At 45.9% G+C, this 114997-nt stretch carries 119 protein-coding genes and 1 tRNA gene (2 of these 120 only partly in view); 40 read left to right on the plus strand and 80 right to left on the minus strand.

Annotation, left to right across the window (positions count from 1 at the left end):
- The 4 genes in view from guaA to FD975_RS06630 are tightly spaced (at most 36 nt apart) and all read right to left on the minus strand, a layout consistent with a single transcriptional unit that may run on beyond the window.
- Window positions 1-568, minus strand: partial view of a glutamine-hydrolyzing GMP synthase gene (gene guaA / locus FD975_RS06615; protein WP_215301248.1) — the 5' end (the start) only. It extends 1040 nt beyond the left edge of the window; 568 of the gene's 1608 nt are visible here — the first part of the coding sequence; its start codon is at window positions 566-568; the stop codon falls past the left edge of the window.
- A 36-nt stretch (window positions 569-604) separates the two neighbouring features.
- Window positions 605-2071: an IMP dehydrogenase gene (gene guaB / locus FD975_RS06620; protein ID WP_215301250.1), complete on the minus strand. Its 1467-nt coding sequence runs from the start codon at window positions 2069-2071 to the stop codon at window positions 605-607.
- Window positions 2072-2097: 26 nt separating this feature from the next.
- The gene (locus tag FD975_RS06625; protein ID WP_215301252.1) at window positions 2098-2448 is read right to left on the minus strand and encodes an RnfH family protein; all 351 of its coding nucleotides are present in this window, start codon (window positions 2446-2448) and stop codon (window positions 2098-2100) included.
- Window positions 2441-2872, minus strand: coding sequence for a type II toxin-antitoxin system RatA family toxin (locus FD975_RS06630; protein WP_215301254.1), 432 nt, complete (start codon window positions 2870-2872; stop codon window positions 2441-2443). The genes FD975_RS06625 and FD975_RS06630 overlap by 8 nt, the downstream gene beginning before the upstream one ends.
- Before the next feature lie 26 nt (window positions 2873-2898).
- Between FD975_RS06630 and smpB the strand changes: the two genes are divergently transcribed.
- From smpB to FD975_RS06655, 5 genes are all read left to right on the plus strand, one after another.
- On the plus strand, window positions 2899-3351 hold the full coding sequence (gene smpB / locus FD975_RS06635; RefSeq protein ID WP_015421400.1) for an SsrA-binding protein SmpB: 453 nt from the start codon (window positions 2899-2901) through the stop codon (window positions 3349-3351).
- A 107-nt stretch (window positions 3352-3458) separates the two neighbouring features.
- On the plus strand, window positions 3459-4871 hold the full coding sequence (locus tag FD975_RS06640; protein WP_215301256.1) for a circularly permuted type 2 ATP-grasp protein: 1413 nt from the start codon (window positions 3459-3461) through the stop codon (window positions 4869-4871).
- Between the two features lie 15 nt (window positions 4872-4886).
- A complete protein-coding gene (locus FD975_RS06645) occupies window positions 4887-5894 on the plus strand; it encodes an alpha-E domain-containing protein (protein ID WP_215301258.1) in 1008 nt (335 codons plus the stop codon).
- A gap of 8 nt (window positions 5895-5902) precedes the next feature.
- Window positions 5903-6700, plus strand: coding sequence for a transglutaminase family protein (locus FD975_RS06650; protein ID WP_215301259.1), 798 nt, complete (start codon window positions 5903-5905; stop codon window positions 6698-6700).
- A gap of 36 nt (window positions 6701-6736) precedes the next feature.
- The gene (locus tag FD975_RS06655) at window positions 6737-7618 is read left to right on the plus strand and encodes a proteasome-type protease (RefSeq protein ID WP_215301261.1); all 882 of its coding nucleotides are present in this window, start codon (window positions 6737-6739) and stop codon (window positions 7616-7618) included.
- 80 nt (window positions 7619-7698) lie between these two features.
- Here FD975_RS06655 and ppsA read toward each other — a convergent pair whose 3' ends face one another.
- Complete coding sequence (gene ppsA / locus FD975_RS06660; protein ID WP_215301263.1) at window positions 7699-10101, minus strand: phosphoenolpyruvate synthase; 2403 nt, start codon at window positions 10099-10101, stop codon at window positions 7699-7701.
- Window positions 10102-10207: 106 nt separating this feature from the next.
- On the opposite strand from ppsA, the gene FD975_RS06665 reads away from it, so the two are divergent.
- Window positions 10208-11035, plus strand: a complete 828-nt coding sequence (locus FD975_RS06665; protein ID WP_215301265.1) for a pyruvate, water dikinase regulatory protein — start codon at window positions 10208-10210, stop codon at window positions 11033-11035.
- Window positions 11036-11065: 30 nt separating this feature from the next.
- Here the strand turns inward: FD975_RS06665 and FD975_RS06670 are convergent, their stop codons facing one another.
- From FD975_RS06670 to rpsB, 16 genes are all read right to left on the minus strand, one after another.
- Window positions 11066-11890 (minus strand): RNA methyltransferase, encoded by an 825-nt coding sequence (locus tag FD975_RS06670; RefSeq protein ID WP_215301267.1) that lies wholly within the window; start codon window positions 11888-11890, stop codon window positions 11066-11068.
- Window positions 11891-11901: 11 nt separating this feature from the next.
- Entirely contained in the window at window positions 11902-12492 is a 591-nt protein-coding gene (gene rnhB / locus FD975_RS06675) for a ribonuclease HII (protein WP_215301269.1), read from the minus strand.
- Window positions 12489-13691: a lipid-A-disaccharide synthase gene (gene lpxB, locus FD975_RS06680; protein WP_251371165.1), complete on the minus strand. Its 1203-nt coding sequence runs from the start codon at window positions 13689-13691 to the stop codon at window positions 12489-12491. The genes rnhB and lpxB overlap by 4 nt, the downstream gene beginning before the upstream one ends.
- Before the next feature lie 10 nt (window positions 13692-13701).
- Complete coding sequence (lpxA, locus tag FD975_RS06685; protein WP_215301274.1) at window positions 13702-14499, minus strand: acyl-ACP--UDP-N-acetylglucosamine O-acyltransferase; 798 nt, start codon at window positions 14497-14499, stop codon at window positions 13702-13704.
- Entirely contained in the window at window positions 14499-14948 is a 450-nt protein-coding gene (gene fabZ / locus FD975_RS06690) for a 3-hydroxyacyl-ACP dehydratase FabZ (protein WP_015421422.1), read from the minus strand. Before fabZ ends, lpxA begins: the two co-directional genes overlap by 1 nt.
- 49 nt (window positions 14949-14997) lie before the next feature.
- A complete protein-coding gene (gene lpxD, locus FD975_RS06695; RefSeq protein ID WP_215301276.1) occupies window positions 14998-16053 on the minus strand; it encodes a UDP-3-O-(3-hydroxymyristoyl)glucosamine N-acyltransferase in 1056 nt (351 codons plus the stop codon).
- 5 nt (window positions 16054-16058) lie between these two features.
- On the minus strand, window positions 16059-16586 hold the full coding sequence (locus tag FD975_RS06700; protein WP_215301278.1) for an OmpH family outer membrane protein: 528 nt from the start codon (window positions 16584-16586) through the stop codon (window positions 16059-16061).
- An 18-nt stretch (window positions 16587-16604) separates the two neighbouring features.
- Window positions 16605-18953: an outer membrane protein assembly factor BamA gene (gene bamA, locus FD975_RS06705; protein ID WP_215301279.1), complete on the minus strand. Its 2349-nt coding sequence runs from the start codon at window positions 18951-18953 to the stop codon at window positions 16605-16607.
- Entirely contained in the window at window positions 18950-20083 is a 1134-nt protein-coding gene (locus tag FD975_RS06710; RefSeq protein WP_215301281.1) for an RIP metalloprotease, read from the minus strand. Before FD975_RS06710 ends, bamA begins: the two co-directional genes overlap by 4 nt.
- An 11-nt stretch (window positions 20084-20094) precedes the next feature.
- Complete coding sequence (gene ispC, locus FD975_RS06715) at window positions 20095-21285, minus strand: 1-deoxy-D-xylulose-5-phosphate reductoisomerase (RefSeq protein ID WP_215301283.1); 1191 nt, start codon at window positions 21283-21285, stop codon at window positions 20095-20097.
- Complete coding sequence (locus FD975_RS06720; protein ID WP_215301284.1) at window positions 21285-22112, minus strand: phosphatidate cytidylyltransferase; 828 nt, start codon at window positions 22110-22112, stop codon at window positions 21285-21287. Before FD975_RS06720 ends, ispC begins: the two co-directional genes overlap by 1 nt.
- 16 nt (window positions 22113-22128) lie before the next feature.
- Entirely contained in the window at window positions 22129-22902 is a 774-nt protein-coding gene (gene uppS / locus FD975_RS06725) for a polyprenyl diphosphate synthase (protein WP_215301286.1), read from the minus strand.
- Between the two features lie 30 nt (window positions 22903-22932).
- Window positions 22933-23493, minus strand: coding sequence for a ribosome recycling factor (gene frr, locus FD975_RS06730; protein ID WP_215301289.1), 561 nt, complete (start codon window positions 23491-23493; stop codon window positions 22933-22935).
- An 11-nt stretch (window positions 23494-23504) separates the two neighbouring features.
- Complete coding sequence (pyrH, locus tag FD975_RS06735; RefSeq protein ID WP_215301291.1) at window positions 23505-24215, minus strand: UMP kinase; 711 nt, start codon at window positions 24213-24215, stop codon at window positions 23505-23507.
- Between the two features lie 189 nt (window positions 24216-24404).
- Window positions 24405-25283 (minus strand): translation elongation factor Ts, encoded by an 879-nt coding sequence (gene tsf / locus FD975_RS06740; protein WP_215301293.1) that lies wholly within the window; start codon window positions 25281-25283, stop codon window positions 24405-24407.
- Complete coding sequence (gene rpsB, locus FD975_RS06745; protein ID WP_015421433.1) at window positions 25283-26032, minus strand: 30S ribosomal protein S2; 750 nt, start codon at window positions 26030-26032, stop codon at window positions 25283-25285. Before rpsB ends, tsf begins: the two co-directional genes overlap by 1 nt.
- 256 nt (window positions 26033-26288) lie before the next feature.
- Here rpsB and map point away from each other — a divergent pair, with 256 nt between their 5' ends.
- Together map and FD975_RS06755 are read left to right on the plus strand one after the other, a co-directional pair.
- On the plus strand, window positions 26289-27125 hold the full coding sequence (map, locus tag FD975_RS06750) for a type I methionyl aminopeptidase (RefSeq protein WP_215301295.1): 837 nt from the start codon (window positions 26289-26291) through the stop codon (window positions 27123-27125).
- A 7-nt stretch (window positions 27126-27132) separates the two neighbouring features.
- On the plus strand, window positions 27133-29751 hold the full coding sequence (locus FD975_RS06755) for a [protein-PII] uridylyltransferase (RefSeq protein WP_371743404.1): 2619 nt from the start codon (window positions 27133-27135) through the stop codon (window positions 29749-29751).
- A 98-nt stretch (window positions 29752-29849) separates the two neighbouring features.
- Here FD975_RS06755 and FD975_RS06760 read toward each other — a convergent pair whose 3' ends face one another.
- The 4 genes from FD975_RS06760 to smc all read right to left on the minus strand — a co-directional run bounded on the left by FD975_RS06760 (window position 29850) and on the right by smc (window position 37324).
- A complete protein-coding gene (locus FD975_RS06760; protein WP_215301298.1) occupies window positions 29850-30443 on the minus strand; it encodes an SHOCT domain-containing protein in 594 nt (197 codons plus the stop codon).
- 257 nt (window positions 30444-30700) lie between these two features.
- A complete protein-coding gene (gene ligA / locus FD975_RS06765) occupies window positions 30701-32716 on the minus strand; it encodes an NAD-dependent DNA ligase LigA (RefSeq protein ID WP_215301300.1) in 2016 nt (671 codons plus the stop codon).
- Between the two features lie 9 nt (window positions 32717-32725).
- Window positions 32726-33802, minus strand: coding sequence for a cell division protein ZipA C-terminal FtsZ-binding domain-containing protein (locus FD975_RS06770; RefSeq protein WP_251371167.1), 1077 nt, complete (start codon window positions 33800-33802; stop codon window positions 32726-32728).
- Window positions 33803-37324 (minus strand): chromosome segregation protein SMC, encoded by a 3522-nt coding sequence (smc, locus tag FD975_RS06775; protein WP_215301302.1) that lies wholly within the window; start codon window positions 37322-37324, stop codon window positions 33803-33805. It lies immediately after the preceding gene.
- A gap of 174 nt (window positions 37325-37498) precedes the next feature.
- Here smc and dapD point away from each other — a divergent pair, with 174 nt between their 5' ends.
- Genes dapD through prmB form a run of 3 tightly spaced genes read left to right on the plus strand, consistent with a single transcriptional unit; the run spans window position 37499 to window position 40420 of the window.
- Window positions 37499-38326 (plus strand): 2,3,4,5-tetrahydropyridine-2,6-dicarboxylate N-succinyltransferase, encoded by an 828-nt coding sequence (dapD, locus tag FD975_RS06780; protein WP_215301303.1) that lies wholly within the window; start codon window positions 37499-37501, stop codon window positions 38324-38326.
- A 9-nt stretch (window positions 38327-38335) separates the two neighbouring features.
- Window positions 38336-39487, plus strand: coding sequence for a succinyl-diaminopimelate desuccinylase (gene dapE, locus FD975_RS06785; protein WP_215301305.1), 1152 nt, complete (start codon window positions 38336-38338; stop codon window positions 39485-39487).
- 36 nt (window positions 39488-39523) lie between these two features.
- On the plus strand, window positions 39524-40420 hold the full coding sequence (gene prmB / locus FD975_RS06790) for a 50S ribosomal protein L3 N(5)-glutamine methyltransferase (RefSeq protein WP_215301306.1): 897 nt from the start codon (window positions 39524-39526) through the stop codon (window positions 40418-40420).
- A gap of 14 nt (window positions 40421-40434) precedes the next feature.
- Here prmB and radA read toward each other — a convergent pair whose 3' ends face one another.
- Genes radA through FD975_RS06805 form a run of 3 tightly spaced genes read right to left on the minus strand, consistent with a single transcriptional unit; the run spans window position 40435 to window position 44291 of the window.
- A complete protein-coding gene (gene radA / locus FD975_RS06795; RefSeq protein WP_215301308.1) occupies window positions 40435-41799 on the minus strand; it encodes a DNA repair protein RadA in 1365 nt (454 codons plus the stop codon).
- A gap of 45 nt (window positions 41800-41844) precedes the next feature.
- The gene (locus tag FD975_RS06800; protein ID WP_251371168.1) at window positions 41845-42354 is read right to left on the minus strand and encodes a hypothetical protein; all 510 of its coding nucleotides are present in this window, start codon (window positions 42352-42354) and stop codon (window positions 41845-41847) included.
- Window positions 42351-44291: a potassium transporter Kup gene (locus FD975_RS06805; protein WP_215301310.1), complete on the minus strand. Its 1941-nt coding sequence runs from the start codon at window positions 44289-44291 to the stop codon at window positions 42351-42353. Before FD975_RS06805 ends, FD975_RS06800 begins: the two co-directional genes overlap by 4 nt.
- A gap of 154 nt (window positions 44292-44445) precedes the next feature.
- Between FD975_RS06805 and FD975_RS06810 the strand changes: the two genes are divergently transcribed.
- Window positions 44446-44522: transfer RNA gene (locus FD975_RS06810), tRNA-Met, on the plus strand.
- Between the two features lie 173 nt (window positions 44523-44695).
- Window positions 44696-45664, plus strand: a complete 969-nt coding sequence (locus FD975_RS06815) for a tripartite tricarboxylate transporter substrate binding protein BugE (protein WP_215301311.1) — start codon at window positions 44696-44698, stop codon at window positions 45662-45664.
- 142 nt (window positions 45665-45806) lie between these two features.
- Here the strand turns inward: FD975_RS06815 and FD975_RS06820 are convergent, their stop codons facing one another.
- The 3 genes from FD975_RS06820 to FD975_RS06830 all read right to left on the minus strand — a co-directional run bounded on the left by FD975_RS06820 (window position 45807) and on the right by FD975_RS06830 (window position 47163).
- A complete protein-coding gene (locus tag FD975_RS06820; RefSeq protein WP_215301313.1) occupies window positions 45807-46088 on the minus strand; it encodes a hypothetical protein in 282 nt (93 codons plus the stop codon).
- A gap of 10 nt (window positions 46089-46098) precedes the next feature.
- Window positions 46099-46632, minus strand: coding sequence for a hypothetical protein (locus FD975_RS06825; RefSeq protein WP_215301315.1), 534 nt, complete (start codon window positions 46630-46632; stop codon window positions 46099-46101).
- 180 nt (window positions 46633-46812) lie between these two features.
- Window positions 46813-47163 (minus strand): hypothetical protein, encoded by a 351-nt coding sequence (locus FD975_RS06830; protein WP_215301316.1) that lies wholly within the window; start codon window positions 47161-47163, stop codon window positions 46813-46815.
- A 194-nt stretch (window positions 47164-47357) separates the two neighbouring features.
- Between FD975_RS06830 and FD975_RS06835 the strand changes: the two genes are divergently transcribed.
- On the plus strand, window positions 47358-48884 hold the full coding sequence (locus FD975_RS06835) for a glycosyltransferase (RefSeq protein WP_215301318.1): 1527 nt from the start codon (window positions 47358-47360) through the stop codon (window positions 48882-48884).
- A gap of 55 nt (window positions 48885-48939) precedes the next feature.
- Here FD975_RS06835 and FD975_RS06840 read toward each other — a convergent pair whose 3' ends face one another.
- From FD975_RS06840 to FD975_RS06865, 6 genes are read right to left on the minus strand one after another with little or no spacing between them, the layout of a single operon-like run.
- A complete protein-coding gene (locus FD975_RS06840) occupies window positions 48940-49332 on the minus strand; it encodes a type II toxin-antitoxin system HicB family antitoxin (protein ID WP_215301320.1) in 393 nt (130 codons plus the stop codon).
- Window positions 49329-49523 (minus strand): type II toxin-antitoxin system HicA family toxin, encoded by a 195-nt coding sequence (locus FD975_RS06845; protein WP_215301323.1) that lies wholly within the window; start codon window positions 49521-49523, stop codon window positions 49329-49331. Before FD975_RS06845 ends, FD975_RS06840 begins: the two co-directional genes overlap by 4 nt.
- Before the next feature lie 53 nt (window positions 49524-49576).
- Window positions 49577-52066 carry a DNA internalization-related competence protein ComEC/Rec2 gene (locus FD975_RS06850; RefSeq protein ID WP_251371169.1) on the minus strand — a complete coding sequence of 830 codons (2490 nt, stop codon included), beginning with the start codon at window positions 52064-52066 and terminating at the stop codon, window positions 49577-49579.
- Between the two features lie 4 nt (window positions 52067-52070).
- Complete coding sequence (locus FD975_RS06855; protein ID WP_215301325.1) at window positions 52071-52931, minus strand: TatD family hydrolase; 861 nt, start codon at window positions 52929-52931, stop codon at window positions 52071-52073.
- Window positions 52928-53638 (minus strand): ABC transporter ATP-binding protein, encoded by a 711-nt coding sequence (locus FD975_RS06860; protein WP_215301327.1) that lies wholly within the window; start codon window positions 53636-53638, stop codon window positions 52928-52930. Before FD975_RS06860 ends, FD975_RS06855 begins: the two co-directional genes overlap by 4 nt.
- The gene (locus tag FD975_RS06865) at window positions 53631-54893 is read right to left on the minus strand and encodes a lipoprotein-releasing ABC transporter permease subunit (protein ID WP_215301329.1); all 1263 of its coding nucleotides are present in this window, start codon (window positions 54891-54893) and stop codon (window positions 53631-53633) included. Before FD975_RS06865 ends, FD975_RS06860 begins: the two co-directional genes overlap by 8 nt.
- Before the next feature lie 67 nt (window positions 54894-54960).
- Between FD975_RS06865 and FD975_RS06870 the strand changes: the two genes are divergently transcribed.
- From FD975_RS06870 to lysS, 4 genes are all read left to right on the plus strand, one after another.
- Window positions 54961-55920: a hypothetical protein gene (locus tag FD975_RS06870; RefSeq protein ID WP_251371170.1), complete on the plus strand. Its 960-nt coding sequence runs from the start codon at window positions 54961-54963 to the stop codon at window positions 55918-55920.
- Window positions 55917-57662 carry a single-stranded-DNA-specific exonuclease RecJ gene (gene recJ / locus FD975_RS06875; RefSeq protein ID WP_215301333.1) on the plus strand — a complete coding sequence of 582 codons (1746 nt, stop codon included), beginning with the start codon at window positions 55917-55919 and terminating at the stop codon, window positions 57660-57662. The genes FD975_RS06870 and recJ overlap by 4 nt, the downstream gene beginning before the upstream one ends.
- A 28-nt stretch (window positions 57663-57690) precedes the next feature.
- Window positions 57691-58795, plus strand: a protein-coding gene (prfB, locus tag FD975_RS06880) for a peptide chain release factor 2 (RefSeq protein ID WP_215301335.1) whose coding sequence is annotated in 2 segments (ribosomal slippage) — window positions 57691-57771 and window positions 57773-58795 — 1104 coding nt in all. Because the reading frame shifts where the segments join, the coding sequence is not laid out codon by codon here.
- Between the two features lie 34 nt (window positions 58796-58829).
- Entirely contained in the window at window positions 58830-60386 is a 1557-nt protein-coding gene (lysS, locus tag FD975_RS06885) for a lysine--tRNA ligase (RefSeq protein WP_215301337.1), read from the plus strand.
- A gap of 88 nt (window positions 60387-60474) precedes the next feature.
- Here the strand turns inward: lysS and FD975_RS06890 are convergent, their stop codons facing one another.
- From FD975_RS06890 to FD975_RS06905, 4 genes are all read right to left on the minus strand, one after another.
- Entirely contained in the window at window positions 60475-60603 is a 129-nt protein-coding gene (locus tag FD975_RS06890; RefSeq protein WP_215301339.1) for a DUF3149 domain-containing protein, read from the minus strand.
- An 80-nt stretch (window positions 60604-60683) separates the two neighbouring features.
- On the minus strand, window positions 60684-61136 hold the full coding sequence (locus FD975_RS06895) for an OsmC family protein (RefSeq protein WP_215301340.1): 453 nt from the start codon (window positions 61134-61136) through the stop codon (window positions 60684-60686).
- Between the two features lie 38 nt (window positions 61137-61174).
- Window positions 61175-61555: a rhodanese-like domain-containing protein gene (locus FD975_RS06900; protein ID WP_215301342.1), complete on the minus strand. Its 381-nt coding sequence runs from the start codon at window positions 61553-61555 to the stop codon at window positions 61175-61177.
- Between the two features lie 47 nt (window positions 61556-61602).
- The gene (locus FD975_RS06905; RefSeq protein ID WP_215301344.1) at window positions 61603-62088 is read right to left on the minus strand and encodes an isoprenylcysteine carboxylmethyltransferase family protein; all 486 of its coding nucleotides are present in this window, start codon (window positions 62086-62088) and stop codon (window positions 61603-61605) included.
- 173 nt (window positions 62089-62261) lie between these two features.
- Between FD975_RS06905 and FD975_RS06910 the strand changes: the two genes are divergently transcribed.
- Window positions 62262-62624 carry a sirohydrochlorin chelatase gene (locus FD975_RS06910; protein WP_215301346.1) on the plus strand — a complete coding sequence of 121 codons (363 nt, stop codon included), beginning with the start codon at window positions 62262-62264 and terminating at the stop codon, window positions 62622-62624.
- Here the strand turns inward: FD975_RS06910 and cobA are convergent.
- The 4 genes from cobA to FD975_RS06930 form a co-directional block, all read right to left on the minus strand.
- The gene (gene cobA, locus FD975_RS06915; protein WP_215301348.1) at window positions 62547-63407 is read right to left on the minus strand and encodes a uroporphyrinogen-III C-methyltransferase; all 861 of its coding nucleotides are present in this window, start codon (window positions 63405-63407) and stop codon (window positions 62547-62549) included. The two genes, FD975_RS06910 and cobA, sit on opposite strands and share 78 nt — an antisense overlap.
- 20 nt (window positions 63408-63427) lie before the next feature.
- Window positions 63428-63970, minus strand: coding sequence for a DUF934 domain-containing protein (locus FD975_RS06920; RefSeq protein WP_215301350.1), 543 nt, complete (start codon window positions 63968-63970; stop codon window positions 63428-63430).
- Between the two features lie 13 nt (window positions 63971-63983).
- Entirely contained in the window at window positions 63984-65711 is a 1728-nt protein-coding gene (locus tag FD975_RS06925; RefSeq protein ID WP_215301352.1) for a nitrite/sulfite reductase, read from the minus strand.
- Between the two features lie 192 nt (window positions 65712-65903).
- Window positions 65904-66176 (minus strand): hypothetical protein, encoded by a 273-nt coding sequence (locus tag FD975_RS06930; RefSeq protein WP_215301354.1) that lies wholly within the window; start codon window positions 66174-66176, stop codon window positions 65904-65906.
- A gap of 150 nt (window positions 66177-66326) precedes the next feature.
- On the opposite strand from FD975_RS06930, the gene FD975_RS06935 reads away from it, so the two are divergent.
- Both FD975_RS06935 and FD975_RS06940 read left to right on the plus strand, forming a co-directional pair.
- Window positions 66327-67103 (plus strand): ferredoxin--NADP reductase, encoded by a 777-nt coding sequence (locus FD975_RS06935; RefSeq protein ID WP_215301356.1) that lies wholly within the window; start codon window positions 66327-66329, stop codon window positions 67101-67103.
- Between the two features lie 108 nt (window positions 67104-67211).
- Window positions 67212-67376 (plus strand): hypothetical protein, encoded by a 165-nt coding sequence (locus FD975_RS06940; protein ID WP_215304013.1) that lies wholly within the window; start codon window positions 67212-67214, stop codon window positions 67374-67376.
- A gap of 4 nt (window positions 67377-67380) precedes the next feature.
- Here the strand turns inward: FD975_RS06940 and FD975_RS06945 are convergent, their stop codons facing one another.
- Genes FD975_RS06945 through FD975_RS06965 form a run of 5 tightly spaced genes read right to left on the minus strand, consistent with a single transcriptional unit; the run spans window position 67381 to window position 71646 of the window.
- On the minus strand, window positions 67381-68373 hold the full coding sequence (locus FD975_RS06945; RefSeq protein WP_215301358.1) for a YeiH family protein: 993 nt from the start codon (window positions 68371-68373) through the stop codon (window positions 67381-67383).
- Between the two features lie 4 nt (window positions 68374-68377).
- Window positions 68378-69097: a GntR family transcriptional regulator gene (locus tag FD975_RS06950; RefSeq protein WP_215301359.1), complete on the minus strand. Its 720-nt coding sequence runs from the start codon at window positions 69095-69097 to the stop codon at window positions 68378-68380.
- A gap of 9 nt (window positions 69098-69106) precedes the next feature.
- Complete coding sequence (locus FD975_RS06955; protein WP_215301361.1) at window positions 69107-70279, minus strand: UxaA family hydrolase; 1173 nt, start codon at window positions 70277-70279, stop codon at window positions 69107-69109.
- A 41-nt stretch (window positions 70280-70320) separates the two neighbouring features.
- On the minus strand, window positions 70321-70602 hold the full coding sequence (locus FD975_RS06960) for an SAF domain-containing protein (RefSeq protein ID WP_015421504.1): 282 nt from the start codon (window positions 70600-70602) through the stop codon (window positions 70321-70323).
- 33 nt (window positions 70603-70635) lie between these two features.
- Complete coding sequence (locus FD975_RS06965) at window positions 70636-71646, minus strand: Ldh family oxidoreductase (protein ID WP_215301362.1); 1011 nt, start codon at window positions 71644-71646, stop codon at window positions 70636-70638.
- Between the two features lie 302 nt (window positions 71647-71948).
- On the opposite strand from FD975_RS06965, the gene FD975_RS06970 reads away from it, so the two are divergent.
- The 4 genes from FD975_RS06970 (at window position 71949) to FD975_RS06985 (ending at window position 77070) form a co-directional block, all read left to right on the plus strand.
- The gene (locus tag FD975_RS06970; protein ID WP_215301364.1) at window positions 71949-72935 is read left to right on the plus strand and encodes a tripartite tricarboxylate transporter substrate binding protein; all 987 of its coding nucleotides are present in this window, start codon (window positions 71949-71951) and stop codon (window positions 72933-72935) included.
- Between the two features lie 77 nt (window positions 72936-73012).
- Entirely contained in the window at window positions 73013-74005 is a 993-nt protein-coding gene (locus tag FD975_RS06975) for a tripartite tricarboxylate transporter substrate binding protein (protein WP_215301365.1), read from the plus strand.
- 13 nt (window positions 74006-74018) lie between these two features.
- Window positions 74019-75653 (plus strand): thiamine pyrophosphate-binding protein, encoded by a 1635-nt coding sequence (locus FD975_RS06980; RefSeq protein WP_215301367.1) that lies wholly within the window; start codon window positions 74019-74021, stop codon window positions 75651-75653.
- Window positions 75654-75663: 10 nt separating this feature from the next.
- On the plus strand, window positions 75664-77070 hold the full coding sequence (locus FD975_RS06985) for an FAD-binding oxidoreductase (RefSeq protein WP_215301369.1): 1407 nt from the start codon (window positions 75664-75666) through the stop codon (window positions 77068-77070).
- Here the strand turns inward: FD975_RS06985 and FD975_RS06990 are convergent.
- From FD975_RS06990 to FD975_RS07020, 7 genes are read right to left on the minus strand one after another with little or no spacing between them, the layout of a single operon-like run.
- Window positions 77067-77822 (minus strand): sulfite exporter TauE/SafE family protein, encoded by a 756-nt coding sequence (locus FD975_RS06990; protein WP_371743405.1) that lies wholly within the window; start codon window positions 77820-77822, stop codon window positions 77067-77069. The two genes, FD975_RS06985 and FD975_RS06990, sit on opposite strands and share 4 nt — an antisense overlap.
- Window positions 77822-79540, minus strand: coding sequence for an L-aspartate oxidase (locus FD975_RS06995; protein WP_215301373.1), 1719 nt, complete (start codon window positions 79538-79540; stop codon window positions 77822-77824). The genes FD975_RS06990 and FD975_RS06995 overlap by 1 nt, the downstream gene beginning before the upstream one ends.
- Window positions 79537-80148: a fumarate hydratase C-terminal domain-containing protein gene (locus FD975_RS07000; protein ID WP_215301375.1), complete on the minus strand. Its 612-nt coding sequence runs from the start codon at window positions 80146-80148 to the stop codon at window positions 79537-79539. Before FD975_RS07000 ends, FD975_RS06995 begins: the two co-directional genes overlap by 4 nt.
- Before the next feature lie 8 nt (window positions 80149-80156).
- The gene (locus tag FD975_RS07005) at window positions 80157-81032 is read right to left on the minus strand and encodes a fumarate hydratase (RefSeq protein ID WP_215303910.1); all 876 of its coding nucleotides are present in this window, start codon (window positions 81030-81032) and stop codon (window positions 80157-80159) included.
- A 12-nt stretch (window positions 81033-81044) separates the two neighbouring features.
- Window positions 81045-81404 (minus strand): succinate dehydrogenase, cytochrome b556 subunit, encoded by a 360-nt coding sequence (gene sdhC / locus FD975_RS07010; protein ID WP_215301377.1) that lies wholly within the window; start codon window positions 81402-81404, stop codon window positions 81045-81047.
- Window positions 81401-81751, minus strand: coding sequence for a succinate dehydrogenase (locus FD975_RS07015; RefSeq protein ID WP_215301379.1), 351 nt, complete (start codon window positions 81749-81751; stop codon window positions 81401-81403). The genes sdhC and FD975_RS07015 overlap by 4 nt, the downstream gene beginning before the upstream one ends.
- Entirely contained in the window at window positions 81748-82479 is a 732-nt protein-coding gene (locus FD975_RS07020; RefSeq protein ID WP_215301380.1) for a succinate dehydrogenase/fumarate reductase iron-sulfur subunit, read from the minus strand. Before FD975_RS07020 ends, FD975_RS07015 begins: the two co-directional genes overlap by 4 nt.
- Before the next feature lie 84 nt (window positions 82480-82563).
- Here FD975_RS07020 and FD975_RS07025 point away from each other — a divergent pair, with 84 nt between their 5' ends.
- From FD975_RS07025 to FD975_RS07035, 3 genes are all read left to right on the plus strand, one after another.
- Window positions 82564-83472 (plus strand): LysR substrate-binding domain-containing protein, encoded by a 909-nt coding sequence (locus FD975_RS07025; RefSeq protein ID WP_215301382.1) that lies wholly within the window; start codon window positions 82564-82566, stop codon window positions 83470-83472.
- A gap of 175 nt (window positions 83473-83647) precedes the next feature.
- Window positions 83648-84820 (plus strand): DUF3300 domain-containing protein, encoded by a 1173-nt coding sequence (locus FD975_RS07030; protein ID WP_215301383.1) that lies wholly within the window; start codon window positions 83648-83650, stop codon window positions 84818-84820.
- A gap of 53 nt (window positions 84821-84873) precedes the next feature.
- Window positions 84874-85218: a Rap1a/Tai family immunity protein gene (locus tag FD975_RS07035; protein WP_215301385.1), complete on the plus strand. Its 345-nt coding sequence runs from the start codon at window positions 84874-84876 to the stop codon at window positions 85216-85218.
- 98 nt (window positions 85219-85316) lie between these two features.
- Here the strand turns inward: FD975_RS07035 and fdx are convergent, their stop codons facing one another.
- The 8 genes from fdx to uvrB form a co-directional block, all read right to left on the minus strand.
- The gene (gene fdx, locus FD975_RS07040; RefSeq protein WP_215301387.1) at window positions 85317-85655 is read right to left on the minus strand and encodes an ISC system 2Fe-2S type ferredoxin; all 339 of its coding nucleotides are present in this window, start codon (window positions 85653-85655) and stop codon (window positions 85317-85319) included.
- Between the two features lie 18 nt (window positions 85656-85673).
- Window positions 85674-87539 carry a Fe-S protein assembly chaperone HscA gene (gene hscA / locus FD975_RS07045; RefSeq protein ID WP_215301389.1) on the minus strand — a complete coding sequence of 622 codons (1866 nt, stop codon included), beginning with the start codon at window positions 87537-87539 and terminating at the stop codon, window positions 85674-85676.
- Window positions 87540-87557: 18 nt separating this feature from the next.
- Complete coding sequence (gene hscB, locus FD975_RS07050; RefSeq protein WP_215301391.1) at window positions 87558-88097, minus strand: Fe-S protein assembly co-chaperone HscB; 540 nt, start codon at window positions 88095-88097, stop codon at window positions 87558-87560.
- A complete protein-coding gene (gene iscA, locus FD975_RS07055; protein WP_215301393.1) occupies window positions 88063-88386 on the minus strand; it encodes an iron-sulfur cluster assembly protein IscA in 324 nt (107 codons plus the stop codon). The genes hscB and iscA overlap by 35 nt, the downstream gene beginning before the upstream one ends.
- 19 nt (window positions 88387-88405) lie before the next feature.
- Entirely contained in the window at window positions 88406-88792 is a 387-nt protein-coding gene (gene iscU, locus FD975_RS07060; protein ID WP_215301395.1) for a Fe-S cluster assembly scaffold IscU, read from the minus strand.
- A 57-nt stretch (window positions 88793-88849) separates the two neighbouring features.
- The gene (locus FD975_RS07065; RefSeq protein ID WP_371743371.1) at window positions 88850-90109 is read right to left on the minus strand and encodes an IscS subfamily cysteine desulfurase; all 1260 of its coding nucleotides are present in this window, start codon (window positions 90107-90109) and stop codon (window positions 88850-88852) included.
- A 38-nt stretch (window positions 90110-90147) separates the two neighbouring features.
- Window positions 90148-90717, minus strand: a complete 570-nt coding sequence (locus tag FD975_RS07070) for a Fe-S cluster assembly transcription factor (protein ID WP_215301396.1) — start codon at window positions 90715-90717, stop codon at window positions 90148-90150.
- Window positions 90718-90820: 103 nt separating this feature from the next.
- Window positions 90821-92974 carry an excinuclease ABC subunit UvrB gene (gene uvrB / locus FD975_RS07075; RefSeq protein WP_251371455.1) on the minus strand — a complete coding sequence of 718 codons (2154 nt, stop codon included), beginning with the start codon at window positions 92972-92974 and terminating at the stop codon, window positions 90821-90823.
- A 183-nt stretch (window positions 92975-93157) separates the two neighbouring features.
- Between uvrB and FD975_RS07080 the strand changes: the two genes are divergently transcribed.
- From FD975_RS07080 to FD975_RS07100, 5 genes are read left to right on the plus strand one after another with little or no spacing between them, the layout of a single operon-like run.
- On the plus strand, window positions 93158-94357 hold the full coding sequence (locus FD975_RS07080) for an amino acid aminotransferase (protein ID WP_215301398.1): 1200 nt from the start codon (window positions 93158-93160) through the stop codon (window positions 94355-94357).
- Between the two features lie 42 nt (window positions 94358-94399).
- Window positions 94400-95698, plus strand: coding sequence for a polyhydroxyalkanoate depolymerase (locus FD975_RS07085; protein WP_215301400.1), 1299 nt, complete (start codon window positions 94400-94402; stop codon window positions 95696-95698).
- 54 nt (window positions 95699-95752) lie between these two features.
- Window positions 95753-96445, plus strand: coding sequence for an electron transport complex subunit RsxB (rsxB, locus tag FD975_RS07090; RefSeq protein WP_215301402.1), 693 nt, complete (start codon window positions 95753-95755; stop codon window positions 96443-96445).
- A complete protein-coding gene (gene nth / locus FD975_RS07095) occupies window positions 96445-97101 on the plus strand; it encodes an endonuclease III (RefSeq protein ID WP_215303916.1) in 657 nt (218 codons plus the stop codon). The genes rsxB and nth overlap by 1 nt, the downstream gene beginning before the upstream one ends.
- Window positions 97094-97519 carry a DUF1841 family protein gene (locus FD975_RS07100; protein ID WP_215303918.1) on the plus strand — a complete coding sequence of 142 codons (426 nt, stop codon included), beginning with the start codon at window positions 97094-97096 and terminating at the stop codon, window positions 97517-97519. The genes nth and FD975_RS07100 overlap by 8 nt, the downstream gene beginning before the upstream one ends.
- A 13-nt stretch (window positions 97520-97532) precedes the next feature.
- On the opposite strand, the gene FD975_RS07105 is transcribed toward FD975_RS07100, so the two are convergent.
- From FD975_RS07105 to clpB, 5 genes are all read right to left on the minus strand, one after another.
- Window positions 97533-98405, minus strand: a complete 873-nt coding sequence (locus tag FD975_RS07105) for a DMT family transporter (protein WP_215301404.1) — start codon at window positions 98403-98405, stop codon at window positions 97533-97535.
- 35 nt (window positions 98406-98440) lie between these two features.
- A complete protein-coding gene (locus FD975_RS07110; RefSeq protein WP_215301405.1) occupies window positions 98441-98881 on the minus strand; it encodes an HIT family protein in 441 nt (146 codons plus the stop codon).
- 107 nt (window positions 98882-98988) lie between these two features.
- Window positions 98989-100287: an isocitrate lyase gene (aceA, locus tag FD975_RS07115; protein ID WP_215301409.1), complete on the minus strand. Its 1299-nt coding sequence runs from the start codon at window positions 100285-100287 to the stop codon at window positions 98989-98991.
- A 268-nt stretch (window positions 100288-100555) separates the two neighbouring features.
- Entirely contained in the window at window positions 100556-101794 is a 1239-nt protein-coding gene (locus FD975_RS07120; RefSeq protein ID WP_215301411.1) for an MFS transporter, read from the minus strand.
- Between the two features lie 48 nt (window positions 101795-101842).
- Window positions 101843-104437 (minus strand): ATP-dependent chaperone ClpB, encoded by a 2595-nt coding sequence (clpB, locus tag FD975_RS07125; protein ID WP_215301413.1) that lies wholly within the window; start codon window positions 104435-104437, stop codon window positions 101843-101845.
- A gap of 114 nt (window positions 104438-104551) precedes the next feature.
- Between clpB and FD975_RS07130 the strand changes: the two genes are divergently transcribed.
- The gene (locus tag FD975_RS07130) at window positions 104552-104794 is read left to right on the plus strand and encodes a GIY-YIG nuclease family protein (protein ID WP_215301415.1); all 243 of its coding nucleotides are present in this window, start codon (window positions 104552-104554) and stop codon (window positions 104792-104794) included.
- Window positions 104795-104808: 14 nt separating this feature from the next.
- Here FD975_RS07130 and FD975_RS07135 read toward each other — a convergent pair whose 3' ends face one another.
- The 5 genes from FD975_RS07135 to FD975_RS07155 form a co-directional block, all read right to left on the minus strand.
- Window positions 104809-106275, minus strand: a complete 1467-nt coding sequence (locus FD975_RS07135; protein ID WP_251371172.1) for an exonuclease domain-containing protein — start codon at window positions 106273-106275, stop codon at window positions 104809-104811.
- Entirely contained in the window at window positions 106232-106705 is a 474-nt protein-coding gene (locus FD975_RS07140; RefSeq protein WP_251371173.1) for a tetratricopeptide repeat protein, read from the minus strand. Before FD975_RS07140 ends, FD975_RS07135 begins: the two co-directional genes overlap by 44 nt.
- A 14-nt stretch (window positions 106706-106719) precedes the next feature.
- Window positions 106720-107286 carry an Rrf2 family transcriptional regulator gene (locus tag FD975_RS07145; RefSeq protein ID WP_215301416.1) on the minus strand — a complete coding sequence of 189 codons (567 nt, stop codon included), beginning with the start codon at window positions 107284-107286 and terminating at the stop codon, window positions 106720-106722.
- Window positions 107287-107384: 98 nt separating this feature from the next.
- Complete coding sequence (locus FD975_RS07150; RefSeq protein ID WP_215301418.1) at window positions 107385-107813, minus strand: DUF2244 domain-containing protein; 429 nt, start codon at window positions 107811-107813, stop codon at window positions 107385-107387.
- Window positions 107814-107831: 18 nt separating this feature from the next.
- Window positions 107832-107984, minus strand: a complete 153-nt coding sequence (locus FD975_RS07155; protein WP_215301420.1) for a hypothetical protein — start codon at window positions 107982-107984, stop codon at window positions 107832-107834.
- 111 nt (window positions 107985-108095) lie between these two features.
- Here FD975_RS07155 and FD975_RS07160 point away from each other — a divergent pair, with 111 nt between their 5' ends.
- Genes FD975_RS07160 through FD975_RS07175 form a run of 4 tightly spaced genes read left to right on the plus strand, consistent with a single transcriptional unit; the run spans window position 108096 to window position 110334 of the window.
- Window positions 108096-108743, plus strand: coding sequence for an LON peptidase substrate-binding domain-containing protein (locus tag FD975_RS07160; protein WP_215301422.1), 648 nt, complete (start codon window positions 108096-108098; stop codon window positions 108741-108743).
- Between the two features lie 4 nt (window positions 108744-108747).
- Complete coding sequence (locus tag FD975_RS07165) at window positions 108748-109617, plus strand: oxygenase MpaB family protein (RefSeq protein WP_215301424.1); 870 nt, start codon at window positions 108748-108750, stop codon at window positions 109615-109617.
- Window positions 109618-109654: 37 nt separating this feature from the next.
- On the plus strand, window positions 109655-110002 hold the full coding sequence (locus FD975_RS07170) for a DUF4149 domain-containing protein (protein WP_256443846.1): 348 nt from the start codon (window positions 109655-109657) through the stop codon (window positions 110000-110002).
- 8 nt (window positions 110003-110010) lie between these two features.
- Complete coding sequence (locus tag FD975_RS07175) at window positions 110011-110334, plus strand: hypothetical protein (RefSeq protein ID WP_215301428.1); 324 nt, start codon at window positions 110011-110013, stop codon at window positions 110332-110334.
- Here FD975_RS07175 and FD975_RS07180 read toward each other — a convergent pair.
- Window positions 110306-110497, minus strand: coding sequence for a hypothetical protein (locus FD975_RS07180; RefSeq protein WP_215301429.1), 192 nt, complete (start codon window positions 110495-110497; stop codon window positions 110306-110308). The genes FD975_RS07175 and FD975_RS07180 overlap by 29 nt on opposite strands.
- A 92-nt stretch (window positions 110498-110589) precedes the next feature.
- Here FD975_RS07180 and FD975_RS07185 point away from each other — a divergent pair, with 92 nt between their 5' ends.
- Together FD975_RS07185 and FD975_RS07190 are read left to right on the plus strand one after the other, a co-directional pair.
- Window positions 110590-111213: an alpha-ketoglutarate-dependent dioxygenase AlkB gene (locus FD975_RS07185; RefSeq protein WP_215301431.1), complete on the plus strand. Its 624-nt coding sequence runs from the start codon at window positions 110590-110592 to the stop codon at window positions 111211-111213.
- Entirely contained in the window at window positions 111210-112205 is a 996-nt protein-coding gene (locus FD975_RS07190) for an NAD(P)/FAD-dependent oxidoreductase (protein WP_215301433.1), read from the plus strand. Before FD975_RS07185 ends, FD975_RS07190 begins: the two co-directional genes overlap by 4 nt.
- 1 nt (window position 112206) lies before the next feature.
- Here FD975_RS07190 and moaE read toward each other — a convergent pair whose 3' ends face one another.
- The 4 genes in view from moaE to thrC are tightly spaced (at most 49 nt apart) and all read right to left on the minus strand, a layout consistent with a single transcriptional unit that may run on beyond the window.
- The gene (moaE, locus tag FD975_RS07195; RefSeq protein WP_215301435.1) at window positions 112207-112665 is read right to left on the minus strand and encodes a molybdopterin synthase catalytic subunit MoaE; all 459 of its coding nucleotides are present in this window, start codon (window positions 112663-112665) and stop codon (window positions 112207-112209) included.
- Window position 112666: 1 nt separating this feature from the next.
- Entirely contained in the window at window positions 112667-112924 is a 258-nt protein-coding gene (gene moaD / locus FD975_RS07200) for a molybdopterin converting factor subunit 1 (RefSeq protein ID WP_215301436.1), read from the minus strand.
- A 49-nt stretch (window positions 112925-112973) separates the two neighbouring features.
- A complete protein-coding gene (gene glp / locus FD975_RS07205) occupies window positions 112974-114215 on the minus strand; it encodes a gephyrin-like molybdotransferase Glp (RefSeq protein ID WP_251371174.1) in 1242 nt (413 codons plus the stop codon).
- 17 nt (window positions 114216-114232) lie between these two features.
- A protein-coding gene (thrC, locus tag FD975_RS07210; RefSeq protein ID WP_215301438.1) for a threonine synthase crosses the window boundary here: on the minus strand, window positions 114233-114997 show its 3' portion. The gene runs 678 nt beyond the window's last position; only the last 765 of its 1443 coding nucleotides appear in the window; its start codon lies beyond the right edge, outside the window; its stop codon occupies window positions 114233-114235.

Below are 114997 nucleotides of genomic sequence, written 5' to 3' on the forward strand. Positions count from 1 at the left end.
TATGCGTTACTTCTGGATGGAACTGGAACGCGTAGAAACGGCGTTCTTCATCAGCCATACCCGCAATCGGACAAGACTCTGTAGAAGCCATTAACTTAAATGCTGGCGGCATTGTAGTGACTGAGTCACCATGACTCATCCACACTTTCAAAATACCGTGACCTTCGCTGGTAGAAAAGTCTTGTATGCCTTTCAGCAAATTGGTGTGACCATGGGCACGCACTTCTGAGTAACCAAACTCACGAGCTTTACCCAAAGACTCAGCAGAAGCAACAGCACCACCGAGTTGGGTTGCCATAGTTTGCATGCCGTAGCAAATACCTAAAACGGGAACGCCCAATTCAAAAACGATTTGTGGCGCACGAGGACTTCCCTCTTCAGTAACAGAGCTTGGTCCACCTGAAAGAATGATTCCTTTGCCACCCTGCTCTTGAATAAATTTGCGAATGAACTCTGGATCGCAATCGTAAGGATGAATTTCTGAGTAGACGCGGGCATCACGCACGCGTCTAGCAATCAATTGGGTGACTTGTGAACCAAAGTCGAGAATCAGTATTTTGTCGTGCACGAAAGGATTACCTTAAATTCAAGCTGCTTTTACTTCTTAGTCAATGTGGTAATTCGGGGCTTCCTTGGTGATCTTCACATCATGAACGTGTGACTCGCGTACACCCGCTGAAGTGATTTCCACAAAATTCGCTTTTTCATGAAGTTCATCAATCGTTTTGCAACCTAAGTAACCCATTGAAGAACGGATACCACCAGTCAGTTGATGCAAGATAGCGAGAACACTACCTTTGTAAGGCACTTGACCTTCAATACCTTCTGGCACCAGCTTCTCTGCATTCGCTGCACTGATATCGCTTTGGAAGTAACGATCTGCAGAACCATCGGCCATCGCGCCCAAAGAACCCATGCCGCGATAGCTCTTGTATGAACGACCTTGATAGAGGAACACTTCACCAGGAGCCTCTTCAGTACCAGCAAACATACCGCCCATCATCACAGAACTTGCACCAGCAGCTAATGCTTTGGCAACGTCACCGGAATAACGAACACCACCGTCTGCAATTAATGGAATGCCTGTGCCCTTGAGTGCAGCAGCCACATTCACAATCGCACTAATTTGAGGAACACCAACGCCCGCAACAATTCGGGTAGTGCAGATAGAGCCGGGGCCAATACCGACCTTAACACCATCAGCACCATGATCAGCCAATGCTTTAGCAGCATCACCAGTGGCAATGTTTCCACCAATCACTTGCACGTGAGGGTAATTTTTCTTAACCCACTTAACGCGATCTAAAACCCCTTGGCTATGGCCGTGAGCGGTATCCACCACAATCACATCAACGCCTGCGCGAACTAAGAGCTCAATACGCTCATCGTTATCTGGGCCAACACCGACCGCAGCACCAACACGCAATTTACCTTCGCTATCTTTACAAGCATTGGGATGCTCAGTAGCTTTTAAAATATCCTTAACAGTGATGAGGCCGCGCAATTCAAACTTATCGTTCACTACCAGCACACGCTCCAAGCGATGCTGACTCATCAAGCGCTTTGCTTCTTCTAGAGTGCAACCTTCTTTGACTGTGATCAAGCGCTCACGTGGAGTCATCTTGGTTTTCACTGGCGCATCTAAGTCTTCTTCAAAGCGCAAATCGCGGTTGGTAATAATTCCCACAACTTCTTTACCAGTAAGCACAGGAAATCCTGAGAAACCATGCTCGCGAGAAAGTTGAATCACTTGACGAAGCGTGACATCCGGACTGACCGTAATCGGATCACGCAAAATGCCAGATTCGTAGCGTTTGACCTTAGCCACTTCCCTAGCCTGTTCAGCAGGCTTGAGATTTTTATGAACAATACCGATACCACCTTCGCTGGCCATAGCAATTGCTAATCGACCTTCAGTGACGGTATCCATCGCCGCGGAAACCAACGGTGTATTGAGTGAAATATCTCGAGTTAACTTACTTGCCAAGCTGGCATCTCGAGGAAGTACCGAAGAATAAGCCGGTACAAGGAGCACATCGTCAAAAGTGAGTGCTTTTTGAATGAGTCGCATGCAAAACCCCTAGTCGCAAAAACCGATTATAGCCTCCTAGCCTTTCTTTTAGCTGCGGCAGCTTGGAATTTGGCATCTTGATTCTGATTGGCCTTCTTGCGGCGGACAGCCTTGGGGTCTACCAGGAGAGGTGAATACAACTCCAGACGATCACCCTCATAAATTGGGCTATCCCAGTCCTTGCGCTTGCCAAAGACGCCAAAACAGCCTTTTCTGGCAAGGCTGGGATCTTCCGGGCTTTGGGCTATTCCAGCCTTAATGAGAGCTAGACCCACTGTGGGAGCCTCGGATGGCAAAAAATGGACTGTGAAGGGGCTCAGTTTGGGCTCACCTAAGCGAGCATCGCAAATCCAAATTTCCATGGGCTGATTAGCCATAGAGATCTTCGGCTCGCTTCACGAAGCAATCTACAAAGGTACCTGCAATATGACCAAATACCGGGCCAATGATCTTATCTAGGATGACGCTCTTAAATTCCCAGTGGAGCTTAAATTCCACCTTACAGGCATCTTCTTTAAGCGGGATGAAGTTCCACTGCCCAGAAAAATGCTTGAATGGCCCATCTACAAAGACCATATCGATGGTTTCAGGGCGGTGATTGATGTTTCGAGTATGAAAGTACTGGTCAATACCCTTAAAGTGGATGTTGATTTTGGCATCCAAAACGGTCTCGGTTTGCTCAAAAATTTCCACGCCGCCGCACCAGGGCAAGAACTCTGGGTAACGTGCAACGTCAGTAACTAAGCCATACATACGGTCGGCTGATTGGCCAATTAAAACGGTCTTGTAGACGTCTGCCATAATCGATCTTGAGAAGCTAAATAAATATGAGTATCGTCGATAACAAAAAAGCCTTCTTCGATTATTTTATCGAGGAACGGTTCGAGGCAGGACTGGTTCTAGAAGGCTGGGAAGTAAAAGCCATCCGCGCCGGTCGAGTCCACATTAAAGAAGCGTATGTTGTCATCCGTCGGGCGGAGCTATTCCTGATCGGCTGTCACATTACCCCACTACTATCGGCTTCAACCCATATCGTTCCAGACAGCACCCGCACCCGTAAGCTTCTGCTCAATGCCATTGAGATTAAAAAGCTGATTGGTAAGGTTGAGCAAAAGGGCTACACCCTTGTCCCACTGAACCTGCATTTCTCGAAAGGCAATGTGAAGTGCGAGATTGGGCTTGCTAGAGGTAAGAAGCAGCATGACAAACGTGCCGCAACCAAAGAACGTGAATGGGAAGTTCAAAAAGGTCGTATTGCTCGAGGCGACCTGAACGCCTAAGTCTCGGAGTAGGTTTCTTAGTCATTAATGCACCAATAAAGTGCATAGAGCACCAAGCTGCTCCATCCCTCAGTTTTTGAAACACCCAAAGGCGTTAGTTTGTAACTATGAAATTGCCTTTTGATGAAATGCTCGACGCCAGCGGAAAAGCGCGTCCCCATTACCAAGTTTTCCATAACTGGCTTAAGCAGCAAAGCGACACCCTTATGGGCCTCAAGCGCGCTGAAGCTGATCTCATCTTCCGACGAGTTGGCATTACCTTTGCTGTTTACGGAGACGATCTGGGGTCTGAGAGAACCATTCCCTTTGATCAAGTGCCCCGCATCTTTACCGCCAAAGAATGGGAGCAGCTCGAGGCTGGTCTTCGTCAACGGGTTAAAGCGCTCAATCGCTTTATCTACGACGTGTATCACGAAGAAGAAATTATCAAAGCCGGAATTATTCCTGCTGAGCAGATTTATAACAATGCACAATATCGACCAGAGATGCGGAACGTCAACGTGCCGCGAGACATTTATGCGCAGATCGCTGGAATTGATATCGTGCGCGCTGGTGAAGGTGAGTTCTATGTCCTAGAAGATAACCTGCGCGTTCCATCTGGCGTGTCTTATATGGTTGAAGACCGCAAGATGATGATGCGCCTCTTCCCTGATCTGTTTCAGAAATATCGAGTTGCGCCGGTAGAGCACTATCCAGATTTTTTATTGGAGTGCTTAAAGTCAGTCAAACCAGATGATGTCAAGAAACCCAATGTCGTCGTGCTCACACCAGGCATGTACAACTCGGCTTATTTTGAACACAGTTACCTCGCTCAACAAATGGGTGTTGAATTGGTGGAAGGCAAAGATTTGTTTGTTAAGAACGAGCAAGTGTTTATGCGTACTACTCAAGGCCCTGAGCGTGTGGATGTGATCTATCGCCGCGTTGATGATGATTTCTTGGATCCGCTCGCATTCCGCTCTGATTCCACATTGGGAGTTGCTGGATTACTCTCTGCACATCGAGCAGGCAATGTGACCTTAGCTAATGCCATTGGTACCGGCATTGCTGATGACAAGTCCATCTACCCTTACGTGCCTGACATGATTGAGTTCTATTTAGGTGAAAAACCGATTCTGAATAATGTGCCGACTTTCCAATGCCGTAAGCCAGATGATCTCGCATATACCCTGGCCAATTTAGATAAGTTGGTGGTGAAGCTAACCCATGGTGCTGGTGGCTATGGCATGTTGGTTGGACCAGCATCCACCAAGGCAGAGATCGAAGAATTCCGTGGTCATCTGATTGCCAATCCAGATAAATACATTGCACAGCCAACACTCGCACTCTCTACCTGTCCAACCTTTGTTGAGTCTGGTGTTGCGCCACGCCATATTGATTTAAGGCCATTTGTTTTGTCAGGAAAAACAATCAAGATGGTTCCAGGCGGCCTTACTCGCGTTGCCCTCAAAGAAGGTTCTTTAGTCGTGAACTCCTCACAGGGTGGCGGCACTAAAGACACCTGGGTTCTAGAAGAATAAAAGGGATAAATCAATATGTTGAGTCGTACCGCTGATTGCCTTTACTGGATGGCCCGTTATACAGAGCGCGCAGAAAATACTGCCCGTATGTTGGACGTCAATCACCAAACCTCCCTACTCCCGCAGCCTGCAGAGTTTTTAGAGCAGAGCTGGAAAAAGCTACTCACGATCTCCAAGTTAGAAGACTCATTCTTGATGAAATACGATGTTGTCACGCGTGAGAATGTATTGGATTTCATGATCTATGAAACCAGCAATCCTTCCAGCATCGTGTCTTGTCTATTTGCCGCTCGTGAAAATGCTCGCGTTATTCGAGGCAAGATTACCTCTGAAGCATGGGAAACCCAGAACACCACTTGGTTAGAGTTGCAACGCATTTTGGAGGCTCGAAATCAAGCCGACCCAAGCAGACTACTGGAATGGGTAAAGCATCGCTGCCATCTCTTTAGAGGCGTGATGCATGGCACCATGCTCAAGAACGAAGCCTTCTACTTTATGAATGTCGGCACCCTGCTAGAAAGGGCTGATAACACTGCTCGTATTTTAGAAACTAAATATGAAGGTCAAGCAGCGCTAAAGGGATTGCGTTCCAATAAAAAAGATAAGTCAGTTGACGGCGATGTCTCTGAAGTGATTGATGGGGCTGATGGCAACTTCTTTGATTTTTATCACTGGGCTGCCCTGCTTCGCTCTGTCTCTGCTTTTGAGATCTATCGTCAAATCTACTCTGATCAAGTAACCCCCAAGCAAGTAGCTCAACTCTTGATTTTCAATAAGCAAATGCCACGCTCATTAGTGTGCTGTGTCAATGAGCTTATTCCCCTGATTGCAGAGATGAAGAATCAGCAATCCAAAGAAATTGAACGCCTCCTAGGTAAGCTCAAGGCAAGCCTAGACTACTCCGATATTGATGAGGTTTTCTCGCAAGGCTTAGAGGAGTTCATCGAAGAGTTCTTAGAGCGCATCAATCATATTGCTGATGAATTCAGTAACGCCTACCTTATTCCATTAGCTGTAGCTTAAAGATCACCATGCACCTGAAGATTCGCCACCGCACAGAATACCGCTATGAAACACCGGTACGCTACTCTATTCAAGAGTTGCGACTAACACCACCAGATGTAGCCGGTCAAATAATCGATAAGTGGAAAGTCAGCACCCCCATTAAGGCAAGCACTTCACATGATGCTTTTGGTAATCTCTATAGCGTTTTTGTGCAAGAGAGTTCATACACATCAATGATGATTGAGGCAGAGGGTGAGGTTCATACTCAAGATGCTTTTGAGTTTATTGATGAGCCCAAGGCAGTCTCCCCTTACCACCTACTTCAACAAACAAATCTGACTGAGCCAACTGCAGAGATGCTGGAGTATTTTGCAGCCTCTCTTCCCAAGAAAAATTCAGTGGATCAGGTCTTAGCTTTAGCTGCCGCAGTACAAGAGACTATTCTGTACTCACCAGGGCAAACCAATTTTGCAACCACCGCTGCCCAATCCTTTGCCATGAAATCCGGTGTTTGCCAAGACCATGCGCACATCATGCTTGGGCTGTGTCGTGCCTCAGGTATTCCGGCACGTTATGTCAGTGGCTATTTCTTTGCTGAAGATGCGCCTAACCTCGCAAGCCATGCCTGGATTGATTTCTGCACTGATATTGATAATGGTCTATGGACCAGTATTGATATCACCAATGCCTGCTTTACCGATGCACGTCATGTTCGCCTAGCGATTGGCAGGGACTACTACTCGGCAGCACCTGTCAAAGGGGTTCGCTCTGGCGGAGGTGGTGAAGAGTTAAGCGCCAGCATCTCGATTACCCAAGCCAAGTGAGAGATAATCCAGAGAAATAATTAAAGGGGTTGCAGGATGACGTATTGCGTTGGGCTTTGCCTAAAGGATGGCTTGGTGTTTTTATCTGACACTCGCACTAATGCGGGTGTTGATCAGATCGGCACCTTTAGAAAGATGTCTTTATTTCAGAAGGATAAAGATCGCTTTTTTACCCTGATGAGCGCTGGCAATCTTGCCATTACTCAAGCCGTGAAAGAAATCCTACTACAAGGGCAACTTCTGAATGGAAAGAATCTGTGGAATGTAGACAGCACTCACGATGCAGCCGTTGTCATTGGCGATGCCATTAAGCAAGTTTATGACCGGGATCACAAGGCACTGGAAAAGGCTGGTATTGATTTCAATTGCAATCTCATTTTTGGTGGACAGATTAAGGGCGAGCGCCCAAGACTCTTTAACATCTATTCAGCTGGCAACTTTATTGAGGCCACGCCAGAGACTTGTTACTTCCAGATTGGTGAGTCTAAATATGGCAAGCCAATCTTAGACAGGGTCATTAGCTTTGATACTCCACTCAATCTAGCCACCAAGTGCGCCCTCATCTCGATGGATTCAACACTCAACAGTAATATCTCTGTTGGCCTGCCACTAGACCTCATGGTTTATGAAAAGAACTCATTACAGGCTAGCAAACTCGTCACCATGGATGAGTCCAACCCCTACTTCCAAATGATTCATCAATTGTGGGGCGAGAAATTACGTGCTGCATTTAATTCCATTGCGGAACCTAGCTGGTCAGGCGCAACGCCATCACGCTCGATTGCATCCCCTGCCAAGAAGATGGGTGCAGTGCCCATTCATCGCAATAGCAAGGTCGCAAAAGAGGGGGTTGCACCAGTTAAGGCGGCGGTTAAAGCTAGCCCAAAGAAGAGAGTGGCTGCAAAAACTAAGCGTTAATTTAACTGCTGCTCAAAAGATAAAAGGCCTAGATTTCTCTAGGCCTTTTTTAAGTCTTGCTAACAACTGGGAATTGAGGCTTACGCTTCTTTCTTACCCAACATTTCCCAAGTAGCCACTACGCTATCTGGGTTGAGGGAGATTGAAGTAATGCCCTTAGCAACCAACCAACGTGCAAAGTCTGGATGGTCTGAAGGACCTTGACCGCAAATACCAACATATTTATTTTGCTTGCGGCAAGCATCAATAGAACGAGCAATCATGAACTCAACCGCAGGATCGCGCTCGTCAAAGTCAATTGCCAGCAGTTCCATACCGGAGTCACGATCTAGACCCAGTGTTAACTGAGTCATATCGTTTGAACCGATTGAGAATCCATCAAAATGCTCGAGGAATTGATCTGCCAAGATGGCGTTAGAAGGAATCTCGCACATCATGATCAGGCGCAAGCCATTGACACCGCGCTTGAGACCAAACTTGGCCATCATATCGATCACGCGCTCAGCTTGTTTGATAGTGCGAACAAACGGCACCATGATCTCCACATTATCCAAGCCCATATCTTCACGAACACGCTTCATTGCAGCGCACTCTAAGGCAAAGGCTTCGCCAAAATCTGCTGATACGTAACGGGATGCACCACGGAAACCCAGCATTGGATTCTCTTCGTCCGGCTCATAACGTGAACCGCCAATCAGTTTTTTGTACTCGTTTGACTTAAAGTCGGACAAGCGAACGATTACTGGTTTTGGATAGAAAGCAGCAGCAATTGTTGCTACACCCTCAACCAATTTATCTTCATAGAACTGACGTGGGCTTGCATAGCCACGAGCAACGCTTTCAACAGCACGCTTGAGATCGGGATCAATGTTTGGGTACTCCAATACAGCACGTGGGTGCACACCAATGTAGTTATTGATAATGAACTCGAGACGAGCCAAGCCAACACCCGAATTGGGGATTTGGCAGAAATCGAACGCTAACTGAGGATTACCAATATTCATGGTGATCTTAACTGGGATCTCTGGCAATACTCCACGAGAAACTTCAGTCACTTCAGTCTCAATCAAACCATCATAAATATGACCTTCGTCGCCTTCAGCACAAGAAACTGTCACCATCATGCCGTCTTGCAAATGTTCGGTCGCATCGCCGCAACCCACCACTGCCGGAACGCCTAACTCACGAGCAATAATCGCTGCGTGACAAGTACGACCACCGCGATTGGTCACAATCGCGGAAGCACGCTTCATGACCGGCTCCCAGTTAGGGTCAGTCATGTCAGCAACCAAGACGTCGCCTGGCTGCACACGGTCCATCTCGCTAGGATCACGAATTACGCGAACTGGACCCGCACCAATCTTTTGACCAATCGCACGGCCTTTGGCTAGAACCTTAGAAGTGCCCTTGAGTTTGTAACGCATTTCTACCTGGCCAGCTGCCTGACTCTTCACTGTCTCTGGACGTGCTTGCAGGATGTAAATGCGGCCATCTTGACCATCTTTACCCCACTCGATGTCCATTGGACGACCGTAGTGCTTCTCGATGATGACGGCATACTTAGCTAACTCAGTAATATCGGCATCTTCCAATGAAAAACGATTGCGTTTTTCTGGGGCGACATCCATAGTCATTACCTTCTCAGCAGAACCAGCTGGGGCAAATTGCATCTGAATCAACTTGGAACCCAAGGAGCGGCGAATAATTGCCTTCTTGTCTTGTGCCAAAGTTGTTTTGAATACGTAGAACTCATCTGGGTTCACTGCACCCTGTACCACTGTCTCACCCAAGCCATAGCTAGAAGTGATGAATACGACATCTTCAAAACCAGATTCAGTATCCAGGGTAAACATCACGCCAGCAGCGCCCAAGTCAGAGCGAACCATGCGTTGGATACCAGCAGATAAGGCTACTTCAGCATGGGCAAAGCCCTTGTGAACGCGGTAAGAAATCGCACGATCGTTATACAAGGATGCGAATACTTCACGAATCTTCTTCAGAACATCGTCAATACCTTCAACGTTCAAGAAAGTTTCTTGCTGTCCAGCAAATGAAGCATCAGGCAAATCTTCTGCAGTGGCGGAGGATCGCACTGCAAAAGAACCTTTGCCAGAATCATCTAATTTCTTAAATGCTGTACGAATTTCTTCATCCAGACGTGGTTGAAACGGGGCTGTTTCAATCCAGCCGCGGATCTCTTTACCAGCTTCAGCTAGAGCGCGCACATCATCAATATTGAGATTCTCCAAACGCTTCTGAATACGTTCAGTCAAATTATTGTGCTCTAAGAAATCACGAAATGCTAATGAGGTAGTTGCAAATCCAGTCGGTACACGAACTCCAGTGGAGGACAACTGAGAAATCATCTCACCGAGTGAGGCATTTTTACCGCCGACTGACTCAACATCAGTCATTCGGAGTTGCTCAAAAGGCAAAACATAGGCATTTGCTACATCGTTACTTTGTTGCTGTTGGTTGGACATAAAATACTCTCTAAAGATAAGGAAACTGGTCGAGCGGCCGAATACAATACGGCATACTTCATTAACTACATATTGTAGTGCTGACCACGACTGATAGGCCAATCTCATGTCTACCCAAACCCGCATTGTTTTTATTGTTTCAGACGGTACCGGCATTACCGCCGAGAACTTCAGCCAATCGATTTTGGCCCAATTTGAGGCCACTTTTAAGCACATTCGGGTGCCTTTTGTGGATAGCCCTGAAAAAGCCCATGATGCGGTTTCTAGCATTAATCAGGCTGCCGTCAAATACGGAGTTCAGCCCATCGTTTTCACCACTTTGGTGAATCCAGACCTTAATCAGATTGTCGGTAAGGCTAATGGCTTGATTCTGGATATGTTCCAGACTTTTGTGGCGCCTTTGGAGCAAGCTCTAGGGGTCAAATCGACCCATGCCATGAACCGCCTTCACCATAATGCTGATACCGAAGCCTACAAAAACCGCATTGAGGCTATTAACTACTCCCTAGCCCATGATGATGGTCAGTCAAACAAGAACCTTGCTGAGGCTGATGTTATTTTAGTGGGCATCTCCCGAGTGGGCAAAACGCCAACCAGTCTTTACCTGGCAATGCAATACGGCATGAAAGCAGCTAACTACCCTCTCATTCCTGAAGATTTTGAACGTGGGCAATTACCAAAGGATTTAATCCCCTATCGCAATAAGATTTTTGGCTTAATGATTGATGCTGAACGTTTATCGGAGATTCGCAATGAGCGACGCCCAGGCAGTAACTATGCCAAGCTAGAAAACTGTCGCTATGAAATTAATGAAGCTACCGCCATGATGAAAAAAGAATCTATTCCTTGGGTAGCTACAACCAGTAAATCGATTGAAGAGATCGCTACTACCGTATTGCAATCCATTAAGTCTGATAAAACAATTCTAGGCTAGTCTTATATTGACTTTGCTTAGCCTCATTCTTTAACTACGGCGCACTCGAACCGTTTCAAATAAACAGATCGCTGCTGCCGTAGAAACATTCAGGGATTCAACTCTTGGATCAATCGGAATGGATACGCCCTTGGCTTGAGCCATGAGGTCTTCAGAAACGCCCTGCCCTTCGCTTCCCATTACCCAGGCGACAGGATGTATTAATACCTTGGGCATATTGAAGAGATCCAACTCACCATCAGCAGTAGCGGCCAGTAAAGGCGCTGTTACCGCGCTCAGCACTTGCGGGGTTGACCACCCCTCATACAGATCTAGCAGACGATGTGCGCCCATCCCAGCACGCAATACTTTGCTTGACCAAAGATGGGCACAACCCGTTAATGCAATGACTTGAGTAAAGCCAGCCGCTGCAGCAGTGCGCAAGATCGAGCCCACATTCCCCGCATCCTGAATACGATCCAAAATAATCACATCCCCAGTAATCGTCGCAACTGATTTTTGGGGATTTAATGCAGACTCCGGGAGATCTAGTAAGCCTGCAATCTGTGGAGGATTGACCAAATCACTGAGCAAGTCCCACAAGCCTTTATCCAGCTGATAAACCCGAGTATCAGGACAAATTTCTACATGGTCATAAACGGCTTGCGCAATTTCTGGGTTTTGCAAACCCAACTCTGAGGTAATTAAGGTCTTGAGTCCTGGATTACCTACCCAGGTTTGCACTAAATGAATGCCTTCTAGCAAAGCCTGACCGTAAGCAAATCTGGCCTTTTGACCTTTGGGGCCGGTGGCTTGTAATTGACGAATTTCCTTAAACAGGGAATTGTCTTTTGAGCTAATAAATTCCATTTTCATAGTTGGGATTATCAGCTATGCAGAGCTAAGACATTTCGAACAGGGGAAAAGCTGCGACGATGTTGATCGCAGGCGCCAAACTCTTTAAGAGCGGCAAAGTGCGCTTCTGTCGGATAGCCCATATGTTGAGCAAAGCCATACTGGGGATGTAATTCATGTAAGGCCATCATTTGACGATCTCGTGTCACCTTGGCTAAGATCGACGCCGCTGAAATCGCCGGCTCTTTGGTATCGCCCTTCACAATCGCTTCTGCTGAGATTGGAAGCTCGGGACAGCGATTGCCATCGATTAAAGCTTTATCTGGCCAGCCGCCCAAACGTATGGTGAGATCTTCAATTGCACGGCGCATTGCGAGCATCGTCGCTTGCAAAATATTAATCTCATCAATCTCGGCTGGACTCGCTTCGCCGATACCCCAGGCTTTTGCCTTGAGTTGAATTTGCTCAAATAGAAACTCGCGTCTGGCAGCCGATAACTTCTTAGAATCTTTTAAACCGGTAATAGGATTTTCGGGATCAAGAACGACAGCGCCAGCGACCACCGCCCCCGCTAATGGGCCACGCCCTGCCTCATCAATACCGCATACCCAAATCATGCTCACACAGTGGTCCGATTTTTACTGGCAGTAATTGTTTGTGCCACAGCCTGAGCAACCAATAAGCCCGTTGGCCTACGCAAGGTCTCGTGCATTTCTGCAAAACGGGTTTTTAGTTGAGTAACTTTGCTAGGATTATTTAACCAAGCCAATAAGGCATCAGCCAATTTGCTTGGAGTCGCATCATCTTGCAGAAGCTCAGGGACAACGAACTCGGCACAGAGAATATTCGGCAAGCCTACATAGGGCAAGTAACCTTGTCGCTTCATAATCTGTGCGGTTAACCAAGGTACCTTATAGGAGATCACCATTGGCTTTTTCCAGAGTGCAGCCTGCAAGGTAGCAGTACCGCTAGCAATGAGGACGACATCGGCAGCCTCAAGCACTGCATCAGCCTCACCATCAATCAGATAAATTTTGAGATCAGGATTTTTATCTAGGGTATTTTTTAATTGCGCCTCAAGCGGCTCTCGTAAGCGCGGTGTAGCAACTGGAATCACAAAATGAATTGCTTGCCCCGGCATGCGCTTCGTAAGCTCGGCCATCGTCTCAAAAAATACTGGCGCAATGAGCTCAATCTCTGATCCCCGGCTACCCGGCAGAACAGAAACCACGATTCCATCTAATGCATTGACTGGCAGGCTTAGGATTTTTTCTATCCTTTGCTTAGCTATTACTGGATTTGGCTCTAGCGGAATCTCGCTTGCTAGCGGATGCCCAACATAAGTTGCGCTAATGCCGGCACGTTCATAAATCTCAGTTTCGAAGGGAAAGATGCAGAGCATGCGCTCTACTGCTTGCTTAATCTTCGTAATACGCCCCGCTCTCCAAGCCCAAATAGATGGCGAAACAAAATGTAAGGTTGGAATACCTGCCTTGCGCAAAGCCAACTCAACACCCAAATTGAAATCCGGCGCATCAATACCCAAATACACATCAGGGCGACCTTCACCAGTGAGATTGCTGATGAGTTCCTTACGCAGTTTTAGAATGGCAGGCAGTTGTTTGATAGCCTCAACGTAACCGCGAACACTCAGGGTCTCCATCGGCCAATCTGATCGCAGGCCCTCTGCCTGCATACGAGGGCCGCCAATACCATAGACCTCTAAACCGGAAGTGTCAGGGATCTGCTTGAGCGCACTTAATACTGGCGCTGCCAGCAAGTCACCCGAAGGCTCTCCGGCAACACAAGCAAGTTTAGGCACTAGATTGACTCTATCGAATAATGCCGCGTGTAGAGGCGGCAATAAAGTCATGGAACTCAGTCAGCTTTTCTGCTGTAGCGGCATCAGATGCACTAGCTTGCGCCATCTTCTGAATCTCTACCTTAGCCTCTTCGAAACTGAGGCCGTCCTTGTAAAGAACTTTATATGCCTGACGTAGCGCAGAAATCGTTTCACTGGAGAAACCACGGCGCTTCAGCCCTTCCACATTAATGCCATGTGGAGAAGCCTTATCACCTGCAGCAATCACAAATGGTGGAATGTCTTGTACTAACGCAGAAGCACCACCGAGCATAGCGTGTTGACCTATGCGGACAAACTGATGCACACCAGACATGCCACCCATAATTGCCCAGTCACTCACCTTCACATGACCAGCAATTTGTGCGTTGCTTGAGAAAATGGTGTGGTTACCGATTTGGCAATCATGTGCAATGTGCACATAAGCCATGATCCAGTTGTCATCACCAATTCTGGTGATGCCCTCATCCTGAGATGTGCCAGTATGGATAGTCGTGAACTCACGAATCGTATTGCGGTCACCAATGATGAGTTGTGTTGGCTCGCCACGGTATTTCATATCTTGAGGGGCGCCACCAATAGCCGCAAAGTGTGCAAAATTATTCTCTTTACCGATCGTGGTGTAACCCTCGATCACAGTATGCGAACCAATCTTACTGCCAGCGCCAATTTTGACGTTTGGCCCAATGACCGAATATGGACCGATCTCTACGTCACTAGCAATCTCAGCCTTGCTATCAACTACAGCGGATGCATGAATCCGAGTCATTACGCGCCTTTCGTACGAACAGCACAAGTAATATTTGCTTCAGCAGCAAGTTCACCGTCAACAGTGGCTTGGACTTGAAACTTGTAGATACCAGCACGTTCACGCTCTAGCTTAGCCGTCATGATTAACTGGTCGCCAGGCAATACTGGTTTCTTAAAGCGGGCACCATCAATACCAGCAAAGTAGTAAATGGCATTTTCTTCGCGCACTTCCGAAAAGGTCAGAAGTGCAGCAGTTTGAGCAAGGGCTTCAATGATTAAAACGCCCGGCATTACCGGAAAATCTGGAAAGTGCCCCTGAAAGAATGGCTCGTTCATGGTGACATTCTTAAGCGCAGTAATACTTTGGCGAGGCTCAATCTCTAACACGCGATCAACCAATAAAAATGGATAGCGATGAGGTAACAACTTCAAAATTTGATTGATATCGATAGCGATGGGTTTGCTCATGTGTTTACCTACTGGATAAAGTTTCTAATTTTTGAATGTGGTGACGAATTTATTTAGATTTATCTAATAATCGTAAGCGTTGACGTATTTTATCGAGGCCGCGCAAAATGGCAGCATTTTTCTCCCAGGCGCCATGTAGCATTGAAGGGTAAACGCCTGTGTAATGCTGGCCTGGCTCGGTAATAGAACGAATAATCGAGGTATTTCCAGAAACCGTAGTTTTATCAGCAATGGTGAGATGACCTGCAAAGTTGGCGGCACCGCCAATAATGCAGAAGTTTCCAATCTTGGTGCTACCTGAGATGGCAGCACAACCCGCGATCACGCAACAGTTACCCACCACCACGTTATGGGCGATCTGAACTTGGTTATCAATCTTAGTTCCACTGCCTATGATGGTGTCACTCATGGCGCCACGATCAATCGTCGTAGATGCACCAATCTCAACATCATTGCCAATCACTACAGCACCGGTTTGCGGGATCTTGACCCACTCGGCGCCAGTTGCAGAAAAATCAGGAGCAAAACCAAAGCCGTCTGCACCAATCACAGCACCACTGTGAATAATGCAACGCTCACCAATAGTAGTCTCCGAATAAATCGAGACATTGGGGTAAATTAAAGTGTCGCTTGCAATGGCGGAATTTCTAGCAACTGAAGTATTGCCTAATAAGCTAACACGCTCACCCAATTTCACGCCAGGGCCAATTTGTACAAATGGTCCGATATGACATGAATCCGGAATATTTACAGATGGGTCTACTGCGGCACTTGAGTGCACACCAGGAGCATAAATTGGCGCAGATGCTTTAGCAAAATGCTGCGCCATTCTGGCAAAAGTAGCGTAGGGTTTTTTGGAAACAAAATAGACGCGCCCTACCGAATTACTTCCAGGATTTGCCTGGAGAAAATCTGCATCAGCTTGATTAACAATCAATCCACCAGCAGCACTATCACTAGCCTGTTGACGGTATAGCGGATTTGAGAGAAAGGAAATCTGGCTGACTTGGGCTCGCTCGAGAGGAGCGAGACCCTGAAGCACGAGGGAGCCATCCCCCACCAAGCTTACTTGAAACTGTTTGGCCAGCTCGATGGCGGTGGGCATAAAACTTACTTGAGACTATTCAAAGCCTTGATGACATCATCAGTTACGTCAACCTTAGGATTTGCATAGGCTGGATCTTGAATAATGACATCAATTTTTCTTTGCTCAGCGATTTGCTTGAGGGCTTGATTTGCTTTTTCAGCAATCTTGGCACGCTCTTCAAAGTTACGCTGATTGAGATCTTCTGTGTACTCGCGTTGTTTGCGCTGCAATTCGCGATCCTGGTCAGCCAACTCGCGCTGACGGCGAACACGATCTGCCTCAGACATGACCGCTGAATCGCGATCTAATTTTTCTGCCGCAGCCTTAATCTTTTCAGCGCTAGTACGAATTTCATTCTGACGCTTCGTAAATTCATTTTGCAGCTTAGTCTGACTTGCCTTAGCCATATTTGATTCGTTGAATACTTTTTCAACGTTTACAGCTGCAACTCGGGTGCCAGCATCCTGTGCCAATGCCTGAGGCAAAGCGATCAGTGAAGAAACAGCAACTAAGCTGTATTGAATCCATTTTGAAGATTGACAAAGCTTCATAAAACTTTCCTTAAACAATTAAAACGCTGTACCGACTTGGAACTGCAAACGCTGCACATTATCCGTTGGCAACGATTTGATCGGAATACCATAGCTGAACTTTAATGGGCCCAGTGGTGATATCCATGATAAACCTAAGCCGTAAGAATATCGTAAGACGAGATTGATGTTTTCGTTATAAACGTTACCGCCGTCTACGAAACCAAATACACGCAAGGTTTTATCAACGCCAGATCCAGGAACGGGGACGGTGTACTCAACGTTATTTACAATCTTTGATTGTCCACCAGTTGGCTGGTAACGCCCAATATACGAGTTGTAATAAGTTGGTCCAAGGGAACCAGGCGCATAGCCTCGAACAGATCCGATGCCGCCCACATAGTAGTTTTTAGTAATCGGAAATGGATTATCTCCATAAGCCTCGCCATAACCCAACTCACCGTTGTAGGACAATATGTTGCCTTTCGAGAAGGAGTGATACTTCTGATATTGCCCAAAAATGCGATAGAAGGTCATATTTCCAACTGGAGTTCCAACCTCAGCATTGAGTTGCTGTAAAGATCCGGTGGATGGAATTAATGCGCTATCCCTACCATCTCTTGACCAGCCTACAGTTAAAGGCACGTTGTAGGTAGTTAATGTTGCAGGATATCCAGGTGCCGCTATCCCATAACTCTGAGCATAATTTAAGTATGGCGTAGGAGTATTGCTGGTAGTCTGAATCTGGAATGCTTCAATACCGGTACCAAAAAATACTCGATCTACTTCAGTATACGGAACACCAAATTTGATATTGGAGCCAACGGATTTAATTTGATAGTCAGGATCTCCTACATAGTACAAAGGCTTGGATGAACGATAGAACAAGTCAGTATATCGACTGATACCATCCTCGGTAAAGTAAGGGTCATAGTTTGACAAAGCTAAGCTTTGATTAATCTTACCCAGGGAGAAATTTAAGCCTACTGCAGTACCTGTACCAAAGGCATTTTCTTGGTTAATACCGGCAGTCAGAATTAACTTCTCAGTTGAGGAGAAGCCGGCACCAATCGTAACAGCGCCAGTAGGTTTTTCAGTGACCTTCACATCAACATCAACTTGATCGGCGGATCCTGGAACATCTTGCGTAGAGACATCAGTCTCCGTGAAATAACCTAAGCGGCTTAAACGTTTTTTAGATAAATCAATCTTTTCACTGTCGAACCAGGCACTTTCAAACTGGCGCATCTCTCGACGAATTACCAGATCACGAGTCTTGGCATTGCCAGAAATATTCACTTGCCGAACATAAACGCGACGACCTGGATCAACCACTAGAGTCAAGTCCACTTCACTTAATTCACGACGAATGTCTGGTTGCGGATTAATGGTTGCAAACGCATAACCATACGAACCCAGAATTTCAGCAATTGCTTTAGTGCTCTCAGTCAACTTAGCAGATGAGAAGGTGTCGCCCGGCTTAAGACTTACCAACTGAATTAACTCAGCCTCTTTGCCCAATAAGTCACCAGCTAAACGCACATTCTTAACGGTGAATTTATTACCCTCACGAATACTGATCGTCAAGTAGATACCTTTTTTATCAGGGGTAATAGAAACCTGGGTGGACTCAATAACAAACTCAAGGTAACCGCGATTGAGATAGTAGGATCGAATATTCTCCAAGTCGGCCGTGAGTTTTTGCTTAGAATACAAATTGTCTTTGCTATACCAAGAAAGCCAGCCACCAGTTTTCAACTGCATCTGGCTCTTAAGAGTGCTCTCACTGAACACGTTATTACCAATAAAGTTGATCTCTTGGATCTTAGCTACAGGACCTTCATCGATATTGAAATAAATCGCCACTTGATTGCGCTCTACTGGAGTAACGGTTGCAACTACTTCAGCTGCATACATACCTTTACCAACATACTGGCGCTTCAGTTCTTGTTCAGCTTTATCAATCAAAGCTTTGTCATAGAAACGAGCTTCAGCAACCCCAACGGCTTTGAGCGACTTCCGAACGACCTCTACGTCAAACTCCTTCATGCCTGTAAATTCAATCCGGGAAATGGTAGGGCGCTCTTCAACGATCACAATCAAGACATTGCCCTGAGCCTGAATTTGCACATCTCGGAAAAAGCCAGTGCTGTAGAGCGCCTTAATGGCCTCAGCACTCTTCTCTTCGGTAAAGGTATCGCCTACCTGAACTGGAAGGTAGCTAAATACAGTACCCGGCTCGACTCGTTGCAAGCCTTCGATTCGAATGTCTTTAATGACAAAGGTATCGGCTGCTTGTGCGTTTATACAAAAACCTGCCGCAACAATCAGAACGACTTGAGCAATAAATCGAGTTAGGGAGCGAAAAGAAGGTATCAAAAAATTCAAGATAAAAGGTAGCGTTGCAAATCGTTAAACAAGGCCAGCAAGGAAAGGGCTATCAGCAGCAAAAAACCCACTTTTTGGAGCTTTTCCTGCAGAGATAATGTAATTCGCTTACCAGCAACCAACTCCCATGCATCATACAGGAGCTGACCCCCATCTAGCATTGGTAAAGGCACTAAATTCAAGAGTCCAATACTGATGCTCATGAGAGCTAAAAAGGCTACAAATGGCTGCCAGCCCACCTGGGCAGACTTACCAGCCATATCCGCAATACTGAGGGGTCCACCCAGCTGCTTTAAGGTCGTTTTGCCGGTCAATAAACCAAGCATCAGCCTCATAGAGACCTTGGTGATCACATAGACCCGTTGACTGGCAAAGCTCAGGGCATCAATCGGGCCCAATTTCAGCTGATTCCACTCTGAAGGCGGGGTAATCTGGGGAAATAAGCCTAATGCTTTTAGTGGGTCCGATTCTGGTGTTACCTGGGGTAAATCACCCTGCCTAAAGGATTTAATATGGCGCCCACCAGAGGCATCCCGCATTTCTAGGGCAAATCCCTGCTCTCCAGTTACGGCATCCAATAGCTGCCAACGCAGAGCATTCCAACTTGGGACGAGATCAAACTCTCCAAGAATTGGGGCGCCACTATAGTCAGATGGCAGCGATTGCCAACCAATCACTTGATCACCCGCTGCTACCCCTAGTTTGGCAGCAATCGATTGCTCAGGGGGAGCCTGCAGTTTTGCTGGCAACTGAGGCACGCCTGTGAAGTAAATGATCGAAAATAAAATGACTGCCAAGAGGAAATTGGCAAATGGTCCAGCAGCCACAATGACAGATCGTTGCCAGAGCGGCTTTACATCAAAGGATTGAGATCGATCCTGCGCTGAAATACTTTGTTGACCATCGCGGCCATCCAATAATTTGACATAGCCGCCTAAGGGGATAGACGCTAGAACCCACTCAGTACCGTTACTGGCGCGAAAAGTAAATAATGGCTTGCCAAAACCCAAGGCAAAACGAAGTACTTTGACGCCGCATAAACGGGCTGCTAAAAAATGACCGTACTCATGAAAGCTGACCAGCACACCTAAGGTGACTAAGAATGAAGCAAGAGTGATTAAAGCCTGCACAAATCGCCGATCTATCTTTTGATATTACGAATGAACTGATTCGCAGTGCGGCGCGCCAGAGCATCGGCCTCGAGAATCATTTCTAGGGAGCTCGCAGCAACTGAAGGCAAGGTATTTAAGCAGTGCTCTACTACATTAGGAATGCTTAAGTAGGGCAAGCCATCATCCAAGAAAGCGGCCACAGCAACTTCGTTCGCAGCATTCAACACCGCAGGAGTGGTACCTCCAGTTTTTGCCGCAGCAAAGGCCAAACTAAGACAGGGGAATTGAGCAAAATTTGGTTCGGTGAAACTGAGACCACTCAACTGAGTCAGATTTAAAGGAGCAACACCAGCCTCGATGCGCTCAGGCCAGGCAAGACCATAGGCAATTGGGGTGCGCATGTCAGGCTGACCCATTTGCGCCAGCACTGAGCCATCACGATAACGCACCATCGAGTGCACGACGCTCTGCGGATGAATCAACACCTTAATCTTTTCTAGCGGCAAACCAAACAACCAAAAAGCTTCGATAACTTCCAAGCCTTTATTCATCATCGTTGCTGAATCAACTGAAATTTTTCTACCCATCACCCAGTTTGGGTGTGCGCAAGCTTGCTCAGGAGTAATGTCCGATAAATCTGCAAGCGGCTTATCTCTGAATGGTCCGCCAGAGGCAGTTAACCAAAGCTCTTCAACCCCTAAATGCGCAGATGGATTTTTTGTAAAGCAATCTGGCAAACATTGAAAGATCGCATTATGTTCACTGTCGATGGGAAGTAATTCACCGCCGCCAGCTTGCATAGCCTGCATAAATAAATTACCTGACATCACCAGCGCTTCTTTATTGGCCAACAATACCCGCTTACCTGCTTTTGCTGCAGCTAGGGCAGGAACAAGGCCAGCTGCACCCACAATCGCCGCCATAACGGTATCGCACCCTGATTCGGTGATGGCACTCACTAATGCCTCAGGCCCATAAAGAACTTGAGTCGTGATCTTTTTTGCTTGCAGGAGTTGAGTCAGTTTGGAGGCGCCCTCAGCGTCAGCCACTACTGCAATAGTTGGCTTGAACTCAATACATTGCTCAGCTAGACGCTCAATCTGTTTTGCAGCAGTCAAAGCGACCACCTTGAAGCGATCTGGATGCGCACGAATCACATCCAAAGTATTAACACCAATCGATCCCGTAGATCCGAGGATGGCAACTTGCTTCAGAGACATCAAATCAATCCAGCTAGTAATGCAGCAATCGGCATTGTCGGGATGAGAGCATCAACCCGATCTAATACGCCACCATGGCCAGGCAACAAATGACTGCTGTCCTTGACGCCAGCTAAGCGCTTCAACTGAGACTCAAACAAATCACCAAAGATGCTGAACGCAGCCAATACGGTAACCATCAAGAACATCGGCACCCAACCAAATCGAATGGCCCAAGCACCAAACAAGGTATCAGCTAGAGGTAAATAGACTACGCATAAAAATGCATAAAGATAGCAAAGAACTAGGCCACCCAGGGCTCCCTCAATCGACTTCCCTGGACTGATATTTACGGCTAACTTATGTTTACCAAAAGCCTTGCCAACAAAGTAAGCGCCGATATCGGCAACCCAAACTAAAGCCATGCTACTCAACAAAAAGACTAAGCCCAGCTCACGTAAGAAGACTAAAGCAAACCAAGTGGCCGGAAGAATGATCAAACCTAGAATGCTGTAGAAAGGTTTGAATTTTTGAAGGGAGAGGTTCATCCCTTTTGCCAAAATAAATGGTGCTAAAAAGAACCAAAACAACACTGCCATCATGAGCAGAGAGAACTGCCATGAGATCGCCTGGGTGCCGAGCAAAAACAAAATGATGGCCAAACAAAAAGTGGCATAGAGCCATGCAGCCTTTTTTGCCTCAGGAGCGATCATGCGACTCCATTCCCAAGCAGCTACAACTAATGCGACGAGGAAAAATCCGCCCAAATAGATTGGTGGTAATAAAAATAAGATGGGCAATAGCACTGCCATCAAGATGGTGGCAGTAATGATTCGGGTTTTTAACATAAGGGAATAAGAATACCTAGACTGCGTCGCTCAAAGGCTCGGAAGCTAGCTGAGCACTCGTACGTCCAAAACGACGCTCGCGCTGACTAAACCAGTCAAACGCTTTATGTAATTCAGCCTCATCAAAATCAGGCCAAAGGATGTCCGTGAAATACAACTCGGTATACGCAAGTTGCCACAATAAGAAGTTACTTACCCTTTGCTCGCCACCAGTACGAATGAACAAATCTGGTTCTGGAGCATAAGCCATGGATAAATGGGCTTGCAATAACTCCTCTGACACTTCCTCAGGCTTCAAACCAGGATTAGCAGCCAAACATTGGCGCATCGCCTGCAAAATATCCCAACGACCACCGTAGTTAGCGGCAATCGTAAAAGTGAGACTTTTGCAGCCAGCAGTTTTTTCTTCAGAGAATTGCACCATCTCCTGGATCGCAGAATCAAATCGGCTGAGATCACCAATAAGGCGTAAAGAGATATCGTTTTCAGCGAGACGAGAGACTTCGCTTTTTAATGACTTGAGAAACAACTTCATTAGAAAGCCCACCTCTTCCGGTGGGCGACGCCAATTTTCAGAGCTAAATGCAAATACAGTGAGGTATTCAACACCAAGACGGCGGCACTCTTGAACAATCTTCCGTACTGCGCCCAATCCCTCAGAGTGCCCCGCTACTCGCGGCATGAAACGCTTGCTGGCCCAGCGACCATTGCCATCCATGATGATGGCAACATGGCGAGGAATAGCGCTCACCTCTGGAACAACTAAGGTAGAGCTAGTGTGCTGGGTCATAAACCGAAGAATAAAAAAATGATCTGACGATTAAACCGTCATGATCTCTTTTTCTTTTTCAGAAACCAACTTATCAATCTCAACAACCGTGCGATCGGTCATCTTCTGAATATCATCAGTTGCACGACGCTCATCATCCTCTGAAATTTCTTTATCTTTAGTTAAGCGCTTCAGGTGCTCATTCGCATCACGGCGTAAATTGCGTACGGCGATTTTGGCGTCTTCGCCCTCGTTCTTAACCACCTTAGTGAGGTCACGACGGCGCTCTTCTGTCAAAGCAGGCATTGGTACGCGAATCACAGTACCTTGGGAGGCTGGATTAAGACCTAGATCAGAATCGCGAATTGCTTTCTCAATTGCACCAACCATGGTCTTTTCAAATGGCTGTACGTTAATCGTTCTGGCATCCGCCAAACCTAAACTAGCTACTTGGCTTAGCGGTGTTGGATTACCGTAGTAATCCACTTGAATGTGCTCCAAAATTCCTGGGTTTGCACGGCCAGAACGAATCTTCGCCAAATTGGATTTCAAAGCCTCGAGAGACTTCTGCATCTTTTGATCGGTAGTGGTTTTAATTTCTGCTGCGGACATCAAGCCTCCTATTAAACGTGTACTAAAGTACCTTCAGATTCACCCTGAACCACGCGCATCAATGCGCCTGGCTTGAGAATTGAAAATACTTTGATTGGTAATTTACGATCACGACACAATGCAAAAGCAGTTGCATCCATTACTTGCAAGTTTTTGATGATTGCCTCATCAAAAGTAATTGTCTTGTACAGAGTAGCAGTTGGATCCTTCATTGGATCTGCACTGTAAATGCCATCAACCTTGGTAGCTTTCAGAACGATCTCCGCACCCATCTCAGCACCACGCAAAGCAGCTGCTGTATCAGTAGTAAAGAATGGGTTGCCAGTTCCCGCAGCAAAGATCACGACCTTACCCTCAGTCAACGCGCGAATTGCACGAGGACGAATATATGGCTCAACCACTTGATCCATTCTGAGAGCAGATTGCACGCGCGCTTCAACACCTTTTTGGCGCAAAGCATCCTGAAGTGCAAGGGAGTTCATCATAGTGGCAAGCATTCCCATGTAGTCAGCTGTTGCGCGGTCCATACCGGCTGCACCACCTGCTACACCGCGGAAGATGTTTCCACCACCAATAACAATGGCCAGCTGAACACCGCTGTTTACTACATCGGCAATTTCTTTCACCATGGAATCAATAGTGACTGGATTGATGCCAAAAGCATCATCCCCCATGAGGGCTTCACCAGAGAGTTTTAAGAGAACACGTTTGTAGGCTGGCATCGTTTTATTTTCCGTAATTTGTTAAGCAATTTACTTGCTTAGCTTATTGATCTTTAAGTACTTTTTAATATCTTGCCCAAATTATAAAGGGCTTGGCACAGATCAAACAAAAGGGCATAGAAACCGAGATTTCCATGCCCTTTTGGGTATGACAGCCTTACTGGGCAAGCCCAGCAGTTTTGGAGCTAATTAAGCGCCTTTAGCAGCGGCAACCTGAGCAGCAACTTCTGCTGCAAAGTCGTCTTGACGCTTCTCAATGCCCTCGCCCACAACAAACATGGTGAAACCCTTGATTGTGGTGTTGGCGGCCTTGAGCATTTGCTCAACAGTTTGCTTGTCGTTTTTAACGAAAGTTTGGTTCAACAAAGAAACCTCTTTGAGGTACTTCTGAATAGAACCTTCAACCATCTTCTCAACGATTTCTGGTGGTTTGCCAGATTCAGCAGCTTTTTGAACAGCAACACTACGCTCAACAGCAATCGCTTCAGCAGGAACATCAGCCATCGACAAAGCCACTGGCTTCATTGCAGCAATATGCATTGCTACGTCTTTAGCTGCAGTCTCGTCACCTTCGAACTCAACCATCACACCAATACGAGTACCGTGAAGGTAAGAAACCAACTTGTTGCTGCCAGCAAAACGCTTGAAGCGACGCGGCATGATGTTCTCGCCGATCTTACCGATCAAGGCGCTACGAACTTCATCAACAGTTTGACCATTCATTGGCAATGCAAGTAATGCAGCAACGTCAGCTGGATTGTTTTCAGAAATCAGATTTGCGCAGGCTTGTGTAAATGCCAAGAAATCATCATTCTTTGAAACGAAGTCAGTCTCACAGTTCACTTCAAGTAAAGAACCTGTAGTGCCATTAATGGCTGAAGCAACAATACCTTCAGCAGTAACGCGTGAAGCAGCTTTGCCAGCCTTGCTACCGAGCTTTACACGCAGAATTTCTTCTGCACGAGCCATATCGCCATCAGCTTCAGTCAATGCTTTTTTGCACTCCATCATCGGAGCATCAGTCTTGGCGCGTAACTCGCCAACCATTGCAGCGGTAATAGCGGCCATTATTCAGCTTTCCCTTCTTCAACAAACTCTTCTTCGCCTTCTTTAACGGCAGTCAAGATTTCTTGAACAGAGTTTGATTTACCTTCGAGGATTGCGTCAGCAATGCCACGAGCGTAGAGAAGAACAGCTTTGCTGGAGTCATCGTTACCAGGGATGATGTAATCAACACCTTCTGGTGAATGGTTGGTATCAACCACGGCGATAACAGGAATACCAAGCTTGTTAGCTTCAGTAATAGCAATCTTGTGATAACCAACGTCCACTACAAAAATTGCATCAGGAACACCATTCAAATCTTGAATACCGCCAAGCGCTTTTTGCAACTTGTCGAGATCGCGATCATTAGTCAAAGCTTCTTTCTTAGAAAGCTTTTCCCAATCACCAGCTTCTTTAGCAACTGCCATATCCTTCAAACGCTTGAGGGAACCTTTAACAGTTTTGAAGTTAGTGAGCGTACCGCCCAACCAACGGCTGTCGATGTAAGGCATCCCAGCACGAGCAGCTTCTTCAGCAATGATCTCGCGTGACTGACGCTTAGTACCAACGAATAAGATAGTTCCACGATTAGCAGCAACTTGTTTTGCAAATTTCAGGGCGTCCTGAAACATTGGCAATGTTTTTTCTAAGTTGATGATGTGAATTTTGTTGCGATGGCCGAAAATATAAGGGGCCATTCTTGGGGACCAGAAACGGGTTTGGTGACCAAAATGGCAACCGGCTTCCAGCATTTGACGCATAGTTACTGACATAACTTCTCCTAAGGGTTAGTTTCTAAGATTGAGTCCTAGCTGCGCTAAAAAACGCCACCCTGGAAGGCTCAACCCGCGATTTCAGATCAAAATTGACCTGAGACCAAAATTATAGCTTAAATATCAATAACCTAGACCCCTGCCATCCCGCCAAAGGAATCTCAATCCCCGTGGAAACACCTTCAAATCGACTATTTGCCCAATTTTTGAGCACTACGGATCTACCAAAAACTGCCAAGTCGTTGATAATCAAGGCATGAATAGTGTATTTACTGCCGAAAAAGACATCCAAGGGATGCGCGAGGCTGGCCGCCTAGCCAGTGAAGTTCTTGATCATGTTGCTCCGCACGTCAAAGCGGGTGTGAGCACTGCCGAATTGGATCGCATCTGCCACGAATACATGCGAGATGTTCAAAAGACCATTCCAGCCCCATTGAACTACCAACCGCCTGGCTACCCACCCTTTCCGGCATCCATCTGCACTTCGGTAAATGATGTCATTTGCCATGGCATCCCCGGCGAAAAGATTTTAAAGATTGGTGATGTCGTGAATCTCGATATCACTGTCATTACTCCGGATGGCTACTACGGCGATACCAGCCGTATGTTTATGGTTGGCGAGGTTTCCGTATTAGCCAAACGTCTTACTCAAATTACTTTTGAATGTATGTGGCTTGGCATTGCACAAGTGAAGCCTGGTGCTTCGCTTGGAGATATTGGTCACGTCATTCAACAGCATGCTGAAAATGCTGGCTACTCCGTTGTCCGTGAATATTGCGGTCATGGCATTGGCAAAGTGTTTCATCAGGATCCACAGATTCTTCACTATGGCCGCCCTGGTACTGGTGAAAAGTTAAAAGAAGGAATGACCTTCACTATTGAGCCCATGATTAATGCTGGCAAACGTGATATTCGCACCATGCCAGATCAGTGGACAGTGAAGACTAAAGATCGCAGCCTCTCTGCACAATGGGAGCACACGCTTTTGGTAACGGCTACTGGTGTTGAGGTACTTACTTGGTCAGAGGGCAGCAATCCAGCTCCTGATTGCGTTAAAGGTCTTACATTTAGACCAAACCTAGCTAACGCTTAATCTCTAAATTAGTTCAAGCGCAATGGGTGAACCTCTAGCAGCTATGAAGCCCATTGTAGATATTGCCAGCTTAAGAACTGCTCGAGAGCTGGTTTATGCTGATTTTCGCGAGCATCAAGTCGTTGGGCGATTAACCAAGCAACTGAGCAAGCTCAGCGATGAGCTCCTTGTGAGTTTATGGAATTCATGTGACCTTGATTCAGATGCTGCTTTGGTCGCAGTTGGAGGCTTCGGCAGAGGAGCACTGTTTCCCTACTCTGATATTGATATTCTGATTTTGCTACCTGAGGATAAGCAATTCTTTGAGGAAGTGTTGGCCGCAAAGATTGAAAAATTTGTGGCGCAATGCTGGGACACTGGTTTAGAAATTGGCTCCTCAGTCAGAACTGTTGCTGAATGTGTATCCGAGGCAGAGCAAGACATCACTGTTCGCACCTCTCTATTGGAGTCGCGACTCATTTGCGGTAAGAAAGCCCTCTTCAAAGAATTTGAATCCGTTTATGAAAAAACTTTAGATCCAAAGTCGTTTTTTCAAGCCAAGCTAGCAGAGCAAATTCAGCGTCACTACAAATACCAAGATACACCCTACTCTCTAGAGCCCAATTGCAAAGAGAGTCCTGGTGGCTTGCGTGACTTACAGGTCATCTCCTGGGTCAGTAAAGCAGCGCACCTAGGCAATACATTTAAAGATCTCAGTCTTGCTGGTCTAGTTACTCAACGTGAATTAACTGAACTCAATCGTAACCAGCGTTTTTTAGAAACTCTACGTGCCAATCTTCATCTACTAGCTAAACGTAGGCAAGATGTATTGGCCTTTGACTTGCAAGCGCCCCTTGCAGCAGCGATGGGGATCAAAGAAGAGTCCTCTAGGTTAGCTAGTGAGGCCATCATGCGCCGCTACTATTGGGCGGCTAAGGCAGTGAATCAATTGAATGACGTACTGCTGCAGAACATTGAAGCACTACTCTTTCCCCAAGAGTCCAAAACAACTCATGCGATTGCTGGTGAAGGTAATGAGTGCTTTATTGAGCGTCAAGGTGTCTTGGATATCACCGACCCCCAGTTGTTTCAGAAACACCCAGAACAAATTCTGCGTACCTTCTTGGTGTTTGCACAAACAGCCAACGTCAAGAGCTTATCTGCAACGATCTTTAGAGCGCTATATAACGCGCGTCAGAAGATGGATAGTAAATGGCGCAAAGATCCAGTCAACCGCGCACTATTTATTGAGATTCTAAAAGAGCCAGAAGGAGTGAGTCGAGCCTTCCAACTCATGAACCGCACCAGCGTACTTGGTCGCTATCTACCCGCCTTCAGAAAAATTGTTGGTCAAATGCAGCATGACTTATTTCACGTCTATACGGTTGACCAACACATCTTGATGGTGCTGCGTAATGTGCGTCGCTTTATGGTGGTCGAGCATACGCATGAATTTCCCTTCTGTAGTAGCCTGATTGCCCACTTTGAAAAGCCCTGGCTGCTAGTTATTGCCGCCCTCTTCCATGACATCGCCAAAGGACGCGGTGGTGATCACTCTGAACTTGGCAAAGCAGATATGCGCAGGTTTGCAAAAGATCATGGCTTAGATAAAGCAGATACCGAGTTATTGGTATGGTTGGTTGCAGAGCACTTGAATATGAGTCAAGTAGCTCAGAAACAAGACATCACAGATCCAGAAGTAGTGCAGGCGTTTGCTAAAAAGGTAGGTGACGAGCGCCATCTCACAGCACTATATTTATTAACTGTTGCCGATGTCCGAGGAACTAGCCCTAAAGTCTGGAATGCCTGGAAGGGCAAACTATTAGAGGATCTCTATCGCGTCACCTTACGTGTATTGGGTGGCGCAAAACCAGATGCTTCTTCCGAGCTTGCACAGCATCAAGAGGGATCTCGCGCCAAGCTACGTCTCTATGCAATTGAAGATTCTGCTTACGAGAATTTATGGAAGCAGTTAGATGTTGCCTTCTTTTTGCGTCAAGATGCGGCAGATATTGCTTGGCTTACACGCCATCTCTACAACAAGGTGGATAGTGAAATTCCTGTAGTACGGGCTCGCCTCTCTCCAGTGGGCGAAGGCTTGCAAATTGCTGTCTATATAAAAGATCAGGAAGATCTCTTTGCTAGAATTTGCGCCTACTTTGAGCGCCACGGCTTCTCGATTTGGGATGCCCGCATTCATACAACGAAGCATGGGTATGCACTGGATACTTTCCAGATCTCTGGTAGTAATTTAGTTGATGAAGGCGGCAGTTACCGCGACCTCATTCAGTTAGTTGAATATGAGCTAACAGCTGCATTGCAAAACAATGATCCTTTGCCATCTCCCAGCATGGGAAGACTCTCAAGACAGTCTCGCACCTTCCCAATCCAACCACGTGTGCACATGATTCCGGATGAACGCGGTCAATACTATGCGCTCTCCCTTTCAGCAAGTGATCGCACCGGACTACTTTACGCAATCTCTAGAGTCTTGGCTAAGCACCAAGTCTCATTACACACTGCACGCATCAATACCTTGGGCGAGCGCGTAGAAGACGTTTTCCTATTGGATGCAGCTAACTTGAGCAAGAATCCAAAGCTACAAATCCTGCTAGAGACGGACTTGCTAGAGGCATTAGGAGCTTAACTAGCTTTACCTAGCCGTACTGACTTAGAAGCAGTTTTTAATGCAAAAAATCTCAAAGAGAATATTGAATCCCAGTCACAAGAGGAAAAGGGGTTCTATTACATATTTTTTAAAATTTCTGCCTTCTTCTTGGCATATTCTTGATTCGTAATTAAGCCTTTTTGTAGCATCAAATTTAACTCTTCTAATGTTTTTAACGCATTGGAATTCTTTGCGCTTGCATCGGAAGACACGCCTGTAGTGTAGCTAGATTTAACAGGGTTAACTTGAGGGGCTGGGGCTGGAGTTGGGACAGGAGCAGGTTGCTCACCAGTTTCATTGGGGGTATTTGGTTGATAAGGAGCGGGAGGGCAATTACGATCTACGCCCATTTGCTGTAAACGATCATATCTCGCTTTAGCCGCACGCTCTTCTATGGTTGGCGTATCACCTATGTTCATAAAAAACCAGGGAATCCCAAGAGTAAAAATTCCAGCTACCCCCAGTGCAGCGTTGGTACCGGTCTGCCGATTTTTATCCCCGTTCGCCTGCAGTTGTGCAGTAATCATTTGCTGCATTTCATTCGCAATAGCATCACAACTCAAAGTACTATCTCCAGCTTGAGCAACAGGAACAGTAATGGGAACGGTGGTGGTGCAAGCCACAGAAATTAGTGAAATGGCTACTATGCTCACTGTAATCTTTTTAATCATTCCCTGCTTTCGTGATATTTGTTGCACTTAACATTGCCAAAACTATTTCGCAATATTTAATGGATTTTTAACTCTTGGAAAATTTCATAATTATTTGGAATTTATCATACAAATTCACCACCCGCCTTTGTTTACGTCTATAGAGAATTAGTATTGTTGTGGTAGACCCAAGATTCAGAATAAAAATTGCTATAAATTAGTTTGAATTGCTTTGCAATTAAACAGATTCCTCATCTTCCTATCCAGGAGTGGAGAACTTAACTTAATAAGCTGAGCATTGCGGTCTCATCAATAACGGGAATGCCAAGCTCTTCTGCTTTAGTGAGTTTGCTTCCCGCGTCTGAACCCGCTACTACATAGTCTGTTTTCTTGGAGACTGAACCTGCAACTTTTGCGCCTGCTTTTTCAAGAAGATCTTTGGCTTCATCTCTTGTCATGGTTGGAAAAGTACCTGTGAGTACGAAGGTTTTTCCTGCAACGGCGGCACTGATGACTTTCTCTTCGACGGAGAGTTGCATACCTGAAGCCAAGAGTTGCTCAATGACTTCGCGGTTATGAGCCTCTTCCATAAAGCTGGTGATGGAGTCGGCCACTACAGGGCCAACATCTTTTACTGTTAGTAAGTCTTCGAGCGTAGCATCCATCAGGGCATGCATGGACTGATAGTGATTAGCCAGATCTTTAGCAGTGGTTTCACCGACGTGACGAATGCCCAAGGCAAATATAAATCTGGCTAGAGTCGTGTTTCTAGATTGGTTGATTGCTGCTATAAGATTATCGGCAGACTTTTCACCCATACGCTCCAAGTTGGCGATTGCAGTAAAACCAAGGCGATAGAGATCAGCTGGCGTTCTCACAAGATTCTGATCAACTAACTGGTCAACAATCTTCTCTCCTAGACCTTCAATATCTAATGCGCGTCTATGTGCAAAATGAATTAATGCCTGCTTACGCTGCGCGCCGCAGAATAGTCCGCCACTGCAACGTGCGACTGCTTCGTCTGCCAAACGCTCTATATGTGAGTCACATACGGGGCAGTTTGTTGGCATTACAAATTCTGTTGCATTGGCAGGTCTACGCTCTTTAACCACTGAAACTACTTCAGGAATCACATCTCCTGCCCTTCTAACGGAAACAGTATCGCCAATACGCACATCTTTACGTTTGACTTCATCTTCATTATGGAGAGTAGCGTTCGTCACGGTGACTCCACCTACCTCCACGGGAGCAAGCCTTGCCACTGGTGTGATGGCGCCTGTACGCCCTACTTGCACATCAATGCCAAGTACGGTTGTTAAGGCCTCTTGTGCTGGAAACTTATGAGCCAATGCAAATCGTGGGGCTCTAGAAACAAAGCCCAACTTGGACTGTTCTGCAAACGAGTTGACCTTATAGACCACACCATCAATATCGTAAGGCAAAAAATCACGCTTGGCACCAACTACCTCATAGAAAGCCAATATCTCATCTACAGATTTGAGTACTCGGCGCTCCGAACAAACTGGTAATCCCAGCTTGGCATAAGCATTGAGTAATTCTTCATGCGTTTTTGGGAGCCAAGATTGTGGTTCTAGCGCTCCAAGTCCATAAGCAAAGAATGAGAGCGGTCTTTTGGCGGTGATCTTGGAATCGAGTTGGCGCAGACTGCCCGCTGCAGCATTGCGGGGATTGGCAAACTCTTTTTCACCTTGAGATACTGCTTGGGCATTCATTTTCTGGAAGTCTTTGAGGCACATAAAGACTTCACCGCGTACCTCTAATACAGCAGGAATATTGTTACCAGATAGTTTTAATGGAATTGCACGAATAGTTTTGATGTTCGCTGTGACATCTTCACCGCTAGCACCATCACCACGCGTAGCAGCCCTAACTAGTGAGCCATGCTCGTAACGAAGTGAGATTGCTAAGCCATCAAATTTGAGCTCGCCCGCATAATCCACTTGGTCAAGATGAAGACCTTCACGACAACGGCGATCAAAGGCAATGAGCTCGACATCTTCAAACGCATTGTTTAAAGACAGCATGGGCACCGTATGTGTAACCGAATCAAATTCCTTAAGTGCCGTGCCACCAACTCTTTGGGAGAGCGAATCAGAAGTAAGCCACTCAGGATGAGCAGCCTCAATATCGATCAACTCTCGATAAAGACGATCGTATTCGCTATCAGGGACTATTGGATTATCTAGAACATAGTAGGCATGCTCTAAGCGTGCTAACTCAGACTGTAAAAATGCGTAGCGATCCGCTAAATTTGTCGGACTAGAAGACGACAAAACAATTCCTTAGCTAAAAAGTCTACTAGCAGCAGAAGATCCGGCAGGAACACCACTTCTCTCAAGGTTCTCGTATAAACCATCAAGATGCTGACGAATGCTTTGAATTGAAATATCAGACAAGTTGATACCGTTGTCATCCACTAATCGTCCATGAGCGGCTTGTGCAATTTCAAGGCCCTCTGAAAGCATGCGCTCGAATGGTTTCTCGTCAAACGAAATTAAAGGTAATTCTAGGAGCAAAGTCAGCTGCTGCACTGGCTGCCCAGGATTCAGATCAGTGCTACTGAAAATAGGCGCACGATTACTAAAGTAATCGTAAGTCCGGCCACTACGTGACAAGATGAACCCACGTTGATTCATGAGTGAATCTAGCTTAGTCCAAGCGCACGCTTCATCGAATAGCACATTGATACTCAATTGAATATCACTTTCTGCTGCCATAGCATCTAAATCTTTTGCCTTCTCTAGCATCGTACTAACACTTGGCATATCAATTTGGGCACCTAGCGTTAACGCTAGTGCTTGAGCTCTGGAGCAAAAATCAGACAGCTCTAGTACACCTATTGGTCCACGACGACTTGCTAACTGAATAGCCAACTGAAGCTCTGAATAGGAGGAGTCCGACTCAAGCAAGCCCCACCCCTCAGAAGAATTCAGATCGACGTTTAAACCTTCACACATCCAGCGAGCCGAAGATGGTGTAGACAAATCATCCCAAGAAATCATTTCTTTCAGAATTTCTGATCCAGTGATCGGCTGAGAGAAGCGAAGAGTAATAACGCAATCAATTCTTGGATCAATAGAAAAGCTGGCCGAGTCAGCCTTCACTGGCAAGCTTACTTCTTTAAAAGTTGGCTCAAGCTGCTCGCCGGTAATTGGATCAGCAAAGCCAGATCCAAAAGTAGGTTCACGTGCAACACGCTCAGCAAGGTAATCCTCTGCTTCAGCCCTTGCTTTACGGAGTGCACGAGCGTACTTCACATTCAGAATAGCTACTGCAATCAGAATCAATAGGCCAATAACAGCCAAAGCAAACTGCAAGTCAGACAAGCCCAGCGTTGTCATGAGTTGCTCTAGATTCACTTAAGCTGCCTCCACCATAGAAACTGCAGAAGAAATATCCACCGCCACGATACGCGATACGCCCTGCTCTTGCATGGTGACACCAATCAACTGATGCGCGATTTCCATAGTGATCTTGTTATGTGAGATGAATACAAATTGAGTCTTACTAGACATTTTGGCAACCATCTGGGCATAACGCAAGGTGTTCGCGTCATCCAATGGGGCATCAACCTCATCGAGCAAGCAGAATGGGGCCGGATTAAGAAGGAATAATGAGAAGACTAGGGCAATTGCGGTTAAGGCCTTTTCACCACCGGAGAGTAAATAGATTGAACTATTTTTCTTGCCAGGAGGCTGAGCCATAACCTGTACGCCTGCATCCAAGATTTCTTCACCAGTCATCACCAACTCTGCATGACCTCCACCGAATAGTTCAGGGAACAGTTTTCCAAAATGGGTATTTACTTGGTCAAAAGTGCCTTGCAATAGATCACGGGTTTCTGCATCAATCTTCGCAATCGCATCAGTCAATGTCTGCATCGCTTCATTTAAGTCAGCCGATTGGGCATCGAGGAACTGCTTGCGCTCACGTGAGCTAGAAAGCTCATCTAAAGCAGCCATATTCACTGGGCCTAGAGATTGAATTTCTGTATTCAGGCGATTCACTTCGGTTTGCAAAGCTCCAACCTTGAGGTCAGGACTAAAGCTAGCTTCTAATGCAGTGAGGTCTGCTTCGGCATCTGAAAGTAAGGTTGCAAACTGTTCAAAGTTCAAGCGAGCAGCCTGTTCACGCAACTGTAAATCCACCACCTTGTCGCGCATTGGCTGAAGACTGCGCTCAATCTGTAAGCGCACTTCATCCGCTTCACGTAGTTGATGTAATAAAGCGTCTTGTTCAGTACGGGCATTTGCCAGTGCAGCCTCACGAGCACTACGTGCCAACAATAAGCCCTGCAATTTATCTTGCGCTTCATCATCGCTGAGAGTTTCAAGTTCTTGCTCAGAGCTAGCTTGCTTATCCTGAATCTCCATAATCTGGACACGCGCTGTACTTTGATCACGCTGCAAATCCGCAATACGCTGCTGTAAAGATCGGGTTGCAAAAGCTGCCTCTTGAGCTGACATCTCAGATGAGCGTAAGGATTCGCGAAGACGATCACGTTCTTGAGTGGCTAACTCAAGCTTCTCCTGAGCAATCGCCAGATTCTCTTGTAAGCCTTGTTTAGATTCTTCAGACTGAGCGAGCTCTTCTGCTGATTGCTCTTGAGTTTGAGTTAGCTGCTCCATTTGCTGGCGCAACTCACTTAACTCACCCTGAATTTGCTCAGCGCGCTGGCTGTACTTTTCTTCAGCTTGAGTTAACTGCATTCTTTCCACTTCAAAGCCATGCACTTCTTGTACAGCTTGTTCTGCAGCAATACGAGTTTGCTCAGCAGTTTGATGGGCAGCCTGATAATTAGAGACGCATTGATCCAACTCACCTTGCAACTCACTCTGAATTAACTTTTGTGCACGCAATTGCTTTTCGAGACCTTCCATCTCTTGAGCACGCGCCAACATACCAGCCTGCTCAGAGTCTGCAGCATATAACTGCACACCCACACGGCTCACCAAATGGCCTTGTTGGGTGACGAAAGCGCCTCCTGCTGGCAACTTCTCGCGACGATGCAGCGCATCTTCCAAGCTATTAGCAATGTAGATGTTATCTAACCACTCTTGCAATACGCCTGCAACACGCGGTGCGCCTGCGCTCTGAACTCGAGTCAATAGTGGCGTGAAATCAGCCGGCACAGTAGTGTGCGCAGGAGAAATATCTTCTGTTAACAAAATAGCTAAACGGCTTGGGGGAGCATCATTGGCTAAAGCTAGAGTTTCTTGGACACTCTTCGCCGTTACCGCCGCTAAGCGCTCACGTAATACGGATTCCAAAGCAGCTTCCCAACCACTCTCCACCTTGAGCTCTTGCCAAAGACGCTTGCTCTCTTTTAAGCCTTTGCTCTCAAGCCATGGACCAATCTTGCCCTGCGCTTGAACGCTGGCCTGCAATGCAGTCAGTGCAGTTAATTTAGCTTCAGTTTGAGCCAATTCTTGGTTAGCTGATTGAATCTGCTGTTGCGCAGTATTACGAGCTTCATCAGCAGCTGGAACGCGCTGTTGTGCTTCACCGGCTTTTTGTCTTGCTTCATCAACTTTTCGCTGAGCCATTGCGTGGCGATCAATTGCCATTTGTAATGCTTCAGCATCCGGTCTACGCATGCCAGCAAGTTCAGCCTCAAGACGACTATCGCGCCCTTTGAGCTCTTCTACTTGAGTGGTAATTGCTTTAACGCGTTCACCTAGACTTGCTAAGCGCTGATCGATGGTTGCCAAGCTCTCGCGGGCATCATTGAGTTCTCGTGAGTAGACTTGATAGGACTCTTCGCGAGCTGGCATCTGCTCTTGCAAGCCAGATAATTCCGCTATTAATGTTTGCTCTTTTTCTGCAGCCAGGCTGAGCTCTTGCTCTGCAGTGCGTTGAGCTTGTGCAGCATCTGTTTCTTGCACAGTCCAGCGCTGTAATTGAGCTAGTAAATCTTGGGATTGCTGTTGTAGACGCTGACGTGCTTCTTGCACATAACGAATCTGTGACTCTACTTGGCTGACATCAGCGTTGGTTTGATACAAGTCACCTTGCGCTTGAGAAACCTTATCTTGCAATGCGTACTGTTCGGTGCGCATGGTCTCGAGCTCAGTTTCAGCATGACGCATTTTTGCCGTCTGCTCTTCCAAATGGACTTGAGTGTCACGAATGCCATTGGCATGACGCTCCTGCTCTTTGCCAGCCTCAGTCTGACGCACAAACCAGAGTAACTGTTGCTGAGATTTCATCTCTGCAGAAAGTTCAGCATGACGCTCAGCTACTGTAGCCTGCTTTTCTAAACGAGTGAGTTGTTGATCGAGCTCACGCAGGATGTCTTCTACGCGTACTAAATTTTCTTTGGTGTCTTCAAGTCGAGAGGCGGTTTCTTTGCGACGCTCTTTGTATTTTGAAACGCCTGCAGCTTCTTCCAAGAAAACACGCAGTTCTTCTGGCTTTGCTTCCAAGATGCGGTTGATCGTGCCCTGCCCAATAATCGCGTAGCCTCTTGGGCCCATGCCCGTGCCCAAGAAAATATCTTGAATGTCTTTACGACGGACAACTTGATTGTTCACGTAGTAGCTCGAGTTGCCATCACGAGTCAATACGCGTTTCACGCCCAGCTCAGTAAATGCACTCCACTGCCCTTGTGCGCGACCATCTGAATTGTCAAAAATGAGTTCTACACTGGCACGCCCAGAAGGTTTACGCAAACCAGAGCCATTAAAAATAACGTCCTGCATGGATTCACCACGCAACTCACTGGCTCGGGACTCCCCCAAAACCCAACGTACTGCATCAATAATGTTGGACTTTCCGCAACCATTAGGACCCACAACGCCGATCAATTGACCTGGCATTTCAAATTGGGTCGGATCGACAAATGACTTAAAGCCGGAAAGTTTGATGGATTTCAGTTGCACGGCGTACTTTGCAGGGAAAAAGGGGGTTCAAATAAGGGGGTAAAAATTATTACTAAAGTGGGAAGATGATAGCAAGCTTAGGTCTACCTACACGGGTTTTTGCCCCACCGATATAATGATTAATCTACTTCCAGGGGCAAAACCCCTTAACAATCTGATAGTTAACTAAAAAGCATGAGCCAATCACCACAAAGCATCATCGAACAAGCCTGGGAAAACCGCGCAAACCTGTCCCCTGAGGCCGTTTCTGGAGAAATCCGTAACGCCGTCAATGCCGTCCTAGAGGGTCTCAATACAGGCAGTATTCGCGTAGCGGAGCGCCGTAGCGTTGGCAAATGGGAGGTAAACCAGTGGGTGAAAAAGGCAGTTTTGCTCTCTTTTCGCCTAGAAGACAATAAACCAATGGGTGCTGGTGGCTATACCCAGTTCTACGACAAGGTTCCTAGCAAGTTTGAGCACTACACCGCTCAAGACTTCGCCAATGGCGGTTTTCGCGTAGTTCCTCCTGCAATGGCTCGTCGTGGCTCATTTATTGGTAAAAATGCTGTTTTAATGCCTTCCTACGTCAATATTGGCGCTTATGTCGGTGAAGGCACCATGGTGGATACCTGGGCAACAGTAGGTTCATGCGCCCAAATCGGTAAAAACGTTCACCTTTCTGGCGGCGTTGGCATTGGCGGTGTTTTAGAGCCGATCCAAGCTGGTCCAGTGATTATTGAAGATAACTGCTTTATCGGCGCCCGCTCAGAGGTGGTTGAAGGTGTGGTGATTGAAGAAAACGCCGTGCTCTCAATGGGTGTTTATATTGGTCAAAGCACCAAGATCTACGACCGTGAAACCGGTGAAATCCATTATGGCCGTGTCCCAGCAGGCTCTGTTGTGGTGCCAGGCTCACTTCCATCAGCTTGCGGCAAGTACAGCTTGTACGCTGCAATCATTGTGAAAAAGGTAGACGCTCAAACTAGAGCAAAAACTGCCATTAACGAACTATTGCGCGATTAAGTCGGATCTATGAGCGCTACCCTTGAGTTAACTGAAGCCCTCATCTCCTGCCGCTCGGTCACCCCAGCGGACGGAGGCTGTCAGGACCTCATAGCCCACCGCCTTCAAGCAATTGGGTTTCATACAGAAAGCGTTATTAGTGGTCCCGAGAATTTCCAGGTCACCAATCTTTGGGCAATCAAAAAAGGTACATCAGGCGATCAAGGTGAAGTCTTAATGTTTGCCGGCCATACTGATGTGGTGCCTACCGGCCCATTGGAAAAGTGGACTAATGATCCATTTACCCCAACCATTCGGGACGGCATGCTTTATGGCCGTGGCGCTGCCGATATGAAGACCTCACTGGCAGCCTTTGTCGTTGCTACGGAAGAATTTGTCATCACTCATCCCAATCACAAAGGCTCTATTGCTTTTTTGATTACCAGTGATGAAGAAGGTCCAGCAAACGATGGCACCGTCATCATGTGCGAGCGTTTGCAAAAGCATGGGCAACGTTTGGATTATTGCGTGATTGGTGAGCCAACCTCAGTAGATAAATTAGGCGACATGATTAAAAATGGTCGTCGTGGCTCGCTCTCAGGCAAGCTTCGAGTCAAAGGTATTCAGGCGCACATTGCCTACCCTCACCTTGGTAAAAATCCAATTCATATTTCAGCACCAGCAATTCAAGCATTAGTAGAAACCGAGTGGGATAAAGGCAATCAGTATTTTCAGCCTACCAGTTTTCAGATTTCCAATATTCATGCTGGCACCGGTGCCAACAATGTCATTCCTGGCGAGCTAGCTGTAGATTTCAACTTCCGCTTTTCCACTGAAAGTAAGCCAGAAGAATTACGCAGTCGTCTAGAAGGAATACTTACTGACGCAGGTCTCGACTTTGAAATTGATTGGGTCTTGGGTGGCAGCCCATTTATTACTGGCGATGGTGCCCTTGCTGGCGCCCTCCGCAAAGCCATCAAATCTGAAACCAAAATTGATACAGAACTATCTACTACCGGCGGCACCAGCGATGGACGCTTTATTGCCAAGATCTGCAAAGAGGTGGTCGAGTTTGGCCCGATTAATGCGACGAGTCACAAAATTGATGAGTGTGTGAATGTGGACGATGTTGTACCACTCAAAAATATTTTCCGTAAGACTCTCGAACAACTCATTGCTTAAACATATTCAGTCAATTACTTCCGATACAAATTCCTAATGGACCCTGCGCCCCAGCAATCTCTATCACTTGATCAATGTATTGATCAAATTGCACAACGACTAGAGGCAGCAGATTTGCATTATGGGCATGGTGCGATTGATGCTGGGAGCGAGGCTCTGTGGATTGCTAGCAAACAGCTAGACCTCAGCCCTGCTGATGCACTCGATCACCTAGAGCGAATCATGACTGCCGAGCAAATTGCTAAGGCTTTTGAGATTACACAAACTCGCATCTCTACACGCAAGCCCTTGGCCTATATCTTGGGTGAAGCCTGGTTGATGGGTGTGCCTTTTTACTCCAGCGAGCAGAGCATTGTTCCCCGCTCATGGATTGCAGAACTCATTGTGGATGGCTCACTTGAGCCTTGGCTGCCCGCTGATGGTAAAGCCTTGGATCTCTGCACTGGTAATGGCTCTCTAGCGATTTTGCTAGCCTTATCTTGCCCAGATATTCACGTGAGCGCTTGCGACATTAGCCTACCTGCATTGGCAGTGGCATCACGTAATCTCGATCGCCATGGCCTTACTTCGCAGGTAGAACTTTTTGAGGGTGATCTCTGGAATGCACTGCCAGAGCCTCATGAAGATAATCTCTTTGACCTGATCATTTGCAACCCGCCTTATGTCAATGCGGATTCCATGAATGCCCTGCCTGCTGAATATCATGCAGAGCCTGCTTTAGCATTAGCAGGTGGCGCTGATGGTATGGATCTGATTCGTAAGATTATTGCTGGCGCTCCGGACTATCTCTCTGAGCGTGGCGCCATTCTGATCGAGATTGGCAATGAGTATGAGCACTTTAAAAAGGCATTCCCACAGATCCCCGTCATTTGGATGGAAGTGTCTGCAGGTGATGAGCAAGTCCTACTTATTCAAGCGGAAGACTTGCACTAACCTTTTTGCTTGCTTTAACTCAACTCTGCTGCCGCAGAGATAGCCTGATCAATACGCTCTACTGGTATCACTCTTAGTCCTGGAATCTTTGTCTTCGGCATATTTGCCTTCGGAATGATTGCCACTGTAAAGCCGAGCTTAGCCGCTTCTTTCAAACGCTCTTGACCACGTGGGCATGGACGAATTTCTCCAGCCAAACCAACCTCACCAAAGACAATCAACTCTTTAGGTAAGGCTTTATTCCGAATCGAAGATTGAATAGCCAACAACACTGCCAAGTCAGCAGCTGGTTCTGAAATCTTCACGCCACCAACTGCGTTTAAGAAGACGTCTTGATCAAAACACGCTACACCAGCATGACGATGCAAAACTGCCAAGAGCATTGCAAGACGAGCTTGCTCCAGTCCAACTGCCAATCTTCTTGGATTAGGGATATGCGCTGTATCAACTAATGCCTGAATTTCTACCAAGAGTGGACGGCTACCCTCTTGAGTGACTAACACGCAAGCACCAGGCACCATCTCCGCATGCTGGGATAGAAAAATTGCAGAAGGATTAGCAACTCCGCGCAAACCTTTTTCAGTCATAGCAAAGACGCCGAGCTCATTGACTGCACCAAAACGGTTTTTAATCGAGCGCACCAATCTAAATGAGGAGTGTGTATCACCCTCAAAATAGAGCACTGTATCCACAATATGCTCAAGCACACGGGGACCAGCTAAATGACCGTCTTTAGTTACGTGCCCCACCATCAGGACACAGATGCCACTGGATTTAGCAGCTCTCGTCAGTTGCGCGGCACACTCGCGCACTTGCGCAACAGAACCAGGGGCAGAACTCAGCACTTCTGAGTACAAGGTCTGAATAGAGTCCACCACTAAGACCTGCGGCTTGACGGTATCCATGATGGATAAGAGCTTTTCTAACTGTATCTCAGCGAGGACTTCCAATTGAGGGGCATCCAGTGCAATACGTTTTGCTCGTAAAGCAATTTGCGCAGCTGACTCCTCGCCACTACTATAAAGAACATTCATGCCTGCAGCACTCATCTCAGCGAGTGCTTGCAGCAGTAAGGTTGATTTACCAATACCGGGATCACCACCCAATAGAACAACCCCGCCAGGAACTAATCCACCACCCAGCACACGATCAAACTCTTCGACACCAGTACTAAAACGTGGGAGATCTTCAGCACTGATAGCGGAAAGTTTTTGACGCGGAAGTGACTGCGCTAAACCCTGAAAACGAGTGTTGGAGCTCACCTCAGGTAAACCTTCTTCTAGCGTATTCCATGCCTGGCATGAAGGACATTGTCCTTGCCACTTAGCAGAGGTTCCACCGCATGACTGACAGATATAGATTGTTTTAATCTTGGCCAAAGTATTACCTAGTAATTAATAAATGAATGCAGCAGTCAAAATCATTTAATCGAGCTGCGTGCCCGCTTTATTCTCTTGAGCGCGCTTAGGTGCATCTTTGCGGCGTTGCTCTACATCTGCTGCACGAGCAGCTGCTGCCTTTTGTTTCTCTTCAAATTCTTTCTGATTGGCCACACGCTCAGCCGCTTTTTCAGCAGAGGCACGTTCAGCAATCTTCGCGACATCGCGCTGATCTTTAATACTGGAACGCAACTTACGCTGCACTTCATGTAACTCGACTTCTTGCACACGAATCGGATCAATCTCTTTACGATATTGGGCACGAGAATCTTTCAGGCAACTATTGACCCAATACTTTTGATAGCACTCAGAGTTGGTTTTTTCCCAGCGGTATTTAGCCCAGTCGCGCTGCAACTCTAGCTCTCGTTCAATTTTGTCGAGTTGCTCTAGCTGAGCCTCTTCAGCAGGCGTAGCCAGCACTGAAGGGCTGAAGGAGCACACCAACAGGAATGTCCCAACAGAAAATAATGCACGCACAGAACCGAGCTTTATCAAATCTCCACCTTTGCACCTAACTCAACCAAGCGATTGGCAGGAATCTTGAAAAAATCTGAGGGCTTTGCGGCATTTTGCATCATCCAACCAAACAACTTCTCCCTCCACAGCGCCATCCCAGGATTCGCCGATGGAACAATGGTGTCACGAGACACAAAGAAAGAAGTATCCATCACATTAAATTCAATATTTTCTTGTTTTTGCAGGAGCTCTAAAACTTTATTGATGTCTGGCGACTCTTTAAAGCCATGCACGGCCCTGACCAAGTAAACGCCACCCCCTAGATCTTTCATCGTGATGCGCTGATCATCATTCACGTATGGCACATCCCAGGTACTTAACTTAATAAAAAAGATACGCTCATGCATTACGCGGTTGTGCTTGAGGTTATGGAGCATTGCCACTGGAACATAGTCCACATGGGCTGTCAAAAAGATAGCAGTCCCCTCAACACGATGGGGTGGATGAGCTAGCAGGCTACTCACAAATGCTTGCAATGGAATAGACCCTTCTTCCACTTTAGCGCGCAACAGTTTGCGTCCTCGATACCAGGTTATCAAGCAAGTGAAAATGACTAAGCCTAAGAATAGCGGGTACCAACCACCATCTTTAATTTTGATTAAATTCGCAGTCCAGAAAGCAAAATCTAAGATAAAGAAAATAATCGACAAGCCCAGTACCAGGAAGATATTCATCTTCCACTCGCGATACATAACCACTCCCAACAAGATTGCAGTAATCATCATGGTAGAGGTAACTGAAATACCATAAGCTGCAGCCAGATTGACTGACTCTCTAAATTCAATAATCGTCACTACGACCATAAACAAAAGAACCCAGTTCACGACCGGAATATAAATCTGCCCTTGCTCTGAATCAGAGGTATGCATGATCGTCATGCGCGGCATAAATCCAAGCAAGATTGCCTGACTTACTAAAGAGTACGCCCCAGAAATAACTGCCTGAGAGGCGATCACAGTAGCTGCAGTCGCCAAGCCCACCACTGGCCATAGAGCCCACTCAGGAACCATTAAATAAAATGGATTGGAGACTGCTTCTGGGTTTGACAATAAGAGTGCGCCCTGTCCCAGATAATTAATCAAGAGGCTTGGTAGAACCACAATGAGCCAAGCGTAGCGCACGGGGCTTCTACCAAAATGGCCCATATCCAAATATAAGGCCTCGACCCCAGTTACCACCAGCACTACAGCACCCATCACAATATAAGCGGTAGTGGGATGATCAACAATAAAATGGACTGCGTATATTGGGTTGATTGCCCCAATAATTTGTGGCGCTGCGCCTATATTAATAGCCCCCAATACCGCAAGCGTAATAAACCAAGTCAGAGTGACTGGGCCAAAGAGATTGCCAACAGCTGCAGTACCGTATTTTTGGATTAAAAATAAAGCCACCAAAATTACTAGAGAGATCGGGATAATATATTTATGCAAACCAGGCGCTGCAATTTCAATACCCTCAACAGCAGATAAAACTGAAATCGCTGGAGTAATTACAGACTCGCCAAGCAGCATGCATGCACCAAGCATGCCCAAGATCATAAGAAAGAAATATTTCTTAGACTTACTATCAAAAGTACGTAGTGCTAAGGCCATCAGTGATAAAACACCACCTTCACCTTTATTGTCAGCGCGCATCACAAACAGCACGTACTTAAAGGTTACGACCATGATCAAAGACCAGATCATCATGGCAATCACACCAAATAACGCCTCTGGTGAAAATGTAATGCCGTGTTCTGGGTCAAAACATTCTTTGAGCGCGTACAAAGGGCTCGTACCAATATCACCGAACACCACTCCGATGGCAGCAATCATCATTGCCCCAAGACCCTTTTTATGGTCATTGTGATCATCGTGCAGCTCAACCGGTTTTAACAACGTGGAATTAGAAAACTCAGGGTTACTAATTGACATTTAAAAGGCCTTGGTGGATGTTGCGTGGCAATATATTACTCCTTATGCAGCTTGACTCAGATGACTTATTTATCCTAAAAAGCCGTTTTTTATGCTGAATTTAAAGGTCTCCTCGACAGCAAGGGTCAAAAAATGGTAGAATTTCAGCTTCAGACGCGGGGTGGAGCAGTCTGGCAGCTCGTCGGGCTCATAACCCGAAGGTCGTAGGTTCAAATCCTGCCCCCGCAACCAGTATTACAGCTCTAAGCCCTTATTTATAAGGGCTTTTTGCTTTTATGGGGTTTTGAGTTCACTGCTTGCCCCAAATTAGTGAAAGATCTATTTCGTTACTCTCCGTCGTCTAATATCCTAAAAGCAGGGATTAATTACCAGTCCTCATGCACTTCCTAATTGGAGAATAAGTAATGACATTAACAAGTAAGTTGATCGCGATAGTCTGTGGCTCACTCATTAGCTTTGGAGCGATCGCTCAAAACTACCCTAACAAACCTATCAGAATTGTTGTTCCATTTGCCCCCGGCGGGAGTACCGACATCATCGCACGCAGCATGGCTGAGCCATTAAGCAAGCAACTTGGTCAATCTGTCATTGTGGAAAACAAAGCTGGTGGTGGCGGCTCTGTTGGCGCACTAGAAGTGGTACGTGCTCCGAAGGATGGATACACACTAGGTATGGCCACAATTTCTACTACAGCCTCTAATCCAGCAATTAATACTAAGATTGGTTACGACCCACTGAAGGACTTCACAGCAATTACTAATATTGCTGCGACACCCAATGTGATTGTGGTGAACCCATCATTCCCAGCAAGGGATTACAAAACCTTTATTGAGGTCATCAAAAAGAATCCTGGCAAATATTCCTACGCGAGCTCAGGTACTGGTGGTATTGGCCATCTGCAAACAGAGTTGTTTAAGAGTTTGACTGGAACATTTATCGTTCACATTCCTTACCGTGGTGCAGGCCCTGGCCTCGTTGACGTTGTTGCCGGTCAAGTACCCATCATGTTTGACAACCTACCTTCTGCCCTTCCCTTCATCAAAGATGGTCGTCTCATTCCAATTGTGATTGCGGCACCAAAGAGAATTGCGCAGTTACCTAACGTTCCAACGTTTGCTGAGGTAGGCTTGGCACCAGCAAACAGAATGGCTTACTACGGTCTTTTAGGACCTGCAGGCCTGCCTAAAGATGTAGTGGATAAAATTTATGCAGCAGCTCAAAAAGCAGTCTTAGATCCTGCCGTGAGAAAGCGTATTGAAGATACTGGCTCCATCATTAACGTGAATGGCCCTGAGGCCTTCTCCAAAGAAATGGCTGCAGAGCTTGCAACCTACAAAGGGGTTGTTGCTAAGCAGAAATTAGAATTAGAGTGATCAATACATTATTGAAAAACAGCTAAGAGACTGACCCAAATCAAGGACAGTTTTTTTGGTTGGCTTGAGGGATTGAGTGCAGAGATTAACTGGACTCAATCCTTTTTTACTTTAGTGGCAAGCACTACATCATGAGACTAGCTCAACTCAATCCATCGACATCTCTTCCAGATGCGTGCAAAGCCTTTTTGCAGAGTGGGCAGATAATGCCATCCCAATCTTTCAATGAGTTAGCCTCATTACATTGACTGCAATTTAAACGCTCACTCAACCCAATTGAGTTGGGAACCGTGTACTCAGCAACAGCATGGCACTTCTGGCAAAACTTGACGACATGGGTAAAGTAGACATCCCTCCCCATGCCAAAGGAGCTAATGCAATTAAACCCACAAGCTCGACAAGCAAAGCGATATCTAGCTGTCATGGCAATGGATTTATTTATTTAAGGCATCAAGGAACTGCATCTTGAATTGATTCATCAATAGAGAACGCTCCTGATTTGCAACACCAATAGTAATTTTTTTATAAATCAAATCGTCATACACACGATCAATTTTTGTGAAATAGTTTTGATACACCTTACGAAGTGATGGATTTTGAATTTTCATTGCAATTTGCCTGCACTTTTGGGTTTCTCGCTTGAACTTTGAAAGTAGCACTGTCTCATCTGTAGTTAATTTATTTGGGGATGAGTACAAAAATTTAGAGCTTGGGTTCGCAGAGTCTAGGGCAAAAATTGTGCCGTCAATCGATTGAGCAGTTTTACCCTCATTAACCGCCTGAATGCATTGAGCAATCTCATTTTGAATATCATCCCTTGGCTTTGCCGCAGAAGCACTCTTCGAGGGTGAAATTAATGGTTTAGATTGAATGTTCGCTACATTTGATTGTGTGGAAACATGTTGATTGCTAGCACAGCCGCCCAAAAGCACCAAAGCAATAGAGCTGATTAATAATATTTTTTTCATTTTTGACCCAAATATCCAATGCAAATAACTTCATTAACGAAGTGTTGCAAAATTAGTAAAGGCACTCGTAAGCAAAAATTAGGAATACGAGAGCTCTAAAAAAGCCTGCCATCCATGCATTTGCATGGCATAAGCGCGTTGCGACCTAATGTCGCCAAACAGATAACAAGCTAGAGGGGATTAGGATTTGGGCGGCTTGTAGGGGCAATCGGCTATATGGCCAAGCACTAGCCTATCCTCAGAGAGGTTATACGCAGATCGAAAATCTGGAGAAGACGGGAGATCTAATGATGTGCTTCCCACATTTCCCGTGACGTGGGACATCAAAAATAATGTGTAAACAGGCTCTTCATCGCTTGCTACTTCAGCTGCAGATAATGAATTTGAACTGAGCTCAAGATTCGTGCAGCTAGACGAGTACAGGCAAGCGCGCTCTACCGCACTCTGAATAAAAATATTTCCCGCCATTACTTTGAAGGTAACAATGAAGATGCAAATAGCAAGAATTAAATTTTTCTTATTAAAGAACATTGCAAAGATTTTATACTTTTTGATACATATGCAATTTCATCATACAAAAAATCATGCTCTGATCAATTGATAATTCATCAGTTGTAAAAAAATCATGCACTTAGAGCCCTGAAAGACGACTAGCAAGCAGAACCATGGAAGTTCAACATTCACTAGGTATACTTTGACTTCAGATATCTCCACAGGAGAAGAGCATGAAAGTATTTCTAATGCGTCTATGGAGAAAATTAAATTATTTTCTTCGCACTCAATCTCAAATTGCAGTTCAGACAAGCAAAGAGGTTTTGCGCAGACAAGAAACATCCAATCCAACAAGCGTCTTACATCAAGCACTTTGTAGCGTTGTCATTCCAGCGCTGAACGAAGAAAAAGCGATTGAGTCGGTTATTCAATACGCGCAAAAGGATACCTTCACTGGGGAAGTCATTGTGATTGATGACAGCTCGATTGATAACACAGCCCAAATAGCCCGATCTGCTGGAGCACAAGTACAGAGGAGCTCAATGCTAGGTAAAGGCGCTTCAATGCTTGATGGTGTTCAGATCGCAATGCATGAGTACATTGTTTTTTTAGATGGCGACCTATCAGGCCTAGAAGAAAATATCATTGCAAAAATGGTAGCACCATTGATTACAGATGACGCTGACTTTGTAAAAGCAAAATTTGGTAGGGGCGGTGGACGAGTTACTGAACTAACTGCCAAACCCATGCTCAAAGTATTTTTTCCAGAACTAGCTGGGATATCTCAACCACTCGGTGGAATTATTGCCGCCAAATCTTCTTTACTTAAAAAGCTCACTTTTGAATCTGGCTATGGTGTAGACATTGGTCTTCTTATTGACGCTCATCTTAAAGGGGCACGTATCTGCGAGGTAGATATTGGTTCTTTAGAGCATGATAGTCAGCCTTTGGTAGACCTTACAACCATGGCCAATGAAGTAGCTCGCGTGATTCATCATTACTCACGCCATGCTGGAAGACTACATGTAGAACAAATCTCTGAGATGTATGAGGAACAAAGACTTGCCTCAGCCTCATTTGATTACATCATCAATCGCCGCAAGGATCGTCGCAAAGTAGTGCTATTAAATATGGATGGCACCATCACACCAAATCAATTTATCCAAGATTTGGCAAGCTTTACTCATACCGAGGAAACTTTGGGAGCCATACTGAATCTTTATCAAAATGATGCCGTTATTCGTGAACAGAAAGTTGCAGAAATTTTCAAATTTACCCATCGAACTCAATTTGAAAAAGTAGCAATGTCGATGCCTATCAAACCTGGTGTCGTTGAATTTGTAAATCAAATGAAGCGCAATGGCTTTATGGTTGGACTGATATCTGATAGTTACTTTATTGCCGCTGAAATCATGCGCAAGAGAATTTTTGCAGATTTTGCAATTGCTCACACTCTGAGATTTAGAAACGATATTTGTAGCGGAGATTTAAATTTCAATAAAGACTTTTTCCCTGATCGTAGTCATGGGAATTTGCAACCCTGCAAAAGTAATGTGATTAAACGATTTCTCTCCAAAAACAATAAACCAAGTTTCACTGAAGTTTGGGCTATTGGGGATCGGTTAAATGATCTTGATGTGCTTTTACTAGCTGATAAGGCCTTTGTGATCGACCCCAAGTCTCCAGAGCTATTGAAGCACAAGCATATTAAACATGTTTCTTCGTTTGAGGATTTATCTCAAGTTGATGTCATCGTTTAAATGGCTTTGAGCTCTCTCAATTAGATGGGCGTGCCCAAGGATTCCAATTGCCAACTCAAGCAGTTAATGCCAAATGTGCAATGAATGCGGATCTGTTTTCTCCGGCTTTTTTTGCTTTTGCATCCAATCTAGCCAATACCCTTTTTGGAAGGGTGATATTTATTCGCTCTATTTCATCAGAAAGCAATGCTGGATCAATCTCTACAATTGCCCAAACCCACCCTTTAAATTCTTTCCGCTTTTGCAATTCCCTCAGTGAGCTTGGTTTTGGTATTTCTTGATTATGCCCCAAAGCAAGCTCAATCCAAATCTCTATAGCCTCTTTTGCGTTTTCTATAGCTTCATCAATATCTCTATCTCCAGCTGAGAAACAGCCTGCCAAATCTGGCACAACGACACCCCAGGCTTCCTTGCTAGATCCCGGCTCAATTGCAATCGGATATTTCATTTATTACCCCTCTTGATATCTGCCTGTTTTAATATTTTTTCCACTAAACCAAGACCCAAATCCTTTTTAGGATGAGGAATGCAAATATGCCCATCCTTTGTTCTGTGAATGAAGATATGATGCGAACCCCTCATCCTACTGAGTACCCACCCGTCACTCGTCAATAGCTCAATTAGTTTTTTACTGTGCATCGATCCCCTTTTAAATTATACACACCATACACATCACATATGCTTATATTGATCTACTCTCCTTTTCGATGCCATAGGCGCTGACTATGCTGGCGCCAAAATATCGGCTCACTCTGGTTTAACTCCGATTTAGCTGGAAATTCCCAAACCTGCGCACCAGTGCTTGGTGTTTGATAGAAAGGAATATTCATACTTTGATATCGGGCTGTGACTGTTGAATGTGGATGCCCATAACGATTTCGATAGCCGTTCTGTGCAAATGCTTCATCGGGATTTAGTGCGGTTAGGAGATTTTGGGATGAGGATGTTTTGCTACCGTGATGTGGAGCCATAAATATCAGCGCCTTGTCTTGTAAGTCATTGAGTGCTTCTTGGGTTAAGCGCTCAGTGATATCGGCTTCACCCTGCTTCTCCACATCACCCGTTAACCAGAACGAAGTGCTTGTGTTACGAACCTCCAGAACACAACTAACTTCATTAGGCTTCCTAGGGTATTGATCTTCAAAAACTGTTAGCTCATGCGGATGCCAAATATGAAACTCCACCTCATCCCATGACCATTGCTGACCGAAGCGACAGGGAATCGCAGGAATCTTTCTGCCCTCTAAATTTGCGAGCAATGGGTTGGTGCTCGGCAAGGATCCCATCATCGAGTCAAACCGTATTTCTTTTAGAAGAGTTGGGGCTCCTCCAATGTGATCGCTATCACTATGACTAATCACCATGCGATCAATATGATTAATCCCTCTCCCTCTCAGATAGGGCAGGATGATTCTTTGGCCTGCATTATCTTTTCCTTGAATGGGTCCAGTGTCATATAGCAATCGCTTTGTTCTAGTTTCAATGAGGACTGCCGTACCTTGACCAATATCGAGTACAGTTGCGCGAAACTCACCTAGAGACAAATTAGTATTTTGACTTGGGTGGATAAATAAACTCGTAGTGAGTGCGAGCCCGACGACTCTAGAAAACCAACTCTCTCGAATGGATCCAGGGCGAATCGTCATGATGATGCCGACAGTTGAAAATACTATTGCCCACCAAGCCGGCTGACTGGACCAGACTACTCCCCATCTCCAATTAGCCATCCAAGCCAGCATGATAGCTAGGTAATCCATCGTGGCATGGGCCGATATTAAGAGCCACTTACCTAGGAAGTCAGGCAATAAGGCGCCCGCAATCGCCAGAGGGGTCACGATATAACTCACCACAGGAATGGCAATTGCATTTGCCAATGGTGAAACTATCGAGACTTGATAAAACCAATATAGAGTTAATGGCAAAAGTGCGATAGTAACAATGGCCTGTATACGACAAGCCTCTTTAAGTGCTTGAGACAATCTATATCGCCAACCAAGCTCCAGCTCTCTGCCAGTGGGTAGCCCCAATAAACCATCTGAATCCTGCATGGCGAACAAAATTGCCGCTACCGCCCCAAATGAGAGCCAGAATCCCGGTGTATAGGGCGCCATTGGATCAATCAGTAAAACAACAAAGAGAGCCCACCACCAGATATCAAATGATCGGGGGTTTCTACCTGACCATAGAGCAAATGCGACCACTCCCACCATATACATGGTTCGTTGCGCTGGAATCTGAAATCCAGCCAACCACGCATAGACAAATGCCGTCAGAAACCCAACTGCTGCAGCAAACTTACCAACAGGTATTAAGAGCGGCAGAGCATTACGACGCCATAAAAAGGTTGCCAGCATCGCACCGAAGCCAGCCAGCATCGTTACATGAAGGCCCGATATGGATATGAGATGCCCAATACCAGTGGCATTAAATACACGCCAGTCTTCTTGGTCTATCGCATTTTGGTCGCCCATGACCAATGCTGCAATCACCCCACCATAACGTGCACCCTCTGGAAGCAGACGCTGAATTTTTTGTCTTAATTTCCAACGCTGATATTCCATGGCTAGAGCGAACTCAGATATGCCAATATCTTTTTCAAGTAGTAACTTGCCAGACCTAATTGATCCAATGGCACCTAAGTCTTGATGAAAAGACCAACGCTCAAAATCAAAGGTATAAGGATTGAGAGACCCATAAGGCCTTTTCATTTTGACTTTGAACTCCCAGCGCTGACCCGGAATAATTTGAGGGATATCTTGAGGGTTACGCCATGCTGGCTGCCAGCTTAAATACACCTGCGTAGGAAATGAATCAATTGACTCCTTGCCTAACCATGCCTGATCAACCTCAAAAGAAAACTTAGCGCCACCAGGAGAACTTTGTGGCAAGGCATTGACTCTACCTTCAAGAACAAAATCCTTGTCCTCATACTCGATTGATAGAACATGAGTCAGTCGACTTTGTGCGTAATGTGCATTCCAAGCAAATCCCAAAGCAAAACAGCATGTAGTGAGTAATGCGCTGCTTACATAGCAATATTGAATTAACAAGCGATTGATGTAGACGCTGGATAGAGAAATGAAGATGGTTGTTATGCATATCCAATGCCAATACTCTGGCACAGCAGGCAAAATTAGAAGAAGCGATCCCCCGGCGATGAACGCCGCAATATTGATGCGCAAGTTCTTAAGAGGCGGACTGTGGGTTTAATTTGTTAGCCATTAATAATGACCAACGGGGCAATACCTGCATCGCGTTTTGCCAAACTACTTTTGAAAATACGTCTTCACTAACACCGCGAATACCAGCTAATTGCTGAGCAATTCTGGGGAGTAAAGCGGGCTCATTGAATTGCCCACCCTCTTCCCTAAGCCATGCCGGGGGAATATCCGGCGCATCCGTTTCAGTGACGATGCTTTCTAGCGGCAGATCCTGCAATAGACGGCGAATCTGCAATGCCCTATCGTAGGTTGCCGCCCCACCAAATCCCAGTTTGAAACCCAATTCAATAAATTGTTCAGCTTGCTGATGGCTCCCGTTGAATGCATGCGCAATACCGCTAGGCACTTTTCTTTTGCGTAGGGCTTTGAGAATCGCATCTTGTGAGCGGCGCACATGCAAAATGACTGGCAACTGGAATTGTTGAGCCAAATCGAGTTGCTTATGAAAGTAATACTCTTGGCGCTGAGGGTCAAGGCCCTCGACAAAATAATCTAAGCCAATCTCACCAATACCTACAAATCGAGGATCGTTCAATGATTGCTCAATTTGCTTCTGAAGAATCTCGATATCACTCTCTTGGGCTTGATTAATGTATAGTGGATGGATGCCCAGGGTATAAACCAAGCCTGGAATTTGATTACTAAATTGGTCTACTAACTCTCTAACCTTAAGCCAATCAGACGATTGAACTGTAGGCAGTAAGACCGCTTTAATACCTTTACCTGCCGCTCTTGAAACAATCTCGGAAAGGGAGATTGAAAACTCCGGCGCATCTAGGTGGCAATGGGTATCAACCCATACGAGCCCTTTACTAACCTCGCTCATTGGGCGAAGGTCTTTAATACTCCACGCTCTAAATGCAAAATCCGGTCACAACGTTTAGCGCGAATAGGATCATGGGTCACAATCACGAAAGCAGTACCCTGCTCACGAGCAATATCTAACATCAAATCAAATACGCCATCGGCAGTTTCAGTATCGAGATTACCCGTTGGCTCATCTGCTAAGACGCAAGCGGGATTACCCACTAAGGCACGGGCAACAGCAACTCGTTGACGCTCACCACCAGATAGCTCACCTGGGGTATGTTGAACTCGCTTTGCTAGACCGACCGCATGCAACATCGTATTGGCACGTTCCATAGACTCTTCATTACTCAGCCCACGAATACGTAAAGGTAATGCGACATTTTCAACTGCGCTGAATTCATCTAAGAGATGATGGAACTGATAAATGAAACCCAAACTCTGATTGCGCAATTGATCTAGTTTTCTCATTGGCAATTGATGGAGATTTTCTCCAGCAAGGATGACTATCCCTGCGCTAGGCGTATCTAAACCACCCAATAAATGCAGTAAGGTACTTTTGCCTGAGCCAGAGGATCCTACTATGGCTACCTTCTCGGAAGCGTTTACCTGTAAATTAATTTCCTTAAGAACATCAACTGCTGTTGGTCCTTTGCCATAGGTCTTTGCTAGGTCGGATGCACTCAGAATCACACCACTGTTTTTTTCATTCTTGAAATTACTCATAGCGCAATGCCTCCGCAGGCTGAACTTGAGCGGCACGTCTACTTGGATACAGGGTTGCTAATATAGAGAGGCCGAAAGCCATAAGACCCACAGTAACAACATCAGATAAACGAACATCGGATGGAAGTTCGCTAATAAAGTACACATCGCGGGGCAAGAAGCGCACTCGGAAGATTGCCTCTATAGCGGGAACAATCACATCAATATTTAAAGCGATAAGGAGCCCCAAACCAACACCGGCTAGAGAGCCCAGCAATCCAATCGCTAATCCCTGTACCAAGAAGATGCGCTGAATGAGTCCTGGACTTGCGCCCATCGTTCTCAAGATGGCAATATCGGCCTGCTTCTCATTCACCGTCATTACTAAGGTAGAAACCAAATTAAAGGCAGCTACAGCAATAATCAGAGTCAGGATGATGAACATCATCTTCCTTTCAGTTTGAACTGCTGCAAACCAATTCCGATTCGAGCGTGACCAGTCGCTCACCCATAATGCTTGCGGAACAACCTGGGCTAACTCAGATGCAATCTCTGGTGCACGTTGCATATCATCGACCTTCACGCGCAAACCAGATGGATCCTGTAAACGTAATAAAGCGGCGGCATCTTTCCAATGCATGATGGCAAGGGAGCTGTCGTACTCATAATGGCCACTATCCACAATGCCGACGACTTGAAGGGTTCGCATTCTAGGCATGGCGCCTGCAGGAGTCAGATCACTTTCTGGAACGATCAAATTAATACGATCGCCAACACGTGCGCCAACCATATTGGCAAGTTGTGCACCTAGGGCAACACCAAAAGTCCCTGGCTTGAGATCCTCAATGCTGCCGGTAACAAATTGTTTTGGTAGATCGGAAACCTTACCCTCCTCGCCTGGAAGCACACCTCTGATAGCGACGCCACGCATCACACTATCGCGACTCAATAAACCTTGTGAGCTCACCATGGGGGCGACACCAACAACGTGAGGCTGAGCAGCGACCTTGAGGGCAACCGGCTCCCAATTGGCCAAACCATCTGGGGCAGTAATTTCAACATGCGAAAGGACGGAAAGCATCCGATCGCGCACTTCCTTTTGGAAGCCATTCATGACCGAAAGCACCACAATCAGGGCGGCAACGCCTAAAGCAATGCCTGCCGTGGAGATTCCGGAGATAAAAGAAAGGAAGCCATCACGCTTACCCACGGTCTTCCGACGCTTGGATCGGGTGTAGCGTAGGCCAATTTCTAGCTCAATAGGAAGTCTCAACATACATACAGTTTAGTGAATTAAACGAGCCAACCAATGGAAACTGTAAATGCCACCTAAAATCAGGGGAATGACTGCTAATTTGACCTCCCCAGTAAGTGCTTTGCGACGCTTTACCCTGATGGTGTCAGGTGAAGATGCTATTGACGCTGGATTGGACCAGAATACCCCGCCAAGTGGACTGCCACAAGAGCGGTTTCTATTAGGTGACAGGCTCCCAATAGCTCCGATATTGCTATTAGGTCAGAGTGACTTGACGATCAATCCAAATGAAACCATAGCCTGCCTTCAACCGGTGCACCTGCACGCTACCCGGGATCACTTGATTTTGATGGCACAAAGTCAGATAGATCTGACTGAAAATGAATCTGCCGGATTACTAAATGTTGCCCTCCCCTTTATTGAAGAGGATTTTGGTAGCAAAGTCTTATTCCAAGGGCAGCGTGATTGGTTTATTCCAGCAGGGCCGTTTGCCAGTCTAGCCACTCACTCCATTGATCAAGCACACGGGCGCAATATCGATTGGTGGATGCCACGCGATACCAGTGAAATTGGTATAGCCAAGCTCTGGCGCAAACTCCAGAATGAAATTCAGATGCTCTGGCATATTGACGCAGTCAATCTAGAACGGGAGCAACGCGGATACCCAGGTATTAACTCGCTGTGGATTAGCGGCATCGGCAAACTAGCGGATATTCAGACTCCTCAATTGTTTGAGAAAGTAAATCAGATATATGGAGATCATGCCCTTCTACCTGGATTGGCAAAGTATCTTGGAATTTCCCAGCAGAACGAACTTGATTTCTCAAAACTTCAGAATGCCTTTGCGTGGATTGATCGCCCTGAGAGCATTTGGGATAACTTAAGCAAAGCGCTTCTCAATCAAGAATTGCATGAGATTGAAATTATCGATTTTCCAAAGGGTCAAACCCGCCACAGAATCTTTACAGCTAAAGACCTACATAAAAAATCTTGGGCCTTCTGGAAAAAATCAGCACCCTTAACTTGGTCAGAAATCATTTCAGCATGAGTGTATTTTCTCAGCGCCCTTTCTCTGATCGCACGGCTAGCTGGCTTCAGCAAAGCGGCCTTCACCCATTACTAGCCAGACTGTACGCGGCTCGCGGGATTGATAAACCCGATGAACTCTCTTTGGATCTTAAGCAACTACTCTCACCAGTAGAGCTAAAGAACTGTATTAGCACCGCAAGCCTACTTGCCGATATTCTGGAGCATAAGGAATCTATGTTGGCGGTAGCGGACTATGACTGTGATGGCGCTACTGCCTGTGCTGTTGCACTCCGAGGCTTAAAGATGTTGGGTGGGCCAGATACACCCATTAAATTTTTAGTGCCGAATCGTTTTACGATGGGCTACGGACTAACACCAGAGGTGGTGGATTTAGCTGCGCAGCAAACTCCCAAACCCAAATATCTCATTACGGTGGATAACGGTATTGCTAGTGAACCTGGTGTTGATCGAGCTCGCGAATTGGGCATGGAAGTCATCGTGACTGACCACCACTTACCGGGTGATCGATTACCAAAAGCGACTGCAATCGTGAACCCCAATCAGCCTGGCTGCACATTCCCAAGCAAAGCGCTTGCAGGCGTGGGGGTGATGTTCTATTTATTGGTGGCTCTTCGTGCAGAACTTCGCAAGCGCGGAAAATTTACTGCTGAGACTCAACCTAAAATCGAGAACTTATTAGATCTTGTGGCCTTAGGTACTGTTGCAGATGTGGCGCAACTTGATCGCAATAACCGCATCTTGGTTTCCAATGGTTTAAAGCGTATTCGCGCGGGAGTGTCACAAGCAGGTATTCAAGCACTATTTCAAGCCGCAACACGGGATCCTCGTAAGGCTAATACCTTTGATTTAGGTTTTGCCATTGGACCTCGTCTTAATGCTGCAGGACGCTTAGCAGACATGACTTTAGGTATTCGTTTATTGCTTAGCGATAAACCTGACGAGGCTATTGAACTAGCATACGAACTAGATCGCATTAATCGCGAGCGACGCGTCATTGAAAGCGGCATGCAAGAAGCTGCCCTCGCCCACCTTGCTGAAGATCAACTGGCAGGCACCATGGCCGAGCGCTCTAGCATTTGTCTTTGGAATGCAGAGTGGCATCAAGGCGTAGTTGGTATCGTGGCATCCCGCCTCAAAGAACGTTTTAATCGCCCTGCAATTGTGTTTGCCCCTGCTGATGGTGCTAGCGGAGAAGAATTACGTGGTTCCGGCAGATCGTTGACAGGCTTTCATCTACGCGATGCTTTAGATATTGTTTCTAAACGTGAGCCAGGTCTGATTCTCAAATTTGGCGGTCATGCCATGGCAGCGGGTCTGAGTATTAGAAAAGCGGATTTTGAAAAGTTTGATGCAGTTTTTCAAAATGTTGCCAATGAATTACTGAATGATGAACTGTTAGAGCGTCGCCATATTCATGATGGCTCCCTCGATCTTTCTGAGTTCACACCAGAAACGGGCGATCTTCTTGCCGAAGAAATCTGGGGTCAGGGCTTTCCTCAGCCCATTTTTTATGGGGAATTTGAGGTCGGACAACAAAGCCTCATGAAAGAAAAACATCTGCGCTTACAGCTTCGTCCGATTGGGGATGGCCAGTTAGCCAGCAAACCATTTGCCGGCGTTTGGTTCAACCGGACTCAGCCCTTGCCAGCCAAGGCCAAGCTGGCCTATCGCCTAGTAACTGACCGCTTTCAGGGTCAAGCTCGCGTACAACTCATGGTTGAGGCCCACGACGAGGCTTGATCTGCAATAACCCCCTTATAATTAGGGGATGGAAGCCGAACAACTCAATATTATTTCAAATACCTTGTCCGATCTGCTCACCCGTGAGCAAGCACTTCGGGGGTATCTTTGACTTCGAAGTAAAGTCACGACGCCTTACTGAAGTTAACTCTATTCTTGAAGATCCCACCATTTGGGATGATCAAAAGAAAGCACAAGCCCTCGGCAAAGAAAAGAAATTGCTTGATGGCGTTGTTGCCACCCTCACCGATTTAAATAGCAATATCACTGGTGCCATCGAACTGTTCGACATGGCCAAAGAAGAAAGTGATTTTGAAACGATTGGCGCTATTGAGCAAGATGTTGAGAGCTACAGCAAGATCATTCATGATCTTGAGTTCCGCCGTATGTTCCATAACGAGATGGATTCCTGTAATTGCTTTATTGATATTCAAGCAGGCGCAGGTGGCACAGAAGCTTGCGACTGGGCGAGCATGCTCTTCCGTCAATACCTCAAGTATTGCGAACGTAAAGGCTACAAAACAGAAATTCTGGAAGAATCTGATGGTGACGTTGCTGGCATTAAGAGCGCCACTATCAAAGTAGATGGTGAGTATGCTTACGGCCACCTCCGTTCAGAGACTGGTGTGCATCGCTTGGTACGTAAGTCCCCATTTGATTCATCAAACGGTCGCCATACTTCTTTTGCCAGTATCTATGTTTACCCAGAGATTGACGACTCGATTGAGATTGATGTCAATCCAGCAGATATTCGTACTGACACCTATCGCGCCTCTGGTGCGGGTGGTCAGCATATTAATAAAACCGACTCTGCAGTTCGCTTGACCCACCTTCCAACTGGCATTGTGGTGCAGTGTCAGAATGATCGAAGCCAACACCGCAATAGAGCTGAAGCGATGACGATGCTCAAATCTCGCTTGTATGAGCATGAGATGCAAAAGCGTCGTGCAGAGCAAGACAAGCTTGAGGCAAGCAAAACTGATGTGGGCTGGGGTCACCAGATCCGTTCCTACGTGCTCGATCAAAGCCGCATCAAAGACTTACGTACCAACGTTGAGATTTCCAATACACAAAAAGTATTGGATGGCGATCTTGATGCCTTTATTGAAGCCAGCCTGAAACAAGGCGTTTGATTCATTCCCCCTATTCCAGTTATTAATATTACATATGAACGATCAAGTGAACTCCAATCCTAACCAAGTGGCAGCCACTGAAGCTGTTGATGAAAATCACATCATTGCCGAGCGTCGCGAGAAATTAGCCAAGTTACGCGAAGGCGGAGTGGCGTTTCCAAATGACTTCGTACCGACCCACTTAGCTGCAGATCTTCATACTCACTATGACATCCTCACTAAAGAAGAATTAGCCGCCAAGAAGGTGCATGTCAAGGTTGCAGGTCGTATGGTGCTCAAGCGCGTCATGGGCAAGGCTAGTTTTGCGACCATTCAAGATCGTAGCGGTCAGATTCAGTTCTATATCAATGATGAAATCAGTGGTGCCGATATTCATGGTGCATTTAAGCACTGGGATATGGGCGACTTTATCTCTGCTGAAGGCAATCTCTTTAAAACCAATAAGGGTGAGCTCTCCGTTGAATGTAGCAATCTGCGTTTACTCAGCAAATCATTGCGCCCCCTTCCAGATAAGTTTCATGGACTCTCAGATTTAGAGACCAAGTATCGTCAACGCTATGTTGATTTAATTGTGAACCCAGAGAGCCGTAATACTTTCAGAGCGCGTAGTAATACGATTGCCTCATTGCGTCGCCATATGCTTGATGCGGACTTCATGGAAGTTGAAACACCGATGCTCCACCCGATTCCTGGTGGTGCTACCGCTAAGCCATTCATTACGCACCACAATGCTTTGGATATGCAAATGTTCTTGCGCATTGCTCCAGAGCTCTACTTGAAGCGCTTGGTAGTAGGTGGTTTTGAGCGTGTCTTTGAAATTAACCGTAACTTCCGTAACGAGGGCGTTAGCCCACGTCATAATCCAGAATTCACGATGATGGAATTCTATGCAGCCTATACCGATTACCGTTGGCTGATGGATTTTACGGAGAACTTAATTCGCTCTGCTGCAATTGATGCGCAAGGTACTGCCGTTCTGAACCATCAAGGTCGTGAACTTGATCTCAGCAAACCTTTCCAGCGCCTCACGATTACCGAAGCGATTCTGAAATATTGCGGCCAATCCAATAAGAGCTATGAGCCAGCCCAACTGGAAGATGCCGCATTTATTCGTGCTGAATTGAAAAAAGGTGGCGAGAACCCAGATTCCCCAACCCTGAAGAATGCCGGTATTGGCGCCTTGCAACTTGCTTTATTTGAATTGGTTGCCGAGTCACACCTCTGGGAGCCAACTTACATTATCGATTACCCAATCGAAGTCAGCCCTCTCGCTCGTGAATCCGATACACGTCCTGGCATTACTGAACGCTTTGAATTGTTCATCACGGGACGTGAGATTGCCAATGGCTTCTCCGAGCTAAATGATGCCGAAGATCAGGCCAACCGCTTCCGCAAGCAAGTGGAACAAAAAGAAGCAGGTGATGAAGAGGCGATGTACTTTGACCATGACTTCATTCGTGCGCTGGAATATGGCATGCCTCCAACTGGTGGCTGCGGTATCGGCATTGACCGCTTAGTCATGCTACTAACTGACGCACCTAATATTCGGGATGTGATTTTGTTCCCTCACTTGCGTCGCGAAGAAGAGTAATTAGCTCAAACTCTATTTCTAGAAATCAAAAAAGCCGCAGGAATTAAATTCTGCGGCTTTTTTCTTGCTTGCCTGGCTTTGCTTTTATTTATTCGCCTGCAGCAATCTTCTTTAAGAACATGCGGACAAAAAATACTGCCATGCCAATGATGAACAATATTACTGCCAAGCTGAGCTGGCCAGCGAAAGTGCCAAACAATTCTTTAAATAAGACCATCTCTATCTCCTTTGAAATTTCCTAATACCACTTTAGGCTTTTCAAAAGGAGACTGTTTTGACCCAAATCAAAGGAAAGCCTTATATCGTTGGATATAACTGCTGATTATTAGAGTCGATCACTGTCACATTAACTGGGATGCCCAGGCTAACACTAGAAGATACGGTACAAAAGTCCTGAAACTGAGCCAATACTCGATCCAGGTTTTCTAGATTTGCACCTGGAACACCAATATGAATATCAACGTAGATCGCCAGAATGCGTAAGCGGTTTTGTTCGTTTCTACCAATCTCGCAACGCGCCTTGGTTTCTATCGGCTCCGGATTTTGCTTAAACTTTCTTAAAGCGAATAGCAAGGAGTCAGACAAGCAATTGGCTACACCAGCCAATAAAAACTGAGATGGCGTAGCACCTTGAGACCTTCCAAGGGGTGGCGGCTCATCGCCATAAACCGGATCACGTTCCTCGTTGTAATAAATAGCAAATTGATAATCAGACTGTTGAACTAGTCTCACTGATGGGGATTCACTCATATGAACTCCTTAAATGATGGCTTTTAATATTACAAAGATTACTCAAATACTACGGGCTCAGGCTTTGCAGTTGGGTTACCTGCTTCGCTCCAAGCATCAAATCCGCCACTAATTGATTGAACATCTTGATATCCCATCTCGTGCAATGCTTTTGCAGCCAAGGCCGCCCTTCCACTTGTCTTGCAATAGAGCACAATCTTTAAATCTCGAGCACTGAGTGCCGGATTGCCACTTAACTTAAATTCAAGCATCCCTCTCGACATATGGATGGCACCAGGAATATGCCCGCTTGCATACTCATCCGCCTCACGGACGTCTAGCAAAATATCTGCATTCTGAATTGCCTGCGGTGCATCAGCCAAGCTAACTTCTTTGATGCTGCTCTTGGCAAGGGTAACTAAATCATGGGCTGTTTTCATCTAAATTCCTTTTATTTACATTTAATAACATTATATATAAATATATACTAATAGCAGCCTGGAATCAACTTTTTAACTCTTTGCTGATAATCTTTGTATGCAGGAAATCGTTCAACCAGCCAAATCTCCTCCCTTTTTGCCTTGATATCAAACAATACAAATAAGGCAATTGCATAAGCCAAAACATACGCACCAGGGAAGATCAGGAACCAAGCAAGTGCTGCCAGAAGCACCCCAAAATAAATCGGGTGGCGAACATAACGATAGAGGCCAGACTGCACTAATTGCGAATTATCTTTTGGACATGGCAAGGGGGTAAGATTTTTACCAAGATTAATCACAGCAATAAGCATCACCAAGATTGACATCAGGCCAACCGAAATACCACACGACATAAAGATGTTTTTAAGAGGCTCGGAAGTCAGTAAATCTGGCCCCCTAGGGCCGAATAAAATCAAGCCAATCAGAATTGCTTGAATAAGGACATACCAAGCGCCACGTTCAACAATAGATTTTGGAGTCAAGGTGTTCATTGCTAAAGCCCGATGGGGAGAATGTCACAGTCTACCCTTAACAGCAAGTGATGACCATCTCAAATGTCTCGTTCGTTATAAAGGCAATCACCCTCTTATCATGGCATTAAAGACACTCAGTGAAATTCAGGGTAAGCTTTGAAACATAAAAGAATATCAATCAGAAGGATTGCATGAAAGCCCTCATTTTATTTGGCCACGGCGCCCGTGATGTTCGCTGGCGCGAACCATTTGACCGATTAAAGGAAAAATGGGTAGCGCAGCATTCCAATATAGTTGTTGAGCTCGCTTTTTTGGAGATGATGGCGCCGAGCCTCGAGGAAGCTATAGGCTCTTTAGTATCTCAGGGGGCCAAACAGATTACGGTTCTGCCCGTATTTTTTGGGCAAGGCGGCCACTTACGTAATGACTTTCCCGTCCTACTCGCCGCTTGTCGTAAAAAATTTCCTGAAATTACTTTAAGCGCTACGCCGGCAGTTGGTGAGGACGATGCTGTTTTGCAGTCCATCATTGAGTACGCTGCAAGAACCATCTAAGTCTGAGGACAGTACTTGTGGCTTTTGTCTTAACGCTTCGCCAATCATAATTAATGCTGGTGAAGCGGTGTTAAACCACTCACTTGCTTCACCATTAGCTAATTGAGCAAGGGTACTGGACCAATGACGTTCATTCTTAGTACTGACAGCCTCTAAAATATGGACAGGCGTCATATCGTCGTGCTTGGTATCACCCTCAATTAATTGCTTAGCAATACTTGTTGCATCTTTACGCCCCATGTAATACACCAAGGTATCTGCATTGGGTTGCGCCAGAGGGGCATGTTCTGATTTTGAATGATTGTCGCCACCTAGGACTCGTCCTTGCGCTACAGTGACAAAAGCTACACTTCTACTAACGCCTCGCAAGGTGAGTGATTGCTGCATAGAAGCAGCACCAGCTAAAGCAGCAGTAATGCCAGGCACGACTTCCACTTCAATACCAGCTAGCTTGAGTGCTTGGATTTCTTCATCAGCACGACCAAACATCATCGGGTCGCCACCTTTTAGCCTAATAATGATTTGATGCTTTTTTGCCGCATCTACTAAGCGCTTATTAATAAAATGCTGCGCGGAAGAGAGCTTGCCGCAACGCTTACCTACGGCTACCTTTGTTGCTTGAGGGCAAAGCTCCAACATTGTTGGATCCACCAAGGCATCATGAAATACGATATCTGCCTGCGCCAATAATCTTGCACCACGCAAAGTGATGAGGTCTGCAGCACCAGGGCCCGCCCCGACCAAAAAAACCTTACCAAGCTCTGGAGTATTCGTTGTAGACATTCACTATTTCTCTGAGATGCTTAGGCAATGGTTGCGCGTTGATCGCGCCAGCTGTTTTGCGTAACTACCGAAAAAAGATCAAACTGTTTGAGAGCAATCTCGAGGTTTTGATCTGGGCGCAGTTCAAAAGCATCAAAGCCGACACGCGCACCTTGTAGAAGCTGGTCAATTATGACATCACCAATGGCACGCACCTCACCTTGCCACTCAAAGCGGTCTCTTAGAAGAGCAGCAGTGCTAAAGCTTCTACCATCTCTGAAAATAGGGAAATGTGCCCCAACCACCGGCCAGAGTGATTTACCCTCCTCAATGATTTCAGGGTGCTTCAGAATGTCATCGTCGGCTGCGAACCAAACACCAATCTCGCCTTTACCTGCTCTACCGGCTACATCAGCGTTCTTGTGATGCGTAATCCACCAGTGGAATGGCACTAGAACCTTATGAAATCCATGCTCTAAATCTGGAATGCCGCCTTCATCGCGCTCGCCATCCCATACCTGCCACTCATTGGCAATCACGGTTGGCTTTCCGTCTTTAGGGTAATAAATAATTTTTTGATTCATAGTGTTTTTGTAATTAGACCGCTGCGCCCTTGGAGTGTTTGCCATTATTTTTATAGGCGGCTTCCTTAAATGGGATCACACCCAATCTGCGATAGGTCTCAATAAAAGGTTCGTCAGTTGAGCGTTGTTCTACATAAGTGTTAATGATGCTGATCATCACATCCGGAATTTCATTAGCGTAGAAAGAAGGTCCAATGACCTTGCCGATAGAGGCATCATTACCTTGATCTCCACCTAAAGTAATTTGATACCACTCTTCGCCATCCTTATCGACACCTAGAACTCCAATGTTGCCGACATGATGGTGGCCGCAGGAATTAATACAGCCAGAAATATTCAAACTAATATCACCTAAGTCATGCAAATAATCCAAGTCATCAAATCGCTCTTGTATAGCTTTAGCTATCGGGAGCGATTTAGCGTTAGCGAGCGAGCAGAAGTCACCACCGGGACAGGCGATGAGATCTGTGAGTAAGCCAATGTTAGGCAGTACAAGATTGTAATTTTTTGCCGCTCGCCAAAGATTCAACAACTCTGCTTGCTCCACATCAGCTAAAACTAAGTTTTGTTCATGTGTTACGCGCAGTTCACCAAAACTATATTGGTCGGCCAAGTCAGCGATGGCATTCATCTGAGCGCTAGTGGCATCGCCAGGGGCAGCAGTACCATGGGGCTTGAGCGACAGAATAACGCAGGCATAGCCAGGCACTTGGTGTGGCTTGACGTTGCGCTCCAACCAGCGAGTAAATGCAATCTTCTCATTGGCATCTAACTTGGATTGAGCATGAGACTGTAATTGCTCATCACTTAATACTGAAAGTATTTTGTAGTTTGGCTTAGTAAAGTGCTTAGCGACACGCTCCCACTCAGCTTGTGTAAAGTTATCTTTACCCTGCTTAGTTGCATTATGAAGTTGAGCCCACTCACCCTCCACTTGCCGTGCGAATTCTTCTGGGCCTAAAGCCTTGACCAAAATCTTGATCCGAGCCTTGTAGATATTGTCACGTCGACCAAAGCGGTTATATACGCGCAAGAGTGCAGTTAGGTAACTAGGTAGAACCTGCCACGGAACATTCTGCTTGATGAGTGAACCCAGGATCGGAGTACGGCCCATACCACCACCAGCATAGATATTTGCTGTCAACTCACCATGGTTGATGCTGGGATTTTTCTGGAGCTCAATGCCAACGTCATGACAAAGCAATACAGTGCGATCTTCTTTGGCACCATTAATGGCAAACTTGAACTTACGTGGCAAGTGCGCAAACTCTGGATGAAGTGTTGACCATTGACGAAGTAATTCACAGATGGGTCTGGGGTCGACGTATTCATCGGCCGCGACTCCGGCAAAGGCATCACTCGTAATGTTGCGAATACAGTTACCTGATGTCTGAATCGCATGCATCTCTACTTTGGCTAACTCAGCCAAGATGTCCGGAGTCTGCTCTAACTCCACCCAGTTAAATTGAATATTTTGACGAGTCGTAAAATGGCCATAACCACGGTCATACTTATCCGCAATGAACGCTAGGGTTCGTAACTGCTTTGCACTTAACAAACCATATGGAATGGCAACGCGCAGCATATAAGCATGGCGCTGATGGTAGAGCCCGTTTTGAAGCCGAAGTGGGCGGAATTCTTCTTCAGCGAGAGTGCCATTAAGGCGACGCTCAACCTGGTCTCGAAATTGGGTAACCCGCTGGTCTACTAGCGTTTGGTCAATATGGTCATATTTGTACATAGCCTGTACATTGTCTAGTTATAGTCATATTTCAACAAATAATTAAATGTTGAATCTATATATCTTTATTGATATATAGAAGCTTTCTGTTTAACCCCCTAAAGGCTGCTGACAAGAAGAGATTGGAATTTAGAGTTAGACGCTAAATTCTGGAGGGTCACTATGCATGGATAGGCCATCAGCCTGCGTCAATCAATAAGTAACGGCTCTTTCAAATTCCTCATCTACCTCAGCCCGATCCTGAGCGAGTACATGCTGAGCAATCAAAAACACTCCTGAAAAAAAACTAATGCAGACTAATAAACCAAAGGCATGAAATTGATTAAGGCCGTTCTGATTAAGAACCTCAAGATAGCTAGCGCCTTCTAGGGCAAGATGAGTAGACAAGCTCAAAAGAGCCAAACCCAGCAAAACTCTAGCTAAAGTTAAAAATAAAGATTTTTCGCTTGTTGGTTTTATGGACATAAGACTTCCTTCAAATAGGTATAAGAGGATCTTATGGGCTTGGTGTTTATAAGTAAAAGAATCCCTTTTTATAAGCTAAATACTTTTATATCTATAGAGCTATCCCAAGAATGAGGATAATTAAACTTTAAACCTCATTTTTAAGCGTTTATGGCAGCCTACAATACTGAAACCGTTCTTACCGTTCATCACTGGAACGACACCCTCTTTAGCTTCACCACCACCAGAAATAAGGGCTTACGCTTTCGTAGTGGCCATTTTCTAATGATTGGTTTAGAGGTTGAAGGCAAGCCATTAGTACGCGCCTATAGTGTGGCGAGCCCAAATTACGAAGAGCATTTGGAGTTCTTAAGCATTAAGGTTCAAGATGGCCCCCTCACCTCACGCCTTCAGAAGATTCAAGTAGGCGACCCGATTTTGGTGAGCGAGAAATCCGTTGGCACCTTGGTGATTGATGATTTAAATCCAGGCAAGCATCTTTACCTTTTTAGCACCGGCACAGGACTAGCGCCCTTCATGAGTATCATTCGCGACCCCGATACCTACGATAAGTTTGAAAAGGTAGTATTGATACATGGTGTTCGTTTAGTGAGCGAACTGGCTTATGGCGATTACATCAAGAATGAACTCACTCAAGATGAGTACATTGGTGAAATTATTCGAGAAAAACTCATTTACTATCCAACCGTGACTCGCGAAGCTTTCAAGCACACTGGCCGTTTAACGACCGCTATTGAATCCGGCCAACTTTTTAAAGATATTGGCTTGCCCCCACTAGATCCAGCAGTAGATCGCGCGATGATCTGTGGCAGCCCCTCAATGCTGAAGGAAACTGCTGAAATGCTCGATTCAAAAGGCTTTAAAGTCTCGCCCAGCCTTGGTCAATTAGGTGACTATGTATTTGAACGGGCTTTTGTAGAAAAGTAAGCTAAGCCATATACCTAAAAGTAATTTAGGTATCGCTATATGTTCGTTGTGAATGCATAGATCCCTTGGTAAATTATCTTCAATACGATTTTTTACCAAGGAAGCCAGATGTCCCCCGCACGCGAACACTATAACCCCATCATTACCCAGCTTCTGCGTGAGCATGATCAACTGCCTCATGAAAATGTGATTGAGCGTAAAAGTTTTCAGCGCAGAATTCTGTTCTTGATGACCACCATCAAGATGGCAGAGTTTGAGGATTCTTACGCTTAAGTAATTACAAAGTACTTGTAATAAAGATTAATCCGATTGCCGCAATAAATATAGTCTCAACAACTAGCATCACTACAGGCTGGCAGCCTAACTTAGCCAGCTCTTGAAAATTAGTCTTTAATCCAGCCGCACCAATAGCAATCACCAACATCCAGCGGGAAACGCCACCAATAGAGTGCGTAATAGAGCTTGGCAAAATCTGCATGGATGCAACAACTGAGAGCGCCACAAATCCTAATAGGAATGTTGGTATCAGGCGTAGGCTACCCCAACCCAAGCGCTGAGACGATTTCTCAGCGCCAAAGAAAATAGAAATAAACAAAACCACCGGCAGAAGAAGTGCAACTCGGAATAGCTTTACAACCGTAGCTACATCCCCTGCCTCAGGCCCAAATAACATACCCGCTGCAACTACCTGCGCTACATCATGAATAGTAGCGCCTAGAAAGATGCCTGCAGGTAATGAGGTAATGTTGAGCAGCTGTAGAGCGAAGGGGTACACCACCATTGCAATAGTGGAGAGTACGGTAACACCAACCACCACCAACAAAGTAAAGCGCTCATTCTCTTTTGATTTTGGCAGCACTGACGCAACTGCCAAAGCAGCTGAAGCACCGCAAATACCAACAGATCCACCGGCAATCAAACCAAAGTCTGGTGAGAGCTTTAACAGCTTCGCGAGGAAAAAGCCCAGAGATACCGTGGCTGCAACTGCAAGGATTACCATCAATCCGGTATTCAATCCGATGGCCCCGATATCCGAAAATGTAATGCGAATTCCAAGGAATGCAACGCCCAAACGTAAAACTGTTTTTGCACAGAAATCAATCCCCGGCTTAACCGTCTCATTGAGATATAAAAAATGAAGTGATAAGCCGATCAATAAGGCATATAACAATTGCGGCCCACCATAATTCTCAGAAAGAAAGCTGGTAGACATAGCGATGACAAGACAAACTAGAAGCCCTGGAATATTTTTCCGCGTAGTCGTCAGCATAAAACTAAGCTACTAGCTCACTGAAGTACTCGTGATGAGCAGTGTTTAAAGTCGATACACGCCACTCCAAGGGCTCATCCTGAATACCAAGCGCTACCCTTCGAATAATTAACACTGGGAAGTCTGGATTTAATCCAAGCCATTCTCCATGCTGCTTGCCTGCAAGTCCCGCACGTAGACGTTCACTACTACGAACCACAGTCTGACCGTATTCCATCTGATACATTTGATAAATACTGCCCTTGCGATCAATAAAGTCCGCACGGGTTAAATCTTTAAACCGCTTTTTATCCAGCGTGATCTGATCGATCATGACGCATTGCCCTTCCAATGAAAGGCGATTGGTAATTCTCCAAACGGGTGAGCCCTCTTTAATTTGTAATTTACTGGCCTCTTCTTTGTTAGCGGTAGCAGTATTTAAAGAGACTAACTCAACCTTGGGATAAACCTTTTTTTCAACATCGTGTTTAACGACATGGAAAAAGTAATACAACAGTCTTTTGAGATCATGCTCAACAACATAGGTGCCCCTGCCTTGGCGACGAACTACGATACCTTCCGCAACTAACTCGTCCACCGCTTTGCGCAGGGTTCCTATGGATACATCTAATTCTTTTGATAAATCCTTTTCAGCAGGCAATGCCTGCCCCATAGGATATCGACCCCTGACCAGATCCTCGGTGATCTTTTGCTTGACTTCTTGATAAGCGGTCAGGTTTCTCATATTAAAAACTTAAGCAGATTCGTATAAACGAGTTAATACGAACTCACGATGACCCAAGATTTCAGAAGCAGTTAATTCGCCGTCAGCTGTACGCTTTAAGCAATCTAACAACTTATTACCTGCATCATCCATATTCTCTTCACGACGCAATAGGCCGGACACATCAACGTCAATGTGCTCACCCATCGTACGAACAGTCTTTGGATTTGCGCAAATCTTAATTACCGGAAGAATGGCATTGCCAATCACGTTACCCTGACCTGTTGGGAAGAAATGGGCTGCGAAACCAGCCGCAGCACACAGAGTCACCATTTCAGCTGCTGCTGATGATGAGTCCATAAAATGCAGTCCAGGAATCTTTGGCTCTTCACCTTTATCAAGCACGCTATCCACAATACATTTTTTACCAATTTTTTGGATATTGCCGAGTGCTTTCTCTTCGATAGTTGTTAAACCACCTGCAATATTGCCTTTGGTTGGCTGAGAGTCAGACAAATCGCTTGTCTTGTGACGCTCAATCACATCCTGGTAACGGTCAAACATCTCGCGAAACTTTTTCTTTACTTCAGGAGTGCGGCAACGTGCCTCAACTAAATGCTCACCACCAGTTAACTCGGTAGTCTCACCAAATACCAAGGTAGAGCCAATTTCATAAAGCTTATCGAATGCATCACCAACAGTTGGGTTTGCACCGCAACCAGAAGTGGTATCGGACTCGCCACACTTAGTAGACACCCACAACTCGGATAGAGGTGCAGACACGCGTTTTTGCTTAGATGCATGCTTCATCATGCTGTAGGCAGCTTTGCTTGCAGAAGCAATAGTTGCGGTGTCGCCATTACCTTCAATCCAGAAGCCTTCTACTGGCTTGCCAGAAGCTTTGATGCCATCTACAACAATCTTTGTCCACTGCGGCTCAATACCAATAACTACAACAGCAGCTACGTTAGGGTTGCAGCCAGTTCCAATTAAGGTGCGGAAATGCAAGTCTAAGTCAGCTCCGAACTGCAAACGGCCATAGGAGTGCGGGATTGCCATTGCACCTTTGATGTTGTTTGCTACTGCTTCACAAGCCGCGTTAGACAAGTCATCTAAAGGCAAAATTAATACATGATTACGAATACCCATGCGGCCGTTTTCGCGGCGGTAGCCTAAAAAGGTCGCGTCTTTTAAATTGGTCATTTTTATATCTCTCTCAATGAATAGGTAAATAAGGTGCCGGATTACCAGCGCTTAGTTTTAACGTTTTGAACGTGAAGGTGCTCACCTTTTTTAATTGGAGCTACCACCTTGCCAATATCAACGCCGTATTTCATTACAGTGTCACCTGGCTTGAAATCATTCAATGAAATTTTGTGACCAATAGGAATATCACTTTCAGACTTGATGTTTAAGGTGAGATCACCATCCATCACCCAACCAATCAAATCCGTTCCAGCTTTTACACCCTCAACTACTACTACACCTACGCCATCTGCTGGCTCATGCACGACAAAGTGGATCATTACTATCTCCTCAATAATCTCATTTATAAAAAACTACTTAGTCCATAACTGGCGAATGCCAGTTTGAATTTCTTCCACAACTACATCTGAAACTGTTACGCCGTCACTGAAGCCTGTGGCTCGCTGCTGAAAACGCCGCTGGCCAGGTAGACGAGTTCCATCATCGGCGCTTAATACCTTAAGGAAGTCTTGAATACGGCTAGCAAAAACAGTGGGGCCTGCCAAGCCCGGGTCAATAGTCAATATCAACTGACCAATTCGGGGGCGATTACCTTGGGGATCAAAAAAGGAATCTGCCTCATAGGAAAATCTACTGCCTGAAAGTCCTACTACCAACAACTCAACAATCAGAGCCAGCAATGCACCTTTATCGCCACCTAAAGGAACCATTAATCCCTTGAGACCCTCCTGAGGATCAGTTGTGGGCTTACCCTGAGCAGTTAGAGCCCAACCCTCAGGAATAGATTGGCCATTTTTAGCTGCAATCAATAATTTGCCACGCGCAACAGCAGAAAGAGACATATCAATCACCAAGGGATCGACACTTTCAATCGGAAATGCGGCAGCGAGAGGGTTGGTACCAAAAATAGCCCGAGTACCACCAACCATTGGCATCGCGGCGGGGGTATTGCCAAATAACAAGGAAATGTAGCCGGCACGGGCGGCGGCCTCAACGTAGTGGCCAGCAACTCCAAAATGATGACTATTATTTACCGCCACCAGACCAAGCCCATTTTTGGATGCCAAATTGACAGAAAGGTCAGTCGCAAAACGAAGTGCTGGAAATGCTAGCCCATCACAAGCATCCACCAAAGCCGCGGCAGTCTTGAAAGGTCGCACCTTCATTTTGGGGTCTAGCTCAATACGGCCATTTTTTGCATGTGCAGCATATTGCGCAACCCTAGCCAAGCCATGGGAAGAAAGCCCATCTAATTCTGCTAGGGCTAGAAACTGTGCAGTTTCATTGGCAGCCTTACTGCCTATTCCAGAGGCTCTGAGACCAGCCTCGGCTAAATCATGCATTTGCGAAAAAGTGAGATTCATGCTGTCGCCTTACAAACAAGAACAATGAAAATCAATTCTTTCAAACACAGGGTTTTAGAGGCTTGACTTAAATGATTGTTAAGGATCAAAATAGATGACATATCTGAATCATATAGATGATTTAGATATCTTGCAAGCAGTAATCCATTGTGCAGCGCAACGAATGCAAAGTGGCGCATCATGATGGTTGGAGGAGACAGTAGTGTCATATAAGCATATAGCTAAACAATAGCAATTAAGCGTATTTTTTTGATGTCTAAGTAGATAAGATACAAAGATCAAATTACCACTGGAGGTCACCGATGTTTAAGATTGAAAAATATAAGTTCAGTAGACGTTTAGTTTTACTAGCCGGCGCACTCACCCTTGCGCTACCACAGCTAGCAACAGCACAATCTTGGCCCACCAAGCCAATTAAATTAATCATTCCCTTTAATGCCGGAGGAACTACAGACATTCTTGGAAGACTCTTAGCGCAGCAATTAACTAAGGATCTAGGGCAAAACGTTGTTGTTGAAAATAAAGGCGGGGCCGGCGGAAACATCGCAGCTGAATTTGTGGCGCAGTCACCTGCTGACGGCTACACCATCATGCTTGCTTCCGGAAGTATGTTGACCGTAAATCCTAATCTCTATAAAAGATTGCCTGTTAACTACAGTAAAGATTTTGTAAACATCACTAATGTAGCTAGCGGCCCAATGATGCTTTCAGTAAGTAATAAAATTCCGGTCAAGAATTTAAATGAGTTCATTACCTACGCCAAAACAAAGGATCTCAATTTTGGATCTGCAGGTATTGGCAGCCAAGTCCACATGGCTGGTGAAAATCTGACCTATGCTGCAAACATCCCAGCGACCCACGTACCATATAAAGGTGAGTCAGCCGCCATTAATGATTTAGTAGCAGGTCAAATTGACTTTATGGTTGGCAACCTCACTGCCGCTACTGGCTTCGCAAAAAATGGTCAGATTAAGCCTATCGCAGTAACTAGCTCTAAGCGTGTTAAACAGTTACCTGATGTTCCTACTGTCGCAGAAAGTGGTATCCCTGGATTTGAGAGCACTGGTTGGTTCGGTTTAGTAGCTCCTGCTAGCACTCCTAAGGCTATTACCGATAAGATCTACGCTGCTACAGTAAAAGCCGTTAACTCTGAAGCTATGAAAAAGAGTTTGGATATGAATGGCCTCACTCCTATTGTTAACACTCAAGATGAATTTAATGCCCAAATCAAAGCTGAGTCAGCTAACTGGGAAAAAGTGATTAAGGGTCGCAACATTAGTACCCAGTAGTAATACGAAAAAGGCTGCAATCAATTGCAGCCTTTTTTATAAGTAGTTACCCCGCTTCATTTCTTTGAGGACATGCTATGAAATCCAAACTTTTATTAGCAGCACGCAAATTTTTTACCGCAACGACATCCGTTACTTTTATCGTTTCAACCCCAGTACTTGCTCAAAGTTACCCCAATAAACCCATAACAATTGTCGTGCCCTACAACGCCGGCGGGGATGCAGACCAGTCCGCAAGAAATTTGGCAACCGTGGCACAAAATTCTTTAAAGCAATCCATCATTGTGATGAATAAGGGTGGAGCTAGTGGCGCCATCGGGTCGCAATTTGTAAAAGATGCAGCGCCGGATGGCTACACACTTTTACTGGCTCGCGTTGGCTCACAAGCAGTTCTTCCTGCCATGAAAAATGACTTGGGCTACAAGTGGAATGACTTTACCTTCATTGGTCTACTTGAGTTAAACCCCGTTGTCTGCGTAGTGCACCCTGACTCGCCCTATAAAACATTTGATGAGCTGACAAAGGCAATCGTAAGTCAACCTGGAAAACTAAATTACAGCTCCTCAGGCCCTGGAACCATCCTGAATTTTGGCCCACAACTCATGCTACAAACACTGAAGTTAAAACCAGATGCTGCAATTAATATTAGCTATAAAGGTGGATCAGAAGCCGTGCTAGCTGTTTTAAGTCGTGAAGTGGATTTCAGCTGCGGCAATCTAACATCAGCTCTAACTCAAATTAATGCCGGCAAATTACGAGCTCTTGTTGTGACCACCCCTGAGCGAGTTAAAGAAATTCCCAATGTCCCTACCGCAAAAGAAGCAGGCATGTCTTCGCTTGAGACGATCATCGGATGGAGTGCACTGTATGGCCCACCAAAAATGGCTTCTGACATTGTTGCCAAATGGACCGAGGTATTAGCTCTTGCAGAAAAGGATGCGGGCTGGCAAGCGGGTAATGTCCGCTATGGCGGCATCCCACGCATTCTTTCACCAGCAGATACAGAGAAATTTGCAGCCTCACAGTACGCCTCATACTCGCGCCTAAGCAATCAATTAGGCATTAAATAATTTTGGACATACGATGAAGAATAACCAAACTGGCGCCAGTTTTTTAGTGAAATCACTTCAAGTTGCCGGAGTCAAAAAAATATTCACCCTTTCAGGCAATCACATCATGCCTGTTTATGACGCAGTTTTTGATTCTGATATTGACTTAATTCATACTAGACACGAGGCCGCTGCAGTTCACATGGCTGATGCCTGGGCCAGACTTACGGGTGATGTTGGCATTGCCTTGGTTACCGGCGGCCCAGGGCATGCAAATGCAATATCGGCCCTGTACACAGCTGGCATGTCTGAATCGCCAGTCGTTCTTCTATCTGGTCATGCGCCTATTAATCAACTAGGCAAAGGAGCATTCCAAGAAATGGCGCAAGCTGATATCGCTGCCCCGCTAAGCAAGGCTTCATGGACTTGCCAGAGGACCGAGGATCTTGCTTCAGATATAGCAAAGGCAATTCAGATTGCTACGTCTGGCAGACCAGGCCCAGTTCACCTCAGTCTCCCAACCGACGTTTTGGAGTCTAAATCCATCGAAAGTATTGCTCTACCAACCCCTGAAAACTTTAAAGCAAAAAAAATGGAGGTATCAAACGCCGATATCTCTACCATCATCTCTAAATTGCAGGCGGCAAAGAAGCCCTTGATTCTGACTGGACCCATGATGCAAACCAAAGCAGGAAGAGTAAAACTGCTGGAACTAGAGAATGCGCTGGGAGTTCCAGTAATTGGGATGGAGAGTCCACGCGGTATTGGCGACCCAAGCTTAGGGGCACTCTCAGAAGTGCTGAGTCAGGCAGATTGCATTTTATTGCTTGGTAAGAAATTAGATTTCACTCTCAAATTTGGCCAAAGCCCAGGGATAGATAAGGATTGCATCTTCCTCCAAGTGGATCCAGAAACTGAAGAAATCGATAGAGTAAAGCGAGCTGTAGGTAATCGTTTAATACATATGGCGATTTGCAGCGTCCCTGAAACCATTGAGGCTTTGATCCTTTCAAAGCCTTCGCAAGCGATTGCATCTCCAGCTTGGAATACGGCAGTGAAGTCAGCAATTGACTATCGCCCAACAGCCTGGTCAACATTAAACTCTGAATCCGGAAAAATTCATCCAGTTCAAGCTTTTAGACCCCTTCAAGCTATCTTAGATAGCAATCCAGATTCCGTATTAATTTGCGATGGCGGAGAAATTGGTCAGTGGGCTCAAGCATGTCTTAGCGCACCAAATCGAGTTCTCAATGGCGTTGCCGGATCTATTGGCGCTGGACTTCCATTTGCTGTAGCGGCAAGCGTAGCAAAACCTAATGTACCTATTATTGCGATCATTGGCGATGGCACTTTTGGATTTCATAGTGCTGAAATTGACACTGCCGTTCGCTATCAACTTCCCTTTACCCTGGTAATAGGAAATGATGCCAAATGGAATGCGGAATACCAAATACAAGTTCGAGAGTATGGTCAAGATAGAACCATCGGCTGTGAATTACTACCCTCGCGCTATGAAAAAGTCTGCGAAGCATTTGGGGGATTTGGTGAACTGGTACTAGATGCCGACAAAGTACTTCCTGCAGCAAAAAGGGCAATTGACAGCAAGCTGCCAGCTTGCATTAACGTGATGATTAATGGCTTGGCGGCACCCAATATCAAACAGATCTAGACCTTAGGTAATGGATATATTTATTCAACAGTGTCAAGAAATTATTGGCACTGAATATGTTTATATTGGAGAGGTCGATAAAGCGCCTTATTTAACAGACTGGGGTAAGCGATTTACCGGACAAAGTAAGGCCGTACTAAAGCCAAAAAATGTTCACGAGGTCGCCTCCCTAGTAAAGCTATGTCAATTCCATAAGATCGCCATTGTTCCCCAGGGTGGAAATACTGGACTATGTGGTGGAGCAACACCGGATAAAACTGGTAACTCTGTTGTCATCAGCACCGCAAGACTGAATGCAGTAAGAAATCTAGACCTAGAAAATGCAGCCATCACGCTTGAAGCGGGTGTGATTCTATCTCATGCGCAGGAAACAGCCCTTGGAGCCGGCAAGCTTTTTCCGCTGAGCCTAGCCGCCGAGGGTAGCTGTACGATTGGCGGCAATCTTGCCACCAATGCAGGCGGAGTTCAGGTATTGCACTATGGCAATATGCGAGACCTCACTCTAGGCTTAGAGGTGGTGACCCCTAACGGCGACATTTTTAATGGTCTACGTGGTTTACGAAAAGATAATACGGGATACTCTCTTAAGGATTTATATATTGGCTCAGAGGGCACACTTGGAATTATCACTGCAGCCACTTTAAAACTGTATCCACTTCCCTGCTCTAAGGCTACAGCTATGGTCGGCCTAACAAGCGTTAAGTCTGCTATAGACTTAATTGAGCTTTCTAGAATGAAGTCCAATGCAAACTTAACCGCATTCGAACTAATCTCCACTCGAGCCTTGAACCTTGTCACAAAGACTACTAAAAACTTTGACTCTCTTCTAAATACCACATCTGGCTGGGTGGTGCTACTCGAATTCTCAAGCATGGAGGACGGAACTAACTCTCAGGCCAGAATTGAGACACTGCTATCAGAAGCCTTTACATCAGGCCTCATCACCGATGCGATGATTGCAAACTCGATACAACAAAGCAAAGAACTGTGGTCTATCAGGGAAACCATTCCAGAGGCACAACTAAAGCTTGGAACAATCATCAAGCATGATATTTCCCTGCCAATCTCCGCCCTCCCCGACTTTATTCTTAGCGCTCAAGTGAAGCTGAATGATCTTTATCCAAATGCAAGCACCATTATTTTTGGGCACCTGGGCGATGGTAATTTGCATTACAACCTCGCACCCAACTCTCCAGAACTTTCTGAATGGATTGAAGAAAATCGCTCCTCAATCAATCAACTGATACACAATGAGGTCTATAAATTCTCCGGATCATTCTCCGCAGAACACGGCATCGGACAGTCAAAAAGAGATGAGTTGCCACAAAGAAAAAGTGCCGTGGAGATTGAACTTATGCGCACCATCAAAAAGGCGCTAGACCCTCAGAACATCATGAACCCAGGGAAAATTCTTTAGACAAGCTGACGAAGTAATAATGTGGCGCCAGCAAAAACTAAGATGGAGCCATAGGCTATTCGCATAGAAGTGTTGTTAAGCTTGGTATGGACGTGAGAGCCCGACCATATCCCGAGGAAAGCTGCTGGAATTAAACAGGTCGCAAGGCCGATAACCTCCCAGCTCAAAATGAGACCAGTGACAAGCATCAAGCTAAGACGAAGGAATGTCAGCATAAATATGGCAAATGCCATGGTCGCACGCAATACTTTAGGGTTGTTAATCCTTAAACCTAAGTAAGAGACATATACCGGCCCACCGGTAGCAAAAAGGGCTGTAAATGCGCCACCAAAAAAACCAAATGGCACTGCCCACCATTTACTGATTGGATCCTGAGATTCCACATTTCTCTGGATCAGTACACGTATGCCATTAATCGCTGCAAATAATCCAAGAATCAATAGCAATGGTTCGCTGGGCGCCCTTACCAATAAGAAGACTCCAAATACCATCCCTATCAAGCTAAAGGGAAATAGCCATTTTAATTCTTGAACATTTGCGTCGCCTGATGATTTCCTGCCCACGTAGAGTGAGGCGCAGATATCAATAATCACCATCATTGGCACAACTACTTTTAAGGGGTACATCTGAACCAGGAGTGGGACTGCCACTATTGAGGATCCGAATCCTGACACCCCAAAGATAAAGAATGCGCACAGAACAATTAATACTGCTAGCGCAAATGAGAGTGGTTCGATTAAATCAAAAATAATTAACTCTCAACTAAGATCGTCTCGCCTGGCTTAATCATGGTGAATTGAACTGGTCTATTTTCAATTCTTAAGCCCTGATCGCTTAACTGCACCGCAGTGAAATAGGAACTCTCCAATGGCCCCGGCTCGGGGAAATCATCGCGATAGTGAGCACCTCTTGAATTTTCTCTTGAGAGAGCCGCCTCAGTTACCGCCTTACTCACTAGGATCAAATTGCGTAAATTCATCCAATCCTGCCAAGTAATGCTGTACTGCCTCTGAATATCGCCGACACCCATTTGATCTAACTGCCGCTCTAATTCATCCAATTTAACTCGAGCCTGAATCAAATTGTCTCTGCTACGTGAAATTCCAACATCGTCCCACATGCACTCTGCCAGAGCATCGCGAATCATCTCAATATCGCCTGCAGGTTTCTTGAGAGGAGATTCGTGAGCTTCAATGCTAGCTAGAACCTCCGACATATTGCACTCTTGCAAAGATTGTGAAGTCACCCACTTGGCCATCTCTTCACCAGCAATTCCGCCATACACAGTGGAATTAGCTACCCCATTGCCACCCAAGCGATTAGCACCATGCACCCCGCCGGTATCTTCACCAGCAGCAAATAATCCCGGCAACTCTGTGCTGCAATCTTTTTTAAATACTAGGCCACCCATCATGTAGTGTGCTGTTGGCACCACCTCCACCAAGTCGCCAGCAAGATCAAATCCGCTATCAGCGCAACGCTCAACCATACCCTTAAATTGCTGACGGACATTATCGGGCCCTAGATGACTCATCTGAATATAAACACCACCATTAGGCGTTGCTCTACCAGCCCGAATCTCTGAGTTAATCGATCTCGAAACAATGTCTCGTGTAGCACGCTCATTACGAGGATCATAGTTACCCATAAATCGCTCATGATTGCCATTGAGTAAATATCCGCCTGCACCACGCAGACCTTCCTCAAGAACAGTACCAGTCATCCTAGTTCCAGGCCCTGCCAACATTCCTGTTGGATGGAACTGCACCATCTCCATGTCACGCAGAGTAAGGCCTGCGCGTAGCGCCATAGCCAAGCCATCACAACTCTTATCACCTGAAGGGGTGTGATACTTATACATAGTAGGTCCACCACCTGTAGCCAAAAGCACCGCTTTAGCTCTGACTAGTGTGAACTCACCAGTCTGCATATTGAGCATCAGTACACCGGCTAGCGACTTTCCATCAGCACTATGAATCAACTCGAGCGCCCTATGCTCCTCAAGACGATGGATTCCTCTGGCCCAAACTTGCTCAGCCAGCCGGCTAATGATTTCAATGCCAGTTAGATCACCCTTATGAACTGTGCGATCAAAGGTTTGTCCTGCAAATGCTTTTTGATGCACAGTCCCATCTGGATTGCGATCAAAGAAACAACCGAGCTCATTCTCCAGTTCATGAATACGTTCTACAGCCTTACTGACCAAAGTCCATGCAAGATCTTGATCGGATAACCACTTGCCACCCTCAATCGTATCCATAAAGTGACGCTCAACAGAGTCACCTTCAGCTAACGCTACGTTGTAACCACCCTGAACCATGCGGGTACAACCGCACTTACCAAGCAGACCCTTCACAGCGATAGTGATGTGAAGATTTGGATTGGTTTGATGTGCATGCAAAGCTGCGAACAGCCCTGCGCCACCAGAACCCAAAATCAGGATGTCCGTTTCAAGCATGGCGATATTCATGATGTAATTCCTAGACTCTTCAATACAGCCTCTTTATTACGAGCAACATCACCTTTAACTTCTTGATAAATACTTCCGCCATGACTATCCATCGCCACTAGCAGAGGGCCAAAATCTTTAATCTTGAAACGCCAGAGAGACTCTGGATTGAGATCATCCATGTCTACGTCTTCAATCTGCTCAATCCAAGTTGTCTCAAGCGCTGCTGTGCCACCAATAATTGCAAGATACACGCCGCCAATCTCCTGAAAGGCTGCCGCAGATCCTTCGCGCATACCACCCTTACCAACAATCATGCGAACACCATTTTCAGTCATTAATGGGCGGGTAAACCGCTCCATGCGATCTGAGGTAGTTGTGCCAATACAGATTGGCTGATAGCCAGCTGGAAATTCTGTGCTAACCGGAACTTTGCGTACATTAGGTGCCGTATGGATGACAGCATGGCCACTCAAATCAAATCGAGTTTTCCGGCCTTTATCGAATAAGTGAATCTGCGTGGCATCTCGAATACCAAACAAAGTATTTTGCAAAGTTACTGTGTCGTTAATACGAAGTTTCCGAATATCAGCTTCGCTAACAGGAGTTGGAAGGTTGTAATGGGCCATCTTTGCTCCTAGAATCCGTAAGTCACACCGTCAGGCGTAAAAGTTGCTCGCGCTCTACGAGCCGAGTGGCACTGCATGTTGACAGCTACGGGATTCAATGTGATGTGTGTATGAGCAAGCTCAACATGAACAGCAAATGCTGTACCATCGCCACCCAAACCTTGGGGGCCAATACCTAATTTATTCACCGCGGCCGTTAATTCTTGTTCTAACTTAGCCCCCTCTTCATCACTACAAACACTACCTAATGCCCTTGTAGCAGCTCGCTTAGCCATCGCAACACATTGTTCGGATGTACCGCCAATGCCAACTCCAACAATGGTTGGCGGGCAAGTTTTTCCTCCAGCAGAAACAACGCTTTCAATCACAAAGGCTTTTACGCCATTAATACCATCAGCAGGAATGGCCATCTTCAAAAAAGAATTGTTTTCCGAACCACTTCCTTTGGGGACCATCTCAATTTCAAGCATTTGATCGTCATCACAAAAATCAATGCTGATTGCAGGCATATCAATACCGCAGGAAGTGTGATTATTTTTTCTAGTGATTGGGTGGACTACAGAAGATCGCAATGGATATTCGGTAGTAGCACGCTCACAACCCTTACGAATCGCCGCCTTGAGCTCCATGCCGTCAAGCTGAACATTACGACCAATCTTCACTTTATAAATCGGCAAGCCAGTATCTTGGCAAAGTAAATTATCCTCGCGCTCGGCTACTGAAATATTGGTGATCATGGTTTTTAAGACAACCTGGGCACGCGCATCTGTCTCACCTTGATTTAAACGCTCGATACCAGCCTTCACATCATCTGGCAGAACTTTTAATGCTCGGATATAAAGCTCCTTACAAGCCTCTTCAACTGCTTTCATTTGTAACTGCATCACATTACCCAATCAGTTTGCTAAATACAAAAATAGAAGGCCGCAAGCGATGCCGAATAAGATGGCTGCCTGTGTCCAAGCCTTACGAAGCCCGCGCCATGGACCAAACTCAATCATGAGAAGTCGAATCCCACCAACTAAATGAATGGCTAGCAAAATAACGAGTGCCCATTCACCAAATTTGAATACCCAAAAATCAGTTAATCCCAAATAGCGCTCAAAGCCACTAGCTCCACGCAAAGACTGAGAAAGCATTAAGAAATGCAAAGGAATAAAGCAAGCTAAGAGCAATCCAGAAAAACGATGGCACGCATAAGCAAAATAGGAGAGATGACTCTTTGCGCGTAAGTCAATTTTTGGTCGAGAACTCATAGAGCACCTCCGCTATACACGCCGACAACCGCTGTAGTACCTAGAACGAGTATGAGTACTGCGAGGATTGAAGACAAAGCCTTGGAGAGCAAGCCCTTCGAAAAAGTTTCTTCCAGGATATTAGCCAAACCAATAGGTGCATGCACAAAACAAGCTAAGACAAAAATCTCGTAAAAAACAGCGAAAGCAATATTGCCTTGTGTGCGCCCCAGGATCTCTTCAGCACTTAGGCCGCCGCGTATTGCGTAGAAAATAATAATGAGATGAATGCTGACACAGAGCCCCAAAATCATGGCGCTGATTCTTTGGGTATACCAAAGCTTGGCCTGCAAAACTGCTTGGCTCATAACTTGCCCCATTTACTGCCACGTACCGCAGCTCTGGCTACTAATTTCTTAAGGCCAGCAATACTGGCTGTAGGCTCCAGCTTTTTGGGACAGCGCTCAGTACAGGATCCGTGCGTGTGGCATGCATGACAGCCTTCATCGCCGGCAACTGCACGCAGGCGATCCAATTGCTGCACATCACGCACGTCATTTGTTAATGTCCAAGCACGATTCAAAGCTGCAGGGCCAAGATAGTTAGGACGTTTTTCAACCACCTCACAAGAGGAATAGCAGACTCCACAACCAATGCACTCAATACCGGCATTTGCTAATTGGCGCTCGATTGACTCTGGCTCTACTTTTGCAAAATCGTCATGACGGGTTTTATCACCCTTAAAGAAGCCAACAGCGCCTTTCCACTTATTAAAGAACTCGCGCATATCGGTAGCGAGATCTTTAATTACGGGAAGATTATTTAATGGTGCAATCTCTAACTTATCACCTTCAACAATTTGAGAGACATGGGTGCGGCAAGTCCAGCGAGCAACACCGTTGACGGTCATGGCGCAAGAGCCACACATACCAACTCGACAAGCAAAGCGATAGCTGAGAGTTGGGTCTAACTTTCGTTGAATGTAGGTCACCACATCCAAAACTGTTTGATTTGGATTACGTGGCACTAAATACTCAACAAACTCACCTTCTTGAGCACCGCGCCAGACTTTTACCTTGAGATCTGAATTTGGCATGGGTTCATTATATCGATAGATAATAAAAAATAAATCGAATATAATTTTCTTTGAGATAAAGAATAATTTTATATAAATACTGCCATGTCTAGCATTCGGATACTAAAAAACTTTCTAGCAATAACAAGGCACAAGAGTGTCGCGGCTGCAGCTAAAGAAATTGGGCTCACGGCCGCAGCAGCAGGCCAGCAACTTGCACAGTTGGAGTCTGAGCTTGGCGTAGAGTTATTTGATAGAACCAAGCGCTCACTTAGCCTAAATCACCAGGGCAGATCGTTAATAGAGCCTATTCAAGATATTGTCGCGCGGTATGAGGCCTTGGGTTCTGAATTGAAGTCCGAGCTCAGTGGAACTATTGTTTTGGGGGCTCTTGTTTCAACCTTGATGGGAGCCTTCGGCAGTACTCTCAACAAACTCAAGCAGACCTATCCCAGTCTTGAGGTAAAGCTAATAGCGGGTCTATCCAGCAACTTTTTAGATCAAGTGCTTGAAGGTAGTTTAGATGCAGCGATTGTTACTGAGTCCCCATATGCGTTACCGCAAAATATTCAGTGGACTGAGTTGTACACCGAACCCATGGTCTTGATTTACCCTACAGTTAAAAACGCAAAAGGTGCAGATCCTAAAAATATCGCAAACGACTTACCGTTTATTCGCTTTGAGAGAAACACTTGGACGGGTCATCTAGTAGATCAAACTATTCGATCAAGTAAGTTAAACGTTAAAGAGGGCATGGAACTCAATTCAGTTGAGGCCATCATTGAGCTAGTGCGCCAAGGACTTGGTTACTCTATTGTTCCCAAGCTAGCCAATATCTCCTGGGAAAGCGACCGCCAACTCAAAATATCCGAACTGCCTGGCAAAACAATTTACAGAAAAGTTGGTTTACTAGAAAAACGCAAGCACTCCCGTCAAAACATGACTCAAGAAATAAAAAAGTATTTTTTAGAGCAAGTCAGCACAAAAGAAAAACCACCCCGCAGGGTGGTTTGAAAGTAAATCTATGGAGGTAAAACTAAAGAATGAACAACGATTTCATAGTATTCCCCCACACCTTCCCTCCATAATTGGTTTGCCTGCTTTAAGTGCGATATGCTTCAATTTGGTGCAAATAGCTCCATTTAGTAGAATGGATCTTATTTATTAACCCCTCAATGAAGGAGTGCCAATGGTGGCATCAAAGAAAGCGAGAATACCCTCTCGCTTAATCGCAAGTCTTCTCACGGCTGCCCTAGCTCTTCCAGCTGCGGCCCCAGTGGCATTTGCTCAAAATAGCAGCCAACAACAAGCAGCAAAGCTTACGCAAGCACAACTAGAGGCCCTGGTAGCGCCGATTGCACTCTACCCAGATGCACTAGTTTCACAAGTGCTAATGGCATCGACCTATCCTTTGGAGATTGCAGAAGCCTCCAATTGGGTTAAATCTAATGCCAACCTGAAAGGTGATGCGCTCAATAAAGCATTGCAACAACAAAATTGGGACGCCAGTGTCAAATCATTAGTGTCATTTCCACCAGTGCTCGAGATGATGGGCTCCCAGTTAAGCTGGACCCAGCAACTTGGCAACGCAGTATTGGCTCAGCAATCTGATGCCATGAATGCTATTCAAGCATTGCGTGCCAAGGCGAAAAAAGCCGGCACATTAGAGTCAAACTCTCAGCAGACAGTGAGCACTCAAGGCAGTGGCAGCACTCAGACCATCATCATTGAGCCTGCAAACCCACAAGTTGTCTATGTTCCCACTTACAACCCAGCTGTGGTTTATGGTGCATGGGCCTACCCAGCCTACCCTCCATACGCATACTATCCACCTGGATATGTAGCTGGCACAGCGCTACTGTCCTTTGGTGTTGGCATGGCAGTTGGAGCGGCACTTTGGGGTGGCTGTCACTGGGGAGGTGGTTACGGCGGTGGGTCATTAACCGTAAATAACAATAACTTCAACAATTTCAATAAGAACACCAATAACAACTGGAATGGCAATCGTAATAGCGGATCTAGCGACTGGAAACCAGATCAACAGCGCCGCAATGCAAACCTAGGTGGCGCGGGCAGTGGGAACCGTAATGCTGAACGAGATCAATTGCGTCAGAACCTCCAACGTGGAGATATGAGCGGCAATCGTTCGGGCGGAGACCGAATGGGTGACCGAAGTGGCGCTGACCGCAGTGGTAATTTTGGCGGTGGCGATAAAACTGCCAGCCGGCCCTCTAGTGGAGATCGATTTGGCGGTGGTGGTGGCTTTGGCGATACACGCGGCGCTCGCTTTGATGGTGGCGGCGATCACTTCGGCGGTGGTCATGGCGGCTTTGGCGGTGGTGGTTTCCGCGGCCGCCGCTAATTACCCCTACCCATCTGAATTGATATACACAAAATTTGATTAAAGGAATAAACATGAAGAAATTTTTTATTGCTGCTAGCTTAGTTCTTGGAATAGCGACCACCCTGCAAACAGCTAATGCAACTACCACCGAAGAATTATTGAAACACTGCCAAGGTGAAGGTAGCAACAACATCACTTGCCAAATTTACGGCCAAGCTGTTTATGACACTTACCTTGCAACCCGCAACTCAAAAACTGCTCCAACTAAGATTTGCGTCAAGCAACCTGCACCATCACGCATCCAAGTAGTTGATGAATACATTGCTTGGGCTAATGCAAATCCGGCCAATGGGCCAAAGTCTGCAGCAGAAACAATGTTGAAATTTTTAGAGGGCGTATTCCCTTGCGGAAAGTAATACTCCGTATCTCTTTGCCAATCTGGTGATTGGATAACAAAAGCCACCTGATAAGGTGGCTTTTTTATATCTTCTGTTTTTAAAGGGGGGTTAAAAAATCAGTGATTTTCTTTTGCGTGATTGATCGAATACTTTGGAATCTCAATCACCAAATCTTGACGCGCAACAATAGCTTGGCAAGATAAACGAGACTGAGGGTTCAGGCCCCACGCGCGGTCCAATAAGTCTTCTTCATTCTCATCTGGTTCGTTAAGACTCTGATAACCCTCTTTCACAATCACGTGACAGGTAGTGCAAGCGCAGACCATATCGCAGGCGTGCTCAATCGGAATATTATTTTCTAGCAGCGCTTCACAAATAGAAGTGCCAGGAGTTACCTCAACTACAGCACCTTCTGGGCAATATTCACTATGGGGTAGAACAACTATCTGAGTCATCTTAATAATTTTCTTTTCTTAAATTTCTGCAACATTCTTGCCAGCTAAGGCCCTCTGAATACTAGAATTCATACGCTTTTGGGCAAAATCATCGGTAGCCTTTGCTGCATGATCGACAGCCTTTCTGAGAATATCGCTATCGGTTTCTTCCGTAAGAATCTTCTGTAAAGTAGCCATCTCTTGATCCACGTTAGCTTGCTCTTGAGGGTTTAATAATCCTCGATCAGAATTCAATGCGGTTTGAACGGCATCTAATAGTCGCTGCGCATTCACCTGTTCTTCACGCAAAGATCTTGCCAAAAGATCCACTTTTGCAGACGCGAAACCATCTTGCAGCATACGTGCAATCTCAGCATCGGTTAAACCATAAGAAGGCTTAATATCAATTGATGCCTGCACGCCAGAACCCTGCTCAGTTGCACTAACTGAAAGCAAGCCATCGGCATCTACCTGGAAAGTCACTCGAATTCGAGCAGCTCCAGCAGCCATGGGTGGAATGCCACGTAACTCAAACTTGCCTAATGAACGGCAATCTTGCGCCAACTCACGCTCACCCTGCACTACCTGAATAGCCAAGGCCGTTTGACCATCCTTAAAGGTGGTGAAATCTTGAGCACGTGCTACTGGAATTGGCGTATTACGTGGAATAATTTTTTCAACCAACCCGCCCATGGTTTCAATACCAAGGGAAAGTGGAATCACATCCAATAAAAGCCACTCATCATCTTTACTTTGATTGCCGGCAAGCAAATCCGCTTGCATAGCAGCGCCCAAAGCGACTACTTGATCTGGATTGAGATTATTTAAAGGCTTGGTACCAAAGAGTTCCCCAACAGCGCGCTGAACATGAGGCATGCGAGTCGCACCACCCACCATCACCACACCCTTAACTTCGTCCGCCTTAAGGCCAGCGTCACGCAAGGCCTTCTTTACTGCAACTAAAGTTTTATTGATGAGGTTCTGAGTAATCTCAAAGAACTGTGCCTGACTGATGCCTACATTCACTACTGTGCCATCAGTAAGCGTTTCGTGAACACGGGCCAAAGGGTTGTGACTCAATTGCTCTTTTGCATGCTTGCAAGAAAGCAATAGTCTGCGATGATCCTGAATTGAGAGTGGCGGAAGTTTGGCTTGTTCGATCACCCAGCAATAGAGACGATGATCAAAATCATCACCACCCAATGCAGAATCCCCACCAGTAGAGAGCACTTCAAATACGCCTCTACTCATTTTCAAAATTGAGATGTCAAATGTGCCACCACCAAGGTCATAGACTGCGTAGATACCTTCTGAAGCGTTATCTAGACCATACGCAATGGCTGCAGCAGTAGGCTCATTGAGTAAGCGCAATACTTCTATTCCAGCCAACTTAGCGGCATCTTTAGTTGCTTGTCGTTGCGCATCATCAAAATAGGCGGGGACAGTAATAACTGCACCAACGATGTCATCATTCACTGAGTCTTCAGCCAATTGACGCAAACGTGCCAGAATTTCTGCAGATACTTCAATCGGACTTTTATCGCCAGCCACTGTGCGTAACTTCAACATACCCGGCTCGTCTACAAAGTCATAAGGAGTACTTTCAATGTTTTCTACATCGACGATACCGCGACCCATAAAACGCTTGACAGAAACAATCGTGTTCTTAGGATCAGAAACAATACTTTCAATTGCCTCAAAGCCGGCCTGGGTTCTGCCATTGGGCAAGTAACGTACTACCGAGGGAAGTAATTCTCGCCCCTCTGAATCGGGAAGCACTTTAGGCAATGCATCTCGCACAATCGCCACTAAGGAATTGGTGGTGCCCAGATCAATGCCCACCGCAATCCGACGCTGATGCGGTGCAAGAGACTTACCAGGTTCGGAGATTTGTAATAAGGCCATGGGGACTAGAGTGTAAAGCTATACCAAGACTGAGATAGCATCATCTAGCTCAAACGCAAACTTATTAATAAATAGCAGGCCTCTCAGTAACTCGGCAGCACGCTCATAGTTCTTGGCCCCATCAATCGCTTGTGTGATTTCAGCCAAGGTATCTCGTTTGGATTCTTCAACTTCTTCAGCTAAAGCTTCTAATGCGCTGATGTCCTCATCATGATCTTCAAGATATTCACGCCACTCCATTTGCTTCATTAAGAAAGCGGCTGGCATAGCGGTATTCGTTTCTAAGCGAGCATCCACATTATGAAGCTGGCAAAGATAAAGGCCGCGCTGAACGGGGTTCTTGAGAGTCTGAAAGGCTGTGTTAGCTAAGGTAGCCATTTGCATGGCCAAACGTTGCTCGGTATCGCTACCACGTGCATGGCGATCCGGGTGCACCTCTTTTTGAATTGCTAGATAAGCTTGATCTAATGCAGACAAATCCAAATTGAATTGCTGATCTAAACCAAAGAAACGAAAGTAATCGTCAGACGCGGAAGGATTCACCACAACCACACTCATCTTTTACATTCGGATTCTGAAACTTAAAGCCTTCGTTCAAACCTTCGCGCACAAAATCTAATTCAGTGCCATCTAAGTAGGCCAAACTCTTGGGATCAATAAAAATGGTGATGCCATTGGATTCAAACTTCGTATCCTCTGGAGCTGCCTCATCCACATACTCCAGTTGATAAGCCAAGCCAGAGCAACCTGTCGTACGAACACCTAAGCGCAAGCCACAACCTTTTCCACGCTTATCCAAATTGCGCTGTACGTGCTTTGCTGCTTTATCGGTCAAGGTAATTGCCATGATGAATGCCTCTTTATCTTTACTTGGCTGGATGCTTTTCTTTGTAATTAGCCACTGCTGCCTTGATGGCATCCTCAGCCAAGATAGAGCAGTGGATTTTTACAGGCGGCAAAGCTAACTCTTCCGCAATTAAGGAGTTCTTAATCTCCAAAGCTTGATCCAAAGTTTTACCTTTAACCCACTCAGTTACCAATGAGGAAGATGCAATGGCAGAGCCGCAGCCATAAGTCTTGAACTTGGCATCTTCAATGACACCCTGATCATTTACGCGGATTTGTAATTTCATAACGTCACCACAGGCTGGCGCACCAACCATGCCAGTACCTACTTGATCGTCGCCCTTCTCAAAAGAACCGACGTTGCGGGGATTTTCATAATGATCAATTACTTTGTCGCTATATGCCATGGTATTTCCTCGTTATTTCTTTTATCTATTGTTTAGCTTAACTATCTTCAATACGGTTTAGTGCGCCGCCCACTGGATAGTACTGAGATCAATACCATCCTTAAACATTTCCCAAAGCGGGGAGAGCTCACGTAACTTCGCAATTTTCTCTTTCACTAATTTGATTGTGAAATCCACTTCTTGCTCTGTAGTAAAACGTCCCAAGGTAAAACGAATTGAGCTGTGAGCCAATTCATCATTACGACCAAGCGCACGCAGCACATAAGAAGGCTCTAAAGATGCTGAAGTACATGCAGATCCAGATGAGATAGCCAAATCTTTCAATGCCATCAGCATCGATTCACCTTCAACATAGTTAAAACTAATATTGAGGTTATGTGGAACACGATCATCCATATCGCCATTGACATAGACTTCTTCAATATCTTTCAAGCCTGTCAGCAAGCGATCGCGCAATGCACGAATGCGCGCGTTCTCTTCAACCATTTCGATGCGAGCAATACGGAAGGCTTCGCCCATACCTACAATCTGGTGAACTGCTAAAGTACCTGAACGCATACCGCGCTCATGTCCACCACCGTGTATTTGCGCTTCAATACGGATACGGGGTTTGCGACGAACAAACAAAGCGCCAATCCCTTTTGGACCATAAGTTTTATGAGCAGAAAAGCTCATTAAATCTACTTTAGTTTTCTCTAGGTCGATTTCTACTTTGCCAGTAGCTTGCGCTGCATCCACATGGAATATCACACCACGGGAACGGCACAATTCACCAATGCGCGGAATATCTTGCACCACACCAATCTCGTTATTGACATACATCACTGAAGCCAGGATGGTGCCCGGTTTCATAGCCGTTTCAAGTTGAGCAAAATCAATCAGTCCATCTGGCAAAACATCTAGATAAGTTACTTCAAAACCTTCGCGCTCGAGCTCACGGCAAGTATCAAGGGTGGCCTTGTGCTCAGTCTTCACAGTAATGATGTGATTGCCGCGCTCTTTGTAAAAATGGGCGGCACCTTTGAGTGCCAGATTAATACTTTCCGTTGCGCCACTAGTAAACACAATCTCTCTTGGATCTGCATGAACTAGCTGAGCAACTTCTGAACGCGCCCACTCAACGGCTTCTTCTGCAGCCCAACCATAGGCATGACTGCGAGATGCTGCATTACCAAACTGCTCGCGCAAGTACGGCAACATCTTGTCCACTACACGCGGGTCAATCGGCGTAGTAGCTGAGTAGTCCATGTACACCGGGAAGTGTTTAGGACTAAACATGGGTATCGGCTGCTGAGGAATCTCTTGTGGTGCGTTCATTTTTTTCTTATCGATTAATAGACTAAGAAGTTAATCTCTTAACTTTGCTGAGCCAGGTTAAAAACAGAATTTACGAGAGGTCGCTTCGGAGCGGCTTCTTTTACTGCTGCAACTGCTGGCGCTGGTTTTTCAGCCTTGGCACTTTCAGTCTTGATTTTCTTGGGGCGCAAATCGTGCAATACGATTCCACGTCCAGATTGCTGCTGCACTAAATCACGTAAAGAGACGGAGCTGAGGTACTCCACCATCTTGGCATTGAGGTTAGACCATAGATCATGAGTCATGCAACGGCCATGGCTTTCTTCATCACTATGGCAATTCCCTTTGCCGCCACATTGGGTTGCGTCTAAGGGCTCATCCACGGCAACAATGATGTCTGCCACACTAATTTCTTCAGACTTGCGGGCCAGGGTGTAACCACCGCCAGGACCACGAGTGCTATCAACAATATTGAAACGGCGTAATTTGCCGAACAATTGCTCTAGGTAAGACAGGGAAATCTTCTGCCTTTGGCTAATTCCAGCCAAAGTTACAGGCCCGTGCGTCTCGCGCAGGGCTAAGTCAATCATTGCGGTTACTGCAAAACGGCCTTTGGTTGTAAGTCTCATATGTCACCTTGGTAATGGATTGTTATGGACAGCTAACAGTCGGGCGGGTAATACCCGACCATTCCACTCAACTTTACCATATACCCCACTAATCTGCTCAGGATTAAACAGCATCCCTAGATCGAGCCCCAAAGGCCATCTCCTTAACCTTGGTAAGGCGATCACGGGTGGCTGCCGCCTTTTCAAACTCCAGATTTTTAGCTTCAGAGTTCATTTGCTTCTCTAAACGCTTGATTTCGCCCGCTAGGTCCTTCTCGCTCATATCCTCATAGCGAGCACGCTCCTGCTCTACCTGCATCTCAGAGCGCTTCTCTTGGACGTCATAAACGCCATCAATAATGTCTTTAATACGCTTTTGGACACCCCGTGGTTCAATCCCATTCGCCTTATTGAAGGCAATTTGCTTGGTTCGGCGACGCTCAGTCTCCCCCATGGCCCGCTTCATAGAATCGGTGATCCTGTCGGCGTACAGAATGGCCTTGCCTTTAATATTTCGGGCTGCCCTACCAATCGTCTGAATTAAGCTGCGTTCAGAACGCAAGAAGCCCTCTTTATCCGCATCCAAAATTGCAACGAGTGAGACTTCGGGAATATCCAAGCCCTCGCGCAACAAATTAATACCCACTAAAACATCGAACACGCCTAAGCGTAAGTCGCGCAGAATTTCTACGCGCTCTACAGTGTCAATATCCGAATGGACATAACGTACTTTTACACCGTTATCCGACAAGTAATCTGTCAGCTGTTCAGCCATTCGTTTTGTTAGAACGGTTACCAAGACGCGCTCATGCACTTTGACACGCTCATGAATCTGATTGAGCAAATCATCCACTTGAGTACTTGCTGGCAACACTTCAATTTCTGGATCAACTAGTCCTGTTGGTCTAGCCACTTGCTCCACCACTTGTCCGGTGTGCGTATTTTCATAGTCAGCGGGTGTTGCAGAAACAAACACCGTTTGACGCATCTTCGTTTCGAACTCCGTGAACTTCAGTGGTCGGTTATCCATTGCCGAAGGTAAACGGAAACCAAACTCCACCAAAGTGTGTTTGCGAGACTTGTCGCCGTTATACATCGCGTTCAGCTGTCCGATGAGAACATGGCTCTCATCCAAGAACATCAAGGCATCATTTGGAAGGTAGTCAACCAAGGTGGGCGGCGCCTCGCCAGGCATAGCCCCTGAGAGATGGCGGGAGTAGTTCTCAATGCCTTTGCAGAAACCCAATTCATTGAGCATCTCTAAATCAAAGCGCGTACGCTGCTCTAAACGTTGTGCCTCAACCAACTTTCCATCTTTAACAAACTCATCCAAGCGAATACGCAACTCAGTCTTAATCGTTTCAATCGCCTTAAGCACCGTGTCACGCGGAGTAACGTAATGCGAACTTGGATAAACAGTAAATCGCGGAATCTTCTGACGAATTTTTCCAGTGAGCGGATCAAAAAATTGCAAACTCTCAATGACATCATCAAAGAGCTCAACACGCACTGCCAATTCATTATGCTCAGCCGGGAATATATCAATCGTATCCCCTCGCACTCGAAAAACACCACGCTTGAAATCGGTTTCATTGCGGTCGTACTGCATCGCAATTAAACGCATCAAAATATCGCGCTGACTCATCTTGTCACCGGGACGCAATGTCATCACCATACTGTGATAGTCACCCGGATTACCAATGCCGTAAATTGCCGAGACGGTTGCTACGATGATGACGTCACGTCGCTCTAACAAACTCTTAGTAGCAGATAGTCGCATTTGCTCGATGTGCTCATTAATTGACGAATCTTTTTCAATAAATAAATCGCGCGTCGGGACATAAGCCTCTGGCTGGTAGTAGTCGTAATAACTCACGAAGTACTCCACCGCATTTTTTGGGAAAAACTCCCGAAATTCACTGTAAAGCTGGGCAGCCAAGGTCTTATTAGGGGCAAAGATAATGGCGGGACGCCCTGTTCTGGCAATTACATTAGCCATGGTGAAGGTTTTGCCTGAACCAGTAACCCCCAAAAGGGTTTGGAAGGTCAATCCATCCTCAATTCCAGCTACCAAAGCATCGATTGCGGCCGGCTGGTCCCCGGCTGGTGGAAATGGCTGATAGAGCTGAAAAGGCGAATCTGGGAAGGAAACGAACTTATCTGGATCCAGGTCGTGACCCACCTCGCCCAAAGGATCAGCTACAGGGCTTTTCTTGCTTTCAACAACTTTGGAATTTGAGGAACTTTTAGGCAACTTAGGGGGCATCTCAGCTATCATTTCACCTGTGACTTTTAGTTCACAGCGAATTTTGTACAAACATTGATTTTGCCGTTTTTATTTGGAAATAGTTGAATCTAGCCTCAAAAACAGCCATTTAAAGTAAATTTAACTGAATTTAACGTCAATTAAGCCTCAAATACCTCTTTTAACCTACATTACTACCCCATTTTTGACCCTCAAATGAACCTTTTCACTTCAGTCCAGCTTGCCCCTAAAGATCCTATTTTTGGCCTCACAGAAGCCTACGTCGCCGATCAACGCGCTGACAAGGTCAATCTAGGCGTTGGTGTGTATTACACCGATGAAGGCAAGGTGCCACTTTTAAAAGCCGTCATTCAGGCTGAGGAAGCAATTGTTGCGAAGCATTCCCCACGTAGCTACATTCCAATCGAAGGCCCAAATCCATACAACAGTGCAGTTCAAAACCTATTGTTTGGCGCCGACTCTTCGCTCATCAAAGATGGTCGCGTTGTAACAGCGGAATGTCTTGGTGGCACTGGCGCATTGCGCGTTGGTGCGGACTTTATCAAGCGCCTCAATTTGAATGCGCCTTGCGCAATTAGCAACCCCACTTGGGAAAACCACCGCGGTATTTTTGAATCTGCAGGATTTGAAGTACTTGAGTACACCTATTTCGACGGTAAAACTCGTGGTGTTGATTTTGATGGCATGGTGAAATCTCTAGAGTCTTTTCCGAAGTTCACCACTGTCTTATTGCACGCTTGCTGCCACAACCCAACTGGCGCTGATATTACTGAAGCGCAATGGCGTCAAGTTATTGATATTTGCAAAGCAAAGCAACTTATTCCATTTTTAGATATGGCTTACCAAGGCTTTGCTGCCGGTATTGAGCAAGACGGCATTGCGGTGCGCTTGTTCGCTGAATCCGGTATGTCTTTCTTTGTATCTAGCTCCTTCTCCAAATCATTTTCACTCTATGGTGAGCGTGTTGGTGCCCTATCGATCGTGACTCAAAGCAAAGATGAATCCACTCGCGTACTGTCGCAACTAAAGCGCGTAATTCGTACCAACTACTCCAATCCACCTACACATGGCGCTGCGATTGCAGCTGCAGTTCTCAATTCACCAGAACTCAGAAAGCTTTGGGAAGATGAATTAGCTGAGATGCGTGATCGCATTAAAGCAATGCGTCAGGGGCTGGTACAAAAATTGGCTGCTGCTGGCGTTAAGCAGGACTTTGCTTTTATTGAAGCTCAGCGCGGCATGTTCTCTTACTCAGGATTAACTGCTGAGCAAGTAGATCGTTTACAAAAGGAAGATGGCATTTATGCCCTCTCCACCGGTCGTATTTGTGTGGCTGCCCTCAATACTAAAAATATTGATAAGGTAGCTAAAGCAATCGCCCGCGTATTGGCGTAACAACGCGTAATAAGCGGTTACACTGAATTATCAGGAGGCAACATGCTATATCAGTTACATGAATTTCAAAAAGCTTTACTTCAACCAGTAAGCTCATGGGCTCGAGCAGCATCTGAAGCATTTATTAATGCTTCTAATCCCGCATCCAAAGTTCCTGGCTCAGATCGCTTAGCCGCTAGCTATGAACTGCTTCATCGTCTGGGTAAAGACTATAAAAAACCTGAGTTTGGCATTCGCTCTGTGCAAGCACATGGTCGAGAAGTTGCGATTCATGAGAGAACCATTGTTGCCAAACCATTTTGCAACCTAATTCGCTTTAAGCGCTTTTCAGACGATCTTGATGTCATCAAAAAACTCAAGGGCGATCCTGTTGTATTAGTGGTTGCCCCTCTATCTGGACATCACTCCACACTATTGCGCGACACCGTACGCACTCTCTTGCAAGACCACAAGGTATACATTACCGACTGGATTGATGCTCGCATTGTTCCTGCAAATGCTGGTGATTTTGGTCTAGATGATTACGTTCACTATGTACAAGATTTCATCCGTGCAATTGGCGCTGAGAATTTGCATGTAATCTCAGTTTGCCAACCAACAGTTCCAACATTAGGCGCAATCTCTTTAATGGCCTCTGCTGGTGAAAAGACCCCCGCCTCTATGATCATGATGGGCGGTCCAATTGATGCACGCAAGTCACCGACTGCCGTCAATAACTTAGCTGACCAAAAGTCCTATGACTGGTTTGAAAGTCATGTAATTTACAAAGTACCACCAAGCTACCCAGGCGCTGGTCGCAAGGTGTACCCAGGCTTCTTGCAGCACACCGGCTTTATTGCCATGAATCCTCAGAATCACTTGCAGTCACATTGGGACTATTTCCAAAACTTAGTGCGTGGCGATGAGCAAGATGCAGAAGCTCATATCCGTTTCTATGATGAGTACAACGCGGTCCTTGATATGGACGCGAAGTTCTACTTGGACACCATTAAAACTGTGTTCCAAGACTACTCATTACCAAATGGTACTTGGGAAGTTGCTGGCGATCTAGTAAAGCCACAAGATATTAAGAAAACCGCCCTCCTCACTGTTGAAGGTGAATTGGATGACATCTCTGGTAGCGGACAAACCCGTTCAGCACACGCCTTGTGCGCCGGGATTTCGAAGGCTGATAAAGACCATTATGAAGTTGTGGGCGCTGGCCACTACGGCATCTTCTCTGGCCGTCGTTGGCGCGAGAAAGTGTATCCAAAGATTAAGTCGTTTATTCGTGAGCACCAAGGTGTTCAGAAGAAAACAAAAGCTAGACCCCCAAAACTGGGTACTAAGAAAGCTGCATAAATCAGCGGCGCGACTTTCGGGTCGCGCTTCTAGTTTTAGGGCTCGTAACTTGCAATGAACATCAAGCAGACGAAAGAACTTGCCGATCGTCTCGAGGATATCCTTCCTCAAACCCAATGTACTAAATGCAGCTACCCAGACTGTAGAGCTTACGCAGAAGCGATGGCGACAGGTGAGGCTCTACCTAATCGTTGCCCACCTGGAGGCGTAGAGGGCATCCAGAGGCTTAGCGCCATCCTGAAACCTATCTTTCCTCAGGACGCATTTGATCTTCACCCCAGAATCGATCCTGAATGTGGCATCGAGCGCCCTAGACCGGTTGCTTTTATTGACCCTAAGACTTGTATCGGCTGCACCTTGTGTATTCAAGCATGTCCTGTGGATGCCATTGTTGGCGCCTCTAAGCAAATGCATGTAGTCTTAAGTGAATGGTGTACTGGTTGTGATCTCTGCATACCACCCTGCCCTGTAGATTGCATCACCATGATTGATGTTAGTGGCGAGAAAACTGGCTGGGATGCTTGGTCACCAGAATTAGCAGGGCTTGCACGAGCGCGATATGAAGCGCGCGATCTACGATTGGATCGCGAGCAACGCGACAATGATGAACGGCTAGCAAAGAAAGCGGCTGCGAAATTGCAAGCAGTCAATGCAGAAAGTCCGGACTCAGAAGAGGCACTTAAAGAGCAAGAGAGAAAGCGTGCCATCATTGCCGCAGCCATTGCGAGAGCACAGCAAAAAAAATGATGAATCTTGAAAAGCGCCAGGCCTTCTTTGAATTACTCAGAGAGAATAATCCCCATCCTGAAACTGAACTGGAATACAGCTCCCCGTTTGAATTACTCATCGCGGTTTTGCTCTCAGCACAGGCAACCGATATTTCAGTAAATAAAGGTACTCGCCAGCTGTTTAAGATTGCCAATACACCTCAAGCACTTCTTGACCTGGGCGAAGAAGGTGTTAAGCCCTTCATTCAACATATCGGATTGTTTAACTCTAAAGGCAGGCATATTCAAGAGACTTGCCGACTGCTCATAGATAAACATGGTGGTGAAGTACCCCAAAATCGTGAGGAGTTAGAAGCGCTTCCAGGTGTCGGTAGAAAAACTGCGAACGTCATTCTCAATACCGCCTTTGGTCAACCCACTATGGCAGTCGATACTCATATCTTTAGAGTATCCAATCGGACAGGATTGGCGCCCGGTAAAGATGTTGTGAAGGTTGAAGAACAGTTACTGAAGCGTGTGCCAAAGGAGTTTTTGATGGATGCTCACCATTGGCTTATTCTGCATGGTAGGTATACCTGCAAGGCGCGCAACCCAGATTGCGCGCAATGTATTGTTGAACCACTCTGCGGCTTCAAACAAAAAACTGGGAAAGGAAAAGTTCGTGGCAATATTTAACCCCACTCGTGAAGAAGTGCGTCGTTTTTTTTGTGACACTTGGAAAAAGAAAACCGAGGATCAAATCCTGACGCCAATGGAAATGATTGCTAGCGACTGGATGGTAGAACACCCGGAATATCATGCAGTGTTGGCGGACCCAGAAGGTGCGGTTGCGCAAGACTACACACCAGAGCGCGGTGAGACCAACCCCTTCTTGCATCTTTCAATGCACCTGTCGATTAGCGAGCAAATATCCATTGATCAACCGCCAGGAATAAAAGAGATTTTCGAAAGCCTGACTAAGAAACTAGGCTCTAAGCATGAGGCTCAGCACGCCATGATGGAATGCCTTGGTCAGGTAATGTGGGAAGCGCAGAGAGAAGGCCAACCTTTAAGCCCCGAGAAATATTTAGAAGCATTAAAGAAGCTAAATTAGCCGGCAAGCCTCATCAATGCCGCTTAACGAGCATCCTTTTACTCAGCACTACCGTTGATACCACCAGAAACGCAAAGATCATATTCATCAAGGTTAGTCGATCGCCCAGGATAAGACTAGCTGCAATTAGCGTACAAAAAGGTTGGACCAGTTGCACTTGACTCACTCTGGCAATCCCACCAATAGCAAGGCCTCCATACCAAAAGAAAAAACCGAGATACATCGGAAATAAGCCGAGATAAAAGAAGCACATCCAAGTAAAAGAGTTGGCACTCCAATAAGTAGCATCAAATGAGAAATACGTTGCCACCAAATTCACCGGCAATGAAATAACCAAGGCCCAAGAAATCACTTGCGGCGGACTCATCTTGCGAGATAACTCACCACCCTCCACATAGCCAACACAGGCACAAATACCACCAAGCACCAAGAGGACATCAATATAGGTGAAACTCCCGGAGTTTTTAAGAAGTGCATAAACCACAACCAATCCTGCGCCCAATATTGAAACTAGCCAAAACCCAAGAGATGGTCGCTCTTTAAAACGAATAACGCCAATTACAGTGGTAGCTAAGGGCATCATCCCCAAAATCACTGCACCATGGGCTGATGAGCCCTCTTCCATTGCGATTGTTGTCAAAATTGGAAATCCAAATATCACCCCCAAGGCGATGACAACTAACTTCACCAGGTCAGACTTAGTGGGAAGCGACGCTTTTGTATATAAGAGATAAGCCAATGCAAATAGACCAGCTAAGAGAGCTCTTCCAAACGCAATGAAATAGGGATTAAAGCTGACTAGAACAATCTTCGTAACAGGCAGAGTGAGGCTAAAAATTAATATGCCAACAAAGCCAATCAGCATTCCCTTGGTTTCTTTATTCACCGTCACCCTTGGGGAAAAATAATGCTAAGCAGTTTTTATGAGAGCGCAGCGATAGCGGCTTTGATTGAAATAGGCAATTGATCGGCAAGCTGTTTTCGCTCTGCGATCTTATTAGTGGGGGTCTCTTGGATTCTTTGCGACCAAGCTGACCCCGGAAAGAAAGCATCGTCCTTGAATCTCGGAATGACATGCCAATGTATATGCGGAACCATATTTCCGAGCGCGGCTATATTGACCTTATCTGGGCGCATTACATGACGCACCGCCTCCTCCACCGCAAATACTAAGGCCATGAGATGCTCACGCTCACCATAACTCAGGTCAGTCATTTCTGCGACATGGCGATTCCAGATCACGCGGCAAAAACCCGGCAGGTCGGGATCATTTACAAGGATGATGCGACAGTCATCACCGCGCCAAATCAACTGGCCTTCTTCTGGCTTGAGTTCGTCTTTACAAAGTACGCAATTAGTCATGTGAAGAATGTAAACGAAAACGGCACCTAAGTCACCCTTATGGGGTTAATTAGGTGCCGCGGCAGTATTGGTGTACTACTGCTTGCTACATACTACTTAGGGATTTCTTAGTGGAACTGCTCTTCTTCTGTAGAACCAGTCAATGCTGTTACTGAAGACTTACCACCTTGGATCACAGTAGTAACATCATCGAAGTAACCGGTACCGACTTCTTGCTGATGGGATACGAATGTGTAACCACGATCACGAGCAGCGAATTCTGGCTCTTGTACTTTCTCGATGTAAGCAGTCATACCACGCTGCATGTAGTCTTGCGCCAAGTCGAACATGTTGTACCACATTGAGTGAATACCAGCCAATGTGATGAACTGATACTTGTAACCCATTGCACCTAATTCGCGTTGGAACTTCGCAATCGTTGCGTCATCCAAGTTCTTCTTCCAGTTGAAAGATGGTGAGCAGTTGTAAGCCAACATCTTGCCCGGGAACTTCGCGCGAATTGCTTCTGCAAATTTACGAGCAAAGTCCAAATCAGGCGTACCCGTTTCGCACCAAACCATATCAGCATAAGCAGCATATGCCAAACCACGGGAGATCGCTTGATCCAAGCCCTTACGTGTTTTGTAGAAACCTTCAGCTGTACGCTCGCCTGTCAAGAATGGCTTGTCATTTGCATCGTAATCAGATGTCAACAAATCAGCAGCTTCAGCATCAGTACGAGCCAAGATAATTGTTGGAACACCCATTACGTCAGCTGCTAAACGTGCAGAAATCAATTTCTGAACAGATTCAGTAGTAGGCAACAATACTTTTCCACCTAAGTGACCGCACTTCTTAACAGAAGAGAGTTGATCTTCGAAGTGAACGCCAGCCGCGCCCTGCTTAATCAATGCCTTGCTTAATTCAAATGCGTTTAATACGCCACCAAAACCAGCTTCTGCATCGGCAACGATCGGAGCGAAATACTCGATATAACCAGCATCGCCTTTATTGATGCCTTTAGCGGTTTGAATTTCATCAGCACGTTGGAATGAGTTATTAATACGCTCAACCATCTTTGGAACTGAGTCAACTGGATACAAAGATTGATCTGGGTACATCGCTGCATATGAGTTACCGTCAGCGGCAACTTGCCAACCTGACAAGTAAATAGCTTGAACGCCAGCTTTAACTTGTTGCATTGCCTGACCACCTGTCAATGCGCCTAAACAGTTAACGTAAGCTTCGTTATTGACCAACTCCCAGAGACGCTCTGCGCCATGCTTAGCCAATGTGTGCTCAATCTTCAATGAGCCACGAAGACGTACAACGTCCTCAGCTGTGTATCCACGAGTAATACCCTTCCAGCGTGGATTGGTATCCCAGTCTTTTTGTAGTGCTGCGATTTCTGCTTTGCGATCTGCCATGTTTTTCTCCCTAAGTTAACAAGTACATCAAATATTTGGACATTTAAGTCTTATGTCTTATATAAGAGTGTAAGTGTCTTAGAAAAGCATGCAAGAACTATTTCTAAATTAAATAAAATTATTTAATTCAATTAATTCAGTAACTTATGAAATACATTTTGTAATATGAAATGTTCTACCAAGAGGCGATAGAAAGCCTTAGCCAAGATATTGCACTGCATTTTGCGTATGGTAATGTCTTTTCACATTATGAAAATATGGAAGATATCTAGGTGGTTTTTGGACTGCTGATGGCGGCAACCTTAAATCCAGTCAAGATAATCATGAGCTGCAGAAAAGCTACACCCACGAAAAGCAACTTGGGTAAACCGATATCTAAGAAGATTCCGAAGATTAGTGGACTCATTGCCGCACCGAGATCGATCCCCGAGTACACAATGCCATATACCCGACCCGACGAACCAGACGGCGTTGCAGAGCGAATCATTAAATCGCGTGATGGGGCAGCAATACCTAGACCCAAGCCAATGACAACGAAGGCGATCACGATCAGCTCGATTGGTATCAAGCCTGTTGCTAATAAAAGCCCCATGACTATATTTACAGTAAAGCAAATCGTAATAATGCGTTCAGGCACTTTTAATTTGCTAGCCAGATAGCCACCTAAAAGCATTCCTCCAGCGCCACCCATAGACATGAGCGTGAGATAGTAATTGCCATTACTTACCGCGATCTCATAAATTTTAAAAAGGGCTGTAGGCGCGAATGATTGCAGGCCGGTAGTTGCAGCCATGCTGAAGAAAAAGAAAATCCAACAAAGCCAAACAACGGGAAGCTTCAGAAAGCCAAAGGTACTCATTGGTGCACCGCCAGGATTCTTTTGGGCATGGCTCGCCTGAGATTCCTCTCGTCTTGCGCGGACGTCGTCAATTAAGCGCGCCCTACCCAACCACAGAGTCAGCAAGATCAGGGCCTCGACTACTGCAGCAGATAAAAATGCAATACGCCAATCAGCAACACTAGCAATTGCCACCATGAAAGCTGGAGCTGCGGCCCAACCGATATACCCTGTTACGCCATGAATGGAATAAGCGTAAGGCAAATTCGGGGGTGATATTTTGTGGTTGATCAGCGTGTAATCGACCGGATGAAAGATGCCATTACCACAACCGGCAATCACTGCACCTAGGACCAACATAGCATAGCCATTACTTTGAGAATATGTGAGCGCGGCTAATGCCAGTAAACCCACTCCAGCAAATAAAACGGGCCGAGCCCCGATGCGATCAACTAAAAATCCAGATGCTGCTTGAACGATACAGGAGACCACAAAAAAGATGGTCATGAGCAAACCTAGCTCTGCATAGTTAAAGCCAAACTCCGCCTTCAACCATGGGAACATGGGTGGCAAAATTAAATGGAAGAAATGGGAGCTGCCGTGAGCCAGGCTAATAAGACCAACAACCCGGACATCACTGGCGCGCCTCATTACTAGGGCGTCAGTCATGTTCCGAGTTTACTGGCACAGGAAAATTCCTGCTGAAATACAGCGGTATTACTTACTAAAGCTGAAATCGCCGTTCTTATCGACACCTACAGGAACTGTGTCCTTAGGGCCAAACTTGCCTTCCAAGATCATCTTGGAGACTGGGTTCTCGATATATTGCTGAATCGCACGCTTCAGTGGTCTAGCTCCAAATACGGGATCAAAACCGACCTCTGCAATCTTACTCAGAGCAGCATCACTCACTTCCATCTGCATATCGACCTTTGCCAAACGATCTGACAAGTTCTTGAGCAAGATCTTCGCGATATTGGCAATATTGCCTTTATCCAAACCATGGAATACCACGATTTCATCAATACGATTTAAGAACTCTGGTCGGAAGTGATTCTTCAGCTCTTCAAATACCGCATCTTTAATCTCGGATTGCTTCTTGTCTGTCATCGACTGAATCAGATGTGAGCCGATATTACTAGTCATCACAATCACCGTGTTCTTAAAGTCCACAGTACGGCCTTGACCATCGGTTAAGCGACCATCGTCCAATACTTGCAAGAGCACATTAAAGACATCTGGATGTGCTTTTTCAATCTCATCAAACAAGATCACGCTATATGGATGGCGACGTACTTGTTCGGTTAAGTAACCACCCTCTTCGTAACCAACATAGCCTGGAGGCGCGCCAATTAAACGCGCAACACTATGCTTCTCCATGAACTCACTCATGTCGATACGGATCAGGTGATCTTCACTATCAAATAAGAAGCCAGCTAAAGCTTTGCAGAGCTCAGTCTTACCAACACCAGTAGGCCCCAAGAATAAGAATGAACCATAAGGGCGATTCTCTTCAGCAAGACCGGCACGTGAGCGACGAATCGCGTCAGATACCGCACGAATAGCCTCTTCTTGACCAACCACACGCTTATGCAGAAGCTCTTCCATCTTCAATAGCTTGTCGCGCTCGCCCTGCATCATCTTCGATACCGGTATACCGGTTGCACGAGACACTACTTCAGCAATTTCTTCTGCGCCTACTTGCGTACGCAAGAGCTTGTTCTTGACTACACCATCTTTATCGCCTTTTGCTTCAGCTGCAGCAGCAGATTTGAGCTTAGCTTCCAGCTCAGGCAATTTGCCATATTGCAATTCAGCGACCTGCTCCAACTTACCATCGCGTTGGAGCTTAGCAATATCGGCGCGAACTTTTTCAATCTCTTCTTTAAGATGAGCGGCGCCTAATACAGCACCCTTCTCTGCCTTCCAAATTTCCTCTAGATCGGCATACTCAGCACCCAAGCGTTTGATTTCATCTTCAATGAGACCAAGGCGCTTTTGCGATGCTTCATCTTTTTCTTTCTTAACGGCTTCGCGCTCAATCTTGAGCTGAATAAGGCGACGCTCAAGCTTATCCATCACCTCCGGTTTGGAGTCAATCTCCATCCGAATACGTGAACCAGCCTCATCAATGAGGTCAATCGCCTTATCCGGTAAGAAACGATCCGTAATGTAGCGGTGCGATAACTCCGCCGCCGCCACAATCGCTGGGTCAGTAATCTCAATACCGTGGTGAAGCTCATAGCGCTCTTGCAAGCCACGCAGGATGGCAATAGTCGCCTCAACGCTAGGCTCTTCCACCATGACCTTTTGGAAACGGCGCTCAAGCGCTGGATCTTTCTCAATGTATTTACGATACTCATCCAAGGTGGTTGCGCCGATGCAATGCAATTCGCCGCGCGCTAGGGCAGGCTTAAGCATATTGCCTGCATCCATTGCTCCGTCACCCTTACCAGCACCAACCATCGTATGAATTTCATCAATAAAGATGATGGTTTGACCTTCGTCTTTAGCAACATCACTCAGAACAGCTTTGAGGCGCTCTTCAAATTCACCGCGGTACTTCGCGCCAGCTAACAGCAAAGCCATATCCAACACGAGGACGCGCTTATTCTTCAGAGTTTCAGGAACTTCGCCATTAATAATGCGTTGGGCAAGACCCTCTACGATGGCAGTCTTACCAACACCTGGCTCACCAATCAGCACCGGATTATTTTTACCGCGACGTTGCAAGATCTGTATGGTGCGACGAATCTCATCATCACGACCAATCACGGGATCTAGCTTGCCCATACGAGCACGCTCCGTTAAATCGACGGTGTATTTCTTTAAAGCTTCACGCTGACCTTCGGCATCTGCACTATTCACTGATTCTCCTCCGCGCACTAAATCAATAGCCGCCTCTAACGATTTACGATTTAAACCATTCTCACGAGCAATCTTACCGAGCTCACCCTTATCATCTGCCACTACTAGCAAGAAGAGTTCGCCAGCAATAAATTGATCATTACGCTTATTAGCTTCTTTTTCACATAAATTGAGCCAATTACTTAAATCACGGCCAACCTGCACTTCGCCACTAGTGCCCTGCACTTCTGGCAAGTTACTAATGAGCTTTTCGGTAGCCTTCTCAAGTCCAGGAACATTGACGCCTGCGCGGGTTAACAAACTCTTGGCACCGCCATCTGAATCACGCAACATGGCCAACAATAAATGGGCTGGCTCGATATATTGATTATCTTTTGCCAAAGCAAGGCTTTGCGCCTCGCTAAGCGCCTCTTGAAACTTGGTAGTTAATTTATCTATTCTCATTTTTTAGTCCTATCTACTTCAACTATTTTTATTTATTTCTACCTATAGAATATAGGGTCATTCCTCATAATTTCAAGTCTGTTAGACCTCTTTTTAAGTGAAATTTTCCCTATTTTGACCTGGCTTGTTTACCTCCTAGAGTGTGCCGATGGCAGCTATTACGCCGGGATTACTAACCGCCTAGAACATCGCTTGGCAGCCCACAATTCAGGGGAGGGCGCTCGTTATACAAGAGCCCGTAGACCAGTCGTCCTTTTGGCCACGCAAGAGCACCCAGATCGATCTGAAGCCTCTAAGGCCGAGGCTAGATTGAAGAAGTTGCCTAGATCAGAAAAATTAGGTTTCTTTAAAACCTAAAACATGGGTACGGTTTAAGCAGGATCCCTAAGCCTTAAAGGCACTACTTGGCTCTTAAAGCTTCCTGCTAGAGCTTTTTTCAAGATCTTATAAATATCCAGATCAAATTCAGACTCTCCTGAGTCAGCCAATTCATAAAGCTCTTCCTCATTGATCGCTGTTCCTAGATAACGCCAGCGATCAACTACATGCATGTGACCAGCCTCTTGGATTGCAATAGGTCCTGGATAAGGCCAAACCTGAACCTGAAACAACTCTAGGGCAGTTTTGAGCTGTAAATTATGGATCTCGATTGATGATTCTCCAATACAAGCTCCACCACATTGCTTGACTTGGTAACCAAAGCAAGGTTTAGCCTCAATGCGTTTTTCCAAGCCGAGTAGCGCTTCACAGAGACGATACTTTTTCGCAATCGCCTTGAGGTAGGAGTTAGCCTCTCGCTTACTGTAGAACATGCCATAGAGATTTTCCTGAACTCCAGGATTGAGCTCGCGATGACCCACTAGGCGAGGAGTCAGGACACCCTGCTCATCAGAATCTAATTGCCAGGCACATAAATCTTTGGAGCGGCGCAATTTAATATTCAAACTAGGCATCCGCTCTTTAATAAGCCTAGACTCCAAAATTAAAGCACCTAATTCTCCACTTGTCTCAATCCAATCGATATCCCTAATCTGCATCGAGAGTTTCATTTCCTTGCGCTGAGTCAAAGTACCCTGAAAATGCCCCATCACCCTGCTACGCAAAGAAATACTTTTGCCGATATACAGGGGAACTCTGTTCTCGCCATAAAAAATATAGCAACCGGGCCCCTCTGGAATCGAGTCCACCAAGGCTTTATCAATATTGGGCGGTAGGCTCGCGTTACCAATCAGTTGATTGACCGCTTTCAGCAGTGCTTCACGCCCTAGCTTTGCTTCACATACTCGCCAAAATTGAAGCAGTAAATCGGCGTCACCTAATGCACGATGCCGCGAGCTAATCTTGAGATCATGCGCACTGATGATAGTGTCGAGGTTATGCCTGGCTTGATCAGGGAATAACAATCGAGAGAGCTTCACAGTGCAAAGCACTTTGGGTTTGAAGTCGATGCCCACTCGCTTAAAAGACGCCTTCAAAAAACCATAGTCAAAACGGGCGTTATGGGCTACAAAAATCTTACCCTCTAGCTCTCGCGCAATTTCTGTTGCGAGCCCCTCAAAAGGCGGTTGATTGCTTACCATTTGTGGACGGATGCCAGTCAGGCTTTGGATGTTTTGCGGAATAAATGTCTGCGGATTAATGAGGCTCTCCCAGATCTCCACACGATCATCCACTAGGGATTTAATTCCTACTTCCGTAATGCGGTCACGCTCAAAATGGGATCCCGTTGTTTCAATATCAACAAAGGCTAATGGAGGGTATTCATGCTCACTGAATGACATGAGGGATGAGGAATTACTTTTTACCTTGATACTTGGCAATACTCGCTTTGAGGTCACTGTACTCTTCACAACCAAACAGACAAGCCTTATCCAGTCTAGCCAACATAGCCTCTGCCCCAGGTAGATCCTGCTTCATCAAGAGCAGCTCACCGTAGTACTCCATGGCTGATCTGTGGCTCGGATCAATCTTCAGGGCTGCTTGGTAATACTTCTCAGAGGCAGCTAAATCCGGCGGCTGCTTTTTTCGCAGACTGTAGCCCATAAGATTATTCCAGTCCGCAGAATTTACCTCATCAGCTGACTGTAGCTGCTTTAATGCTTGATCATAGTTATTAGACTTAATACTAGCTCTTGCATCGGTTAACCAGGCAGGATCCGATTTTGCCGGAGCTGTATCCGCAGCCACAGATACTACCCATGGTGCTACTGACATCAGAATCGAAGCAAGTATTTTTCCAGCTAAATTCCAACTCAAGGGCTTAATCATATAGGGCGTTATTTTTATCCTGCTTTGTGTAGATAGTCGCCAAAACTAAAAATAGAGTTTGGTCCCAATGGAACATCCTCCACCTTCTTAAAAGGCGCTTTAATTACCCTCTGTACCTCACCCTTAGTTGGTTTATTCACTTTGGGTTCTGGATATGAAAAAGTTTGGCGCTCTGGGGCAGTTTTAGCCTCGCTAAATCGTGGCACATAATCCTTGATGGCATCAGAAAGGCTCACATTCGCCATGCAGCTGAGCATATAAGTCTCCAGGGATTGATACAACTCACTCGCGATATCGCAAGCCTCAACCTTACGTTTCTTAATGTAATTCATGGCTAACACTACATCTTTGATAGTGACCATTCTTGGGTCCTGCAGGAGCGTGTAACCCCCATTTCGACCTTTGGTCCCTTTGACAATTCCCGCTGCCCGTAACGCACTGAGTAAAAGCTCTATTCTGCTTACGGACAATTTTTGACGTTGCGCCAATTCCAATCCAGTAACGGGCTGCAGCTCATTGGAGTGGGAAGCTATGTCCACTAAGGTATTTAGGGCGGCTTTGACAGCTGTATTAACGTTCATGATGAATTTGGCAGATATGTTGAATTTCAGTAAGTATCAAGTTGAATAGGTATTTTTGCAGGGGCAAAGCTTTAACCCTTTCGAAACCATGGTTGTCGTTAACCTAAGTAAGGCCTCAGCTCAGCCAGGAGATTTTTAAATTGCTCAGGTCTAAGAAACTGGCCGAGCTCGACGCTCTGCCCTGTTTGAGAAATCGAAAATACTTTTGCGTGCTCTTCTGGCTGAGATAGCCTGGCCCAGCGGGTATTAAATTCCAGAACAGTCTCTTTGTAAGCAATAAATTTCCTCACAATGAGACGTGTGCCATTGATCTCAATCTCTTCATAATCCAAGGCATGTCGGCAGTAAATTAAAAAACCGGCTGTGACAGCGGTCAACTCAATTGCAGTAAAAATCAGGATTATTTTTACTCCAGCCAATAAAAAACCTGTGGCTACAGTTAAAGAAAGAACGACCAGAGCGATGTAAAACTTGAGAAGCTGTACTGGCGTCAATGCACAATTGCGCCGCATTTTCCAAGTTTTCATACTGATATAGGGTGTGGTTTAGCTGTTGGCTGCTTTAACTTTTTTAGCTTTCTCAAGCTGGTCAGCACTGCGCTGCTGAAAATCAACCATCGTGTGATAACCCATTTGATAGCAAGGACAATGTTTACCAAGAATCCATCGCGCAAGCTTAACCCGTAATTTTTGCATCATGTTGATTCTCCTCTGAATTACGACAATTTAGCTGAAATCCGGAATTACTGCTGAGAGTGACGCCTTTTTAAGCACTCAGCAAACTTATTTGAAATCCTTTAAATTCAAAGCATGAATAAGTCTTCACCAAATGCTTTCTGGATTCCACTTTTCCCGCTGGGAACTACCTTATTTCCAGGCGGTATTATTGCCCTCAAAATATTTGAGACGCGTTATTTAGACATGATGAAGCGTTGCCTGCGAGAAGATGCTTCTTTCGGCGTCGTCAGCATTCTTGATAGCAACCCCAGTGAAGCGGATGCTAATGCAGGAGCCCACTTTTCAAACGTTGGCACCTTAGCGAAATTAGAAGAATTTGACGCAGTGCAGCCTGCCCTCTACATGACTAAGTCCTATGGGACGCAACGCTTTAAGTTAATCTCCGTAAAACAAGAGGCTGATGGCTTATGGATGGGTGAAGTTGAGCTCATAGACCCAGATCCTGAAATGCCCCTGCCTAAAGAGCATGAAAAGGTAGCTGCACTACTTCAAGAAATTATTTCTGTCATCAGAAGTGAAGATCTGCTGGGAGATGATGCATTCAAAATGCCAGCAAACTTAGATGATTGTGGATGGGTTGCCAATCGATTGGCTGAACTCTTGCCGCTCCCTCCAGCACAGAAGAACCATTTACTTGCTCAAAGTAACCCTAGAATCCGACTGGACTTAATCTCCGAAATTATTGAGGATGATGGCTTACGTAATATCGTGATTCATTAACGATATGATTGATGAGCTCATCCGTCGCTCAATTCGAGAAATGGTCGGCGGTGGCGGTCCCCCCGTTGCATTTTTAGAGCCGCCTGGCGATAGGGGTCTATTCGGTCCTGAATCAATAGCCTGGAAAGTCCACGCCGATTTTATTTCGATGATGATTGGTGGTATCAGCTCCCTGGTGCTTCAAGCCCTTCACCCCAAGGCACTTGCTGGAGTATGGGACCACTCTAGCTTCAGGGAAGATCTCAAAGGAAGATTAGGAAGAACGGCATTCTTCATTGCCGCAACCACCTATGGCTCTCAAGAAATGGCTGCTAATGCTATTAGTCGGGTTAATCAAATTCACCAGAAAGTCACTGGTTTTGATGAATTTAACGAACCTTATAGAGCCAATGACCCCAATTTGCTTGCATGGGTACACCTAACAGAAACTCGTAGCTTTATGCGTTCCTATGAGTCATACCGAAGCGAAGTTCTTCGAAGTCAACAGAAAGATCAGTATTTCGCAGAAATGAAAATACTCGGCGAAAAATTAGGTGCCACTCATTTACCTGATACCTACCTAGCTACAGAGCAAGCCATTAAACAGTACATTCCCCAGCTTCACTATGGGGATAGAGCTAAGACCATCATCGCACTACTAGATCATTTCCCAAGCAATCTCAGTTCTAAGCCTTTTGTCAAAATGATTAGTCGCGCAGGCTTTCTGAATCTACCTGATTGGGTTTACCCCATCATTGGTCGCCCTATTCCTAGGCGAATTGAACGACTGGCAATGAGTTCGGCTATTCGGCTGATGGCAATTCCAGTCAGAGAGGCGCTGAAAGATGGCGTAGCTGCTCATTCCCTTCGCAGAGTCTACGGATCACCTAAATGAAAAGGCAAGCATGATCACAAATTATCTTATTTCTGGCATGGTAGGAATCATGCTGTTTTTTACTGTTGTAGTCGCACCTACTGTATTTAAGGTACTCCCTGTGGAGTGGTCTAGTAAATATATCAGGAACTTCTTCCCAAAATACTATGCCAGCTTAGGGCTCGTCACTTTGGTATGTATATTCACTGAACCGGATTTTACTAACAGACCTTACCTAATAGCATGTGCCGCGTTATTTGCTTTCACTCTATTTTTTCTAACAGGAAAAATCAATACTGCAAAAGATGAAGGCAAAAATAAGCAATTCCATCTTTTGCACGGACTAAGCGTTGCTATCAATCTCACGCAGCTGTGTATTTTTATCTTTCTACTAGCGAAAACATAATGAAACTAATGAAAACACTCATTCTTATCAGCCTATTTGCAGGGATTACCGCAAGTGTCCATGCTCAAGAGTCAAATGCAGAGAAGTTTGCCAAGAGCTACAAAGAGTCGTGTGCAAAACAGCAAGCTCAAGTACATGCAAAGTTGAAAGATATTTCAGCAGATTCATTTAGCGAGTACTGCGATTGCACTACGCGCCGAGTCATTACCAATCTCAGTTCAGATCAAATAAAAGAGCTGAATCAAAGTGGGGGTCGCCCCAGTTGGTTAAGATCAGCAGAACAATCAGCTAGTAAAGCCTGTATCAAAGAGGGTCCTGCGATTCGGACTTAGTTTTACTCAGACTCAGGTCTGGATCGCTGCTTTGGGTTTTGGCGGAGATGAGGGGTGGCGCGCTCATTTTCTCGCCATCCCAAACTTGACCACACCAACACTCACCAGCTTCATTAATGATGCAAACCCCTGAACCACAGCAACGTTTATCTGGCGCTTTCACAATCAACCCCTTAGTTCTAATCCATTCATAATGAAGTCTATTCTAGAGTTTTTATTCAAATCGCGTACACAGAACATCTAGATTTACTGAGCATGCAAAACGTTTTATTCGACCGTCTTAATTCGTCTGATCCAATCTGCCTTTTGGAGAAGAATGGGCGAGCTGAATATTTCCATCATTTTTATGCTTCGGATGAATCCGATCATCTTTATACAAACTTGCTAAGCTCAGTTTCCTGGTCAGCAGATGAGATCAAGATGTTTGGAAAACTAATCACAACCACGCGAAAAGTGGCTTGGGTGGGCGATCCCGATTGCCGGTATACCTATTCAGGTATGCAGAAGGAACCACAGGTCTGGACAAAGGAATTGCTTCACATGAAGCATCAACTTGAACGCACGACCGGCCATACCTACAATTCTTGCTTACTCAATCTGTATCACAATGGTGATGAAGGGATGGGTTGGCATAGTGACGACGAGAAAGAGTTAGATGCTACAAGCCCTATTGCTTCAATTAGCTTGGGTGCACGGCGTAAATTTGCATTCCGCCACAAGCTAGATAAAAAAACGGTATCGGTATTTCTTGAGCATGGCAGTCTGCTCATCATGCATCCACCTATTCAAGAGTATTGGCAACACAGTCTTCTCAAGACAAAGACTGTTACTAGCCCAAGAATCAATCTCACCTTTCGAAAAATAATTACAAGATTATGAATGGCAGTCAAGCAATCAAAAGGGTAGCAATTATTGGTGCAGGTATCGCGGGTCTCTCCTGTGCGCGTGAGCTTCAATCTCATGGATTACCTGCAGACATATATGAAAAGAGTCGCGGACCCAGTGGGCGAATGAGTACCCGCCGTACGCCAGATTGGTCAGCAGACCATGGTGCCCAGTACTTCACAGCCAGAGATCCCCGTTTTATTCAGGAAGTCCAAAATTGGATCAAGACTGGCAGTGCTGCGATCTGGAAACCCAAACTCAAGGTCTACGAGGCTGGGGTATGGCGGGACAGTAACTCTGAAGAAATTCGCTATGTTGGCACCCCGAATATGAACTCACCAGGAAAGCATCTTGCCGAAGAGTTATCAATTCAATATGAAGCAACAATCTCTCAGATGCAGCGCAAATCTGGCAAGTGGCATCTTCAGTGCAATGAGATTGGCGATATCCCAACTCTGTATGAGTTTCTCGTTTTAGCGATACCCGCCCCTCAGGCGAGCATCTTAATTAAAGATCTTGATGACAAGGCCTCTAGGATCACTACTACCGCCGAAATGAAGGCATGCTGGACCATGATGGCGCATCTCCCCCATCAACTTACAAGAGACTTTGATGCTGCCTTTATCAACCAAGAAATCATAAGCTGGATTTGTCAGAATAGATCAAAGCCTATGCGTCAAAGTAATCTTTGGACCATTCATGGCAACCCTAACTGGAGTCAAGAGAATGTTGAAATCAGCAAAGAGGATGCCCAAGACCAGATGCTTAAGTGCTTAACAAGTCTTGGGTTTAACTGTAAAGATGCAGAAATCAGCATGCACCGCTGGCGCTATGCAAGCGGTAGCCTACAAAATCCAATGAACTTCCTATTGCAACCCGATATTGGCTTAGGACTTTGTGGGGATTGGCTCAATGGCGGCAGAGTGGAAGGCGCTTGGTTAAGCGGACTCGAACTGGCTGTGGCGCTAAAACGGGTAGCGGACTAAATTAATTCCAGCGTGCCATTGCAGCATCGTCTGTGACGCGGGCATCAACCCATTTACCACCTTCAGGAGTCTCTTCTTTTTTCCAAAATGGGGCTGCTGTTTTGAGGTAGTCCATGATGAACTCACAGGCAGCAAATGCCTCACCTCGGTGAGCGCTAGTGACGGCTACTAAAACAATCTGGTCTTCAGGAAACAATGGTCCTACTCGATGGATGACTAAGCTCTTATACAGATCCCAGCGACCTCTAGCTTGCCGAATGATTTCCTCTAGGGATTTTTCTGTCATACCAGGATAGTGCTCGAGCGTCATGCCTTTAACTTGACTGCCATCATTCATATCTCGGACGGTGCCAACAAAAGTGACTACCGCACCTACGCGAGGATCATTCTTGCGCAGCGCTTGAACTTCAGTACCGAGGTCAAAGTCTTGCTCTTGAATGCGGATGAAATCGTTCTGCATCTTAGCCACCAGTAACCGGAGGGAAGAAAGCTACTTCAGCACCCTCCACAAGCATAGTGGAATCACTCACCATCTCTTGATTTAAGGCGCAACGAATTATCCTGCTGCTTGCCAGCACCTCAGCCCAAGGGTTTCCTCGTTGAGCAAGATAAGCTCTTAAGTCTGCAATAGTTTTGACATCTACTGGAGCAGTAATACTCTCGCTAGAAAGTCCAAGGCCTTCTCGCAGAGAGGCAAAGAATCGTAATTCGAGTTTCATATAGAGATCGTAATCTGATTTCTTCGGGCTTGCTGTGTATTAGATTAACTTAGCTAAGCAGAGCGCTAAAGGGGATGTACTTCACCATATCGCCAGCATTAAATGTTGCCCCTGGCGGGCAATCCACTAAACCATCACCCCATGATGCGCTAGTGAGCACACCAGAGCTTTGGTTAGGAAATAGATCTAAACCACCCTGCGCATTGATTTTTACGCGCAGGAACTCATTGCGACGATCTCCTTTAAGCCAATCAAAGTCAGCTCGCATTGGGTAAGACTGTGGCATACCCGCATCTCGTCCTTGTAGCTTCAGAATAAACGGGCGTACAAATAGGAGGAATGTCACAAAACTAGATACTGGGTTACCTGGCAGTCCAATAAACCAGGTTTCACCATCTTTGTTCTTGGTTGACTTGCACACAGCACCAAAAGCCAAAGGCTTACCTGGCTTAATGCCAATCTGCCAAAGATCCAATCTACCTTCAGCAGTCACTGCCGGTTTGATGTGATCTTCTTCACCAACGGATACGCCACCAGAAGTAATTATCAGATCATGATCTTTGCTAGCCTTGCGCAGCGTTTCTTTCGTAGCCTCAAGACTGTCGGGAACGATTCCAAAGTCTGTGGCATCGCAGCCCAAGGATTTAATGCATGCTAACAAAGTATCGCGATTGGAGTTGTAGATACCACCCGGTTTGAGCGGTTCACCTGGAAGAGAAAGCTCATCACCGGTAAAGAATGCAGCCACCCTGACCTTACGCTTCACATTTAAATGGGTTAGGCCAGCAGACGCTGCAACACCCAATTCTTGTGGACGCAGAAAAGTGCCTGCGCTGAGAGCCGTTTTGCCTGCAGTGAGGTCCTCACCTCTTCGGCGGATCCATTGACCTGATGTTGGTGCAATATTGACCTGCACTTGATCAGTTGAACCCTCTGGAATAGCGCAATCTTCTTGCATGACAACCGCGTCAGCACTTGGAGGAACTGGGGCACCAGTAAAGATTCTGGCAGCAGTGCCTGGCTCTAGCTGCGTACCCATAGATCCCGCCGGAATACGTTGCGCAATCTTGAGGGTGCTTCCAGGAGTTTGGGTATCTGCAGTACGCACCGCATAACCATCCATGGAGGTGTTATCGAGTGGGGGCACATCTACCAAGCTGTTAACACTTTCAGCAAGTACGCGGCCGAGCGCAGCCTGCATAGCAACTGTCTCACTCTCACCTACAGCTTTTGCATTTGACAGCAAGTGATCTAAAGCCTGCTGAGCAGTCAACATCGGAGGCTTAGTCATAGCGCTTGATTTCTGAGTTAATTAAGGTGAGCAGTAATGAAGTTTTTCACTTGATTGACATCAGCATCGATATTTTCAACGCGCTGCGGCTTTGACTTGATATCTTTAAATGCCGGGGGGCATTCTGCAGGACGCCCCAATGCCACTTCAATTGTTTCTTCAAATTTAATAGGTAAAGCAGTCTCGAGAACAATCATCGGAATGCCTGCTTGTAAGTGCTCACGCGCAACCTTCACGCCATCAGCTGTATGTGTATCAATCATGACGCCATACTGTGAGTCAATATTACGAATTGTCTCAAGGCGGTTTTCATGAGTACTGCGGCCGGATTGGAAGCCGTACTTAGCAATATCTTTAAAGACGGTATCTTTAGAAATATCAAAGCCACCAGCTTCGTCCACTTGCTTAAACATGCCAGCGGTTGCCTGGCCATCTTTGCCCATCAGATCAAATACAAAGCGCTCAAAGTTACTCGCTTTAGAAATATCCATAGATGGGCTTGAGGTATGCAAAGTCTCAGCAGACTTACGCGCACGATACACGCCAGTGCGGAAGAACTCATCGAGAACATCATTCTCATTCGTAGCAGCGATCAAATGGGCGATTGGCAAGCCCATCATGCGGGCAATGTGGCCAGCGCAGATATTGCCAAAGTTACCAGACGGCACAGTGAAAGAGACTTTTTCGGAGCTTGATTTTGTAGCAAGTAAATAACCTTGAAAATAGTAAACAACCTGAGCAACTACTCGGCCCCAGTTAATGGAGTTCACAGTACCAATTTG

It is taken from the genome of Polynucleobacter sp. AP-Jannik-300A-C4 (assembly GCF_018688335.1).
Lineage (GTDB): Bacteria > Pseudomonadota > Gammaproteobacteria > Burkholderiales > Burkholderiaceae > Polynucleobacter.

What these genes read in the sequence shown, in the direction of transcription:
- guaB (WP_215301250.1), bottom strand. Translation starts at nt 2,071, where the DNA reads ATGCGACTCATTCAAAAAGCACTCACTTTTGACGATGTGCTCCTTGTA.
- FD975_RS06625 (WP_215301252.1), bottom strand. Translation starts at nt 2,448, where the DNA reads ATGGCTAATCAGCCCATGGAAATTTGGATTTGCGATGCTCGCTTAGGT.
- FD975_RS06630 (WP_215301254.1), bottom strand. Translation starts at nt 2,872, where the DNA reads ATGGCAGACGTCTACAAGACCGTTTTAATTGGCCAATCAGCCGACCGT.
- smpB (WP_015421400.1), top strand. Translation starts at nt 2,899, where the DNA reads ATGAGTATCGTCGATAACAAAAAAGCCTTCTTCGATTATTTTATCGAG.
- FD975_RS06640 (WP_215301256.1), top strand. Translation starts at nt 3,459, where the DNA reads ATGAAATTGCCTTTTGATGAAATGCTCGACGCCAGCGGAAAAGCGCGT.
- FD975_RS06645 (WP_215301258.1), top strand. Translation starts at nt 4,887, where the DNA reads ATGTTGAGTCGTACCGCTGATTGCCTTTACTGGATGGCCCGTTATACA.
- FD975_RS06650 (WP_215301259.1), top strand. Translation starts at nt 5,903, where the DNA reads ATGCACCTGAAGATTCGCCACCGCACAGAATACCGCTATGAAACACCG.
- FD975_RS06655 (WP_215301261.1), top strand. Translation starts at nt 6,737, where the DNA reads ATGACGTATTGCGTTGGGCTTTGCCTAAAGGATGGCTTGGTGTTTTTA.
- ppsA (WP_215301263.1), bottom strand. Translation starts at nt 10,101, where the DNA reads ATGTCCAACCAACAGCAACAAAGTAACGATGTAGCAAATGCCTATGTT.
- FD975_RS06665 (WP_215301265.1), top strand. Translation starts at nt 10,208, where the DNA reads ATGTCTACCCAAACCCGCATTGTTTTTATTGTTTCAGACGGTACCGGC.
- FD975_RS06670 (WP_215301267.1), bottom strand. Translation starts at nt 11,890, where the DNA reads ATGAAAATGGAATTTATTAGCTCAAAAGACAATTCCCTGTTTAAGGAA.
- lpxA (WP_215301274.1), bottom strand. Translation starts at nt 14,499, where the DNA reads ATGACTCGGATTCATGCATCCGCTGTAGTTGATAGCAAGGCTGAGATT.
- fabZ (WP_015421422.1), bottom strand. Translation starts at nt 14,948, where the DNA reads ATGAGCAAACCCATCGCTATCGATATCAATCAAATTTTGAAGTTGTTA.
- lpxD (WP_215301276.1), bottom strand. Translation starts at nt 16,053, where the DNA reads ATGCCCACCGCCATCGAGCTGGCCAAACAGTTTCAAGTAAGCTTGGTG.
- FD975_RS06700 (WP_215301278.1), bottom strand. Translation starts at nt 16,586, where the DNA reads ATGAAGCTTTGTCAATCTTCAAAATGGATTCAATACAGCTTAGTTGCT.
- ispC (WP_215301283.1), bottom strand. Translation starts at nt 21,285, where the DNA reads ATGTCTCTGAAGCAAGTTGCCATCCTCGGATCTACGGGATCGATTGGT.
- FD975_RS06720 (WP_215301284.1), bottom strand. Translation starts at nt 22,112, where the DNA reads ATGTTAAAAACCCGAATCATTACTGCCACCATCTTGATGGCAGTGCTA.
- uppS (WP_215301286.1), bottom strand. Translation starts at nt 22,902, where the DNA reads ATGACCCAGCACACTAGCTCTACCTTAGTTGTTCCAGAGGTGAGCGCT.
- frr (WP_215301289.1), bottom strand. Translation starts at nt 23,493, where the DNA reads ATGTCCGCAGCAGAAATTAAAACCACTACCGATCAAAAGATGCAGAAG.
- pyrH (WP_215301291.1), bottom strand. Translation starts at nt 24,215, where the DNA reads ATGCCAGCCTACAAACGTGTTCTCTTAAAACTCTCTGGTGAAGCCCTC.
- tsf (WP_215301293.1), bottom strand. Translation starts at nt 25,283, where the DNA reads ATGGCCGCTATTACCGCTGCAATGGTTGGCGAGTTACGCGCCAAGACT.
- rpsB (WP_015421433.1), bottom strand. Translation starts at nt 26,032, where the DNA reads ATGTCAGTAACTATGCGTCAAATGCTGGAAGCCGGTTGCCATTTTGGT.
- map (WP_215301295.1), top strand. Translation starts at nt 26,289, where the DNA reads ATGAATAGTGTATTTACTGCCGAAAAAGACATCCAAGGGATGCGCGAG.
- FD975_RS06760 (WP_215301298.1), bottom strand. Translation starts at nt 30,443, where the DNA reads ATGATTAAAAAGATTACAGTGAGCATAGTAGCCATTTCACTAATTTCT.
- dapD (WP_215301303.1), top strand. Translation starts at nt 37,499, where the DNA reads ATGAGCCAATCACCACAAAGCATCATCGAACAAGCCTGGGAAAACCGC.
- dapE (WP_215301305.1), top strand. Translation starts at nt 38,336, where the DNA reads ATGAGCGCTACCCTTGAGTTAACTGAAGCCCTCATCTCCTGCCGCTCG.
- prmB (WP_215301306.1), top strand. Translation starts at nt 39,524, where the DNA reads ATGGACCCTGCGCCCCAGCAATCTCTATCACTTGATCAATGTATTGAT.
- FD975_RS06805 (WP_215301310.1), bottom strand. Translation starts at nt 44,291, where the DNA reads ATGTCAATTAGTAACCCTGAGTTTTCTAATTCCACGTTGTTAAAACCG.
- FD975_RS06815 (WP_215301311.1), top strand. Translation starts at nt 44,696, where the DNA reads ATGACATTAACAAGTAAGTTGATCGCGATAGTCTGTGGCTCACTCATT.
- FD975_RS06820 (WP_215301313.1), bottom strand. Translation starts at nt 46,088, where the DNA reads ATGACAGCTAGATATCGCTTTGCTTGTCGAGCTTGTGGGTTTAATTGC.
- FD975_RS06825 (WP_215301315.1), bottom strand. Translation starts at nt 46,632, where the DNA reads ATGAAAAAAATATTATTAATCAGCTCTATTGCTTTGGTGCTTTTGGGC.
- FD975_RS06830 (WP_215301316.1), bottom strand. Translation starts at nt 47,163, where the DNA reads ATGTTCTTTAATAAGAAAAATTTAATTCTTGCTATTTGCATCTTCATT.
- FD975_RS06835 (WP_215301318.1), top strand. Translation starts at nt 47,358, where the DNA reads ATGAAAGTATTTCTAATGCGTCTATGGAGAAAATTAAATTATTTTCTT.
- FD975_RS06840 (WP_215301320.1), bottom strand. Translation starts at nt 49,332, where the DNA reads ATGAAATATCCGATTGCAATTGAGCCGGGATCTAGCAAGGAAGCCTGG.
- FD975_RS06845 (WP_215301323.1), bottom strand. Translation starts at nt 49,523, where the DNA reads ATGCACAGTAAAAAACTAATTGAGCTATTGACGAGTGACGGGTGGGTA.
- FD975_RS06855 (WP_215301325.1), bottom strand. Translation starts at nt 52,931, where the DNA reads ATGAGCGAGGTTAGTAAAGGGCTCGTATGGGTTGATACCCATTGCCAC.
- FD975_RS06860 (WP_215301327.1), bottom strand. Translation starts at nt 53,638, where the DNA reads ATGAGTAATTTCAAGAATGAAAAAAACAGTGGTGTGATTCTGAGTGCA.
- FD975_RS06865 (WP_215301329.1), bottom strand. Translation starts at nt 54,893, where the DNA reads ATGTTGAGACTTCCTATTGAGCTAGAAATTGGCCTACGCTACACCCGA.
- FD975_RS06870 (WP_251371170.1), top strand. Translation starts at nt 54,961, where the DNA reads ATGACTGCTAATTTGACCTCCCCAGTAAGTGCTTTGCGACGCTTTACC.
- recJ (WP_215301333.1), top strand. Translation starts at nt 55,917, where the DNA reads ATGAGTGTATTTTCTCAGCGCCCTTTCTCTGATCGCACGGCTAGCTGG.
- lysS (WP_215301337.1), top strand. Translation starts at nt 58,830, where the DNA reads ATGAACGATCAAGTGAACTCCAATCCTAACCAAGTGGCAGCCACTGAA.
- FD975_RS06890 (WP_215301339.1), bottom strand. Translation starts at nt 60,603, where the DNA reads ATGGTCTTATTTAAAGAATTGTTTGGCACTTTCGCTGGCCAGCTCAGC.
- FD975_RS06895 (WP_215301340.1), bottom strand. Translation starts at nt 61,136, where the DNA reads ATGAGTGAATCCCCATCAGTGAGACTAGTTCAACAGTCTGATTATCAA.
- FD975_RS06900 (WP_215301342.1), bottom strand. Translation starts at nt 61,555, where the DNA reads ATGAAAACAGCCCATGATTTAGTTACCCTTGCCAAGAGCAGCATCAAA.
- FD975_RS06905 (WP_215301344.1), bottom strand. Translation starts at nt 62,088, where the DNA reads ATGAACACCTTGACTCCAAAATCTATTGTTGAACGTGGCGCTTGGTAT.
- FD975_RS06910 (WP_215301346.1), top strand. Translation starts at nt 62,262, where the DNA reads ATGAAAGCCCTCATTTTATTTGGCCACGGCGCCCGTGATGTTCGCTGG.
- cobA (WP_215301348.1), bottom strand. Translation starts at nt 63,407, where the DNA reads ATGTCTACAACGAATACTCCAGAGCTTGGTAAGGTTTTTTTGGTCGGG.
- FD975_RS06920 (WP_215301350.1), bottom strand. Translation starts at nt 63,970, where the DNA reads ATGAATCAAAAAATTATTTATTACCCTAAAGACGGAAAGCCAACCGTG.
- FD975_RS06925 (WP_215301352.1), bottom strand. Translation starts at nt 65,711, where the DNA reads ATGTACAAATATGACCATATTGACCAAACGCTAGTAGACCAGCGGGTT.
- FD975_RS06930 (WP_215301354.1), bottom strand. Translation starts at nt 66,176, where the DNA reads ATGTCCATAAAACCAACAAGCGAAAAATCTTTATTTTTAACTTTAGCT.
- FD975_RS06935 (WP_215301356.1), top strand. Translation starts at nt 66,327, where the DNA reads ATGGCAGCCTACAATACTGAAACCGTTCTTACCGTTCATCACTGGAAC.
- FD975_RS06940 (WP_215304013.1), top strand. Translation starts at nt 67,212, where the DNA reads ATGTCCCCCGCACGCGAACACTATAACCCCATCATTACCCAGCTTCTG.
- FD975_RS06945 (WP_215301358.1), bottom strand. Translation starts at nt 68,373, where the DNA reads ATGCTGACGACTACGCGGAAAAATATTCCAGGGCTTCTAGTTTGTCTT.
- FD975_RS06950 (WP_215301359.1), bottom strand. Translation starts at nt 69,097, where the DNA reads ATGAGAAACCTGACCGCTTATCAAGAAGTCAAGCAAAAGATCACCGAG.
- FD975_RS06955 (WP_215301361.1), bottom strand. Translation starts at nt 70,279, where the DNA reads ATGACCAATTTAAAAGACGCGACCTTTTTAGGCTACCGCCGCGAAAAC.
- FD975_RS06960 (WP_015421504.1), bottom strand. Translation starts at nt 70,602, where the DNA reads ATGATCCACTTTGTCGTGCATGAGCCAGCAGATGGCGTAGGTGTAGTA.
- FD975_RS06965 (WP_215301362.1), bottom strand. Translation starts at nt 71,646, where the DNA reads ATGAATCTCACTTTTTCGCAAATGCATGATTTAGCCGAGGCTGGTCTC.
- FD975_RS06970 (WP_215301364.1), top strand. Translation starts at nt 71,949, where the DNA reads ATGTTTAAGATTGAAAAATATAAGTTCAGTAGACGTTTAGTTTTACTA.
- FD975_RS06975 (WP_215301365.1), top strand. Translation starts at nt 73,013, where the DNA reads ATGAAATCCAAACTTTTATTAGCAGCACGCAAATTTTTTACCGCAACG.
- FD975_RS06980 (WP_215301367.1), top strand. Translation starts at nt 74,019, where the DNA reads ATGAAGAATAACCAAACTGGCGCCAGTTTTTTAGTGAAATCACTTCAA.
- FD975_RS06985 (WP_215301369.1), top strand. Translation starts at nt 75,664, where the DNA reads ATGGATATATTTATTCAACAGTGTCAAGAAATTATTGGCACTGAATAT.
- FD975_RS06995 (WP_215301373.1), bottom strand. Translation starts at nt 79,540, where the DNA reads ATGAATATCGCCATGCTTGAAACGGACATCCTGATTTTGGGTTCTGGT.
- FD975_RS07000 (WP_215301375.1), bottom strand. Translation starts at nt 80,148, where the DNA reads ATGGCCCATTACAACCTTCCAACTCCTGTTAGCGAAGCTGATATTCGG.
- FD975_RS07005 (WP_215303910.1), bottom strand. Translation starts at nt 81,032, where the DNA reads ATGCAGTTACAAATGAAAGCAGTTGAAGAGGCTTGTAAGGAGCTTTAT.
- sdhC (WP_215301377.1), bottom strand. Translation starts at nt 81,404, where the DNA reads ATGAGTTCTCGACCAAAAATTGACTTACGCGCAAAGAGTCATCTCTCC.
- FD975_RS07015 (WP_215301379.1), bottom strand. Translation starts at nt 81,751, where the DNA reads ATGAGCCAAGCAGTTTTGCAGGCCAAGCTTTGGTATACCCAAAGAATC.
- FD975_RS07020 (WP_215301380.1), bottom strand. Translation starts at nt 82,479, where the DNA reads ATGCCAAATTCAGATCTCAAGGTAAAAGTCTGGCGCGGTGCTCAAGAA.
- FD975_RS07025 (WP_215301382.1), top strand. Translation starts at nt 82,564, where the DNA reads ATGTCTAGCATTCGGATACTAAAAAACTTTCTAGCAATAACAAGGCAC.
- FD975_RS07030 (WP_215301383.1), top strand. Translation starts at nt 83,648, where the DNA reads ATGGTGGCATCAAAGAAAGCGAGAATACCCTCTCGCTTAATCGCAAGT.
- FD975_RS07035 (WP_215301385.1), top strand. Translation starts at nt 84,874, where the DNA reads ATGAAGAAATTTTTTATTGCTGCTAGCTTAGTTCTTGGAATAGCGACC.
- fdx (WP_215301387.1), bottom strand. Translation starts at nt 85,655, where the DNA reads ATGACTCAGATAGTTGTTCTACCCCATAGTGAATATTGCCCAGAAGGT.
- hscA (WP_215301389.1), bottom strand. Translation starts at nt 87,539, where the DNA reads ATGGCCTTATTACAAATCTCCGAACCTGGTAAGTCTCTTGCACCGCAT.
- hscB (WP_215301391.1), bottom strand. Translation starts at nt 88,097, where the DNA reads ATGAGTGTGGTTGTGGTGAATCCTTCCGCGTCTGACGATTACTTTCGT.
- iscA (WP_215301393.1), bottom strand. Translation starts at nt 88,386, where the DNA reads ATGGCAATTACCTTGACCGATAAAGCAGCAAAGCACGTACAGCGCAAT.
- iscU (WP_215301395.1), bottom strand. Translation starts at nt 88,792, where the DNA reads ATGGCATATAGCGACAAAGTAATTGATCATTATGAAAATCCCCGCAAC.
- FD975_RS07065 (WP_371743371.1), bottom strand. Translation starts at nt 90,109, where the DNA reads ATGAACGCACCACAAGAGATTCCTCAGCAGCCGATACCCATGTTTAGT.
- FD975_RS07070 (WP_215301396.1), bottom strand. Translation starts at nt 90,717, where the DNA reads ATGAGACTTACAACCAAAGGCCGTTTTGCAGTAACCGCAATGATTGAC.
- uvrB (WP_251371455.1), bottom strand. Translation starts at nt 92,974, where the DNA reads ATGATAGCTGAGATGCCCCCTAAGTTGCCTAAAAGTTCCTCAAATTCC.
- FD975_RS07080 (WP_215301398.1), top strand. Translation starts at nt 93,158, where the DNA reads ATGAACCTTTTCACTTCAGTCCAGCTTGCCCCTAAAGATCCTATTTTT.
- FD975_RS07085 (WP_215301400.1), top strand. Translation starts at nt 94,400, where the DNA reads ATGCTATATCAGTTACATGAATTTCAAAAAGCTTTACTTCAACCAGTA.
- rsxB (WP_215301402.1), top strand. Translation starts at nt 95,753, where the DNA reads ATGAACATCAAGCAGACGAAAGAACTTGCCGATCGTCTCGAGGATATC.
- nth (WP_215303916.1), top strand. Translation starts at nt 96,445, where the DNA reads ATGAATCTTGAAAAGCGCCAGGCCTTCTTTGAATTACTCAGAGAGAAT.
- FD975_RS07110 (WP_215301405.1), bottom strand. Translation starts at nt 98,881, where the DNA reads ATGACTAATTGCGTACTTTGTAAAGACGAACTCAAGCCAGAAGAAGGC.
- aceA (WP_215301409.1), bottom strand. Translation starts at nt 100,287, where the DNA reads ATGGCAGATCGCAAAGCAGAAATCGCAGCACTACAAAAAGACTGGGAT.
- FD975_RS07120 (WP_215301411.1), bottom strand. Translation starts at nt 101,794, where the DNA reads ATGACTGACGCCCTAGTAATGAGGCGCGCCAGTGATGTCCGGGTTGTT.
- clpB (WP_215301413.1), bottom strand. Translation starts at nt 104,437, where the DNA reads ATGAGAATAGATAAATTAACTACCAAGTTTCAAGAGGCGCTTAGCGAG.
- FD975_RS07140 (WP_251371173.1), bottom strand. Translation starts at nt 106,705, where the DNA reads ATGATTAAGCCCTTGAGTTGGAATTTAGCTGGAAAAATACTTGCTTCG.
- FD975_RS07145 (WP_215301416.1), bottom strand. Translation starts at nt 107,286, where the DNA reads ATGAACGTTAATACAGCTGTCAAAGCCGCCCTAAATACCTTAGTGGAC.
- FD975_RS07150 (WP_215301418.1), bottom strand. Translation starts at nt 107,813, where the DNA reads ATGAAAACTTGGAAAATGCGGCGCAATTGTGCATTGACGCCAGTACAG.
- FD975_RS07155 (WP_215301420.1), bottom strand. Translation starts at nt 107,984, where the DNA reads ATGATGCAAAAATTACGGGTTAAGCTTGCGCGATGGATTCTTGGTAAA.
- FD975_RS07160 (WP_215301422.1), top strand. Translation starts at nt 108,096, where the DNA reads ATGAATAAGTCTTCACCAAATGCTTTCTGGATTCCACTTTTCCCGCTG.
- FD975_RS07165 (WP_215301424.1), top strand. Translation starts at nt 108,748, where the DNA reads ATGATTGATGAGCTCATCCGTCGCTCAATTCGAGAAATGGTCGGCGGT.
- FD975_RS07170 (WP_256443846.1), top strand. Translation starts at nt 109,655, where the DNA reads ATGGTAGGAATCATGCTGTTTTTTACTGTTGTAGTCGCACCTACTGTA.
- FD975_RS07175 (WP_215301428.1), top strand. Translation starts at nt 110,011, where the DNA reads ATGAAAACACTCATTCTTATCAGCCTATTTGCAGGGATTACCGCAAGT.
- FD975_RS07185 (WP_215301431.1), top strand. Translation starts at nt 110,590, where the DNA reads ATGCAAAACGTTTTATTCGACCGTCTTAATTCGTCTGATCCAATCTGC.
- FD975_RS07190 (WP_215301433.1), top strand. Translation starts at nt 111,210, where the DNA reads ATGAATGGCAGTCAAGCAATCAAAAGGGTAGCAATTATTGGTGCAGGT.
- moaE (WP_215301435.1), bottom strand. Translation starts at nt 112,665, where the DNA reads ATGCAGAACGATTTCATCCGCATTCAAGAGCAAGACTTTGACCTCGGT.
- moaD (WP_215301436.1), bottom strand. Translation starts at nt 112,924, where the DNA reads ATGAAACTCGAATTACGATTCTTTGCCTCTCTGCGAGAAGGCCTTGGA.
- glp (WP_251371174.1), bottom strand. Translation starts at nt 114,215, where the DNA reads ATGACTAAGCCTCCGATGTTGACTGCTCAGCAGGCTTTAGATCACTTG.